Origin of the sequence: Streptomyces ziwulingensis (assembly GCF_039542605.1) — a bacterium.
In the GTDB taxonomy this organism is placed as follows: Bacteria; Actinomycetota; Actinomycetes; order Streptomycetales; family Streptomycetaceae; genus Streptomyces; species Streptomyces ziwulingensis.
In genome coordinates this window covers 230,687-321,572 of sequence record NZ_BAABIG010000007.1, presented here as the reverse complement: position 1 = coordinate 321,572, position 90,886 = coordinate 230,687, and the positions used below count along the sequence as shown (strand labels likewise).

Annotated in this window: 68 protein-coding genes, 1 tRNA gene and 6 pseudogenes (1 of these 75 only partly in view); 22 read left to right on the top strand and 53 right to left on the bottom strand. The window is 73.6% G+C overall.

Annotated features, from left to right (window positions below; genetic code table 11):
- The 3 genes and pseudogenes from ABEB00_RS04275 to ABEB00_RS04265 form a co-directional block, all read left to right on the top strand.
- Positions 1-286, top strand: a pseudogene (locus ABEB00_RS04275) (6-phosphogluconate dehydrogenase); the annotation flags it as partial.
- 6 nt (positions 287-292) lie between these two features.
- A complete protein-coding gene (locus ABEB00_RS04270; RefSeq protein WP_345617502.1) occupies positions 293-877 on the top strand; it encodes a histidine phosphatase family protein in 585 nt (194 codons plus the stop codon).
- Positions 878-949: 72 nt separating this feature from the next.
- Positions 950-2,413: a membrane-associated oxidoreductase gene (locus tag ABEB00_RS04265; RefSeq protein ID WP_345617500.1), complete on the top strand. Its 1,464-nt coding sequence runs from the start codon at positions 950-952 to the stop codon at positions 2,411-2,413.
- Positions 2,414-2,429: 16 nt separating this feature from the next.
- Here ABEB00_RS04265 and ABEB00_RS04260 read toward each other — a convergent pair whose 3' ends face one another.
- Together ABEB00_RS04260 and ABEB00_RS04255 are read right to left on the bottom strand one after the other, a co-directional pair.
- On the bottom strand, positions 2,430-4,214 hold the full coding sequence (locus ABEB00_RS04260) for a bifunctional sugar phosphate isomerase/epimerase/4-hydroxyphenylpyruvate dioxygenase family protein (protein WP_345617499.1): 1,785 nt from the start codon (positions 4,212-4,214) through the stop codon (positions 2,430-2,432).
- A gap of 46 nt (positions 4,215-4,260) precedes the next feature.
- The gene (locus ABEB00_RS04255) at positions 4,261-5,136 is read right to left on the bottom strand and encodes a shikimate dehydrogenase (protein ID WP_345617498.1); all 876 of its coding nucleotides are present in this window, start codon (positions 5,134-5,136) and stop codon (positions 4,261-4,263) included.
- A gap of 155 nt (positions 5,137-5,291) precedes the next feature.
- Here ABEB00_RS04255 and ABEB00_RS04250 point away from each other — a divergent pair, with 155 nt between their 5' ends.
- Positions 5,292-5,957, top strand: a complete 666-nt coding sequence (locus tag ABEB00_RS04250) for a TetR/AcrR family transcriptional regulator (protein ID WP_345617497.1) — start codon at positions 5,292-5,294, stop codon at positions 5,955-5,957.
- A 164-nt stretch (positions 5,958-6,121) separates the two neighbouring features.
- Entirely contained in the window at positions 6,122-7,474 is a 1,353-nt protein-coding gene (locus tag ABEB00_RS04245; protein WP_345617496.1) for an MFS transporter, read from the top strand.
- Positions 7,475-7,499: 25 nt separating this feature from the next.
- Here ABEB00_RS04245 and ABEB00_RS04240 read toward each other — a convergent pair whose 3' ends face one another.
- A complete protein-coding gene (locus ABEB00_RS04240; RefSeq protein WP_345617495.1) occupies positions 7,500-8,093 on the bottom strand; it encodes a GNAT family N-acetyltransferase in 594 nt (197 codons plus the stop codon).
- A 101-nt stretch (positions 8,094-8,194) separates the two neighbouring features.
- Positions 8,195-8,311: pseudogene (locus tag ABEB00_RS36005) on the bottom strand (hypothetical protein); the annotation flags it as partial.
- Between the two features lie 208 nt (positions 8,312-8,519).
- Between ABEB00_RS36005 and ABEB00_RS04230 the strand changes: the two are divergent.
- On the top strand, positions 8,520-9,752 hold the full coding sequence (locus ABEB00_RS04230) for a serine hydrolase domain-containing protein (RefSeq protein WP_345617494.1): 1,233 nt from the start codon (positions 8,520-8,522) through the stop codon (positions 9,750-9,752).
- Positions 9,753-9,782: 30 nt separating this feature from the next.
- Here ABEB00_RS04230 and ribA read toward each other — a convergent pair whose 3' ends face one another.
- The gene (gene ribA, locus ABEB00_RS04225; RefSeq protein WP_345617493.1) at positions 9,783-10,442 is read right to left on the bottom strand and encodes a GTP cyclohydrolase II; all 660 of its coding nucleotides are present in this window, start codon (positions 10,440-10,442) and stop codon (positions 9,783-9,785) included.
- Between the two features lie 60 nt (positions 10,443-10,502).
- On the opposite strand from ribA, the gene ABEB00_RS04220 reads away from it, so the two are divergent.
- Positions 10,503-11,300, top strand: coding sequence for a creatininase family protein (locus ABEB00_RS04220; protein WP_345617492.1), 798 nt, complete (start codon positions 10,503-10,505; stop codon positions 11,298-11,300).
- 233 nt (positions 11,301-11,533) lie between these two features.
- On the opposite strand, the pseudogene ABEB00_RS04215 reads toward ABEB00_RS04220, so the two are convergent.
- The 5 genes and pseudogenes from ABEB00_RS04215 to ABEB00_RS04195 form a co-directional block, all read right to left on the bottom strand.
- Positions 11,534-12,271: pseudogene (locus tag ABEB00_RS04215) on the bottom strand (lysylphosphatidylglycerol synthase transmembrane domain-containing protein); the annotation flags it as partial.
- A 65-nt stretch (positions 12,272-12,336) separates the two neighbouring features.
- The gene (locus tag ABEB00_RS04210; protein ID WP_345617491.1) at positions 12,337-13,278 is read right to left on the bottom strand and encodes an SAM-dependent methyltransferase; all 942 of its coding nucleotides are present in this window, start codon (positions 13,276-13,278) and stop codon (positions 12,337-12,339) included.
- Positions 13,275-14,540: a glycosyltransferase family 4 protein gene (locus tag ABEB00_RS04205; protein WP_425586426.1), complete on the bottom strand. Its 1,266-nt coding sequence runs from the start codon at positions 14,538-14,540 to the stop codon at positions 13,275-13,277. The genes ABEB00_RS04210 and ABEB00_RS04205 overlap by 4 nt, the downstream gene beginning before the upstream one ends.
- The gene (locus tag ABEB00_RS04200) at positions 14,537-14,935 is read right to left on the bottom strand and encodes a 6-pyruvoyl trahydropterin synthase family protein (protein WP_345617490.1); all 399 of its coding nucleotides are present in this window, start codon (positions 14,933-14,935) and stop codon (positions 14,537-14,539) included. The genes ABEB00_RS04205 and ABEB00_RS04200 overlap by 4 nt, the downstream gene beginning before the upstream one ends.
- Before the next feature lie 126 nt (positions 14,936-15,061).
- A complete protein-coding gene (locus ABEB00_RS04195; protein ID WP_345617489.1) occupies positions 15,062-16,033 on the bottom strand; it encodes a zinc-dependent alcohol dehydrogenase in 972 nt (323 codons plus the stop codon).
- Between the two features lie 106 nt (positions 16,034-16,139).
- On the opposite strand from ABEB00_RS04195, the gene ABEB00_RS04190 reads away from it, so the two are divergent.
- Complete coding sequence (locus ABEB00_RS04190; protein WP_345617488.1) at positions 16,140-16,904, top strand: CDP-alcohol phosphatidyltransferase family protein; 765 nt, start codon at positions 16,140-16,142, stop codon at positions 16,902-16,904.
- On the opposite strand, the gene ABEB00_RS04185 is transcribed toward ABEB00_RS04190, so the two are convergent.
- The 6 genes from ABEB00_RS04185 to ABEB00_RS04160 all read right to left on the bottom strand — a co-directional run bounded on the left by ABEB00_RS04185 (position 16,871) and on the right by ABEB00_RS04160 (position 23,258).
- Positions 16,871-18,175: an MFS transporter gene (locus ABEB00_RS04185; RefSeq protein ID WP_345617487.1), complete on the bottom strand. Its 1,305-nt coding sequence runs from the start codon at positions 18,173-18,175 to the stop codon at positions 16,871-16,873. The two genes, ABEB00_RS04190 and ABEB00_RS04185, sit on opposite strands and share 34 nt — an antisense overlap.
- Positions 18,172-19,950: an ABC transporter permease subunit gene (locus ABEB00_RS04180; protein ID WP_345617486.1), complete on the bottom strand. Its 1,779-nt coding sequence runs from the start codon at positions 19,948-19,950 to the stop codon at positions 18,172-18,174. Before ABEB00_RS04180 ends, ABEB00_RS04185 begins: the two co-directional genes overlap by 4 nt.
- 3 nt (positions 19,951-19,953) lie before the next feature.
- Complete coding sequence (locus ABEB00_RS04175) at positions 19,954-21,474, bottom strand: ABC transporter substrate-binding protein (RefSeq protein WP_345617485.1); 1,521 nt, start codon at positions 21,472-21,474, stop codon at positions 19,954-19,956.
- Positions 21,475-21,642: 168 nt separating this feature from the next.
- Positions 21,643-22,179 carry a GNAT family N-acetyltransferase gene (locus ABEB00_RS04170; protein WP_345617484.1) on the bottom strand — a complete coding sequence of 179 codons (537 nt, stop codon included), beginning with the start codon at positions 22,177-22,179 and terminating at the stop codon, positions 21,643-21,645.
- Between the two features lie 66 nt (positions 22,180-22,245).
- On the bottom strand, positions 22,246-22,440 hold the full coding sequence (locus ABEB00_RS04165; protein WP_345617483.1) for a DUF397 domain-containing protein: 195 nt from the start codon (positions 22,438-22,440) through the stop codon (positions 22,246-22,248).
- The gene (locus ABEB00_RS04160) at positions 22,437-23,258 is read right to left on the bottom strand and encodes a helix-turn-helix domain-containing protein (RefSeq protein ID WP_345617482.1); all 822 of its coding nucleotides are present in this window, start codon (positions 23,256-23,258) and stop codon (positions 22,437-22,439) included. The genes ABEB00_RS04165 and ABEB00_RS04160 overlap by 4 nt, the downstream gene beginning before the upstream one ends.
- A gap of 308 nt (positions 23,259-23,566) precedes the next feature.
- Between ABEB00_RS04160 and ABEB00_RS04155 the strand changes: the two genes are divergently transcribed.
- The 6 genes from ABEB00_RS04155 (at position 23,567) to ABEB00_RS04130 (ending at position 32,000) form a co-directional block, all read left to right on the top strand.
- Positions 23,567-24,394, top strand: a complete 828-nt coding sequence (locus tag ABEB00_RS04155; protein WP_345617481.1) for an SAM-dependent methyltransferase — start codon at positions 23,567-23,569, stop codon at positions 24,392-24,394.
- 205 nt (positions 24,395-24,599) lie between these two features.
- Positions 24,600-25,121, top strand: coding sequence for a hypothetical protein (locus ABEB00_RS04150; protein ID WP_345617480.1), 522 nt, complete (start codon positions 24,600-24,602; stop codon positions 25,119-25,121).
- Positions 25,121-26,515, top strand: coding sequence for a hypothetical protein (locus ABEB00_RS04145; RefSeq protein ID WP_345617520.1), 1,395 nt, complete (start codon positions 25,121-25,123; stop codon positions 26,513-26,515). Before ABEB00_RS04150 ends, ABEB00_RS04145 begins: the two co-directional genes overlap by 1 nt.
- Complete coding sequence (locus ABEB00_RS04140) at positions 26,512-27,942, top strand: VWA domain-containing protein (RefSeq protein WP_345617479.1); 1,431 nt, start codon at positions 26,512-26,514, stop codon at positions 27,940-27,942. The genes ABEB00_RS04145 and ABEB00_RS04140 overlap by 4 nt, the downstream gene beginning before the upstream one ends.
- A 66-nt stretch (positions 27,943-28,008) precedes the next feature.
- On the top strand, positions 28,009-29,133 hold the full coding sequence (locus ABEB00_RS04135; protein ID WP_345617477.1) for an ATP-binding protein: 1,125 nt from the start codon (positions 28,009-28,011) through the stop codon (positions 29,131-29,133).
- A gap of 47 nt (positions 29,134-29,180) precedes the next feature.
- Positions 29,181-32,000, top strand: a complete 2,820-nt coding sequence (locus ABEB00_RS04130) for a DUF5682 family protein (RefSeq protein WP_425586430.1) — start codon at positions 29,181-29,183, stop codon at positions 31,998-32,000.
- A 62-nt stretch (positions 32,001-32,062) separates the two neighbouring features.
- On the opposite strand, the gene ABEB00_RS04125 is transcribed toward ABEB00_RS04130, so the two are convergent.
- The 4 genes from ABEB00_RS04125 to ABEB00_RS04110 form a co-directional block, all read right to left on the bottom strand.
- Complete coding sequence (locus ABEB00_RS04125; protein ID WP_345617475.1) at positions 32,063-33,421, bottom strand: GH1 family beta-glucosidase; 1,359 nt, start codon at positions 33,419-33,421, stop codon at positions 32,063-32,065.
- A gap of 29 nt (positions 33,422-33,450) precedes the next feature.
- Positions 33,451-34,290, bottom strand: coding sequence for a carbohydrate ABC transporter permease (locus tag ABEB00_RS04120; RefSeq protein ID WP_345617518.1), 840 nt, complete (start codon positions 34,288-34,290; stop codon positions 33,451-33,453).
- Positions 34,291-34,357: 67 nt separating this feature from the next.
- Positions 34,358-35,374 (bottom strand): carbohydrate ABC transporter permease, encoded by a 1,017-nt coding sequence (locus ABEB00_RS04115; RefSeq protein ID WP_345617474.1) that lies wholly within the window; start codon positions 35,372-35,374, stop codon positions 34,358-34,360.
- Positions 35,375-35,379: 5 nt separating this feature from the next.
- Complete coding sequence (locus ABEB00_RS04110) at positions 35,380-36,696, bottom strand: ABC transporter substrate-binding protein (protein WP_345617473.1); 1,317 nt, start codon at positions 36,694-36,696, stop codon at positions 35,380-35,382.
- Positions 36,697-36,949: 253 nt separating this feature from the next.
- Here ABEB00_RS04110 and ABEB00_RS04105 point away from each other — a divergent pair, with 253 nt between their 5' ends.
- The gene (locus ABEB00_RS04105) at positions 36,950-38,779 is read left to right on the top strand and encodes a coagulation factor 5/8 type domain-containing protein (protein WP_345617471.1); all 1,830 of its coding nucleotides are present in this window, start codon (positions 36,950-36,952) and stop codon (positions 38,777-38,779) included.
- A gap of 93 nt (positions 38,780-38,872) precedes the next feature.
- Here ABEB00_RS04105 and ABEB00_RS04100 read toward each other — a convergent pair whose 3' ends face one another.
- The 10 genes and pseudogenes from ABEB00_RS04100 to ABEB00_RS04055 form a co-directional block, all read right to left on the bottom strand.
- The gene (locus ABEB00_RS04100) at positions 38,873-45,430 is read right to left on the bottom strand and encodes a type I polyketide synthase (protein WP_345617469.1); all 6,558 of its coding nucleotides are present in this window, start codon (positions 45,428-45,430) and stop codon (positions 38,873-38,875) included.
- A gap of 29 nt (positions 45,431-45,459) precedes the next feature.
- A complete protein-coding gene (locus tag ABEB00_RS04095; protein WP_345617468.1) occupies positions 45,460-46,503 on the bottom strand; it encodes a ketoacyl-ACP synthase III family protein in 1,044 nt (347 codons plus the stop codon).
- A gap of 101 nt (positions 46,504-46,604) precedes the next feature.
- Positions 46,605-48,008 carry an NAD(P)/FAD-dependent oxidoreductase gene (locus tag ABEB00_RS04090; protein ID WP_345617466.1) on the bottom strand — a complete coding sequence of 468 codons (1,404 nt, stop codon included), beginning with the start codon at positions 48,006-48,008 and terminating at the stop codon, positions 46,605-46,607.
- A gap of 21 nt (positions 48,009-48,029) precedes the next feature.
- Positions 48,030-48,308: an acyl carrier protein gene (locus tag ABEB00_RS04085; protein WP_345617465.1), complete on the bottom strand. Its 279-nt coding sequence runs from the start codon at positions 48,306-48,308 to the stop codon at positions 48,030-48,032.
- Complete coding sequence (locus ABEB00_RS04080; RefSeq protein WP_345617464.1) at positions 48,305-49,066, bottom strand: methyltransferase domain-containing protein; 762 nt, start codon at positions 49,064-49,066, stop codon at positions 48,305-48,307. The genes ABEB00_RS04085 and ABEB00_RS04080 overlap by 4 nt, the downstream gene beginning before the upstream one ends.
- Positions 49,063-50,496, bottom strand: a complete 1,434-nt coding sequence (locus tag ABEB00_RS04075; protein ID WP_345617463.1) for an AMP-binding protein — start codon at positions 50,494-50,496, stop codon at positions 49,063-49,065. Before ABEB00_RS04075 ends, ABEB00_RS04080 begins: the two co-directional genes overlap by 4 nt.
- The gene (locus tag ABEB00_RS04070) at positions 50,493-51,260 is read right to left on the bottom strand and encodes an acyl-CoA dehydrogenase family protein (protein WP_345617516.1); all 768 of its coding nucleotides are present in this window, start codon (positions 51,258-51,260) and stop codon (positions 50,493-50,495) included. Before ABEB00_RS04070 ends, ABEB00_RS04075 begins: the two co-directional genes overlap by 4 nt.
- Before the next feature lie 30 nt (positions 51,261-51,290).
- A pseudogene (locus ABEB00_RS04065) lies at positions 51,291-51,590 on the bottom strand (acyl-CoA dehydrogenase family protein); the annotation flags it as partial.
- A 10-nt stretch (positions 51,591-51,600) separates the two neighbouring features.
- Complete coding sequence (locus tag ABEB00_RS04060) at positions 51,601-52,647, bottom strand: ketoacyl-ACP synthase III family protein (protein WP_345617462.1); 1,047 nt, start codon at positions 52,645-52,647, stop codon at positions 51,601-51,603.
- 414 nt (positions 52,648-53,061) lie between these two features.
- Positions 53,062-53,149, bottom strand: a tRNA-Leu gene (locus ABEB00_RS04055).
- A gap of 250 nt (positions 53,150-53,399) precedes the next feature.
- Between ABEB00_RS04055 and ABEB00_RS04050 the strand changes: the two are divergent.
- Positions 53,400-54,500 (top strand): annotated as a pseudogene (locus ABEB00_RS04050) (thiamine pyrophosphate-binding protein); the annotation flags it as partial.
- Between the two features lie 20 nt (positions 54,501-54,520).
- On the opposite strand, the gene ABEB00_RS04045 reads toward ABEB00_RS04050, so the two are convergent.
- The 20 genes from ABEB00_RS04045 to rox form a co-directional block, all read right to left on the bottom strand.
- Complete coding sequence (locus ABEB00_RS04045; RefSeq protein WP_345617461.1) at positions 54,521-55,744, bottom strand: sugar phosphate isomerase/epimerase family protein; 1,224 nt, start codon at positions 55,742-55,744, stop codon at positions 54,521-54,523.
- A 110-nt stretch (positions 55,745-55,854) separates the two neighbouring features.
- Entirely contained in the window at positions 55,855-57,264 is a 1,410-nt protein-coding gene (locus tag ABEB00_RS04040) for an alkaline phosphatase family protein (protein WP_345617460.1), read from the bottom strand.
- Positions 57,261-58,502: a metabolite traffic protein EboE gene (gene eboE / locus ABEB00_RS04035; protein WP_345617459.1), complete on the bottom strand. Its 1,242-nt coding sequence runs from the start codon at positions 58,500-58,502 to the stop codon at positions 57,261-57,263. Before eboE ends, ABEB00_RS04040 begins: the two co-directional genes overlap by 4 nt.
- Before the next feature lie 3 nt (positions 58,503-58,505).
- The gene (locus ABEB00_RS04030) at positions 58,506-59,354 is read right to left on the bottom strand and encodes a TatD family hydrolase (protein WP_345617458.1); all 849 of its coding nucleotides are present in this window, start codon (positions 59,352-59,354) and stop codon (positions 58,506-58,508) included.
- Positions 59,354-60,073 (bottom strand): EboA domain-containing protein, encoded by a 720-nt coding sequence (locus ABEB00_RS04025; RefSeq protein ID WP_345617457.1) that lies wholly within the window; start codon positions 60,071-60,073, stop codon positions 59,354-59,356. Before ABEB00_RS04025 ends, ABEB00_RS04030 begins: the two co-directional genes overlap by 1 nt.
- On the bottom strand, positions 60,070-61,113 hold the full coding sequence (locus ABEB00_RS04020) for a sugar phosphate isomerase/epimerase family protein (RefSeq protein ID WP_345617456.1): 1,044 nt from the start codon (positions 61,111-61,113) through the stop codon (positions 60,070-60,072). Before ABEB00_RS04020 ends, ABEB00_RS04025 begins: the two co-directional genes overlap by 4 nt.
- Positions 61,110-62,024 (bottom strand): SCO3242 family prenyltransferase, encoded by a 915-nt coding sequence (locus tag ABEB00_RS04015; RefSeq protein ID WP_425586429.1) that lies wholly within the window; start codon positions 62,022-62,024, stop codon positions 61,110-61,112. The genes ABEB00_RS04020 and ABEB00_RS04015 overlap by 4 nt, the downstream gene beginning before the upstream one ends.
- A 332-nt stretch (positions 62,025-62,356) precedes the next feature.
- Positions 62,357-63,559 (bottom strand): inositol-3-phosphate synthase, encoded by a 1,203-nt coding sequence (locus ABEB00_RS04010; protein ID WP_345617454.1) that lies wholly within the window; start codon positions 63,557-63,559, stop codon positions 62,357-62,359.
- Positions 63,560-63,655: 96 nt separating this feature from the next.
- Positions 63,656-67,387, bottom strand: coding sequence for a ThuA domain-containing protein (locus ABEB00_RS04005; RefSeq protein WP_345617453.1), 3,732 nt, complete (start codon positions 67,385-67,387; stop codon positions 63,656-63,658).
- 150 nt (positions 67,388-67,537) lie between these two features.
- Positions 67,538-68,536, bottom strand: a complete 999-nt coding sequence (locus ABEB00_RS04000; RefSeq protein WP_345617452.1) for a sugar phosphate isomerase/epimerase family protein — start codon at positions 68,534-68,536, stop codon at positions 67,538-67,540.
- A 69-nt stretch (positions 68,537-68,605) separates the two neighbouring features.
- The gene (locus ABEB00_RS03995) at positions 68,606-69,892 is read right to left on the bottom strand and encodes a Gfo/Idh/MocA family protein (protein WP_345617451.1); all 1,287 of its coding nucleotides are present in this window, start codon (positions 69,890-69,892) and stop codon (positions 68,606-68,608) included.
- A gap of 83 nt (positions 69,893-69,975) precedes the next feature.
- Positions 69,976-71,031 carry a substrate-binding domain-containing protein gene (locus ABEB00_RS03990; protein ID WP_345617450.1) on the bottom strand — a complete coding sequence of 352 codons (1,056 nt, stop codon included), beginning with the start codon at positions 71,029-71,031 and terminating at the stop codon, positions 69,976-69,978.
- Positions 71,032-71,047: 16 nt separating this feature from the next.
- The gene (locus tag ABEB00_RS03985) at positions 71,048-72,067 is read right to left on the bottom strand and encodes an ABC transporter permease (protein ID WP_345617449.1); all 1,020 of its coding nucleotides are present in this window, start codon (positions 72,065-72,067) and stop codon (positions 71,048-71,050) included.
- Entirely contained in the window at positions 72,064-73,581 is a 1,518-nt protein-coding gene (locus ABEB00_RS03980) for a sugar ABC transporter ATP-binding protein (RefSeq protein WP_345617448.1), read from the bottom strand. The genes ABEB00_RS03985 and ABEB00_RS03980 overlap by 4 nt, the downstream gene beginning before the upstream one ends.
- A 149-nt stretch (positions 73,582-73,730) precedes the next feature.
- Entirely contained in the window at positions 73,731-74,912 is a 1,182-nt protein-coding gene (locus ABEB00_RS03975) for an ROK family protein (protein WP_345617447.1), read from the bottom strand.
- 267 nt (positions 74,913-75,179) lie between these two features.
- On the bottom strand, positions 75,180-75,860 hold the full coding sequence (locus tag ABEB00_RS03970) for a GntR family transcriptional regulator (RefSeq protein WP_345617446.1): 681 nt from the start codon (positions 75,858-75,860) through the stop codon (positions 75,180-75,182).
- A 131-nt stretch (positions 75,861-75,991) separates the two neighbouring features.
- Complete coding sequence (locus ABEB00_RS03965; protein WP_345617445.1) at positions 75,992-76,939, bottom strand: beta-ketoacyl-ACP synthase III; 948 nt, start codon at positions 76,937-76,939, stop codon at positions 75,992-75,994.
- 161 nt (positions 76,940-77,100) lie between these two features.
- Positions 77,101-77,235, bottom strand: coding sequence for an MFS transporter small subunit (locus ABEB00_RS03960; protein ID WP_345617444.1), 135 nt, complete (start codon positions 77,233-77,235; stop codon positions 77,101-77,103).
- The gene (locus tag ABEB00_RS03955; protein WP_345617443.1) at positions 77,204-78,541 is read right to left on the bottom strand and encodes an OFA family MFS transporter; all 1,338 of its coding nucleotides are present in this window, start codon (positions 78,539-78,541) and stop codon (positions 77,204-77,206) included. Before ABEB00_RS03955 ends, ABEB00_RS03960 begins: the two co-directional genes overlap by 32 nt.
- A gap of 213 nt (positions 78,542-78,754) precedes the next feature.
- Positions 78,755-80,197 carry a rifampin monooxygenase gene (gene rox / locus ABEB00_RS03950; RefSeq protein ID WP_345617442.1) on the bottom strand — a complete coding sequence of 481 codons (1,443 nt, stop codon included), beginning with the start codon at positions 80,195-80,197 and terminating at the stop codon, positions 78,755-78,757.
- 130 nt (positions 80,198-80,327) lie between these two features.
- On the opposite strand from rox, the pseudogene ABEB00_RS03945 reads away from it, so the two are divergent.
- The 3 genes and pseudogenes from ABEB00_RS03945 to ABEB00_RS03935 form a co-directional block, all read left to right on the top strand.
- Positions 80,328-80,501 (top strand): annotated as a pseudogene (locus ABEB00_RS03945) (2Fe-2S iron-sulfur cluster-binding protein); the annotation flags it as partial.
- Between the two features lie 24 nt (positions 80,502-80,525).
- Positions 80,526-81,374, top strand: a complete 849-nt coding sequence (gene fdhD / locus ABEB00_RS03940; RefSeq protein ID WP_345617441.1) for a formate dehydrogenase accessory sulfurtransferase FdhD — start codon at positions 80,526-80,528, stop codon at positions 81,372-81,374.
- 199 nt (positions 81,375-81,573) lie between these two features.
- A complete protein-coding gene (locus ABEB00_RS03935) occupies positions 81,574-83,439 on the top strand; it encodes an exo-alpha-sialidase (RefSeq protein ID WP_345617439.1) in 1,866 nt (621 codons plus the stop codon).
- Positions 83,440-83,536: 97 nt separating this feature from the next.
- Here the strand turns inward: ABEB00_RS03935 and ABEB00_RS03930 are convergent, their stop codons facing one another.
- Complete coding sequence (locus ABEB00_RS03930; RefSeq protein WP_345617437.1) at positions 83,537-84,667, bottom strand: bile acid:sodium symporter family protein; 1,131 nt, start codon at positions 84,665-84,667, stop codon at positions 83,537-83,539.
- Between the two features lie 259 nt (positions 84,668-84,926).
- Between ABEB00_RS03930 and ABEB00_RS03925 the strand changes: the two genes are divergently transcribed.
- The 3 genes from ABEB00_RS03925 (at position 84,927) to ABEB00_RS03915 (ending at position 88,867) form a co-directional block, all read left to right on the top strand.
- Positions 84,927-85,799, top strand: coding sequence for a LysR substrate-binding domain-containing protein (locus ABEB00_RS03925; protein ID WP_345617435.1), 873 nt, complete (start codon positions 84,927-84,929; stop codon positions 85,797-85,799).
- Positions 85,800-86,095: 296 nt separating this feature from the next.
- A complete protein-coding gene (locus tag ABEB00_RS03920) occupies positions 86,096-87,922 on the top strand; it encodes an AMP-dependent synthetase/ligase (protein WP_345617434.1) in 1,827 nt (608 codons plus the stop codon).
- A 108-nt stretch (positions 87,923-88,030) separates the two neighbouring features.
- A complete protein-coding gene (locus ABEB00_RS03915; protein ID WP_345617433.1) occupies positions 88,031-88,867 on the top strand; it encodes an aldo/keto reductase in 837 nt (278 codons plus the stop codon).
- Positions 88,868-88,958: 91 nt separating this feature from the next.
- Here ABEB00_RS03915 and ABEB00_RS03910 read toward each other — a convergent pair whose 3' ends face one another.
- Complete coding sequence (locus ABEB00_RS03910) at positions 88,959-89,831, bottom strand: class I SAM-dependent methyltransferase (protein ID WP_345617432.1); 873 nt, start codon at positions 89,829-89,831, stop codon at positions 88,959-88,961.
- Between the two features lie 146 nt (positions 89,832-89,977).
- Positions 89,978-90,886 carry the 3' portion of a glycoside hydrolase family 6 protein gene (locus tag ABEB00_RS03905; protein ID WP_345617431.1) on the bottom strand. The gene runs 831 nt beyond the window's last position, so only the last 909 of its 1,740 coding nucleotides appear in the window; its start codon lies beyond the right edge, outside the window; it ends in the stop codon at positions 89,978-89,980.

Below are 90,886 nucleotides of genomic sequence, written 5' to 3'. Positions count from 1 at the left end.
CCGCTCCTGGCAGGAGGGCACGGTCATCCGCTCCTGGCTCCTCGACCTCGCCGTCAACGCCCTCGACGAGGACCACCACCTGGAGAAGCTGCGCGGCTACGCGCAGGACTCCGGCGAGGGCCGGTGGACCGTCGAGGCGGCCATCGACAACGCCGTGCCGCTGCCCGCGATCACCGCCTCCCTCTTCGCCCGGTTCGCCTCCCGCCAGGACGACTCGCCGCAGATGAAGATGATCGCCGCGCTGCGCAACCAGTTCGGCGGCCACGCCGTCGAATCCGCCAAGTAGCCCGCCGTGGGAGATCTGCTGCTGCTGCGCCACGGCGAGACGGAGTGGAGCCTGTCCGGGCAGCACACCAGCCACACCGACCTGCCCCTCACCCCCCGCGGTGAGGAGCAGGCCAAGTCCCTGGCCCCGGTGCTGTCCGGGCGGCCCTTCGCCCTGGTGCTGACCAGCCCGCTCGACCGTGCCGTGCGCACCGCCGAGCTGGCCGGCCTGGTCGGCGCGGTGCCCGACGCCGACCTGCGCGAGTGGGACTACGGCGGCTACGAGGGCGTCACCACCCGGGACATCCACCGCTCCCGGCCCGACTGGGACCTGTGGACCGACGGGGTGCCGCCCGGTACGGAGAGCCCCGGCGAGTCGCCCGAGCAGATCGGCCGCCGTGCCGACCGGGTGCTGGCCACCGTGGCGGAGGCACTCGCCGTCGGTGACGTGGCGCTCGTGGCGCACGGGCACTTCCTGCGGGTGCTGACCGCCCGCCGGCTCGGGCTGCGGCCGGCCGACGGACGGCTGTTCCAACTGGCGACGGGAACGCTCAGCCGCCTCTCCACCGAGCACGACCGGCCCGTCATCGCGGAGTGGAACGCGCAGCCGTGATCCCCGAGGTCCGACTCCCGGCGGCCGGGGCCTGGTTGACAGGCCCCGGCCGCCGCGTCAGAGTCCCGGCTGATGGAGATCAACGAGCTGACGCCGGCCGAGGCCCGGGTGTGGCGGGCCTTTCCCCGCGGCGAGCGGGTGGACTTCCGGGCGGCGGACGACGAGGACCCGGCCGAGGGCGGCTCGTGGGGGCCGGAGCGGACCGTGCGGGCCGCCGTGCTGCGCGCGCTCCTGCTGGGCGGTGACCGGGCGGACGGCGAGATCGCCTCGCTCGGTCTGGCGGGCGCCCGGATCACCGGAAGCCTCGAACTCCAGTACGCGACGATCGAGCATCCGGTACGGCTGCGCCACTGCCACTTCGAGGAAGTGCCCCGGTGCTACGCCGCCCGGCTGCGCGAGCTGAACCTCAGTGAGTCCGTCCTGCCCGGACTGGTCGCGCACGCGATCCGGGTGGACGGCGTACTGCGGATGACCCGGACCCGGTTCCACGGGCTGGTCCGGCTCGCCGGGGCGGAGATCGCCGGGAGCCTGTACCTGGAGGGCGCGCGGATCGACGCCCCGGACGCCGGGGAGCCGGTGCTCCAGCTCAACCAGGCCGTCCTGGGCGCCGACCTGTGGGCCCCGGGGCTGCGGGTACGCGGGCAGACCCGGCTCACCGGTGCCTCGGTCGCGGGCCGGATCGGACTGGCCGACGCCGAACTGGACGCACCCGGGGGCGTCGCCCTGGACGCCCAGTACCTCAGCGTCGGCTCGGGGGTGGGCGCGCGCTGCCTGCGCGCGCGGGGGCGCCTGGACTTCCGCGGCGCGCGCGTCCCGGGCACCCTCGACCTGCTGCACGCGCACCTGTCCGAACCGGGCGACACGGCGCTGCGGGCGAGCAGCTCGGTCATCGGCGAACTGTGGCTGCGCGGCGGCGAACGCCTGACGGGCGCCCTCAACCTGCGCCGGGCGCGGATCGACCACCTCACCCTGGCGCCGGAGATGGTGCCGGACCAGGTGTGCCTGAGCGACCTAGGATACACCGCGCTGAGCCCGCACGAGCCCGCCGCCCACCGCCTGGCCATGCTGGAGCGGGACGGCGACGGCTATGTGCCCTACGCCTACGAGCAGTTGGCGGCGTCCTACCGCCGGATCGGCGACGACGGCGCGGCCCGCACGGTCCAGCTCGCCAAGCAGCGCCGGCACCGCCGCACCCTGCCCTGGTACGGCCGCCTCTGGGGGCATCTCCAGGACGCCGCCGTCGGCTACGGGTTCCGGCCGCTGCGGGCCGGCGGCTGGCTGCTGTCGCTGCTCGCGGCCGGCTCGCTCGCCTACGGGCTGCACCCGCCCGCGCCGCTGAAGCCGTCCGAGGCACCGCAGTTCAACCCGGTCTTCTACACCCTCGACCTGCTGCTGCCCATCGTCTCCTTCGGACAGGAGTCGGCGTTCGCGCCGAAGGACCACCAGCAGTGGCTGGCCTACCTCCTCATCGTCCTGGGCTGGATACTGGCCTCCACGGTGATCGCGGGCGTGACCCGCACCGTCAACCGGCAGTGACCGCCCGCCGCCGCGCTCAGGCGTGCTGGGCGGCCAGCCGTACGGCCGCGTTCGGGGCGCCGTAGCCGCGGTAGCCGCCGTCGCGCTGGAGGAGTTCGACGAAGACGTGGCCGACGGTGCGCGTGTAGCAGTGCCGGAACTCGCCGTACGCGTCGCGGTCGTAGAGGATGCCGAGTTCGCGGTAGGTCTCCAGCTCCCCGTCGGCGAACTCGAACCGGGCGGCGAGGTCGTCGTAGTAGTTGGCGGGGATCGGCAGCAGGTGGCCGCCGGCCGCGCGGAAGCGGCGGGCGGCGGCGACCACGTCGTCGGTGCCGAAGGCGAGGTGCTGGGCGTGGACGGTGTCGTCGCTGGGGGCGGCGCCGACGCTCAGCACGATGCGGACGCCGCCGTCGTCGCTGGTGACGGCGCGGCTGCGCTGCAGGCCGTAGGGGTCGGCGACGTCCACGCTCTCCTGCGGGCGCAGGCCGAGGACGCTGCGGTGGAAGAGGGCGGCCTCGTCGAAGTGGTGCCAGTGCTGGGTCAGGGCGAGATGGTCGATGCGGCAGACGGCCCCGGCCTCGGGGGCGGGACCGGCCGCCTCGAAGTCGGCCCGCCAGTCGGGGCCGTCCGCCCCGGGGGCCGCGCAGAAGAACAGTTCGGTGCCGTCGGGGGCGGCGACCGCCTCCAGTGCCGCGTCCTCGGCGGCGCGGCGGCGCGGCAGCACCGGGGCCAGCAGGGCCTCGGCGCGGCGGACCGCCCCGGCGGGGTCGGGCGAGGCCAGGCCGACGGCGGCCAGGCGGGTGCCGTCGCGGCGCTCGGCCGGCCCGGTGTTGACCAGCACGGTGGCCTGGTCGCGCTGGAACAGGTCGACGGGTTTGCCGCGGTGCCGGGCGGTGCGGGTGAAGCCGAGCGCGCCGAGCAGGGCGGCGACGGGCTGGGCGTCGGGGGTGAGGAGTTCGGCGAAGGCGACGCCGGTGGGGACGACGGGCGCGGGCGGCGCGGCGAGAGCGACCTCCTCCTGGAGCAGCAGCAGCGAGCGCTGGGCGTCCCGGGCCGTCGGACCGGCCTCGGCCTGCCGGAAGACGTCGTTGAACACTTCGAGGGAGAGCGGGCCGTCGTAGCCGGTGCGCAGGACCTGCCGTACCAGTCCGGCGACGTCGAAGCCGCCCTGGCCGGGGAAGCAGCGGTAGTGGCGGCTCCACTGCAGGACGTCCATGGCGAGCCGGGGGGCGTCGGCGAGCTGGAGGAAGAAGATCTTCTCACCGGGGATGCGGGCGATCCCCTCGACGTCCTCGGGGCCGGCGCTGCGGGACAGGATGTGGAAGCTGTCCAGGCAGGTGCCGAGGGCGGGGTGGCCGGCGGCGCGGACGACCCGCCAGGCGTGGTCCCAGGTGCTGATGTGCCGGCCCCAGGCGAGCGCCTCGTAGGCGATCCGGACGCCGGAGCCGGCGGCGAGGTCCGCCAGCCGGCTGAGCTGGGCGGCGGCGAGGTCGTCGTCGTCCACCGCCTGCGGGGCGACGCTGGAGCAGACCAGGACGGTGTCGGCGCCGAGCCTGCGCATCAGTTCGAACTTGTGCCGGGCGCGGCGCAGGGCGCGGGCGAAGTCCTCCTCGGGGAGCGCCTCGGTGTCCCGCATCGGCTGGTAGAGGTCGATGGTGAGGCCGAGGTCGGCGCAGCGGGAGCGGATCTCCTCCGGTGTCAGCGGGCTGGCCAGCAGGTCGTTCTCGAAGATCTCCACACCGTCGAAGCCGGCCCGGGAGGCGGCCGTCAGCTTCTCGGTGAGCGAGCCGCTGAGGGAGACGGTGGCGATGGACGTACGCACGGCGGTACCTCTTCCTGTCGCGGGGCCGCGCCCCTGCTGCGCGCCTCTACCGGGGGGTCGTCACGGGGCCGGCCAGCTCGCGGAAGTCCGCGAGCATCCCGGTGCTGTCGGGTTCCCGCCCGGTGAAGAGGCGGAACGCGTCCACGGCCTGGAAGACGGCCATGCCGCCGCCGTCGAGCGTGGCGCAGCCCAGGGCGCGGGCGGTGCGGAGCAGCTCCGTGCGCAGCGGCCGGTAGACGACCTCGGCGACCCAGAGTCCGGGGTGGAGCAGCTCGGCGGGGAACGGCAGGCCGGGGTGGGCGGCCATGCCGGTGGGGGTGGCGTGCACGACGCCGTCGGCGCGGGCGAGGAGCCCGGCGAGGGCGTCGGGGGCGGCGGAGTCGGCCCGGCCGGTGCCGAAGTGCCGGTTCAGGGAGCCGGCCAGGGCGGCGGCGCGCTCGGGCAGCGGGTCGACGACGGTGATCCGGCCCGCGCCGAGGGTGAGCGTGGCGTGCGCGACGGCGGCGCCGGCCCCGCCCGCGCCGAGCTGCACGATCCGCTCCAGCGGCGCGTCGGGCAGGCCCCGTGCGAAGGAGGCGGCGAAGCCGGTGACGTCGGTGTTGTGGCCGACCGCCCGGCCGCCGTCGAGGACGACGGTGTTGACCGCGCCGAGCGCCTCGGCCTGCGGGGAGAGCCCGTCGAGGTGCTCGATGACGAGCTGCTTGCACGGGTGGGTGATGTTCAGCCCGTCGAAGCCCAGGTCGCGGGCGGAGCGCAGCAGGTCGCCCACCGCCTCGGGCGGCGCGCCGAGGGCGTCGATGTCGAGCAGCCGGTACACGTAGCGCAGGCCCTGCCGGTCGGCCTCCCGCTCGTGCAGGGCCGGGGTGAGGGACGGGCCGATGCCGGCGCCGATCAGTCCGACGAGATACGAGTCCTTGGCCATCCGGACCTCCTGAGCGGGCGCCTAATGTACGAACCAGTACGTTAGTAATAGCAGCCAGGTGAGGGCCCGGGGAAGACCTGGTCGGCGCGCGGCGGCGGTCCGGGGCGGGCTTCTAGAATCACGGCACCGGCCGCAGCCCCAGCCTAAGGAACCCGATGACCAGCGTCGAAGAACCGGCACGATCCAACGGGCGGATCCGCGACGCCGCCCGCACCCAGGCCGAGATCCTCGACGTGGCCACCGGGGAGTTCGCCCGCGCCGGCTTCGACGGGGCCCGGGTCGACGAGATCGCCGCCCGCACCCGCACCACGAAGCGGATGATCTACTACTACTTCGGCGGCAAGGAGCAGCTCTTCACCGCGGTCCTGGAGCGGGCGTACGGCGTCATCCGCGAGGCCGAGCAGCGGCTGGACGTGGAGCACCTGGACCCGGTGGCGGCGATCCGGCGGCTGGCCGAGGTGACCTTCGACCACCACGAGCGGCACCCGGACTTCATCCGCCTGGTCAGCATCGAGAACATCCACGGCGCCGAGCACATCGCGGCCTCCGAGAAGCTCGGCAGGATGGGTTCCCCCGCGCTGGACGTGATCCGCCGGATCCTGGCGGCGGGCCAGGAGTCGGGCCTGTTCACCGCCGACGTGGACGCCGTCGACCTGCACGCGATGATCAGCTCCTTCTGCTTCTTCCGGGTCTCCAACCGGCACACCTTCGGCGCCCTGTTCGGCCGCGATCTGGTCGATCCCGGCCGGCGCGGGCACTACCGGGCGATGCTCGGCGACATGGTGATCGCCTATCTGACGGCGGAGCGGGCGGCGGGCTGACGCCGGGGGGCCGCCCGGACGCCTTCACCCCTTGACACCCAGGAAACCTCGGCGCAACATCCCTACCCAACCGCGACTAACTATCCAGTGGGTTAATTAGCCGTCCGGCACTTCTCCCCTCCGCTCTCTCCGCCTGCGGTGGAGTCCCCCGAAGGAGCAACGCCGTGTCCGTCCCCGCCACCGCCCCCGAGGCCCCGCCCGGGCAGCCGAAGAAGGCGGCGACCGCCGCCTGGATCGGCAGTGCCCTGGAGTACTACGACTTCTTCATCTACGGCAGCGCCGCCGCACTGATCTTCCCCGAGGTCTTCTTCGACGAGTCGGACCCGGCGACGGCCACGCTGCTCTCCCTGGCCACGTTCGGTGTCGCGTACGCCGCCCGCCCGGTCGGCGCGTTCTTCCTCGGCCACGTCGGCGACCGCCTGGGCCGCAAGAAGATCATGATCTTCACGCTGATGCTCATGGGTCTGTCGACGTTCCTGATCGGCTGTCTGCCCACCCGGGACCAGGTCGGCACGCTCGCGCCGGTGCTGCTGGTGCTGTGCCGCGTCCTCCAGGGCATCTCGGCCGCCGGGGAGCAGGCGAGCGCCAACTCCATGACGCTGGAGCACGCGCCGGGGGACCGGCGCGGCTTCTTCACCAGTTTCACCCTCAGCGGCACCCAGGGAGGACAGTTGCTCGCCACCCTGGTCTTCATCCCGGTCGCCGCGCTGCCCGAGGAGCAGTTGCTCTCCTGGGGCTGGCGGGTGCCGTTCTGGGTGAGCGTCGCCGTCGCCGGCGTGGGCTACTTCATCCGCCGCAACCTGGACGAGACGCCGGCCTTCGAGAAGCAGGCCGCCGCCGCGGGCGTGGTGAGGATGCCGCTGGTGGTGCTGGCGCGCGAGCACTGGGCGGACGTGCTGCGGGTGGTCGGGGGCGCGCTCATCGCCTCGGTGTCCACGATCTTCACGGTCTGGGCGCTGGCGTACGCCACCAGCGACTCGGTCGGCATGTCCCGTACCGCGATGCTGTGGGTGGGGGCGCTGGCCAACGTGGTCGCGCTGGCCGCGATCCCGCTGTGGGCGACGCTGTCGGACCGGATCGGCCGGCGGCCGGTCTTCCTGATCGGCGCGGCCGGCAGCGCGGTGGCGATGTCCGGATACCTGTGGGCGGTCTCGACGGGCTCCTACCCGCTCACCTTCCTGCTCGGCATCCTCTGCTTCGGCGTGGTCTACAGCGCCGCGAACGGCGTGTGGCCCGCCTTCTACGGCGAGATGTTCGCGACCCGGGTCCGGCTGTCCGGCGTGGCGATCGGCACCCAGATCGGCTTCGCGGTGTCCGGGTTCGCCGTGACGTTCGCCGCGCGGATCGCGGGTCCCGACGGCGACGACTGGTCGGCGGTGGCGCTCTTCACGGCGGCGCTGTGCGTGCCCCCGGTGATCGCCGCGCTGACGGCCCGTGAGACGCACCTGGTGCCCACCGAACAGCTCGGCGAGCGGCCCCGCGAGGAGGCGGCACGGCGGGAGAAGGCGTCGGCCTGACGTTCCCGCGCGGCGGTCCGCTCGATCATCTCAGCAGGCGCCCCACGTCCCACACCGACGTCAGTTCGACGTCGTCGGCGAGCCGGTAGGTCCCGAGGGCGGTGGCCCCGAGACGCACGTACAGCCTGGCGCTCTCGGGGCTCGACGCGTCTCCGTAGACGGGCAGCCCGGGGTAGGTGCGGACGCAGTGCCCGATGAGGAGGGTGCCGACGTTCTGGTTGCGGTGTCCCGGCCGGACGGCGAGCGCCTCTCCGTACCAGTGAGGTTCTCCCGTCGGGTGGTTCTTGCGCGCGGTACGGAAGTATTCGAGCACGTTGTCCGCGGCGTCCCCGCAGGCGTCGCGGAGCTGGTCTTCGGCCTCCGCCCACTCCGCGTCGCTCTCGATGGCGGTGGAGGGGCGGCCGAGGAGGACGCCCTTGTCCGGCACGAGGAACGCGTCCCCGGCCGTCACCGCCTCGCCGACCATCCACCGCAGCAGCCGGGGCGCGAGGCGCTCGTAACGCTCCGGTGTGGTGAACAGCCACCGGATGACGGGGTCCTCCGCGAAGCCTTCGGTCAGGATCGCCGTCATCGCGTCGATGTCCTCGGGCGTGCCGCTGCGCACTGTGGGCGAGGTCATTCGGTGGGGCCCCCTGGGATCGGTCTTCCAACACCTCCGGGAACACTTTCATATATAGGCCCTTTCGGACACCTGCGTCCCAAACCTCAGCGGCCCTTTTTTCAGCCGGGATGTCCTCGCTGGCCGGTGGCCCATCCCCGCCGGCACAGCACCAGCCGGTATCCGTCCGGGTCCTCGACGGTGACTCCCCACTCGTTCCAGTAGGGGTTGGGGCGGGGAAGCACGGGCGCGGCGGCGGCGCGGACGAGTTCCAGGTGCCGCGGGGCGCTCGCGGCGTAACCGGGCGGGAGGGGGCCGGGCATCGGCCGGGCGGCGCCGAACAGGCCCCGATACCGGGCGGGTTCGCGTGTTGTCCCCGGTCGGGAGGTCTGAGGCGGGCCGCGTGGGGTATGCCGGTCCCACCCCGACGATCTACGGAGGAGAGCGATGGCACGGCTGCGGCAGGAGACCGACCCGGACGAGGCGGGACTGGACGGGAAGGCGCTCGACCGGCTGGACCGGCATTTCGCGCACGAGGTGGACGAGGGCCGGCTGCCCGGCTTCCTGGTGGCCGTGGCCCGCGGCGGGCGCGTCGCCCATCTCACCGCGCACGGCCACCGGGACGTCGCCGCCGGCCTGCCCGTGACGGCGGACACGCTGTGGCGGATCTACTCCATGACCAAGCCGGTCACCTCCGTCGCCGCGCTGATGCTGGTGGAGGAGGGGCTGCTCTCCCTCGACGATCCGGTGGCGCGGCATCTGCCCGCCTTCGCCGAGCCGCGGGTCTACGCCGGCGGCGAGGCGCCGGGCGTCACCACCCGCCCCGCCGACAATTCCCTGCTGGTCCGGCACCTGATGACGCACACCGCGGGACTGACCTTCGCCTTCTACCACTCCCACCCCGTCGACGCCCTCTACCGCGCGGCGGGCCTGGAGTCGTCGGTAAGGCCCGGCGCGGACCTCGCCGAGACGGTGGATCTGTACGCGAGCCTGCCGCTGCAGTTCGAACCCGGCACGCAGTGGAACTACTCCGTCGCCAGCAATGTGCTCGGGCGGGTGGTGGAGGTGGTGAGCGGCCGGCCGCTGGACGAGTTCTGCGCCGAGCGGATCTTCACGCCGCTCGGCATGGCGGACGCCGGGTTCCAGGTCGACGACGAGCAGGGGCGGCGGCTGGCCGAGCTGTACGGGGAGAAGGACGGCGGCGGCATCGAGCCGATCCCCGGGCTGCCGTTGCGCGGCGGGCGGCCCACGTTCCTCTCCGGCAGCGGCGGCATGGTCGCCTCCGCGCACGACGTGCACCGCTTCGCGGAGCTGCTGCGCCGCCGGGGCACCCTCGACGGCACTCGGCTGCTCGCCCCCGGCACGGTGGACCTGATGACCCGCAACCACCTGCCCGGCGGCGCCGACCTGCGCGCCTTCGGCAGTCGCCCGGCCCACGACGAACCCGGCAACGACGGCGTCGGCTTCGGCCTCGGTGTCTCCGTGGTGACCGACCCGTCCCGCACCCAGGTGCCTTCCGGGCTCGGCACCTACGGCTGGAGCGGGGTGGCGACGACGACGTTCTGGGTCGACCCGGGCCGGGACCTGACCGTGCAGTTCATGACGCAGGTGCGGCCGAAGTCCTCGCACACGCTCTTCCGGGACCTCAAGCGCCTGGTGCACGAGGCGGTCGTCGGCTGAGAGCGCCGGCCGGGCGGGCCGGCGCCCGGGTCAGGACAGGTGGGCCACCGCGTCCAGGTGGGGCAGGTGGTGGTCCATGCGCTCCCGCTTGGTCCGCAGGTAGGTGAGGTTGCTCTCGCACGGCGGGATGAGCAGCGGCACCTGCTCGGCGACCTGGATGCCGTGCCGTACCAACGCCTCCCTTTTGCGCGGGTTGTTGGAGAGCAGGCGGACCGAGCGGACGCCCAGGTCGGTGAGGATGCGGGCGGCGGCCCCGTAGTCCCGGGCGTCCACCGGCAGCCCGAGCGCCACATTGGCCTCCACCGTGTCCAGGCCCTCCGCCTGGAGGGCCATCGCCCGCAGTTTGGCGAGCAGGCCGATGCCGCGGCCCTCGTGGCCCCGCAGGTAGACGACGACGCCGGCGCCCTCGGCGGCCACCGCGCGCAGCGCGGCGGCGAGCTGGTCGCCGCACTCGCAGGTCCGGGAGCCGAACGCGTCCCCCGTCAGGCACTCCGAGTGCAGCCGGGTGAGGACGCGGTCGGCGCCGGGGTCGCCGTGGACCAAGGCCACCTGCTCGTCGCCGCGCTCGTGGTCGTGGTAACCGACCGCCCGGAACTGCCCGTGGACCGTGGGCAAAGGGACAGTCACCACGCGTTCCACGTCGGTGCGGGGCATGGACTTCGGGCCCGGTACGCCCACTTCTTCTGTCATCATTCTCGGATTCCTAGGGTCTGTCGTCTGGGTTCCCAGAGTCAGCGGAAAGGCCGTGCGATGAGGGATGCTGCGGGAATACGGGGGCCGTTCCCGGGGACGGTCGTGGCGGACACCACGGAGGACGTGCGCCGGCGGGCGGCCGGGGGCGGGCGGCAGGTGGCGGTGCTGCCGGTCGGGAGCTTCGAACAGCACGGGCCGTACCTCCCGTTGGCCACCGACACGCTGGTGGCCTGTGCCGTGGCCGGCGCGATCGCCGCCGCCCACCCGGTGCACCTCCTTCCTCCGGTGACGATCTCCTGTTCGCACGAGCACGCGGCCTGGCCCGGGACGGTGAGCATCTCCGCGGCGACCCTGCACGCGGTGGTGCGGGACATAGCGGCCTCGTTGCGCCGGTCGGGCGTGGCGGCGCTGGTGCTGGTCAACGGGCACGGCGGGAACTACGTCCTGGGCAACGTCGTGCAGGAGGCCTCCGCGCGCGGTGAGCGGGCGGCGCTGTTCCCGGCGGCCGAGGACTGGGAGGCGGCCCGACTGCGGGCAGGTGTCACCACCTCGCTCCTGACCGACATGCACGCCGGGGAGATCGAGACCTCCGTTCTCCTGCACGCCCATCCGGAACAGGTACGGCCCGGCTATGAGAATGCCGATCTCGTCGCGGACGACCGGCGTCATCTGCTCTCCCTCGGTATGTCCGCCTATACCGATTCCGGTGTCATCGGCCGCCCCTCACTGGCCTCGGCGGAGAAGGGCGAGAAACTGCTGGCGAGCCTCGTGGATTCCTTCGGGGCGTATTTCGCGCTGCTGACGCGGGAGAGCGAGGGCGCGGCGGAGGGGACGCCGGGAGGCGAACGCGGGTAGCGGCGCTCGGGCGCGGAGCGGGCCCCGGGCGGCGCACCGTTCGCCTGGTTCGCCCGGTTCTCCTGGTTCGCCCGGTTCTCCTGGTTCGCACCGTCCCCCTGGTGCGCCTGGTTCGCCTGACGCGTGCCGGGGTCACGGCGGCGGGCGACCAGGACGACGGCGCCGGGCAGGCTCGCCGCGAGGCTCAGCACTCCGTAGACCACGGCGACACCGAGGCCGTTGCCCGTCCCCAGCCCCGCCGCGCCGAACGACCAGGCGGTGACGCCCTCCCGGGGGCCCCAGCCGCCGAGGTTGAGCGGCAGGCTCATCGCGAGCAGCGCCAGTACGGCCAGGGGCAGCAGGGCGGTGGCGGAGGCCGGGGTGCCGACGACCCGCGCCGCGAGCAGGAACATGCCGAGGTGCCCGGCCAGGACCACGGCCGAGGAGAGCGCGATCCCCGCCCAGTCGCGCAGCGGCAGCGGGCCGCGGCGGTCCTCGCCGCGCCCCGCACGCCGGGGCTGTCGGCCGGTCCGCGCGCGGGCCCGGCCGGCCCGGACCGCGACGGTGACCGCGCCGGCGCCCAGCGCCGCGAGGCCGAGGAGCGGCAGCAGCCGCCGGGTTTCGTCCCGCACCGGGGAGGCCGCGGTCACCAGTACCAGGGCGCCCACCACGGCCAGTACGGCCTGTCCCGCGGCGCGTTCGAGGACGACGGCCCGCACGCCCCGGCCCAGGGCCGAGCGCCCGTGCCGTACCGCGCGGTGCACGTCACCGAGGACGCCGCCGGGCAGCGCGGCGTTGAGGAACAGCGCGCGGTAGTAGTCGGCTACGGCCGGGCCGAGCGGCAGCCGGATGCGCAGCCCCCGGGCGACCAGGGTCCAGCGCCAGGCGCTGCACACCGTGGTGAGCACGCCGATCCCGGCCGCCGCGAGCAGCGCGGGCCCGTCGATGCGCCGCAGCCCGTCCAGGAACGCGCCGCCGCCCAGCCGCCACACCAGCGCGGCGAGCACGGCGCCACCGGCGAGGCCGCCGAGGTGGCGCCGCAGCACCGGCCGCGCGCTCACCGGTCGCCGCCGGCCGGCCGGCGGCACAGGGCGAGCAGATCGCTGTGGTGGACGACCACCCGCAACTCCCCCGCCGCGCACGCCGCGAGCCGCTGCGCGAGGTACGTCCGCGCCCGCGCCCGCAGCCCGGGACGCTGCTCGACGGCCGCGCCGACCCAGCCCCGCAGCCACTCGGCGGTGAGCCGGGCCTCGCCGGGCCCGAGCCGCCACGGGCTCGGGCACACCCGTACGGTCGCGCCGTGCCCGGTGAAGGCGTCCACCGCCGTCCACACCGCGTCGGGGCCGAGCAGTCCGCCGCGTCGCTGGTGGGCGTCGAACGCCTCGGCGACCGGTGCGTCCAGGGGGTGGGCGGGGCTCAGTTCGACGCGTCCGGCGACGGAGAGGGTCAGCAGCGCCGCGCACCCGGCTCCCGCGCAGGCGGCGGCGAGCGTGCCGACCTCCTCGGCGGTGAGCACGTCCAGCAGCGCCGACGCCGTCACCAGCGCCGCTCCCCGCAGGGCGGCCGGGGTGAGCCGGGCGAGTTCGCCGCGCCGGGTCTCCACGGTGACCGGGCTGCCGTCGGCGGCGGTCCGCGGGGCGCCGGCGGCGGCGAAGTGCAGCAGGTACGGGTCGCGGTCGTGCAGGGTCCAGTGCTGCGGGCCGTCGAGCCGCGGCGCCAGCCAGCGGCCCATCGATCCGGTGCCGCAGCCCAGGTCGTGCACGGTGAACCCGTCGGCGCACCCGGCGAGCCGGTCCCGCAGGGGCCCCAGCGTCTCGGGGGCCCGCGCGGCGGCGTCGGCCGCCTCCCGCAGCCGCAGCCACTCGGGGGCGTAGCGGGCCGGCTGCCGCGGGGTGTCCTCCGGCGGCCGCGGGGCGGACCGGTCGACGGGACCGGCGCCCGGGATCACCTCCCCCGCGGCCGGCGGCGGCGTCGGGAGGTGGGCCGGCGGCCTTCTCACGCCGCCCTCCCGGGCCGGCCGTCGGGGAGCAGGCGCAGTACGCCGGCGAGGCTCCGGGCGGTGGCCGCCCAGCCGGTCAGGGACGCCCGGCGGCCGCGCGCGGCGGCCTTGAGGCGGCGGCGCACGTCCGGCTCGCCGAACCAGCCGCGCAGCTCCGCCGCGAGGGCGGCGGGGTCCTCGGGCGGCACCAGGATGCCCGGCACGCCCCCGTCGGGGGCCCGGCCCAGCGCCTCCGGCAGCCCGCCGACGTCCGTCGCCAGCACCGGGACACCGCGCGCCAGCGCCTCCGTCACCGCCATGCCGTAGGTCTCGGCGTAGGAGGCGAGGACCATCAGGTCGGCGGCGGCGTACGCGGCGTCGAGGCCGGCGCCGGTCCGCGGCCCCGCCAGTTCGAAGCGGTCCCCGATGCCGTGCGCGCCGATCCGCTCCCGCAACCGCTGGACGTACGCCGGGTCGTGGCCGAGCCCGCCGACGCACACGCAGTGCCAGGGCAGTTCGGGTACCGCGGCGAGCGCCTCCAGCAGCCGGTGCTGCCCCTTGCGCGGGGTCACCGCGGCGACGCACAGCAGGTGGGAGACGCCGTCGGTGCCGGGGGCGAGGGGCGCGATGTCGGCGCCGGGGACGGCGAGGTGGACGCGGCCGGGGTCGAGGCCGTGGTGGGCGATCAGGCGGCGCACCGCCCACTCGCTGGTGGCGACGGTGGCCGGCACCGCCCGCAGCACCGCGCGTTCCCGGGCGTCCAGGTCGGCGGCGACGGCCGGTTCGAGTCCGGTCTCGTCGCCGAGCGGGAGATGTGCGAGGACGGCGAGGCGCAGCCGTGCCGCCTCCGGGACGACGATCTCCGGTACGCCGCAGGCGACCAGCCCGTCCAGCAGGACGACGGCGCCGTCCGGCAGCCGGCCGAGCGCGCGGGCGAGTCCGGCGCGGGCGTCCGGCGCGGGCCGGGGCCAGTCGCCGTCCACGACGACCGGGCGCACCCGCCAGCCGAAGCCGGGCAGGTCCAGGGCGACGCGCCGGTCGTAGGCGTTGCCGCCGCTGGGCGCGGCCGGATCGTCCACGCCACCGGGCAGGACGAAGTGCACGGAGCGCAGGGACATGGGGAGGAGATCGCCGTTCCCCGGGGCGGTCGCCTGCGCGGGTACGCGGGCGAGCCGCTTCCGGTCGGTGGTGCCGCGGACCGGGCCGGCGCCGGCGCCGGTCGCCGGGCCGGCGACCAGGTCGGCGGGCGGGCCGGCGAGGGCGCCGGTCGTCGTGTCGTTCACAGCGCACGCTCGTAACTCGCCCAGGCGATGTGCGACTCGTGCAGGGTGACGGTGAGGCCGGCCAGGCCCCGGGCGCCCTCGCCCAGCGCGCCCGCGTGCACGCGCTCGGCGAGCCGGTCGGCGATCGCCCTGGCCAGGAACTCGGTGGAGGTGTTGACGCCGGCGAAGCCGGGTTCGTCGTCGAGGTTGCGGTAGTTCAGTTCGCCGACCACCGCCCCCAGCTCGCGGGTGGCCAGGCCGATGTCGAGGACGATGTTGTCCTGGTCCAACTGCTCGCGCCGGAAGGTGGCGTCCACCAGGAACGTCGCTCCGTGCAGACGCTGCGCGGGCCCGAAGACCTCGCCACGGAAGCTGTGGGCGATCATGAGGTGATCGCGGACGGTGATGCTGAACAACGGGCGACCCTCCAGGTGTGGTGCGTCTGATCCCGCGGTTCGGCGCGCGGGTCGCTGTCTACTACGGGCGGTCGACTTCCCGCGTTCAGCACCGCCGGCGCGGAAACCGGCCCGGGGACCGGCCCGTCACGTGTACCGCACCCGGTGGCACAGCGCCGGCAGGTCCCCGGCGGCGAGCCCCGGCATGGTCCGCGGCAGTTCCTCGAAGGCGCACTCGCCGGTGACGAGGGCGTCCAGGGCGGGGTCGGCGAGCAGGTCGAGGGCAAGCGCGAGCCGGTCGGCGTACGTACGTCCCGCCGCGCGCGGGGACACCGTGCCGACCTGGCTGCCGCGCACGGTCAGCCGCCGGGAGTGGAAGTCCTCGCCGAGTGGAACGCGCACGTACCGGTCGCCGTACCAGCTCAGTTCGAGGACCGTGCCGTCGGCGCGGGTCAGTTCCAGGGCGCGGGCGAGGCCCTGCTCGGTGGCGCTGGCGTGCACGACGAGGTCGCGGCCGCCCAGGGCGTCGCCGGGCGCGGCGAACGCGACGCCGAGCGCGGCGGCGGTCTCGGCCCGCGCGGGGTCGGTGTCGACCAACTGGACGCGGACGCCGGGGAACCGGGCCAGCAGCGCGGCCACCGAGCAGCCGACCATGCCGCCGCCGACCACGGTGATCCGGTCGCCGATCAGCGGCGCCGCGTCCCACAGGGCGTTGACGGCCGTCTCCACGGTCCCGGCGAGCACCGCCCGCCCGGCCGGCACGCACGCCGGTACGGGGGTGACGGCGGCGGCCGGGACGACGTAACGGGTCTGGTGGGGGTAGAGGCAGAAGACGGTGCGGCCGAGCAGGGCGCCGGGTCCCTCCTCCACCACGCCGACGTTGAGGTAGCCGTACTTGACCGGGCCCGGGAAGTCGCCCTCCTGGAACGGCGCCCGCATCGCCGTGTGCTGGCTCGCGGGCACCCGGCCGTCGAACACCAGCGTCTCGGTGCCCCGGCTGACTCCGGTGAAGAGGGTGCGTACCAGGACCTCGTCCGGGCCCGGCTCGGGCAGTTCCACCGGGCGGATCACCCCCCGCCCCGGCCGGTCGAGCCAGAAGGCGGCGGCGGTGCGGGTCATCGGGGTCCTCCTGAACGGTCCGGGACGGGCTCACGTACCGAGGGGCACAGGGCCGCGCACAAGGTAGCGGCGCTGATCGACTCTGTACACGGCCGGAGGGTGTTCGGTGGCCCTGAACCACAGTGACGACGTCAGGCCCGTCCAGCGGGAGACCGCCGCGGGGGCGGGCGCGCAGATCCTGCTGCTGGCGTTGCTCGGGACGGTGATCGGCATGGGCCCGGCGGGCTGGCTCACCGGTCTGGTCTTCGCCTTCGCCACCTGGGCGGTGCTCTCCCGGGCCCTGCGCCGCACCCGGCCGCGCGCCTTCGGCCCCGCCAACCGTGTCACCCTCGGCCGGGCCGTCCTGGTGGGCGGGGTGACGGCCCTGGTCGCGGACTCCTTCCGGGCCGCGCCGCCCGCCGCCCCGCTGGTCGGCATGGTGGCCGTGGCACTGCTCCTCGACGGCGTCGACGGCCGGGTGGCCCGCCGCACCGGCACCGCCACCGCGTTCGGCGCCCGCTTCGACATGGAGGTGGACGCCTTCCTGATCCTGGTGCTCAGCGTGTACGTGTCCGTGCGGCTGGGCCCGTGGGTGCTGCTGATCGGAGGCATGCGGTACGCCTTCGTCGCCGCGGCCCGCCTCCTGCCGTGGCTGGCCGCCCCGCTGCCGCCGAGCACCGCCCGCAAGACGGTGGCCGCGCTGCAAGGCGTACTGCTGCTCGCGGCGGGCCCGGAACTGCTGCCGTACCCGGTCGGCGCCGGGGTGGTGCTGTGCGCGCTGGCGATGCTCGTCTGGTCGTTCGGCCGGGACGTGGGGTGGCTGTGGCGGACGTCCCGCGCGGGGACGGCCGGCGTGGCTCAGGCTCCGGTGCGGGAGCTGGTCGCGCCCTGACGCCGGGGCAGCAGGGCGACGGCCGCGAGCGGTACGGCGGCCAGCACCAGCCAGGGCACGGCGGCCGGCAGCCCGCTGTCCAGCAGGGAGCCGGTCACCGAGCTGCCGAGCAGCACGATCAGCCCCGAGACCGAGGACAGCGCTCCCGTGTACAGGCCGAGCCGTCCGTCCTCGGCGAGGTCGGGCACCCAGGCGCGGGCGACCGGCGCGACCAGCATCTGGCCGACGGTGAGCAGCACCACGAACCCGGCGGCGGGCAGCAGCCCGGCGGTCCCGGTCCACGCGGCGGGCCGGGCCGCCGCGACGGCCGCGAACCCGGCGCCGATCAGCACCAGCCCGGCCACCATGGACCGGCGCGGCGTCAGCCGCTCCCCCGCCCACCGGGTCACCGGCAACTGCGCGGTCACCACCAGCAGCGAGGAGAGCGCGAAGAGCCAGGCCAGCGGCGCCTGCGAACCGGCCGCCCGCTCCACTTCGGCGGGCAGCGCGAGGTAGAGCTGGTTGTAGGCGAGCAGGTAGGCGCCGTACGCGCAGCACAGCGCGAGGAAGGGGCGGTTGCGCAGCAGCAGCCGCGCCCCGCCCCTGGCCCGGACGCGGGCCCGCCCGGGAAGGTGCTGCGGCAGCAGCCACGCGTGGCCCGCGAGGACCAGGACGAAGATCCCGGCCCCGGCGAGGCAGGCCGTCGTGAAGTCCACGCCCAGCAGCAGCGCGCCGAGCAGCGGTCCGGCGAGCGCCCCGGCCTGCCCGGCGACGGTGAACAGCGCCAGCACCCGGGTCCGGGGCCCGCCGCCCTCCCGCTCCCACAGCACCGCCTGCCGGGCCACCTCGGACTCCACGGCGGGCGAGAAGAGGGCGGCGGCGAACCCGATGAGCAGGACCGCGCCGACGACGGCGGGGGTGGTGCCGGCCTGTCCGAGCCACAGGAACCCGGCGATCCGCAGCGCGCATCCGGCGAGCACGACCGGCCGGATGCCGTACCGGTCGGCGAGCGCCCCGCCCACCACGAACAGCCCCTGCTGGCTGAAGGTGCGCAGCCCGAGCACCAGGCCGACCAGCCAGCCCGCCATGCCGATGCCGTCCCCGAGGTGCTCGGCGAGGAAGGGCAGGACGGCGTAGAAGCCGAGGTTGAAGGCGAGCTGGGTGAGGATGAGCAGCCGCAGCAGCGGGGAGAGGCGGGGGCGGCCGGGCACGGCGGTGCGGGCCGTGGTGACGGGGGTGGAGGGGGTGGAGGGAGTAGAGGGAGTAGAGGGCGTGGAGGGGGTGGAGGTCATCGCGCGCCCACCGGTTCCCGCTCGGCGGCCGTCGCCGCCGCCTGACGGGTGCGGCGCCGGCGGGTTCGCCCCGCTGCCCCGGCGGCGGTGACGGCCAGCGCGCCCAGCAGGGCGAGGACGACGGCGGGGGCGAGGACGGCCCAGGGGGCGCGTTCGGCGTAGGGCTGGTTCTCGGCGAGCAGCAGGCCCCACTCGGGGGACGGCGGCTGGGCGCCGAGGCCGAGGAAGCCGAGCGAGGCGAGGGCGAGGGCGACGCCGGGCAGCCGCAGCAGGGCGTGCCGGACGACCGGGGGCAGGACGGCGGGCAGGAGTTCGCGGCGCAGCAGGTACCAGCGGCCCGCGCCGATGCCCCGGGTGGCGAGGACGTGCAGGGTGGCGCGTTCCTGCCGGAGCAGCGAGGAGGTGTGTGCGGCGAGCGGGGCCCAGGCGACGGCGGTCACGGCGAGCGCGGGGGTGGCGGTGCCGCTGCCCGCGACGGCGGTGACCAGCAGGGCGAGCAGCACCGGCGGCACGGCGTTCACGGTGTCCACCAGCGGTCCGGACAGCCGGGGCAGCAGCCCGAGGAGCACGCCCACCAGGAGCGCGGCGACGGTGATGGAGAGGGCGAGCAGGAGCGTGTCGAGGGCGCCGTGCCCGACCCGGGCGAGCAGGTCGCGGCCGAGGGCGTCGGTGCCGAAGGGGTGGGCGGGGGAGGGCGCGCGCAGCCGTTCGCCGGTCTGGAGCGCCAGCGGGTCGCGGGTCAGCCCGAGCACGATGACGACGAGGAGTACGGCGCCGAGGACGTAGGGCAGCACGTTCCGGGTGGGGGGCGCGGGCCGGTGCAGGGTGGACAGGGCGCCGTCGCGCAGGGCGGGCCCGGTCAGCAGGTGCGCGGCGAGGCGGGTGGCGCCGGTGGCCGCGGCGGCGAGCAGCAGGAGCGCGAGGGTGCCGGCCTGGAGGACGGGCAGGTCCTGGGCGAGGGCGGCCTGGAGGGTGGTGCGGCCGAGCCCGGGAATGTCGAAAATCTGTTCGACGGCGACGGCGCCGCCGGTCAGGCCGACGACGAACAGGCCGAAGTTGGGCAGCAGGGCGGGCACGCAGCGGCGGACCGCCTGCCGGGCGATGTGCCGGCCGGGCAGTCCCCGGGCGGCGGCGGCCACCGCCCAGGGCTCGCCGAAGGCACCCGGCAGCAGGTCGTCGAGGAGCCGTCCGAGCACCGCTCCGGCAGGCAGGCCGAGGGCGAGCGCGGGCAGCAGCGTGTACTGCGGCCCGTACCAGCCGAGCGCGGGCAGCCAGCCGAGCTGGACGCCGACGACGGTGGCGAGGACGGAGGCGACGAGGAACTCGGGCAGCGCGGCGAGCACGGCGGCGCCGGTGCCCCCGCGCCGGCGGCCGCCGAGCCGGCGCCGCGCGCCGAGCCGCAGGGTCCGGGCGCAGACCGCCCCGGCGGTGAGCACGGCGACGGCGAGCGCCACGCCCATCAGCAGCAGGGAGGCGCCCAGCGCCTGGAGGACGCCGGGCAGGACCTCGGTCCCGGAGATCCAGGACCGGCCCGCGTCGCCGCGCATCAGTCCGCCGAGCCACTGCCCGAGGAGGTGCGGCGGTCCGGCGTCGAGGCCGAGCTGGTCGCGGACGGCGGCCAGCACCTCGGGGCTGGGGTCGCGTTCGGCCGAGCGGGCCTTGAGGACGGTCAGGGCGGGATCGGTCCTGGTCAGCCAGGGCAGCAGGCCGATCCCGCACACGAGGGCGGCGGCGAGCGCGAGGCGCCACACCGCCGCCGTCACCTGCTGGCGCATCGGTCAGCGCCGGGTTCCCGCGGCGACGAGGGCGCGCTCGTAGGGGTCGAGGACGACGCCCCGCACGCCGCGGCCGACGCCGGTGATGATCCGCTGGTGCACGAGGGGCAGCACGGCGTCGGTACCGAGGACGCGGGCCTCGGCGGCCATCGCGGCGTCCTGCCGCTCGCCGCTGTCGGCGCTTTTCTCGGCGGTGGCGATGGCCCGGTCGACGTCCTTGTCGCAGAGCTGGGCGATGTTGAAACCGCCGTCGCAGCCGTAGTCGCCGGCGAGGACGGCGACGGGGTCGCCGGTGTCGAGGAGGGTGTTGCGGGCGAGGACGACCGCGTCGAACCTGCCGTCGAGGGCGTCGCTCTCCAGCCGCGAGTACTCGCGGACGGTGAGCTTCACCTTGAACCCGCCCTTCTCCAACTGCTCCTTGACGACCTGGGCGACCTCGGGCAGTTCGGGCCGGTTGTCGTAGGTGGCGAGGTTGATCGTCTGTCCGGTGGCCCGCTCGGCGGTGGCCCGGCCGACGGGGTCCGCGCGCTTTCCCGCCGCCCAGGTGACGGCGGGGCCGTAGATGCCCGCTCCGGGGTCGGCGTACCCCTCGTAGACGTCCTTGGCGAAGACGGAGGTGTCGAGGGCGAGGCGGGCGGTGGCCCGGAGTCCGGCGTCCTTGAACGGACCCGAGGCGGAGTTGAGCAGGAGGCTGGTGGTGCGGGTGGTGGCGGTGTCCCGCCGCGTCTCCCGGTCGAGGGTGGCGGCCTGGGAGACGGGTACGGCCTCGGCGATGTCGAGTTCGCCCGTGCGCAGGGCGTTGGCGCGGGCGGTGCCGTCGGCGATGAACCGGGCGTCGATGCCGGACGCCTGGGCCCGGCCGCCCCAGTACGCGTCGAACCGGTCCAGGGAGGCGGAGGTGGACCCGTTCACCTCGGTGATCTCGAAGGGCCCGGTGGCGGTGCCGACGGGGCTGACCCGGTCGTCCTTCGCGTACGCCTTGGCGGACAGGACGGCGAGCGACGGGCTGGAGAGCCGCAGCGGCAGTACGGGGTCGGGCTCGTCGGTGGTGATCGTCACGGCCTCGGCGCCGTCGGCCTCGGCGCTGAGACCGACTCCGGAGAGCGCGGCGGGCGCGGGCTCGGCCCCGACGGCGTGCGCGAGGGAGTCGGCGACGGCCTTCGGCGTGACCTCGCTCCCGTCCTGGAAGGTCGCCTCCCGCAGCGTGAACGTCCAGGTGGTGTCGGTCTTCCGCTGCCACGACGAGGCGAGCGCGGGCGCGGCGGAGCCGTTGGCGTCCAGCGAGGTCAGCCCCTCGGTGACGCCGAGCCTGCTGAGCAGGGTGGCGTCGGCGCCGTACGGCGAGAGGTTCTCGGCGGGCGGGAAGGCGAGGGCGACGCGCAGCCGGGAGCCGTCACCGTCACCGTCGGAACCGGAACCGGAACCGGAACCGGATGCCGAGTCGCCGCCGGAGGAGAAGCAGCTCGATATGAGCGGGACGAGCAGGAAGGGGGCGAGCAGCCGAAGGCGGCGGTGGGAGCGCATGGTCCTCGGTTCGATCGAGTTCGGGCAGGTCGGAGGTGCGGGCCGGTACGGGGGATCAGCCTACATGAAAATCATTTCCACGAGAACGACCGCTCATCGCCGGCCTCCTGCGGGCCGTGAACCGCGGGCCGTGAACCGCGGGCCAGGGACCGTGAGCGGCGGGCCGGGTCAGGGCAGGGGCACGTCGAAGTGCACGATCCCCTGGCCCCCGCCCGCGTCCTCGCGCTCGTCGTGCACGACCTTGGCGAGCGACCGCCAGAACGGCTCCGCGCCGGTGACCGCGGGGTCGGTGTGCAGGTAGACCGCCCGGTACCCGCCGTCCGCCGCCGCGAAGGCGAGCAGTTCGTCCACGAGCGCGCGCGCCAGCCCGCGCCGCCGGTGCCCGGGCCGCACGTAGACGCGCCGGAGCTGCGCGGTCGCGCCGGAGGGGTACCGCTCGGCGACGTGCGCGGGGTTCGGCGGATGCGCGGGCCCCCGGGAGTCCAGCGCCCCGGTCCCGACGACCTCGCCGTCCGCGTCGACGGCGACGAGCAGCGCGTGCCGCGCGGGCGCGAGGTACGCCGCGTCGAGATCGATGATGTCCCCGTGCCACCGGGGCACGTAGCCGCTCCCGAAGTCGCGGTAGACGGTGTCGAGCATGACGGCTCGGGCGGGGCCGAGGTCGTCCGGCGTCGCGGGGCGGATGCTGTAGTCGTGAGGGCGCACCTGCACATCGTACGCAATAAGCGGAACGCGCTGCTCAGGGGCCCTGGCCCCGCCCCCCCTGCCAGGTCAGTGCGCGGCGGCGTACGCGTACCCCACGAAGTCGGTCCAGGCCCGGGAGGACACCGCGAGGGACGGCCCGCGCCTCTCCTTGGAGTCCCGCACCCGGACACCCTCGGGTGCGTGAGCGACCTCGACGCAACTGTCACCCTCGGACCCGCTGTAGCTGCTCTTGAACCAGTCCAGCTCGCCGATGGTGTTCATAGCGCTCCTCGCATCCGCCGCAGCAACTCGGCCGTGTCCGCCGGGGACAGGGCCTGTGAACGCATCTTGGCATAGCGCATCTGCATGACGCTCACGGCTTCCGGGTCGGAGACGAGTTGCCCGGTCTTCTGCCCCTCGGCATACCCCAGCCACTGCCGCTCGGAAGTCTCCAGCAAGTGCATCGGCCCGTCCGTACCGGCATGGTGGGGCTGCCGCAACGGCATGACCTGGACTTCCACGTTCCACCTCTCCATGCAGGCGAGGAGGTGGTCGAGCTGTGCCCGGGTGACGTCCTCGCCACCGGTGTGCCGGAGCAGCACGGCTTCCTCGATGAGGAAGCTGAAGGCGATCGGCGGGGTGCGGGTGAGGAGTTCCTGCCGCACCTTCCGGGCGGCCATCCGCTGCTGGAGCTGCTCCTCGGTGGGCGGCGGCGGCACGCTCAGCATCACGGCCCGGGTGTACGCCTCGGTCTGCAGCAGCCCCGGCACCACCCGGCACTCGTAGGTGCACAGCGCGACCGCCGTCTCCTCCAACCGTGCCCACTCCCGGAACCAGACCGCCAGGCCCCACTGCCGCCCGAGGTGCCGGGCGATGGCCCGCAGTACCCCGAACGCGTCCAGCACCTCCTCGACCCGGTCGATGAACACGGCGCTCGGCATCCGCCGCCCCTGCTCGACGGAGGCGACGGTGGCCTGCGAGTACCGGATACGCACGGCGAGTTGTTCCTGAGTGAGCAGCGCCCGCTCCCGGAACGCCTTCAGCGCCGCCCCGAACGTCCTGAGACTGTCGGGCGAGTCGACCACCCCACTGATCACCATGGCCGAGGCCCCCTTCCCGTGCTGGTGGTGCACCTCCGGCGCACCTCCCGGGGGCGCCCTTCGTCCGGTACAACGGCCCGGCCCGGCGGCCGGACACGCGGCCGGGGGCGCCGGGCCGCGTACAACCCCAGGTGTACGAGCCCGAGTTCGGCGTCCGGTCTTCCGCTCTGCGCGCAGCGGACCCGGTCACGGTCCGTACGGCGCCCGAGGGCTTCCCGGCCATGCCAAGATGCTGTCCTCACGGCCACTCGCTCACCTCAGGCAACAGGAACCGGTGGCAGGAAAGTTCAGGATGGAGACAGGCACTCATGACCTCCCTCGGCAGTGACGGACCGAGCGGCGCCCCCGCCCCCAGGATCGACACGAGCAGGCCCCACCCGGCCCGGATGTACGACTACTTCCTCGGCGGGAAGGACAACTACGAGGTCGACCAGAGGGCCGCCGAGGAGTTCATGAGGGCGGCGCCGGAGGTGCGGGAGGGGGTGCTCGCCAACCGGCGTTTCATGCACCGCGCCGTCCGGCACCTGGTCGCCGAGGGCGGCATCCGGCAGATCCTCGACGTGGGCACGGGCCTGCCCACCGAACCCAACGCGCACCAGATCGCGCGGGAGATCGCCCCCGGCACCCGGGTCGCCTACGTCGACAACGACCCCATCGTCAGCACGCACTCGATGGCACTCCTGGGCGACGAGGACGCCGACACCTCGGTCGTCCTGGCCGACCTGCGCGACCCCCTGGCGATCCTGGACCATCCCGAGGTCCGCAAGGTCATCGACTTCGACCTGCCGGTCGCGCTGCTGCTGGTGGCCGTCGTGCACTTCGTCTCCGAGGCGGAGGACCCGGACCGCATCCTCGCCACCCTCCGCGACGCGCTGCCCACCGGCTCCTACCTCGTCCTGTCGCACGCCACCGGCGACGTGCACGAGGACCGGCGCGAGGACGCGGCGGCCGTCTACCGCAAGGCCACCGCGTCCATGAACCTCCGCCCGCACGCCCGTGTCCTGGACCTGTTCGGCGACTTCACCCTGCTCGACCCCGGCCTGGTCCGGGTCGACCAGTGGCGCCCGGAGACGCCGGCCCGGCCGGACGCGCCGCGGATCGGGATCTACGGCGGGGTGGCCCGTAAGGGAGGCTGACCGCCCCCCCCACCCCGCCTCCTGCCTCCCGCCTCCGCACCATCTGACCCATCTGACCCATCCGACCCATCCGCCCCGGCTGCCGCGCCTGCCGCGCCTGCCGCGTCCGGGGAACGCCTCCCGTCCCAGCGACGGGGGGCGTTGTCAGTGGCCCCCGATACATTCGATCTCGTTCCGCCGTTGTGGCGAGAACATCCCCTTTCGCATGCATGGGAGAAGTGCGTTGTCGGTGTGGGAGAGGTCGAGCACGGCGCGGGTGGTGCCGGCCGCGCGGCCGCGGAAGCTGGCCAAGGTGCCGTTCGTCGAGTTGGCCGACGGGCGGTTGCAGGGGGTCGTGTCCAGCGGGTCGGACATCGGCCGGGTGTACGTGTCCTCGGTGGCGGCGGGGTCGTACACCTTCGCGTGCGGCACCAACAACAACCGTCCCTGCGGCGGCGCCAACGGGTACTTCTGCAATCACCTCCGGGCGCTGGTGGGTGAGGCCGTGCTGCAGTACGGCGTCGAGCGGGTGGCCCGGTATCTGAAGGTCGAGGCCGGGACGGCGGAACCGGACGCGACGGCCCTGCTCGCCGCCATGACGGCCACCCGCCCCGCACAGGGGGACCGTTCGGCCTCGGCGCAGGTCTTCAGCCGGTTCCTGCGGCACCTGTCCTATCTGGAACTGCCGGCCGACACCCGCCCGTTGCCGGAGATGCAGTGGTTCCCCACGACGAGGGCGGCGGCCTGATGCGGCTCGATCTGCTCTGCGACCCCGTGGACGGCCTGGACGAGGCCCTCGCGGCGGTGGACGGCTTCGACGACGCCCTCGTCGGCGGGCTGCTGCGGCCGGGACCCCGAGAGGCCGCGGGACTGACCGGGATCGCCGACGCCGTGGCCGGTACGCCACTCGCCTCGCGCGTCGCCGAGGCCGCCGAGCGGGCCGCCGCCGGCACCGCGGGCGAGGACCACCTCGTCGCGCTGGCCGGCGCCCGCGTCGCCCTGTTCGGCTCGGTCCATGACGCCCTCGTCGCCCGCGTGGCAGAGGTCACCGGACGGCCGCGGGCCGAGGAACCCGAGGCCGTCGGCGGCGACACCGTCCCCGCCGCCCCGCTGTACGCCGCCGCCCGCGGTTGGCTGGCGGATCTCGCGCGGGCCGGCTGGCGGGGACTCGACCACGAACTCGTCGCCCAGGCCGCGCCGGTCGTCGCCGCGATGCTCCCCGACGCGGCGCTGCGCCGGTCCGCCACGCTGCTCGACGGTTTCGCCGCCGAACTCGCCGCCTCCTGCCCGGGGGCGACCCTGGAGCGGGTCCCGGTGCGCCGGTGGGCCGACCTGTGGTCGCGCGGGACGCTGCTGACCCTGCCCGGCGCGAGCGCCGCACCGCCGGCCGCCGGGGCGACCGGCCGGCTGCTACCGCTCGGCGTCGACGTCCAGGAGCACGCCACCGCCGTACAGGCGCAGGTGCACGCGGTGTTCGAACCGGCGGACGGCGGGGTGCCCCGGCTGGTGCGGGCCTCGGTGTCCGCGCCGAAGCCGGACACGGTCGTCGGGGCGGGGCTGTGGCAGTTGCTCCGGCCGCGCATGTCCCTGCTCGGCGCCGTCGGCGAGGGCCGCGCGATGCAGCTCGACGCGATGCCCCTCAGCGCCGGCGGCGACCTCGTCTGGGACGACGCGCGGGCGCGTACGGGTGAGGCCGCGGCGGCCTTCACCAGCGCCCGGGTGGCGCTGCCCGCCGCGGCGGCCTTCCCGGTGGCGCCCCTGGACCGGCATCCGGCCGGGATCGCCGTACCGGTCCTGCTGGAGGGTTACGCCGGGACGACGGACGAGGACGGGACGGTCGTGCTGGAGATCGCCGGGCGGCGTCTCGCCGTCGACACCCACCGGGTGCCGGCCGCCGGTCCGCTCACCCCCGAGGCGGTGGTCTCCTCCGGCGCGTGCCTCGGGCTGCTGCGGTGGGACGCCGGGGAGTTCCTGCTCCAGCCGCTCGCCGTCGAGCGGACCGTGCGGAAGAAGGCCGTCACGGTGCACGCGGGGGCCTGGGCCGGGGGCACCACCGACAAGGCCGGTGTACGCGCCGAGAAGGCCGCCACCGACGCCGTCACCGTACTGCGCGAGCGCGCCGGAAAGCTGCTGCGGAAATGACCGGGACCACCGCGGGGCAGGCCCCCGCGCCCGAACCGGACGAGAACCGGCGGCAGGTGCTGTACTGGCGGCTGCTGGCCCGGCTCTTCGACCCCGAGGAGCAGCCCGGCCTGGAGACGGCGAGCCTCGCCGTGGTCGAGGACATCGGCCTGCCGCCCGCCCTGCTCGACCCGGACGCCACCGTCGACTCCGTGGTGCAGCGCCATCCCGAGTTGGCCGCCGAGTTCGACGGGCTGATGGTTCCCGCGCCGGACGAGGACGGCGCCCGGGACCGGGCCGCCGAGGTACGGCGGGCGGCGCTCGCCTCGAAGGTGCTGCTGAACGTCTTCGCCGCCCGGCCCGGCACGGTCACCGCCGGGCAACTGGCGAGCTGGCAGGCGGACGCGGACTGGCTGGAGCGGGCCCTGGGCTGCCGGCCCGGCGAACTGCGCGGCGGCCGCGGCGGACCCGGCGCCGGGCGCCGCTCCGCGGGCGGCGGTGTCAGCCCGGCCGGCACCGGCACCGGCGCCCCCACGCCCGACCTCGGCCGGCTCATCCCGGAGATCGGCCCCGAACTCGGCGCCATCGAGGCCGGCCTGGTCAAGCGGATGCACCTGCGCGAGGTGCTCGCCGACCCGCGTCTCGCGGCCCGGCTCACCCCGAGCATGTCCCTCATCGAGCAGCTCCTGCGCGACAAGGACAACCTCTCCGGCGTGGCCCTCGCCAACGCCAAGGCCCTCATCCGCCGCTACGTGGACGAGGTCTCCGAAGTGCTGCGCACCCAGGTGGAGAAGGCCACCACCGGCGCTCTCGACCGGTCCGTCCCGCCCAAACGGGTCTTCCGCAACCTCGACATCGACCGCACCATCTGGAAGAACCTCACCAACTGGAGCCCCGAGGAGGAACGGCTCTACGTCGACCGCCTCTACTACCGGCACACCAGCCGCAAAACGACACCGCAGCGCCTGATCGTGGTCGTGGACCAGTCGGGCTCCATGGTCGACTCGATGGTCAACTGCACCATCCTGGCCTCCATCTTCGCCGGACTGCCGAAGGTGGACGTCCACCTCATCGCGTACGACACCCAGGCCCTGGACCTGTCGCCCTGGGCGCACGACCCGTTCGAGACGCTGCTGCGGACCAAGCTCGGCGGCGGCACCGACGGCACCGTCGCCATGGCACTCGCCCAGCCGAAGATCGCCGAACCGCGCAACACGGTCGTGGTGTGGATCTCCGACTTCTACGAATGGCGGCACGCCGAGCTGTTCGAGTCCATGGCGGCCGTCCACCGCTCCGGGGCGAAGTTCATCCCGGTGGGCTCGGTGACCAGCGCCGGACGCGGCAGCGTCAACCCGTGGTTCCGCGAGAGGTTCAAGGACCTCGGCACGCCGGTGCTCTCCGGCCACATCAAGAAGCTCGTGCACGAGCTGAAGACGTTCCTCACCTGATCACCGGACGTTCCTCCGCCCCGTCCCGCCTCCCCCCTGCCAGAAACACGGAAAGGCTCTGCTCCCATGTCCGACCTGCTGCGCGCCCCCGCCGAGACGAAGTACGCCGAGGAACTCGACTGGCTGGAGTCGATCGACGACAACCCCAGGCCGTTCTCGTGGCGGCTGTCGCCGAAGATGGTCCGGCTGTTCATCCTGGGGTCCGAGCGCGCCGACGGCCTCGACCGCGAGGTCACGCAGAAGTGGTTCGGTGACCGCAGCTTCGTGGAGCGCTCGATCGTCACCCTCGCCTCCGACCGCGGTCTGCTGCTGATCGGCGACCCCGGCACCGGCAAGAGCTGGCTGGCCGAGCTGCTGTCCGCCGCCATCAGCCGCAACTCCACCCTGGTGGTGCAGGGCACGGCCGGCACCACCGAGGACCACATCAAGTACGCGTGGAACGTGTCCATGGTCATCGCCAAGGGCCAGTCCCGGCAGTCGATGATCCCCTCACCGATCATGACCGCGATGGAGACCGGCGCCATCGGCCGCTTCGAGGAGCTGACCCGCTCCACCAGCGACGTGCAGGACGCCCTGATCTCCATCCTCTCGGAGAAGTACATCTCGGTGCCCGAACTGGGCAGCGGCAGCGACGACGACAACATCGTCTTCGCCAAGCCCGGCTTCTCGATCATCGCCACGGCCAACAGCCGCGACCGGGGCGTCAACGACCTGTCCTCCGCGCTGAAGCGGCGCTTCAACTTCGTCCGCATCCCGGTGGTGACGAACAAGAAGAGCGAGGCGGAGATCGTCCGGTTCCGCACCGAGGAGCTGCTGCGCCGGCACTCCCTCGACCTGGAGGTGCCGCCGACCCTGCTCGACGTGCTGCTGCGGAGCTTCGCCGACCTGCGGGCGTCCGCCGCGGCGGCGGGCAGCGACGACGAGAAGCTGGAGTCCGCGCTGTCGACGGCCGAGCAGATCGGCGTGCTGGAGGACGCGGTCCTGCACGGCGACTTCTTCGGCGAACGCACCCTCACCGCCCGCGCCCTCGCCTCGTCGCTGGTCGGCTCCCTCGCCCGCCGGGAACCCGAGGACCTGGCCATCCTCAACAAGTACCTGCACGGTGTCGTCGAGCCGCGCAGCAAGGAGGAGGGCGGCTCGTGGCCGGAGTTCCTCGAAGGCGGGCGCGACGCGATCGCCACCCTGTCGTGAGCGCGGACACCCAGGGCCCGGCCACCCCGGGCCCGGCCACCGCGGACCTGACCGGCGGGGGTGTGCGCGGCGGGAGCACGTTCGGCGCGCTGCGCGACCAGCTCCAGGAGGCGGCGGCCGCCTTCGCGGGCGGCCCCGACGCCCTGGCGGGCATCCTCCTCGGCCTGGTGGACGACGTCGACCGCGCGGTGCGCGAGCCGCTGGAGATCTTCCCGGTCTGCCACCACTCCCCCGCCTCGGCCCTCGCCATGGCCCGCCGGCTGCGCGAGAAGCAGCCCAAGGTCGTCTACCTGGAGCTGTGCGAGGACATGGCGCCGCTCCTGACCGAGCTGCGCAACTGCCGGCTGCCGGTGGCGGTGCAGGCGTTCGCAGGGGACGTCGACGGGTTCCCCGCCGACTGGGCGCCGCTGTCCGTGGTCGCCCCGATCACCGAGGCGTCCGCCGAGTACCAGGCCGTCGCGTACGCGCTCGACACCCCCGGCGTCGAACTCGTCCTGGTCGACCGGTCCTGCGACCACGTCTTCCAGTGGGACCCCCGCGCGGACCGGCCCGGACAGCGGGCCGAGGACGCCGAGCCGCCGGACCGGGAGGAGGCCGCGCTGCACGGCGAGGCCGTCGGTGTCGAGATCGGCGACCTGCGGCCGCGCTTCGCGGAGCTGGAGGAGCACCTGCTGCGGCACGGCAAGGTGCGGCACTGGTCGGAGTGGTGGCACCAGTACGTGGAGGTGCCGCTCGGCGACAGCGACCACGACGCCTACCGCCAGGTCATGTTCCTCATCGGCAGCCTGTTCCGGCGGCTCGCCCCGGGGGACGGCGCCCGGCTCCGGGTGGACGAGGACCGCGAGCGGTACATGTGGACCCGGATACGGGAGCACCTGGCGGCCACCGGCACCGACCCCGGGGAGTGCGTGTACGTCTGCGGCGCGTTCCACGCGGCCGGCCGCGTCGAGGAGTTCGGCGTGGCGGGCACGGACACCTTCACCATCTCGCCGCGCACCGCGACCACCTGGCAGTACGGTCTCATCCCCTCCAGCCACAGCGCGATCGAGGGGCAGTTCGGCCTCGCCCCGGGCTCGGTGTCGATCGCGGCCACGCAGTGGACGAAGTCCCTCAGGCGGACCCGGGTGAAGCCGTACCGGCTCGCGGGCCAGGCGGGGACGCGGAAGCCGGCGGCGACGAAGACCGTCGCAGGGCGGCCGGCGGCCGTCGCCGCGGAACCGGCCGCCGCCGACCGGCTCTCGGGGTTCCTGCGCCGGCCGCCCGTGCTCGACGCGCTGGACGAGGCGGAACTGCTCGGCTGGTCGGTGGAGATCGTGCGGGCGGCCCGCCGCAACGGCTACCTCGCCTCGACGGCGGACGCCATCGCCGTCTTCGAGACGTCGATCCTGCTGGCGGGGATGCGGGACCGGGCCAAGCCCACGCCGTACGACTTCCAGGACGCGGCGGTCACCTGTATCGAGAAGGACAGCGTGCCCGGCCGGCGGGACGTGCGGCGCCTGGCCGAGATCATGCTGGGCGGCGACCGGATCGGCCAGGTGGGCTACGAGTCGCTGCCGCCGCTCGCCCGCGACGTCTACGAGCGGCTCGCCCCGCTGGAGCTGAACCTCCAGCAGCGCGGCGTGCGGCGCGCGCTGCTGGACATGACGTCCCGGCCGGAACTGCGAGCCTGCTCCGACGTGCTGTGGATGCTGCGGCGGCTGATGCCGCACGGTGCCGCCCGGCCGATCATGGGTGAGCGGCGGCTCGGCGAACGGTCGGTCCAGGAGTCCTGGGACCTGGCACTCGGCACCCACCAGCGCGCCCTGATCGAGCTGGGCTACCAGGGCGTCAGCCTCGAACAGGTCCTGGAGCAGAAGCTGCGCGCACAGGCGTACGGGCCGCAGGCGACCGCGGCCACGGTGCTGGCCGCGGTCGAGGACGCGACGCTGTACCTGAGCGGCCGCCGCCTCGCCGACGAACTGGGCGGCCACGCGCTGAAGGTGCTCGCCGCGGAGCGCACCGCCGACGGGGCACCGGAGGTACTGCGCCGGGTGCGGACGCTGCTGGCGTACTACCGCACCGTCGAACCGTCGCTGCCGCCGTGGATCGAGGAGTTCGCCAAGGCCGGTTACGCCCACTACTGCACCCTGCTGCCGACCGCGTTCCGGGACGAGGACGCGACAGTGCGGCAGGTCGCGGCGATGCTCGGCTTCCTGTTCAGCATGGAGAGCCTGGCGCTCTCCCTGGGCTGCGACCGGGCCCAACTGGAGCTGGCGGTCGCCCAGTCGCACCCCGAGGACGCGGCGAAGACGGCCCTGCTGTGGGCGGCGCGGGTACAGCTCGGCACGCTCTCCCGCGCCGAGCTGCGGGCCCGCTGCGCCGCGCTCCTGGACAACCCGCTGGTGGTGGACGCCTACCCGCGCTACCTCAACGGCTTCGTGCACGCCCTGGAACCCGTCCCGGGCCTCGCGGACGTCGTGGTGGAGGCCGTGTCCCACGCCTTCGGCCGGCTCCCGGACACGGTGCTGCTGCCCTGGCTGCCCCGGCTGATCAGCACCCTGCGCTCCGGCGCGGCGGACCTCGCTCCGCTGCTGATCCGTGAGGCCGGCCGCGTCTTCCCGGCCCGGCTGCCGGCCCTGGACACCTGGGTCCCGCCCTGGCGGGCGCCCCGGCCGGAGAAGGCCGCCGGGCCGGCCCGGCCCGGGTCCGGGGTCCGCCGCGGCGCCGCGCTGCTCACCGCGTATCCGGCGGCCTGCGACGCGGTCGCCGGGCTGCTGGGCTGCGACGAGGACTGGGCGGCGGCGGCCCCGGCACCGCCGGGCGCCGCCCTCACGAGGCGCCACCCGGCGACCTCGACGGCGGTGGCGGCACTGCTCGCGGACGGCTGACCACGACGGTCCCGGGCCCCGGCACTCCGGGCCCGGGACCGTCACCCCGGGCCCGGACCGGCTCAGGCGGCCTCGCGTCCCCGTTCCCGCGCCGCGCGGATGATCTCCGCGTAGCGCCGGCCGCTGCCCTTGATGGTGCGGGCCTGGGTCCGGTAGTCGACGTGGACCAGGCCGAAACGCTTGTCGTAGCCGTAGGCCCATTCGAAGTTGTCCAGCAGGGACCAGGCGAAGTAGCCGGCCAGTGGCACGCCCTTGCCGGCCGCCGAGGCGCAGGCGGCGAGGTGGGCGGTCAGGTACTCCGCCCGCTCGGGGTCGTCGACCGTGCCGTCGGGGCGGACGGTGTCCGGGTAGGACGAGCCGTTCTCCGTGACGTAGAGCCGCCGGGCGCCGTACTCGTCGGTGAGGCGGAGCAGCAGGTCCTCGATGCCGCTCGCGTCGACCTCCCAGTCCATGCCGGTGCGCGGAACGCCGTCGCGGCGGACGGTGCGGACGTGGGGGGCGGGGCCGGCCGGGTCGGCGGCGACCGTCTGGGGGAAGTAGTAGTTGAGGCCGAGCCAGTCGAGCGGGGCGCCGATCAGGTCCAGGTCGCCCGGCTGTTCGGGCAGGTCGACGCCGTACACCTCGCGCATGTCGGCCGGGAAGCCGCGGCCGTGCACCGGGTCCAGCCACCAGCGGTTGGTGTGGCCGTCCATGCGGCGGGCCGCCGCCACGTCCTCCTCGGAGCCGGAGGCGGCGAAGATCGTGGAGAGGTTGTTGACGATGCCCACCTGGGCGCCGGGGGCCGCCGCCCGGATCGCCCGCATGCCCAGGCCGTGGGCGAGGAGCAGGTGGTAGGAGGCGCGGACGGCGGCCGTCAGATCGGTCCAGCCGGGGGCCATCTTGCCCTCCAGGTGGCCGATCCAGGCCGAGCAGAGGGGTTCGTTGAGCGTGGCCCAGTGGGACACGCGGTCACCGAGGCGCTCCGCGACCACGGCGGCGTACGTCGCGAAGTGCTCGGCCGTCGCCCGCTCGGGCCAGCCGCCCCGGTCCTGGAGCGCCTGCGGCAGGTCCCAGTGGTAGAGGGTGACGGACGGGGTGATGCCGGCCTCCAGCAGGCCGTCGACCAGTTCGTCGTAGAAGGCGAGGCCCTTGGGGTTGACCTCGCCGTCACCGCCGGGCATCACGCGGGGCCAGGCGACGGAGAGGCGGTAGGCGTTGGTGCCGAGCTGCCGCATCAGGCCGATGTCCTCGCGCCAGCGGTGGTAGTGGTCGCAGGCGGTGTCGCCGTGGTCGTCGCCGTCGATCCGGCCGGGGGTGTGCGAGAAGGTGTCCCAGATCGACGGTGCGCGGCCGTCCTCCGCGACGGCGCCCTCGATCTGGTACGCCGAGGTGGCCGTGCCCCACAGGAAATCGTGCGGGAGTGCGGCGAGGTCGATGGTCACGGAAGGTCCTTCCCAGACAGGTGCGTGGGTCACTTGACGGCTCCCGCCGTCAGGCCGGCGACGAGATAGCGCTGGAGCAGCAGGAAGCCCGCCACCACGGGGACGCTCACCACGAGGGACGCGGCCATGATCTGGTTCCAGTAGACGTCGTTGAGGGTGGAGTAGCCCTGGAGGCCGACGGCGAGGGTGCGGGTGCTGTCGTTGGTCATCACGGACGCGAAGAGCACCTCGCCCCAGGCGGTCATGAAGGCGTAGACGGCGACCGCGACGATGCCGGGCGTCGCCGCCGGGACCACGACCCGGAACAGCGCCCTGAGCGGGCCGCAGCCGTCGACCAGCGCCGCCTCGTCCAGGTCGCGCGGCACCGAGTCGAAGTAGCCGATCAGCATCCAGATGGAGAAGGGGAGGGAGAAGGTGAGATAGGTGAGGATCAGGCCGCCCCGGGAGCCGAACAGGGCGATGCCGGTGGTGTTGCCGATGTTGACGTAGATGAGGAAGAGGGGGAGGAGGAAGAGGATGCCGGGGAACATCTGGGTGGACAGCACGGTGGTCGTGAAGATCCGTTTGCCGCGGAAGTCGTGGCGGCTGACGGCGTACGCGGCGAAGATCGCGATCAGCACCGAGCAGACCGTCGCCGCGCCCGCCACGACCAGCGAGTTCACGAAGTACTTCGCGAGCGGGACGGTCGACCAGATGTCGATGTACGGGCGGATGGTCAGCTCGCTGGGCAGCCAGCGGAACGTGCCCGTCACGTCGGCCAGCGGCTTCAGCGAGCTGGAGACCATGACGTAGACGGGCAGCAGCACGAAGCCGGTCAGCAGGACGAGGACGATCCGCCGGGTCCAGAGGAAGGAGCGGGGCGGGGCCATCGGGGAGCGGGGCGCGGTCCGCCGCCGGGCCGGGCGGTCCGGGGGCTTCGGGGGGCTGAGGGCGGGGCTAGACACGGGCGCGGGTCCTCCGTCCGCGTGAGGTGACGGCCAGGTGGACGCCGGTCACGACGAGCAGGAAGAGCAGCAGCAGCACCGACATCGCCGAGCCGCGGCCGAAGTTCCAGGTCGCGAAGGACTCCTGGTAGATGTGGACGGAGACCAGGTCGGCCGCCGCGGGCGCGGACTTGCCGAAGAGCACGAACGCCGTGTTGAAGTCGTTGAACGTCCACAGGAACAGCACCAGGACGAGGACCTGGTTGACCGCGCTCAGCGACGGGAGCGTGATCCGGCGGATCTGCTGCCAGGTGCCGGCCCCGTCGAGGGCGGCGGCCTCGTACAGCTCCTTGGGGATGTTCTGCAGGCCGGCCATCACGATGAGGAAGGCGAAGGGCCAGCCCTTCCAGACCGAGACGGTCAGCAGGGCGAGGAAGCTGTTGTCGCCGATCAGCCAGAAGGACGGCTTGTCGGTGACGCCCAACTGGTCGTGCAGGACGTGGTTCACCAGGCCGTTGTCGTGCTGGAACATGAAGACCCAGGTGATGACGGCCGCGTAGACGGGCAGCGCGTACGGGACGAGGAAGAGCGCCCGGAGCAGGCCGCGGCCGCGGAAGGCGTCCTGCATGCAGATCGCCGCGGCGGTGCCGATGAGCCAGCACAGGGCGACGGAGAGGACGGTGAAGACGACGGTGACGAGGAAGGAGTGGAGCATTTCCTCGCCGACGGGTGCGTCGAAGTCGACGGCGACCTGGTAGTTGTCCAGGCCGGTCCAGGGGGCGGCGCCCCAGTCGCGGATGAAGAACTGCGTCAGTTCCTTGAAGCTCATCACGACGCCGACCGCCATCGGCACCAGGTGGACGAGGAGTTCGAGGAGCAGGGCGGGCAGCAGGAGCAGGTAGGGCAGGGAGACCCGGCGGATCCGGCCGGGACGGCGGCGGCGCGGGCCGCCCGCCGCCGTCCCGGGGGACGCCTCGCGGGCCGTCCGCCCGCCGTCGCCGGCGACGGTGGTGGGGGTCGTGGTCGTCACGTGGGTCACGCCGCCGGCATCTGCTGCTGGGCCTTCTCCAGCTTGGCCCTGACCGCCTCGGTGGTGATCCGGCGGCCGGCGGCGGCGTCCGCGAAGAGTTCCTTGATCGCGGTGCCGACCGCCGTCTCGAACTGGGACTCGGCGGCGACCTGCGGCAGGGCGACCGCGCTCGTGGCGAGGGTGTCCTTCAGGACCTTGGTGTCCGGGGTGCTGAAGGCGGGGTCCGACTGGGCCGCCTTGACCGGCGGGATCGAGCTGTACGCCTTGTTGAGGATCTTCTGTTCCTCGTCGCTGGTCATGAACTTCACGAACTTCGCCGCGCCGCCGAGGTTGTCGGTGTTCTTGAAGACGGCGAGGTTGATGCCCGCGACCATGGAGTTGACGCCGGTGCCGCCGCCCGGGGCGCCGGACCGCACCGGGACCGGGGCGACACCGTAGGCGTCCGGATCCATGCCCTGCGACTTGAGGTTGGCGGACGCCGACTGCCACAGCAGCATGGCGGTCCGGCCCTTGGCGAAGTCGCTCACGGACTGGTTCTGGGCGTACTCGGCGTTGCCCGGGGCGATGACCTTGTCCTTCGCCATCAGGTCGACGTACTGCTTGAGGGCGGCGACCGTGCCGTCGCTCGCGAAGTCGGGCTCGCCGTCGGCGGTGAAGAAGTCGGCGCCGTGCTGCTTGGCGAAGACGTAGGCGTGGTGGACGTTCTCCGAGACGTTCGCGCCCTCGGCGCCCAGGCCCCACGTGCCGTCCCCGGACAGCTTCCGGCCGGCCGCGACCAGCTCGTCCCAGGTGGCCGGGGGCTCGGCGATGCCCGCGTCGGCGAACATCCGCTTGTTGTAGTAGAGGGCGTACGCCATCGAGTAGAGCGGCACGGCGGCCGGGTCCTGGCCCCGGACGCCGGTCGAGGCGAGGGCGGCGTCGACGAAGCGCTCCCGGCCGCCGATCTTCTCGAAGTTCTTCGCGTCCCAGGGCAGCAGCGCGCCGGTGGCCTGGAGCGAGGCGCTCCAGGTGTTGCCGATGTTCAGGACGTCGGGGCCCTGGCCCGAGGTGGCCGCGGTGAGGATCCGGTTCAGCAGGTCGGACCAGGGCACGACCTCCACCTTCACCTCGATCCCGGTCTCCTTCTCGAACTTGTCGAGTTCGGGCTGGAGGACCTTCTTGTCCACCTCGACGCTGGCGCCCTGGTTGGAGGCCCAGTACGTCAGGGTCTTCGGCGAGTCGTCGGACCCGCCCCCCGTGGCGGAGCCGCCGCCGCAGGCCGAGGCGGCGAGGGCGAGAGACAGGGTGACGGCACCTGTGGCCGCGGCTCGGATGCTGCGCATGGCTGCTGTTGTCCCTTCGGAGAGTGCACACGACGCTCGTGAGACCGTGCGTTCACAGGCGCACTCACGGCTTAATTTAGGACGTGAGTTAAATCCTCCCGGGCAGACCCGTCAAGGGTTTCGACACCACGAGTCGAACTCCGTCGCCCCTCTTGACGCCCGCGTTCGGAACCGAGAAACATTCCCCGGCGAGAGAGCGCTCCCCACACCCCCACCGTTCACTTCCTGAACAATTCCGACAGGAGAGCCGCCCATGTCCTCCCACTCCCCGGGCTCCCCCCTTCCGTCCGAGACCCCCGAGCCGCACCGCCCGGCCCCCGGCCGCAGAGCCGTCCTCGGCGGTGCCGGCGCCGTCGCCGCCGCGCCCTTCCTCGCCGGGCTGGCGACCACCCCGGCCGCGGCCGCGCCGCCGGCCCGCGACGAGGGCACCCGCGCGCTGCCCGGCGGCGGCGACCTCGGCCCGAACGTCATCGTGTTCGACCCTTCGACGCCCAACATCCAGGGCAGGCTGGACGAGATCTTCCGGCAGCAGGAGTCGGCCCAGTTCGGCACCGGCCGCTACCAACTGCTGTTCAAGCCGGGCACGTACCACGGCCTCAACGCGCAGATCGGCTTCTACACCTCCATCTCCGGCCTCGGCCTCTCCCCCGACGACACCACGATCAACGGCGATGTCACGGTCGACGCCGGCTGGTTCAACGGCAACGCCACGCAGAACTTCTGGCGTTCGGCGGAGAACCTCGCCCTGGTGCCGGTCAACGGCACCAACCGCTGGGCGGTCTCGCAGGCCGCGCCCTTCCGCCGTATGCATGTGCGCGGCGGCCTCAACCTCGCGCCGGCCGGGTACGGCTGGGCCAGCGGCGGCTACATCGCCGACAGCCGCATCGACGGCCAGGTCGGTCCGTACTCCCAGCAGCAGTGGTACACCCGCGACAGCTCGATCGGGTCCTGGCTGAACGCGGTGTGGAACATGGTCTTCTCCGGGGTGACCGGCGCCCCCGCGCAGAGCTTCCCGAACCCGCCGTACACCACGCTCGACACCACGCCCGTCTCCCGCGAGAAGCCGTTCCTGTACCTCGACGGCGGCGCGTACCGGGTCTTCCTGCCCGAGAAGCGGACCAACGCCCGCGGGGTCTCCTGGGGCAACGGCACCCCGCGCGGCACCTCGCTGCCGCTGTCGCAGTTCTACGTGGCCAGGCCGGGCGTGTCGGCGGCCACGCTCAACCAGGCGCTCACCGAGGGCCTGCACCTGCTGCTGACGCCGGGGATCTACCACCTGGACCGGCCGATCGCGGTGGACCGGGCCAACACCGTGGTCCTGGGGCTCGGTTACGCCACCCTCATCCCCGACAACGGCGTCACCGCGGTGAAGGTCGCCGACGTCGACGGCGTACGGCTGGCCGGTTTCCTCATCGACGCCGGGCCGGTCAACTCCCCCACCCTGCTGGAGGTCGGCCCGCAGGGCGCCGCCCGCGACCACTCGGCCAACCCGACCACCGTCCAGGACGTGTTCATCCGCATCGGCGGCGCGGGCCCCGGCAAGGCCACCACCAGCATGGTCGTCAACAGCCGGCACACAGTCGTCGACCACACCTGGGTCTGGCGCGCCGACCACGGCGAGGGCGTCGGCTGGGAGACCAACCGCGCCGACTACGGCGTGGTCGTCAACGGCGCGGACGTGCTGGCCACCGGCCTGTTCGTGGAGCACTTCAACAAGTACGACGTGCAGTGGAACGGCCAGCGCGGCCGCACGATCTTCTACCAGAACGAGAAGGCGTACGACGCCCCGAACCAGGCCGCCGTCCAGAACGGCTCGGTCAAGGGCTACGCCGCCTACAAGGTCGGGGACAACGTCACCGAGCACGAGGGCTGGGGCCTGGGCAGCTACTGCTACTACAACGTGAACCCGGCCATCGTGCAGCACCACGGCTTCGCCGCCCCGAACCGCCCCGGCGTGCGCTTCCACGGCCTGCTGGTGGTGTCGCTGGGCGGCAACGGGCAGTACGAGCGCGTCATCAACGACACGGGCGCGCCCACGTCGGGGACGTCGACCGTGCCGTCGACGGTGGTGTCCTACCCGTGAGCCGGGGCCGGCCCCCATGCCCCGCGCGGGGCATGGGGGCCGGCCCGGCCGCCGCACCCGCCCCGGCCGTGTCGCCGCGGCCGGGGAGCGCCGTCACTCCGGTCGCGGCGCGGCGAGCAGGTGCTCCGTCAGTTCACGCAGCGTCGCCCGGCTGAGGATCTTGCCGACCGGCAGCAGCACACCGTGCGCGCGTTGCACCTCCTGTCGCAACTGCGCCGCCATCAGCGAGTCGAGTCCCTGGCTGGTCAGGTCCAGGTCCGGGTCGAGGTGCTCGGAGTCGACGTGCAGGACGGCCGCGACCCCGGCCCGGAACAGCGCCGCCCGGTCCTCGGCGGCGGCGGCCGTGCCGGGGGCGGCCGTACTCGGGGCGGCCGTGCCGGGGGCGGCCGGTGTCGCCGTACCCGGTGTCGCCGTATCCGGGGCCGTCGGCGCGCGCTCGGGCCGGGCGCGCTCCGCCGCGGGTGGAGCGGGTGGAGCGGGCGGCGGCGGGGCCGCGGTGGTGCGGCGCGCGGGGGCCTCGGTGACGACGTCCCGCAGGAACGGGGACGCGGCCGCGACGGGGTAGGCGGCCCGCCACCGCGCCCAGTCCACCGGCATGACCACGGTGTCCCCGGCCTCCGTGGCCAGCAGGTGGTCCAGCACGGCGAGTCCCGCCGCGGCGGTGAACCCGGTCATGCCCCGCGGGATCAGGTTCCGTCCCAGTGCGGTGCCCGCCTTGGCGGCCATGCCCCGGTCGGTCCAGAAGCCCCAGTTCACCGCGAGCGCCCCGCGGCCCCGGCTGCGCCGGCCGCGGGCGATCGCGTCGAGGGCCGCGTTGGCGGCGGCCCCCGCCGCGACCTGCGGTGATGCCAGCAGGGCGTTTCCGGAGGAGAAGAGGACGAAGTGGTCGAGGTCGTCCTCGAAGAGCCGGTCCAGGACGCGGGCGCCCGCCAGCTTCGGCCGCAGTACGGCTTCCAGGTCCCGCAGGGTGGTGTCGCCGATCGGCTTGTACAGGAAGACGCCGGCGGTGTGGAAGACGCCCCGGACCGCCGGCCGGCCGGCCGCGCGGCGGTGCTCGACCAGCCGGCGCATCGACCGCTCGTCCGCCACGTCCACCGGCGCGTACTGCGCCTCGGCGCCCCGGCCGCGCACCTCCGCCAGCAGGTCGGTGAGGCCGTCCGCCGACGGAGCGGCCCTGCCGGGTACGGAACGGCCGGTGAGCAGCAGGTGCCTGGCGCCGCGCGCCACCAGCCAGCGGGCCAGCTCGGCACCGAGGCCGCCGGCACCGCCGGTCACGAGATAGGTGGCGTCCGGCCGTATCCGGGTCGGCGCGGGTGCGGGCACGGGCGTGGGTGCGGGTACGGGCGCCGGTGGATGTGCTGCTGGGTGCGCCGGGGTGGTCCGCAGGTCGATGAGGATCTTGCCGACGTGCCGGGAGCCGGCCAGGTCGTCGAAGGCCGTGGGGACGGCGTCCAGCGGGTGCACCTCGGCGGGCAGCGGCGCGAGTTCGCCCGCCGCGATCAGGCGCAGTACCCGGTCGAGCAGCGCCCCGGCCCGCTCGGGGTGCTCGCGGCAGAGGGCGGTGGTGTCCAGGGTGTGGAAGGAGGCGTTGCGCGGCAGGGCGCCGGGGCCGGTCGGGGGGCCGTCCGCCGGGTTCCGCCCGGCCAGTTCCAGATGGCGCCCGTACGGGGCGAGCATGCTCAGGTTCTGGTCGGCGGCGGCCGCGCTCAGCGAGTTGAGGATGACGTCCATCCCCGTCCCCCGGGTCGCGGCCAGCAGCGGACCGGCGAAGTCCGCCCCGGAGTCGGCGACGTGGGCGACGCCCATGGCGCGCAGCAGGGCCCGCTCCCGCTCGCTGCCGGCGGTGGCGTGGATCTCGGCGCCGCGCCACCGGGCGACCTGGATGGCGGCGAGTCCCGTCCCGTCCGTGGCCGAGTGGATGAGGACCTTCTCGCCCTCGCGGAGCGCGGCCAGTTCGACCAGTCCGTACCAGGCGGTGAGGTAGGAGACCGGCACGGTGGCGGCCTCGGCGAGGGAGAGTCCGGCGGGCACGCGGTGGGTCAGCCGCCGGTCGGCGAGGACCCGCGTGGCCGGTCCCGGACGGGCTACGGCGACCACGCGGTCGCCCACGGCCAGCCCCCGCACGCCGGTGCCGAGGGCCGTCACCACGCCGGCGGCCTCCGCGCCCGGCCCGTCACCTTGGTCGTCGCCGTGGTCGTCGCCGTGGTCCGGGTGGGCCCCGGCCGCCCGGCGCACGTCGCGGAAGCCGACCCCGCCGTACGCGGCGGCGATCCGCACCTCGTCGGCGGCCGGGGGCCGGGCCGCGGCCACCGGCCGCACCGGGCCCGCGCCGCCCTCGCGGGCCGGCCCGGTCACGGTGACCTCGCCGGCGCCGGACGCCGGTGCGGTGCGGCGCAGCCGCAGGACGTACCGGGTGCCGGCCCGCAGCGCGATCTGGTCCTCGGCCGCGTCGGGGACGGCGATCTCCCGGGTCAGCGCCGCCGTCTGCGCCGTGCCCCGGGCCGGGTCGAGATCGATGAGGGTGTGCCGCACAACGGACAGCTCACTGGCCGCCGTACGTCCGAAGCCCCACACGGCGGACTGCTCCGCGTCCGGCGCCCCGTCCGCTTCCGCGACCGTCTCGGCGCCCCGGGTGACCAGCACCAGCCGGGGGCGGGGGCCGTCCGCCGGTGCCATGGACAGCGCCCGGTCCAGCAGCAGCGCGCTGCCGAGCCCCAGCGGCACCGCCCCCACCGGCCGGGCCGGCCGCAGGCTCCACAGGTGCACCACGGCGGCGACGCCCCCGGGGTGGTCACGGCCGGCCTCGCGCAGCAGCCGGGCGTAGTCGTCGAGACGGGACGGGTCGACGCGGTACGTCCCGTCGCCCGCGCGCTCGTACCTCTCCCCGGGCCGTACGGCGATCCGCGCGCCGTGCGCCGGTGCGAGCCGCGGCCCGAACTCCTCGTCCTCGAACACCAGCCAGGCCCTGGCGTCCGGCGGCTCCGGCGGCGCCCCGGGCGCGACGGCGGGCAGCCAGCGCGGCCGGTAGAGCCAGTCGGCCAGGGGCGCGGGTTCCTCCCGGCGCACCAGCCACCGGATCCGCAGGCCCCGGAACTCGGCCAGCGGCGTGCCCCGCTCGTCGCGGACGACGACGTCGCCGCTGAACGACTCGGCCGTCAGCTCGCGCCGCACCGCGTGGCTGTGCAGGGTGCCGGTGAGCGGCCCGTGGGCGCGGAACGCGTCGAGGGAGCCCAGCACGAAGGCGTGTTCCTCGCCGGGTACGGCCGTGTCGGGCAGGGTGGCCGCGAGCACCTGTCCGCAGGCGTCGAGGACCGCCGGATGGACGTGGTGCGGGTCGGCGCCGCCGAGGCCGTCCGGGACGACGATCTCGGCCAGCGCCTCGCCGTCACCGCGCCACACCCGCCCGATGCCCCGGAAGACGCCGTGCCAGTCGTTGCCGCGGGCCGCGAAGCGGCGGTAGAACTCGGCGCCGGTGAAGTGGTCGGGGGTGCGTTCGGCGATCTGCCGGGGCGGGTCCTCGGGGAGTTCGAGGATGCGGGTGCCGGCGGGTGCCCGCTCGACCCGGCCGTGCGCGTGCCGGGTCCATTCGGAGGCGGAGACGGAGGCAGTGGCGGTGGGGTCGGCGGTGGCGGTGGGGTCGGCGGTGGCGACGTCGAAGGCCCAGCCGGGCCCGGCCGGCCTCAGGGTGACCCGCAGCAGCGGCGGGGCGCCCGCGGTGAGGAAGAGCGCCTTGTCGTAGCGGATGTCCTGGACCACGGCGTCGGCGCCGACGCCGCGGGCGGCGGCGGCCACGGCCAGCTCCAGGTAGGCGGTGCCGGGCAGGATGACCAGCCCCTGCACCTGGTGGTCCAGCAGGTAGGCGTTGCGCTCCAGGTCGACGGGGCCCTCCCACCGGTGCGCGCCGTCGCCGAGGACGGTGTGCGCGCCGAGCAGCGGGTGCCCGCCGCCGGGGGTGTCCGCCCCGCCCGGCCGGGCGGGCGGGCCGGGCCGGGGACCGGGGCCCGGATCGAACCAGAACTCGGCGCGCTGCCAGGGATAGGGGGGCGGCCCCACGTAGGTGGCCGGGCCGTCGAACAGCGCGTCGCGGCGCAGCGGGTAGCCGGCCTGATGAAGCCGGCCGGCCGAGGTCAGCAGCGCGGTGAGGTCGTCGGTGTCGCGCCGCAGGGACTGCACGACCTGGTCGTCGGTGCGTTCCCCGGGCAGGCACTCCCGCACCGCCGCGCCGAGGACGGGGTGCGGGCTGATCTCGATGACGGCCGCCGTCTCGGAGCGGGCGGTCTCGGCGTCGACGGCCGCGTGGAAGCGGACCTCGTCGCGGAGGTTGCGCACCCAGTAGCCGGCGTCCAGTTCCTCCCCGGTCAGCAGGTTCCCGGTCACCGTCGACCGCAGCGGTACCTGGCCCGCACGGGGCCGGATCGACGCCAGGGCGGCGCGCAGCGCGTCCAGCAGGGGGTCGACGTGGCTGCTGTGCGAGGCCACGTCCACCTTGACGACGCGGGTGAAGACGTCCCGTTCGGACAGCGCGCCCAGTACCTTCTCCACCGCCGGGGTGCGGCCGGAGATGATGCTGCGCCGCGGGCTGTTGCTCACCGCGACGTCGACGTCCGGCACTTCGGCGAGTTCCCGGCGCAGTTCGTCGGCGGGCAGGTCGACCGCGGCCATGGTCCCGGTGCCGGCGATCTCCCCGAGCAGGGCGCTGCGGCGGCAGATCACCGCCGCGCCGTCGGCCAGGGTGAGCGCGCCCGCGGCGCAGGCGGCCGCGACCTCGCCCATGCTGTGGCCGATCACCACGTCGGGGGCGACGCCCCAGGACCGCCACAGCGCGGCCAGGGCGACCTCGACCGCCCAGAGCAGCGGCTGCACCACGTCGATCGGCCAGTCCGCCTCGTCGCCGCCGGTCAGGCGCTCGATCACCGACCAGCCGCGCTCGGCGCGGACGTGCCGGTCGCACTCTTCGAGGGTCTCTCTGAAGACCGGGGAGGTACGCAGGAGCCCGCGCCCCATGCCGGACCACTGGGAGCCCTGACCGGGGAAGACGAAGACGGTCCGCCACCGCGTGCCGGGCCTGGCGGAGATGACCGGCCGGTCGCTCCGCAACTGCCGGACGGCCTCGTCGTGTTCCGCGGCGAGTACGGTCAGACGGTGCCGGTGCTGGGTGGTCCGGGTCAGCGCGCTGAAGGCGACGTCGCGCAGGGCGTGCCGGCGGCCCTCCCCGTCGGGCCCGAGGAAGTCCGCGTAAGAGGAGGCCAGTCGGCGCAGGGCGGCGGGTGTCGACGCGGACAGGGCGAGCAGGTAGGGCCGCGGTGCGCCGGCCGGGGGCGGTACGGCGGCGGGGCGGTGCTCACCGAGGACGACGTGGGCGTTGGTGCCGGAGATGCCGAAAGAGCTGACGGCGGCGTACCGGGGGGTGCCGTCCCGGCCCCAGGCGCGGGCGGTCTGCGGGATCTCCAGCGCCATGCGGTCCCAGTCCACCGCGTCGGTCAGCCGGGCGCTGTGCAGTGCGGGCGGGACGACGCCGTGTGCCACGCAGAGCGCCGCCCTGATGAGGGCCGCGATGCCGGCCGCCGCCTCGGTGTGGCCGATGTTCGTCTTCACGGAGCCGACCAGCAGGGGGTCCGTGCTCGCGCGGCCCGCGCCGGTGCCGTAGACCTCGTCGAGGCCGCGGAGTTCGATCGGGTCGCCGGTGGGTGTGCCGGTGCCGTGGGCCTCCACGAAGCCGACGGCGCGCGGGGCGATGCCGCCGCGCGCGCAGGCGCGCCGCATGGTGTCGGTCTGCGCGCTCTGCGACGGGGTCATCAGGTATCCGCTGCTGCGGCCCTCGTTCTCGACCGCCGAGCCGTGGATGACCGCGTGGACGCGGTCGCCGTCCGCCTCGGCCCTGGCCAGCGGTTTGAGGACGACGACGCCGACGCCGTCGCTGCGCACGAAACCGTCGGCGTCGGCCGCGCCGAACTTGCACCGGCCGGCCGCGGACAACATGTCCGCCTGGGAGAAGGTGATGCTCTCCTCCGGGGTGAGCACCAGGTTGACGCCCGCGGCCAGGGCGAGGGTCGCCTCCCCGCCGCGCAGCGCGGCGCACGCCTGGTGGACGGCGACCAGCGAGGACGAGCAGGCGGTGTCCACGGAGGTGCTCGGGCCGCGCAGGTCGAAGAAGAACGACAGGCGGCCGGAGAGGACGCTGCGCGAGGTGCCGGTGTTGGCGTAGATGTCCAGCGCTCCGGCGGCCCGGAGCAGGTCCCAGTACTCGGCGGTCCGCTGTCCGACGACCACCGCGGTCGGGCTGCCCGCGAGCTGGTCCAGCGTCAGGCCGGCGTCCCGTACGGCCGCGGCGGCGGTCTGCAGCAGCAGCCGCTGCTGCGGGTCCATGTGGCCGGCCTCGCGGCCGGAGATGCCGAAGTAGGGGGCGTCGAAGCCCCGGATGTCGGGCAGGAAGCCGCCGCGGCGGCTGATGATCCGGCCGGGCGTGCGCGGGCGGGGGTCGTGGAAGGCGTCGATGGGGAACCGGTCGGCCGGCACGTCCGACGTGGCGTCGGTCCCGTCGAGCTGCATCCTCCAGAACGCGGGGACGTCGTCCGCGCCGGGGAACTCGCACGCCATGCCCACGATGGCGATCGGCTGCGGGGCGGCCGGGTCCTGCTGCTGCGCCGTCACGCGGCACCTCCTGTCGGCATCGTCGGTCCTCAGGTCCAGGAGGGCGGTTCGCACATGGTCAGGACCACGGCCACGGCCGACCATCCCGGAGCGCCGCCGAACAGCAGGACGTGGTCGCCCGCGTCGAGCTGCCCGGTGCGCAGCAGATGGTCGAGGGCGATGAACTGGTCGCTGGCCGAGGCGTGCCCGATCCCGCAGCCGAACTCCCACTGCGACCGGGAGACGTCCAGGCCGAGCGGGTCCATGGCGCAGTTCCGGGTGGTCGCCTCGTCGCCGTTGGGCACCAGGACCCAGCGCAGGTCGCAGCCGTCGAGCCCGGCCTCGCCCAGGGCGGCGAGCACCGTCTCGGAGCAGGCTTTCGCGATGCCGTCGGCGATGCTCACGCCGCCGACCTCCCGCACCCGCCCGTTGAACTGCTCGGCGCGCTCCACGGTGTCGATCCGGCGGCCCGCGGACCCGGTGGGCGGATAGAGCGGCTCGTCGCCGCGCGCCATCGCCTCGAACTCCGGGTAGACCCGGGAGACGACCGCGTCGACCCGGGCGAAACCCGCGGTGGGGCTGATCACGACGGAGCTGGCCGCGTCGGCGGCGATCACCCCCATCGGCCCGCTGTCCCAGCGGTTGAACAGGGGCGAGTTGAAGTTGTCCGCCGTGGTCAGCAGGATGTCCGGCCGGCTCGCCGGCTGGTGCGGCAGCAGTCCCGCGGCAAGCTCCACACCGGTGAGCATGCTGTTGCAGCCGTTGCGGATCTCCGTGCTCCCGGCCCCCGAGATGCCCAGTTCCCGCATGATGTACGCCGACGGCGACCACATCTCGGGCCCCTGGTAGAACGTCGAGCCGTGCAGCACCGTGCCGATCGCGGCGGCCCCTCCGGGGGTGCGGCTCAGCGCGGTCCGGGCGGCCCGTACGGCCATGTCGGGCGGTGACTCCGGTCCGGCGATCAGCACGCTGCGCAGACCGCTCTCGGCGAAGGCCGCGGCGTCGTACAGGCCCGCGGCGACCGCCTCGGACGCCTCGAAGGGGGCCGGCAGCCAGCAGCCGAGGCCGGCGAGGAAGACGTCGGCCGGTCTCATGCCGGTCCCCGGCCGTGGCTCATGGGCGTGCTGCCCGGTGCGGTGCCCGAGGGCCGGGGTTCGCTCATGCGGTTCATGCGGATGCACCACTTTCTCTGCGGTCAGAACAACGCGCGGGAGCTGAGGGAGACCTTCATGTTTCCCAGCAGCGGGTGCCAGAGGTGGTCGGGGTCCGCCTCCACGGCGGCGACGAACTCGCGCATCGCCGTCAGCGCGACCGGCTCCTGCTCGTCGTAGACGTCGCCCTGGAGCAGTTTCAGGACGTCGATGCGGTAGCGGGGGTCCTGGACGAAGGCGGTGAAGAGGATGTTGAGGCGGTAGTAGAGGGAGATGAACTCGTACCAACTGGACACGCCGCGCCGCAGTTTCGTCACGTAGTTCGCGAACCGGGCGGCCTTGAAGTCACCGGCCTCGGCGGCGGCGATGATGTCGGCGCAGGCCAGCCGGGCGCTGTTCATGGCGACACTGACCCCGCTGGAGAAGATGGGGTCGACGAACCGGGCGGCGTCGCCGATCATCACCATCGAGTCGTCGCACACCTTGCGCATGCCGTAGCTGTAGTCGCCCTCGGCCTTGAAGGGGCGCACCCGCTCGGCCTTCCTCAGCGCGTCGCGCAGCAGGGGCCTGCTGCCCACCGAGTCCCAGAAGAAGCCTTCGAGGTCGTCCTTGGCCTCCTTGAACCGGGCCTTCTGGGTGACGACCCCGACCGACGTGACCGTGTCGGAGATGGGGATCTGCCACACCCAGGTGTCGCTGAGCGGCAGGAAGTGGATGAAGATGTACTCGGCCTGGTTCTCGTCGTTGGCCAGGGCCTCCCGGTCGAGTCCTTCGAACCAACTGTGCACGGCGTACTGGTTGAACACCGGGTCGGGCACCTTGACCTTGAGCTGCCGCCCCAGCAGGGTGCCGCGTCCGCTGGCGTCGACGACCATCCGTACCGCCACCTGCGCGCTGGCCCCGCCCAGTTGCACCCGCAGCACGGGGCGGGTGGTGTCGGCGAAGTCCACGCCGCGCACCCGCACCCCGGAGTACACCTTCGCCCCGAGGCTCTCCGCGTGCTTGAGCAGGATGTGGTCGAACCGGCCGCGGTCGACGTGGAAGGTGTGGTCACGGTCCACACCGAGCTGGTCGCGTTCGTTGAACAGCACGTCGGCGGCGCCCAGGCCGTGGTCGTGGACCTGGAAGCCGAGCGGGTCCACCTCGTCGGCGTCGGCCGACGTCCACGCGGCGCCGTACTTGCGCGGGAAGCCCGCCGCCTCGATCTTGTCCATGGCGCCGATCTCCAGCAGCACCGGCGTGGTGGCCGGCACCAGGGACTCGCCCACGTGCTCCCGCGGGAAGAACTCACTGTCGAAGACCGCGACCGACAGACCGGCCTTGGCCAGGTAGGACGCGGCGGTGGAACCGGCCGGGCCGCCGCCGATGATGCCGATGTCGTAGTCGTAGGCGTGGTCGTGGTCGCGGTCGTGGTCGCCGTCGTGGTCGCGGTCGTGGTCCTGCGTCATCTGTTCTCCTGTCAGGTCCCGTCAGAGGGAGGCGGTCCGCGAGCGGAGGAGCAGGATCAGGTCGGTGATCGTCTCCAGCGTGCGGAAGTGTTCACCGGTCATGTGGACGGGCGGGACGCGCACGCCGTACGTGGTGCGGAGGTGTGCCAGCAGCCGCGCGGTGCGCACCGAGTCCAGCACCCCCAGCTCCAGCAGCGGACCGTCGGCGGTGATCAGGTCGGGGGGCAGGCCCGTCGCCAGTTCGTCCCGCACGTAGCCGAGCAGCTCGGCGAGGAGCGTGCTGCGGTCGAGGTCGGTCATGGTCTCCTCCGGGTGTCGGACACGGTTTCCTCCGGGTGTCGCGGCCGGGCCGAGGCGCGCGCCACGAGGTATCTGGTCGGCAGTTCGAGCGGGCGGCCGTCGGCGGTGCGTTCCGTGGTGTGCAGGGCGATGTCGCCGTCGCCGACGACGTCGAATCCGTTTCCTTCGAACAGCAGCCGCAGGCGCCCGTCCTCGGTGGGGGCGACGCGGGCGCCGAAGTCGAAGTGGGCGGCCAGCCCGGCCGTCTTGGGCAGTTCCGCGCCGCCGGCGAGCAGCTCGGCGACGTACCAGCCGGTGCGTTCGGTCAGTTCCTGGGCGAACAGCACCCCCGCCCCGCCGAGCAGGAGCCTGAGGGTCGTCAGCATCCTGGCGCGCTGGTCCGGGGCGAGCTGGTGCAGCACGCCGCGCATGTAGACGTTGACGTCGCCCAGTTCGGCGCGCAGCGCCGCCACGCTGTCCTGGTCGAGCAGATCGGCGCGGCGGTAGTCGACGTTGGGCGCCGGGTGCGAGGCGGCGGCCAGTCTCACCGCGGCCTCGGCGATGTCCACTCCGACGACCCGCGGGAAGTGCCGGCCCAGCCACCGCGTCTGCCGTCCGCTGCCGCACCCGACGTCGAGCAGGGGCAGCGACGGGTCGGCGTGCCCGCTGAACAGCGGCAGGTGCCGCGCCGCGGTCAACCGGGGCGACGAGTCCCACAGGGCGGCGCCGGGCTCGGCGGGCAGCGCCGACCAGAAGGCGTCCCAGGCCGCGCCCGTCATACGCCCGCTCCCCGCGTCACCAGGCCGCCGAGCGCGACGCGGTCGACCTTGCCGTTCCCGGTGCGGGGGAAGCCGCTGACCGTGTGCAGCGCGTCGATGGCCATGTACGGCGGCAGGAAGCGGGCGCAGTGCCGTCGAAGCTCCGCGTACTCGGGCGCCGCCCCGGTCTCCGGGATCACGAAGGCGTGCAGCCGCGCGTCCGGACCGGCGCCCACGACGAGGACCACCGCGTCGCGGACCTTCTCGTGCGCGACGAGCACACCGTTCACCTCGGCCGGTTCGATCCGGTGGCCGCGGACCTTCGCCATGTCGTCGATCCGGCCCCGGTACTCCAGCAGCCCCGCGGCGTCGTACCGGCCGAGATCCCCGGTACGGTACGGTCCGGCCTGCGGCTCGCCGCCCCAGTAGCCGAGCATGACGGTCGGGCCGCCGACCACGATCTCGCCGTCGTCCAGCGACACCGTGTCGCCGGCCGCGGGTGATCCGATCGGGATGGCCGCGGTGCGCGCGAGGTCGGCGGCGGTCACCTCGTACGAGGTGCACACGTTGGTCTCGGTGGGGCCGTACCAGTTGAGCATGCGGACGCCGGGCCAGCCGCGGCGCAGCTCCTTCAGCGGCTTCAGCGGAAACCGCTCGCCGGCGAAGACGCAGGCGCGCAGCGCCCCCGGTCCGCGCTCCAGCAGCTCGCCGTACTCGGCCATGAGCACCAGGACGGACGGCACCGAGTACCAGACGGTGATGCGGCGTTCCAGCAGGAAGTCGACCAGTGGCGCCGGGGCCTGGGCGAGGGTCTCGCCGACGAGGTGGACCGACGCGCCGGCCCGGAAGGCGCCGTAGAGGTCGAAGACCGACAGGTCGAAGCCGAACGCGGCGTGGTTGGCCAGCCGGTCGGCCGGGGTGAGGTCCAGCTCCCGGCAGGCCCAGTCGACGAAGGCGAGGGCGTTCCCGTGGCTGAGACAGACGCCCTTCGGCGCCCCTGTCGAGCCCGAGGTGTAGAGGATGTACGCCGGGTCGGACGGCCGGACCGGACGGGGGGCGGGGCGGGAGCCGGACGGCGCCTCCCGGGCGAGATCCGCGTGCGGTACGCAGGCGACGCCGGGGAGCTGCTCGGCGTGGTCCGTGACGATCAGCGCCGGGCGGGCGTCCGCGGCGATCCGGGCGACCCGCCCCGGGGGATTGCCGCGCGGGACGGGGACGTGGATCGCGCCGCACCGCAGCACCGCCTGGGCGACGGCCACCGCTTCGGCCGTCTTGTCGGTCCACACGAGGACGCGGTCGCCCGGCAGGACGCCGCGCCCGCGCAGCGCGGCCAGGTAGGTGTCCGCGCGCGCGTCCAGTTCGCCGTAGCTCATGCCGGTGACCAGGTCGCTCACCGCGAGCGCGGCCGGTGTCCGGGCGGCGGCGTCGGCCACCAGGCGGTAGAGGCTCACAGTCCCATCTCCCGGGCGATCAGTTGCCGCTGGATGTCCGAGGTGCCGGAGAAGGTGGTGGCGGGCACCGCGTCGCGGAGCTGTTCCTCGATCCCGTACTCCGTCAGGAAGGCGCGGCCCCCGAAGATCCGGGTGGCGTCGAGCGCGGTGGCGACGGCGGCCTCGGACACGGCCAGTTTCGCCAGGGCGATCCACAGGTCGGGGTCCTGGCCGCCGTCGATCTCGGTACAGGCCCGGTAGAGCAGCAGCCGTCCGCTCTCCAGCCGCAGCTTCATGTCCGCCAGCCGGTCCGCGACCGGCTGGAGGTCGGCGAGGCGCTTCCCGAACTGCCGCCGGTCCCGCACATGCCGGACGCACTCCTGGATGAGACGTTCCTGCTGGCCGAGGTAGATCGCGAACAGGCAGGACCGCTCCCACCGCATCGACGTCCGGAACACCAACTGTCCCTGTCCGGGGCTGCCGAGCACCCGGTCGTCCGGCACGAAGCAGCGGGTGAACCGCACCTCGCCGGCCTGGCAGGCGGTCAGGCCGGACTTCGCCATGGGCCCCCCGGCGACCAGACCGGGGGTGTCGCGGTCCACGGCGAACGCGGTGGAAGCGAAATAGCCGCCGTCCGGGTTCGTCGTGGCATAGGTGACGTAGAGATCGGCGACGGGACCATTGCTGACGAAACTCTTGACACCGTCGAGGAGATATCCGCCGTCGACCTGGGTGGCCGTGGTCGCCAGCCGGGAGATGTCCGATCCCGCCTCCGGTTCCGTCATGGCATTTCCCGCCACCAGTTTCCCCGAGCACAGCGCGGGAAGCAGTTTCCGCCGTGTCTCCGGGAGCGCGAACTCCAGCACCGGTCTGACACAGGCGAAGAGATGGGCCGCCGCGGCGAAAAGCAGTCCGCTGTCCGCGCCGCCTACGCTCGCCCCCTCGTACAGAAGGGCCGTGTCGAGCGCCCCTGAACCCGCACCGCCGTATTCCTCCGGAACAGCCGCGCCCAATAATCCGAGATCGGCGAGCTTGTTCCAATCGAGAAGTTCTTCGGCGCTCTTTCTTATATGCGTGTATCGCTCCTGTTGTTCAGCGCTCAGGCTGAAGTCCATGAGGCGCCTTTCACGAAGCGGTGACCGTGGCAGGAAGGGCGGAGGACCAGTGCGGGGTTTCGAGGATCTCGATCACGGCACAGGCGATGTTCAGTCCGGGACCGACGCCGAGCATCAGGAAATGATCCCCGCCGCGCAGTTCACCGGAGAGGAGAAGCTGTTCGAGTGCCACCATCTGATCGCTGGCGCCGATATGACCGACGGTGCGTCCTTGTTCCCATGTCGAGAGGGACATCGGCAGGCCCAGCGGTATCATCGCGCGTCCTTCGACGCGTTCCCGTGACCCGTTGGCATAGGCGACGCGAGTGATGTCGTGGATCGTGATGCCGGATTCTTCGAGGGTGCGGCTGATCAGCTCGTCCTGCGCGGCCACGAGCTTGAGGGGTCCGGCCGGGTCCCGGTCCGGGCCGGCCAGCCAGCGGTCCTTGGAGTCGCCGAAGTCCAGCTTGTTCGGCAGGCCGGCCCCGGGCGGGAACAGGGGCTCGGGCCCGCGGTGCATGGCCTCGTACTCGGGGAGCGTGACCGCGTTGACGGCCTTGAGCCGGGCGAAACCCTTCCGTCGGCTGAGGACGACGGCGGAACCGGCGTCACCCATGACGAAATGCGGACTAAATCGCCAGCGTTCCAGCAGTTCCGAGGTGAAGTTGTCTCCGGAGGTGACCAGAGCGGCCTCGTGCTCGGGTGCGGCCATGAGATGGCTCGCCGCGAGTTCCAGAGCGGAGAACATGCCCATACAGCCCTGTCTGATCTCGGCCGCGGTGGCATTTCCCGCACCCGTGTGCCTCTGCACGTAATACTGCGGGCACCAGCCGTGCGGCCCCTGGTACCAGACGCTGGTGTAGAGCAGAAGACTGAGGGACGCGGCATCCTGTTCGGCCCGTTCGAGTGCCTGCCGGCATGCCCGCACCGCCATTTCCGGAGCGGGTGTGTCGCCCGCGACGGTGACACTGGTGATTCCGTACTCTTCTGCGGCACTCCGGTCGATCAGCCCCCGTTCGACCGCCCATCCGATAGGAACCCGGTCCGGAAGAAAAGCCCCCAGACCGCTGATCAGCACATCGGATGTCTTCATGACTCGGCCCACCCCGTATTCTCTCGGTCGCGTTTCGTGAAGAAGTACTCAAGAGATGTGTGAAGAGTGCTCAGGAGATGTCGAGGAAGGGAGGGGGCGAAGGTAACGGAAGGTGCGGTCTCTTCTGTGCGCCGGCTCGCTCATGTGTCAGCCCTTGAAATCCATCGCAGTCCGAAGGAAGGGCGACATTCCTTATTGCAAGGGTGCACTCCGTTTCGGTGTGCGTCAAGGTGCTGAGGTAAACGCGTGAGGCGAAAAGTGACCAATGGGGAGCATGGGGCGGAAACGCCGCCGACCCTCGCCGATCCGCCGGCCACCCGGCCGCCGGCGGCACCGTCCGGAAAAACAGCAGAGACCCCAGGCGAACTGGGGTCTCTGCTGGTACCGGTACTGCTGTGCTGGTGTCCGAGGGGGGACTTGAACCCCCACGCCCGATAAAGGGCACTAGCACCTCAAGCTAGCGCGTCTGCCATTCCGCCACCCGGACAAGGTGTCCGTCGCCCTGCGCGGGGTGATCCCCGCGGCGACGAGAACAACCATACCAAGGTTTCGCAGCGCCTTTCACCTGCGTTTCCGTCCCCTGGGCGGCGTCGCCGGGGCACGTCGGCCGGAAAGTGCCGCACGCCCCTGGACACCACTCACCGGATGCGGGACAACAAGCTTCATACAGTATGCGTCGACTGTATGCAATCCATGCGAGAGTGCCCCCACCCCTGACGGAAGGGACCCGCTTCGCCATGCCCGACGACACCCAGGACGTCATCTCCGGCGGCCACCTCGTGGCCAAGGCCCTGAAAGCCGAGGGGGTCGACATGATGGCGCCGATCACCAAGTTCGCGGCGACCGTGCCGGACACCGCCCGCGCGGCGGACCTGGTGTCGATGGCGTTCCGCGAGTGCTACCACGGCGCGCCCGGCCCCTCCTTCCTGGAGATCCCGCGCGACGTGCTCGACGCCAAGGTGCCCGCCGACCGGGCCCGGGTACCCCGGGCCGGGGCGTACCGCGCCTCGACCCGGTCGGCCGGTGACCCCGAGGCGATCGAACGCCTCGCCGATCTGGTCACGCACGCCGAGAAACCGGCGATCCTGCTCGGCAGCCAGGCGTGGACCACCCGCGCCACGGAGGCGGCGGCCGGGCTGGTCCGCACGCTGAACATCCCGGCGTACATGAACGGCGCCGGCCGCGGCACCCTGCCGCCCGGCGACCCGCACCACTTCCAGCTCTCGCGCCGGTACGCCTTCTCCGCCGCCGACGTCATCGTGATCGTCGGCACGCCCTTCGACTTCCGGATGGGCTACGGCAAGCGGCTCTCCCCCGAGGCGACCGTGGTGCAGATCGACCTCGACTACCGGACCGTCGGCAAGAACCGGGACATCGACCTCGGGATCGTCGGGGACGCCGGGCTGGTGCTGACGGCGGTGACCGAGGCGGCCTCCGGACGGCTGGGCGGCGGCGCGGCCGGGCGCAAGGAGTGGCTGGACGAACTGCGCACGGCCGAGCGGACCGCCCTCGGCAAGCGGCTGCCGCAGCTCCGCTCGGACGCCTCCCCCATCCACCCCTACCGCCTGGTCAGCGAGATCAACGACTTCCTCACCGAGGACTCGATCTACATCGGCGACGGCGGTGACATCGTCACCTTCTCCGGTCAGGTCGTGCAGCCCAGGTCGCCCGGCCACTGGATGGACCCCGGCCCGCTCGGCACCCTCGGCGTCGGCGTGCCCTTCGTGCTCGCCGCCAAGCAGGCGCGGCCCGACAAGGAGGTGGTCGCCCTCTTCGGCGACGGCGCCTTCTCGCTGACCGGCTGGGACTTCGAGACCCTCGTCCGCTACGACCTGCCCTTGTAGCCCCGTACAGGGGTCTAGCGGCGGCGCTTGCGCAGGGCCGCCAGGTTGTCGTAACTGATCTTGGCCTCGCGCAGCGACTGCGCGGGGTCGGTGGCGCTCGGGGAGTTGTCGTCCTCGACCATGGGGTTGCGGTAGGCCCGCTCCCCGACCCGGGAGAAGAACGTCGTGTAGTCGATGACGCCGGTGCCGAAGGGCACCATCTCGTAGCCCATGCCGTTCGTCGTGCTGATCACGCCGTCCTTGGCGTGGAACAGCGGGTAGCGCTTGCTGTGGCGCGCGACGAGCCCGGCCGGGTCGAAGACCCGCTCCCGGGTGGAGCCGTCGTGCGCGGTGTACGTGGGGAACTTGTACCGGGCCACGTGTGCCCAGAAGATGTCCATCTCCAGCCAGACCAGCTTCGGGTCGGTGACCTTCAGGAAGTACTCCAGCCTGCGGATGCCGGAGCTGCGGGTGGGCCGGCCCTGGGCGTCCGGCGGGCCGCCGTCGAGGAGGAAGCCGTAGGCGGCGTCGTGGTTGTGGGTGTAGAGCTTGATGCCCTCGCGGCGGGCGATCCGTCCCAGGGCGTTCCACTTGTCGGCGGCGACGTCCCAGTCGGCCCGGTGGGCGCTGCCGGTGGGGTCGCCGCCGGTGCCCATGTGGTCCATGCCGAGGATGTGGGCGATCTCCAGGTGCTTCTTGAAGGTGTCCAGGTCGGCGGTGGTCAGCGGCCAGGAGGGCGGTATGAAACCGTGGTTGCCCTGGGCGCGCAGCCCGTACTCGTCCAGCCAGCGACGCAGCAGCCTGGCGCCCTCGACGGACTCCAGGCTCGCGCCGCCGGGCGCGTTGGGGTGCTGGCCGTAGCCGGCGAACTCGACCTGGCGGTAGCCGTGCCGGGCGAGCTGCTTGAAGACCTCGCGGAAGCCCGAGGGCAGGTCGCCGGCGAGCGGGTCGCGGGCGATGGCGTCGCGGACGGTGTAGAGGATGATGCCGCGCTTGTGGGCGGGGACGAGGACGTCACCGCCGTGACCGTGGTCGTGGTCGTGGTGGTGGTCGTGGTGGTGGCCGGTGGTTCCGCTCGGGGCCTTCGCGAGGGCCGGGGAGGCGCCGAGGACGGGGGCGGCGACGGCCGCGCCGGTGACGGCGGTGCAGGTGGAGAGGAAGCGGCGGCGGCCGACGCCGAGGCTGCGGCGCAGGGCCTCGCCGGGACCGCCGGCGGGGTCGGCGGGGTCGGTGCGGGACGTGTCGGAGCTGCGGGTCACGGGTGCCTGCCTTCTGTCGGGGCCCGCCGCGACGGTGCGCGGCGGGCCGTTGTCAGTGGTGCGTGCTTCACTGAATTCAGTTCGGACTCGGCGGCCCTCGTGGCCGTGTCTCAGCCGAGCCCGGCCAGCCGGAGCAGGAGTTGCTTGACGTCGGTGGCCGCGACACGGTCGCCGACAGCGTGGGGGGTGGAGCAGATGAGGAGCGGACCGTCGTCGTCGCTCGCGGGAAGGCGGCCGTGGCTGCCGCGAATAGGTGAGGCGTCCAGCGGCACGACCGCCATGCGGTAGCGCAGGCCGAGTTTCTTGCGGGCCAGCGCGGTGGCCGCCTTGACCTTGACGTAGGGGTCGAGCGGGTCCATGAACAGCTCGACCGGGTCGTAGCCGGGTTTGCGGTGGATCTCCACGAGCTGCGCGAAGTCGGGCGCGCGGGCGTCGTCGAGCCAGTAGTAGTACGTGAACCAGGCGTCCGGCTCCGCGACGGCGACGAGTTCACCGGCCCGCGGATGGTCGAGGTGGTGGGCCTTCTTGCCCTCGTCGTCCAGGAGCTGGTCGATGCCGGGCACCGCGTCGAGTGCGGCGCGGGTGGCGGCGAGGTCCTCGGGGCGGCGGACGTAGACGTGGGCGATCTGGTGGTCGGCGACCGCGAAGGCGCGGGAGGCCATCGGGTCGAGGTACTCCATGCCGTCCTGCGTGTGCACCTCCAGGAGGCCGGCGCGGCGCAGGGCGCGGTTGATGTCGACGGGCCGGTGCACGCGGGTGATGCCGTACTCGGACAGGGCGACGACGGTACGGCCCTCGGCGCGGGCGTCGTCGAGGAGGGGGGCCAGCGCGGCGTCGAGGTCGGCCGCCGCTTTCAGGGAGCGCGGGTCGTCGGGGCCGAAGCGCTGCAGGTCGTAGTCGAGGTGAGGGAGGTAGCAGAGGGTCAGGTCGGGGTGGCGGGTGCGGGTGAGGTGACGGGTGGCGTCGATGATCCACTGGCTGGAGACCAGGTCGGCGCCGGGGCCCCAGAAGTGGAAGAGGGGGAAGGTGCCCAGTTTCTCGGTGAGTTCGTCGTGCAGGGCGGCGGGCCGGGTGTAGCAGTCGGGTTCCTTGCGGCCGTCGGCGTAGTAGACGGGTCGCGGGGTGACGGTGAAGTCGGTGTCCGCGCCCATGGCGTACCACCAGCAGATGTTGGCGACGGTGTAGCCGGGGTGGGCGCGGCGGGCGGCGTCCCAGAGCTTGTCGCCGCAGACGAGGCCGTTGTGCTGGCGCCAGAGCAGGACGTCGCCGAGTTCGCGGAAGTACCAGCCGTTGCCCACGATGCCGTGTTCGGAGGGGAGGGTCCCGGTGAGGAAGGTGGACTGGGCGGCGCAGGTGACGGCGGGCAGGACGGTGCCCAGCGGCGCGCGGGAACCCGACTGCGCGAGTCTCTTGAGGTGCGGCATGTGGTCGAGGAGACGGGGGGTGAGGCCGACGACGTCCAGGACGAGCAGCGGGGTGGGGCCTTCGGCGCGGGCGGAGCCGTTCAGGGCGGCGGTCATGGCAGTTCCTTCAGGCCGAGGTCGGTCAGCAGCTCGCGGGCGAGGGTCAGCTCGGCGGCGATGCCGTCGGTGAGCTGGGCGCGGGCGCGGGGGCGCAGCTCGGGTGGGAGGGCCTGCCAGGTGTAGGTCTCCACCTCAAGGTGGCGGGTGAGCGGGTGCGGGCCGCCGACCAGCCGGGTCAGGGCGGTCTTGAGGACGGGGAGGGTGGAGGTGAGAGGGGCGGCGGGAGACGCGTGCAGGGGGACGTGGAAGTGGGCGCGCCAGGGTGCCGTGTCGGGCAGGGCGTCGCCGGTGAGGGCCTCGGCGAGGTCGTCGGTGCCGCGCAGGACGCCGGTGCCGGAGGGGCCGGTGGTCGCGTGTCGGCCGGTGGTCGCGTGCGGGCCGGTGGTGGGGTCCGGGCCGGTGGTGGCGAGGGTGCGGGTCTGGTGCAGGAAGCGGGGCTCGGCGAAGGCGGCGAGTGCCTCGCGGACGGCGGGGAGAGCGGGGTGTTCGGCGTGCAGGGCGGCGGAGAGCTGGGACTTGACGACCGGGACCCGGGCTTCGGCGAGGGCGTCGAAGGCGGTGTGCGGGTCCTCGAAGGAGGTGGCGAGGTGGCAGGTGTCGACGCAGACACCGATGCGGTCGTGGGCGATCGCGGCGAGCGGTGCGAGGGCGTCGCGCGTGGTCTCGACGACACAGCCGGGCTCGGGTTCGAGGCCGATCCGGATGGAACGGCCGGTCAGTTCCGCCAGGGCGTCGAGCCGCTCGGCGAGGGTGCGCAGGGCGGCCTTGGCCTTCTCGGCGCGGGCGTCGTCGTAGGCGGTGCGCCAGGCCAGCGGGAGGGTGGAGATGCTGCCCTCGGTGACGTCGTCGGGGAGCAGCCCGGCGAGGAGGCGGGCGAGGGAGGTGGTGTGGTCGAGCCGCTCGGGGTCGGCCCAGTCCGGCTTGTAGACCCGGTACTTGACCTCCTGCGCGCCGAAGCCCTCGTAGGGGAAGCCGTTGAGGGTGACGACCTCCAGGCCGCGCCGGTCGAGTTCGGCGCGCAGGCCGCGCAGTGCGGCCGGGTCGGTGACGAGGGCGTGGGCCGCGGCCCGGGCCAGCCAGAGGCCGATGCCGAGGCGGTCGCGGCCCAGCCGGCGGCGGACCGGCTCGCAGTGGTCGCGGAGCTGGGCGAGGACGCCGTCGAGGGTCTCGGCCGGGTGCACGTTGGTGCAGTAGGCGAGGTGGACGGTGGAGCCGTCGGGGTGGCGGAAGCGCATCGCTCACTCCCCGCCGCGCAGGATGGAGTTGCCCTCGTGGGTGGCGTCGGGCCGGGCCACGTCGAGGTCGAGGCGTCCGCTCAGCCCGTAGAAGGCGACCGGGTTGCGCCACAGGACGCGGTCGACGTCGTCCTCGTCGAATCCGGCCGCGAGCATCGCGTCGGCGACCTCGCGGGTCTTGAGCGGGTCGCTGCGGCCCCAGTCCGCGGCGGAGTTGACCAGGACCTTCTCGGGGCCGTACGCGCGCAGGATCGCGACCATCCGTGCCTCGTCCATCTTGGTGTCCGGATAGACGGAGAAGCCGAGCCAGGCGCCGCTGTCCTTGGCCTCCTTCACGGTGGTCTCGTTGAGGTGGTCGACCAGGACCCGGTCCGGGGGCAGCGCGGAGGCGCGGACCGCGTCGAGGGTGCGGCGCAGGCCGGTGAGCTTGTCCCGGTGCGGGGTGTGCACCAGCGCGGGCAGGCCGTGGTCGGCGGCGAGCTGGAGCTGGGCGGCGAGGGCGGTGTCCTCGGCGGGGGTCATCGAGTCATAGCCGATCTCACCGACGGCGACCACCCGGTCCTTGACGAGGTAGCGGGGCAGTTCGTCGAGGACGGGGGCGCAGCGCGGGTCGTTGGCCTCCTTGGGGTTGAGGGCGATCGTGCAGTGGTGGGCGATGCCGTACTGGGCGGCCCGGAAGGGCTCCCAGCCCAGGAGGGAGTCGAAGTAGTCGCGGAAGGAGTCGACGGAGGTGCGGGGCTGGCCGAGCCAGAACGCGGGTTCGACGAGGGCGCGGACGCCGGCGGCGTACATGGCCTCGTAGTCGTCGGTGGTGCGGGAGGTCATGTGGATGTGGGGGTCGAAGAGGCGCATCAGGACTCCTTGCCGTGGGGGTCCGCCGGGCCGGGCGGGGTGGCCCCGGGCTCGGTCAGGGCCAGGACGCGGTGCAGGTCCTCGGGGACCGGACGGTCCGCGGCGGTGCGTTCGGCGGCGTAGTCGGCGAGCATCCGGGCGAGTTCGCCGTCGGCGTGGGCGCGGCGCCCGAGGTCCGCCACCCGGTCGACGGGGACGCCGGTGAACAGGCACTTCAGCACGGCGTGCCGCCACTGGTGGGCGTCGAGGTGCCGGGCCGCGTACGGACCGACGGCGGCGGCCAGCAGCCGGGTGTCGTTGGTGCGCAGCGCGTCCTCGACGAGCGGGAGGGCCGCGTTGCCCGGCACGAGGTGCGGCAGGGCGTGCAGGACGGCGCGGCGTTCGTCGGCGGTGCCCTGGAAGTAGACCCGGGCCAGGGCGTCGGCGTCGGCGCGGGCCGCGTGCAGGATCAGGACGCGGGCGGCGTCCGCGTGGGCGGGGCCGCAGCGCCGGCCGGCCTCGGCGAGGCGCAGTTCCCAGACGGAGATCGGGCCGTGCGTGCCGGGGTGGGCGGCGGCCTCCTCCAGGGCCTGGTCGAGCCAGGCGCGGGCGGCGCCACCGAGGCGGGCGCCGAGGTCCGCGCGGAGGGCGGCCGGCGGGATGCGGGCGGGGGTGGTGCCCTGGGTGTCCCGTGCGGTGTCGGTCGCCGCGTGGTGCCGGGTGGGGTGGAGGTGGCTCATGGGGTGCTCCGTCGTGGGGTGGCGGAGGGCACGCCTGAGGGTGGGGCGGCCGGCGCCGGGGAATCGGTGGCGGCGGTCGCCGCCCGGTGGAGGAACGGGAGGGAGGCCGCGGCGAACCGCGGCCCGGCGTGGGAGTGGCGGGGCAGTTCGACGACGGTCAGGCCCTGGTAGCCGGTGGCGGCGAGGGCGGCGAGGACCGGCGGGAAGTCGATCTCGCCGTCGCCGAACGGGAGGTGTTCGTGGACGCCTCGTCGCATGTCCTCGATCTGGACGTGCCGCAGCCAGGGACCGGCGGCGCGTACGCAGTCGGCGGGAGGGAGGGGTTCGAGGCACTGGCAGTGGCCGATGTCCAGGGTGAGGCCGAGGGCCTCGGGGTCGCCGAGGGCACGGCGCAGCCGGTGGAAGTCGTCCAGGGAGGCGAGGAGGTGGCCGGGCTCGGGTTCGACGGCGAGCGGGACACCGGCGGCGGTGGCGGCGTCGACGACCGGGGCGAGGGAGTCGGCCAGGCGTTTCCACGCCTCCTCGATGCCGGTGCCGTCGCCGTCACCGGTGCCCTCGCTGCCGCCGTCACCGTCGCCGTCACCGGTCCCCTCGGCGTCACCGGCGCTGTCACTGTCACGGTCACTGTCGGGAGTGACACCGCTGAAGCAGTGGACGGCGTGGGCTCCGAGGTCGGCGGCGACCCGTACGGCGGTGCGCAGCAGTGCGACCCGGCGGGCCCGGTCGTCCGGGTCGGGGTCGAGGAGGGAGGGGCCGTGCTTGCGGCGCGGGTCGAGGACGTAGCGGGCGCCGGTCTCGACCGTGACACCGAGTCCGAGCGCCGCCAGCCTGGCGGCGACCCGGCCGGTGCGGGCGGCCAGGTCCGGGGCGAGGGGGTCGAGGTGCATGTGGTCGAGGGTGAGTCCGACGCCGTCGTAACCGAGGTCGGCGAGCAGGCCGAGCGCGTCGTCAAGCCGGAGGTCGGCGAGGCCGTTGGTGCCGTAGCCGAAGCGGAACGGGGGCACGGCGGGCCGGTCCGGGCGTGGGCGCACGCGGCTCATGTGATGCTCACCTTCTTCGCGAACCGGCGGCCCAGCGGCGCGAGCCCCACCACCAGCAGCGCGGTGACCCGCCCCCCGGAGCGCGCGGCGAGGGCGGCCTGGAGCGGGATGGTGGCACGGATACCGGCGCCGACGGCCCGCTGGGTGAGCGGGGGTGAGGGGTTGAGGGCGGCATGGAGACAGGGCCGGGCGGCGGTGGCGGCGTAACCGGCCACGAGGACGGTGGTGAGCCACTCACCGGCCGACGCACCTGGTCGGTGCGGTACGGGGTGTGACGTGGGCGGGGGACCCGGCAGGCCGGGGGCGGCTGCTGCCCGCCGGCCTGCCGGGAATCGGGGGGCCACCAGCCGGCACAGGAGTCCGGTGGTGGCGAGTGCCGCGAGGGGGGCCAGGGCGGAGCCGCCGGTGGTCTCGTTGCGGGAGACGGCCGTGACCGCGAGGGTGTGGCTGCCGAGGAGGGCCGCGGAGGGGACGGCCGGGCCGGGGCGGCCGGTGGTGGCCGCGGCGCCCAGGAGCAGGTCCAGGGCGCGGGCCCCGGCCATGGCGACCGGTCCCGCCGGTGTGTGTTTCAGGGCGAGGTCGTACGCCCAGACCGTCGCCGTCAGGGGCACGGCCACGGCCAGTGCGGGCCGGCCGGCCCGGGCGGCGAGGGCCAGTCCGGCGCCGGTGAGGGCGCAGGCCGCGGCGAGCGCGGCGGCGGGGCGGACGCGGCCGGAGGGCAGCGGGCGGTGCGGGCGTTCGGCGGCGTCCTCCGCGCGGTCGGCCCAGTCGTTGAGGACCATCCCCGCCTCGTACAGGCACACGGAGGAACCGATGGCGAGCAAGGTACGGCGGTTCGCGGGCACGCCGGTGGCCGCCGCACCGGCCAGGGCATCACCCGGGACGGTGAACAGGGCGGGCAGACGCAGCAGTTCGGCCCATGCGCGGGCCCATGCGCGAGCCCGTGCGCGGGCGGGGGCCGGGACACGGGCGGGGGTGTCTTCGGCAGGGCACCCCGCACCACCGGCGGTCCCGCCGACCCCGCCGACCCCGCCGACCCCGGTGACCCCGCCGACCCCGGTGACCCCGCCGACCCCGCCGACCCCGGCGTCACCGGCCACGGCCGACCGGCCGGTACCGGCCCCGCCCGGCGCGATCTCCTCGATCCCCGCGGTCTCAGCGCCACGCCTGCCCGTCCCGGTCCCCGGGCCGGTCCCCGCCCCCGCCCCGGCCCCCGCCCGGCGGGTGACGCGCAACGCGCGGATCACCGGCGTTCCCCGGCGGTACGCGGCGCGGCGGCCTCGGTGCCGGGCGGTCGGGGCGGTGCCCCCTCCCGCAGCCGGCCGGCGAAAGCGATCAGTTCCGCGTACTGCTCCCCCAGCGCGGACGGGCCGTCCCCCACCGGGTCCTTGAAGTAGAAGCCCAGTTCGCGCAGCGGCCCGGTGAGGCCCGCCTCGTGGGCCCGTGCCGCCAGGCGGGCCAGGTCGAGGACGAGGGGCGCGGCGAGAGCCGAGTCGCAGCCCTGCCAGATGGTCTGGAGGATCATGCGGGAGCCGAGGAAGCCGTCGAAGGCCACATGGTCCCAGGCGGTCTTGAAGTCGCCCAGCGCGGGGACGTCGTCGATGTGGACCTGGCCCTCGACGGTGGTGCCGAGGGTGTCGGCGAGGACCCGTTCCTTGCCCGCGTTCTTCGCCGCCGCGGCGGCCGGGTCGGCGAGGGCGGCGCCGTCGCCCCCGCCGAGGAGATTCGTGCCGGACCAGGCCCGGACGGTCAGCGCGCGCTGGGCGAACATCGGGCCGAGCACCGAGCGCAGCAGGGTCTGGCCGGTCTTGCCGTCACGGCCGGCGTACGGCAGGCCGCCGGCCGCCGCGGCTCCCGCGAGGCCGGGGTGGTGCAGGCCGGTGGAGGGGGTGAAGTTGACGTACGGACAGCCGGCCCGCAGGGCCGCCGCCGCGTAGAGCGAGCTGGGCGGGAGGGCGGCGCCGGTGGCGATCGGCTCGGTGGAGGCGACGTTGACCACCACGGTCCGGGCGAGCCCCGCCCGGTGGGTGAAGTCCCGGATGTCGGCGGTGAACGCGGCGATCAGCTCGTCGGCGTCCCTGGTGTCGCCGGGCAGCGGGCCGCCGGGGCGGATCTCCCGTTCGGCGGCCTCCAGTTCGGCGCGGACGGCGGAGGGCAGGCCGGGCGGCAGCACCCCGCCGGCCGCGAGCGCCTCGGCCCGTTTCGGCAGCGGGCAGTCCAGGGTGTCGTGGCCGCCGAAGACGAGCGACGACAGCGGCGGAAGTACGGAGTCGGCGAAGGCGGGGGCCTCGGTCACCATGCCGGTGGGCGGGTGCAGACCCGCGGTCACGGCGGCACACCCCGCCACCGCGGTCGTGGCGACGGAACCGCGCGCGCCGATGAGCCAGACGCCTGTACGGGACACGGACGGGGACGGGGACTGGGACGAAGACGGGGACGCGGACATGGGCAGCCTCCTTGGACGCGTCGCGGATGAGCAGTTCCCGGCGAGGGCCGGGAGGAGACGGCGGGCGGGGGTCCGGCGTCCCCCGCCCGCCGCCGTTCAGTCGCCGCGCGCGGCCGTGACGGGGCCGGCGGGCAGTTCCTTGAGTCGGATGTCGCGGAAGGAGACCTTGTCGTCGGCGCCGTGGTTCTGGAGGCCGATGTAGCCGTCGGTCAGGCTCCGCTCGGGGTCCTTGTTGGTGAAGTCGTTGATCTTGACTCCGTTGAGGAACACCTGGAGGCGTTCGCCCTGGACCTTGATCTCGTAGGAGTTCCACTGGCCGGGCGGACGCAGGACCTGGTCACGGGCCTTGATGTTCGCCGACTTGAACGAGTAGACGGAGCCCGTGGTGCGGTCGGCCGCGTCCGTGGCGTCGATCTGTATCTCGTAGCCCTTGTCCACCGCGGACCAGGGGTCGTCGGAGGCGGGGAAGCCCACGAAGATGCCGGAGTTGTCGTCGCCGCGCATCTTCCAGTCGAGCTTGAGGGAGTACGACGTCAGCTCCTTGGCCTGGTACCAGAGCAGGCCCATGCCGCCGTCGGACTCCAGCGTGCCGTCCTTGACGCCGAACGTGCCGGGGCCGGCCTGCTGCCAGCCGTCCAGGGTCTGGCCGTTGAAGATCTTCCGGTGGTCCTTGACCGGCTTGCAGTCGGCCTTGACCTGGCCGGTGGCGTACTGGAGACCGCCGAGCAGGTGGGCTCGGAACGCCTCGTCGGCGTAGGACTCCTCGGTGTGACCCCCGCCGGTGTAGAAGGAGCGGCCGCCGCCGTAGGTCTGGCACCAGGCGATCGGGTGGTCGCCCTTCATGGTGCCGCCCTGGTAGGTGGTCTCGTCGAGGGTGGCGAGGACCCTGGCTTGCTCCCGCGGGTTGGTGCGGTAGTTGTACCACTCGTCGGTGCGCTCCCAGGTGTCGCCCAGGTGCGCGGTGGACGGGTGGTCGTGGTCCTCGACGCGGACCGTGGCCTGCTGGACGGCCGGGTGCGAGTCGAAGTGGGCGCCGACCAGGCCGCCGTAGAACTCCCAGTCGTACTCGGTGTCGGCGGCGGCGTGGATGCCCACGTATCCGCCGCCGCCCGCCACGTAGTTCTCGAACGCCTTCTGCTGATCGGCGTCGAGGACGTCACCGGTGGTGGAGAGGAAGACGACCGCGTCGTACTTGGCGAGGTTGGCCGTGGTGAACTGGCGGGCCTCCTCGGTGGCGTCGACCGAGATGCCGGCCGGGGTGCCCAGTTCCTTCAGGGCGGCGATGCCCTCCGGGATGGAGTCGTGCCGGAAACCGGCCGTCTTGGAGAAGACCAGGACCTTCTTGCCGCCCTTGAACGGCTCCTTGGAGAACTCGAAGTCGTCCACGTCGAACAGCGCGCCCGCGCCGCCCTTGAAGACGAGGTAGATGTCGGTGGTGCGCCCCGGCAGCGACCGCAGCGGCACGTCGACGTTCTGGAACGTCTCCCAGCTTCCGGTCGGCGGTAGGTAGGCCGAGCCGTGCAGCGGGCCGTCGGGCGAGCCGGTGCGCAGTTCGACGAAACCGCCGGCGCCGCCCGAGGAGGCCCGCACGGTCAGCTTCTTCTGCCCGTCGAACCGGTAGGGGCTGAAGGATATCCAGTCACCGTCGTCGATGTCGCCGACCGTCTTGCCGCCGTTGGCGCCGGTCTTGTCGAACGTCGTCACGCCCGACTGGGTGGTGAAGTGCTCGGCCTGGCGGTGCGGGGGCTGGAGCACGGTGCGGGCGGTGCCGGTCAGCGCCTCCTGGCCGTTCGCGCCGCCGTCGGTGTAACTGGCGCCGACGACACCGTAGATGTCGGCGTTGGGGTCGTGTCCGCCGTCGCCGGCGGGCGGCCTCAGGGTGCCCTCGCAGCCCGTCTCGCTGGTCAGTTCGTGGGCGTGGGAGTCGTGGCCGAGGCTGTAGGCGACCTTGACCCTGGAGCAGTCGATGGTCTCCTCGGGGTCGGTGACGGTCACCTTGAACGGCACGGGCTCGCCGAAGGCGGCCAGGGTGCCGTTGCCGGGGACGTCGATCCTGACCTTGGGTTCGGTGTTGCCGACCACGATCCGGACGCTGGCGTTGCCGGTGTTGCCCTCGGGGTCGGTCGCGGTGAAGGTCGCGGTGTAGGTGCCGGCCTTCTTGTACTTGTGGGTGGGGGTGAGGCCCTCGCCGCCGGTGCCGTCGCCGAAGTCCCAGGCGTAGGTGAGTTCCGGGGAGTCGGCGTCCGCGGCGGTCGCGGTGAACCTGACCTTCAGGCCGGCCGGGCCCGAGGTCCTGTCGGCGCTCGCCTCGGCGATCGGGGAGTAGCCGTCCTCGGCGTTCTCGATCCGGTACAGCGCGGAGTCCTTGTCGCCCTGGAACCAGGAGAGGCCGTAGTCGAGGACGTAGAGCGCGCCGTCGGGGCCGAACTCCATGTCCATGATCTGGGTGCCGGTCCACGGGAAGTCGTTGATCTTCGCGACCGCGCCGTTCTCGGTCTGCTCGATCCGCTTGATCCAGCGGCGGCCGAACTCACCCGCGAAGAAGTCCCCGTCGTACGCCTCGGGGAACTTCACGCTGGAGTCCAGGTCGGGGTCGTAGCGGTAGACCGGGCCGGCCATCGGGGACTCCGAGCCGCTGCCGAACTCGGGCACGGAGTCGTCGTCGTAGGGAATCCAGGCGGCCTGCGCGGGCGGCAGGTCGACGAGGCCCGTGTTGTGCGGCGAGGTGTTCTTCGGGGCGGCGCAGTCGAAGGTCTCCCCGGCGGCGCCGGTCGCGAAGTCGTAGTCGACGTACGGGTCGTTGTTCCCGGTGCAGAACGGCCAGCCGAAGTTGGCGGGCTCGGTGACCTTGGCGAACTCGACCTGTCCGGCCGGGCCCCGGTTGGGGTCGGCGGCGCCGGCGTCGGGGCCGTAGTCGCCGACGTAGACGGTGCCGGTCCGGTCGTCGACGCTCATCCGGAACGGGTTGCGGAAGCCCATCGCGTAGATCTCGGGGCGGGTCTTCTCGGTGCCCGGGGCGAAGAGGTTGCCGTCGGGAACGGTGTACGAGCCGTCCTCGGCGACCTTGATCCGCAGGATCTTGCCGCGCAGGTCGTTGGTGTTGCCGGAGCTGCGGCGGGCGTCGAAGGCCGGGTTGCGGTCCGGCCGCTCGTCGATCGGGGTGAAGCCGTCGGAGGCGAACGGGTTGGAGTCGTCGCCGGTGGACAGGTAGAGGTTGCCCTCGGCGTCGAAGTCGATGTCACCGCCGACGTGGCAGCAGGTGCCGCGGGAGGCCGCGACGTCCAGGACCTTCTTCTCGCTGGCCAGGTCCAGGGTGCCGCCTGCGTTGAGGACGAAGCGGGAGAGGCGGTTGACGCCGTCGAACTTCGCGAAGTCGGCGGCGGTGCCGGTCTCCGGGGCGTCGCCCTCGGGGGTGTCGAGCGGCGGGGCGTAGTACAGGAAGATCGCCCGGTTGTTCTCGAAGTCCGGGTCGACGGCGACGCCTTGCAGCCCCTCCTCGTCGTGGCTGTAGACGGGGATCTTGCCGGCGACCTCGGTGACGCCGCCCTGGTCGGTGAGGCGCAGCGTGCCGTCGCGCGAGGTGTGCAGGACGCTGCGGTCCGGGAGCACGGCGAGCGACATCGGCTCGCCCGTCTCGGGTTCGCCCTTGGCGAGCGGCACCTGCTGGAACTGCCCTTCGGCGGCGACCGGATCGTCGTGCTCGGGGTGGCCGGGGTGGGCGCCGGCGACGGTGGCCGGGGCGCCCACGGCCAGCAGCAGGCCGGTGAACAGGGCGAGGGGTGTCCGTAGCCGCGTTCTCCTGGCGCTCTTGAGTCTGGTTCGGTGCACGAGGTCCCTCCGGGAACGGGGTGGGCCGTACGGGATGGGTGCGTGGACGTGCGGTGCGTGGACGTGCGGTGCGAGGGCGGACGGTGCGGGCGCCGGGGTGCGCCGTCACCCCGGAGAGGTGTGCCGCGGGCGGACTTCGAGGTGCGCGGTTCAGCGGTTGAACGCGGCGTCGAAGGACGCGGTGGGCGGCTCGTGGTCGAAGGTCTTCAGCCGGGTGAGCGCCTCGGGGGCGCCCTGCAGCCGGTCCATGCCGGCGTCCTCCCACTCGACGGAGACCGGGCCCCGGTAGTCGATGGAGCGCAGCATGCGGAAGACGTCCTCCCAGGGGACGTCGCCGTGCCCGGCGGAGACGAAGTCCCAGCCCCGCCGGGGGTCGCCCCAGGGCAGGTGGGAGCCGAGGCGGCCGTTGCGTCCGTCGAGGCGCTTGCGGGCCTCCTTGCAGTCGACGTGGTAGATCCGGTCGCGGAAGTCCCACAGGAAGCCGACCGGGTCCAGGTCCTGCCAGACGAAGTGCGAGGGGTCGAAGTTGAGGCCGAAGGCCGGGCGGTGGCCGACCGCCTTCAGGGCGCGCTGGGTGGTCCAGTAGTCGTAGGCGATCTCGCTGGGGTGGACCTCGTGGGCGAAGCGGACGCCCTCGGCGTCGAAGACGTCCAGGATCGGGTTCCAGCGGTCCGCGAAGTCCTGGTAGCCGCGTTCGATCATCGCCTCGGGGGCGGGCGGGAACATCGCGACCAGGTGCCAGATCGCGGAGCCGGTGAAGCCGATGACGGTGTCGACGCCGAGCAGCGCGGCGGCCCGCGCGGTGTCCTCCAGTTCGGTGGCGGCCCGCTGCCGTACGCCCTCCGCCTCGCCGTCGCCCCAGATCCGGGCGGGCAGGATGGCCTGGTGGCGTTCGTCGATGATGGCGTCGCAGACGGCCTGGCCGACGAGGTGGTTGGAGATCGCCCAGCACTTCAGGCCGTACTTGTCGAGGAGCCGGTGGCGGCCGTCGACGTAGGACGGGTCGGCGAGCGCCTTGTCGACCTCGAAGTGGTCGCCCCAGCAGGCGAGTTCCAGGCCGTCGTAGCCGAAGTCGCGGGCGAGGCGGCAGACCTCCTCCAGCGGCAGGTCGGCCCACTGGCCGGTGAACAGGGTGAAGTGGCGCGGCATCGGCTTCTCGTCCTCCTCGAAGAAAGAAGCGGCGGGGGGAGCGGGCGGGGCGGGGCAGGGCAAGGGGGGTCAGGGGGTGATCGCGGTGTACACGGCGTTCTTCTCGGCGCTCTCCTCCACGGCCGCGAGCACCCGCTGCACCTGGAGGCCGTCGGCGAAGGACGGTTCGGGGGCCTGCCCCGCGGCGATCGCGTGGACCAGGTCCCGGGCCTGGTGGACGAAGGTGTGCTCGTAGCCGAGGCCGTGGCCCGGCGGCCACCAGGCGTCCAGGTAGGGGTGGTCGGGTTCGGTGACGAGGATGCGGCGGAAACCGGCGTGGGTGCCGGGTTCGGTGGCGTCGTGGTACGACAGCTCGTTGAGCCGCTCCAGGTCGAAGGCGAGCGAGCCGTGCTCGCCGTTGACCTCGATGCGCAGGGCGTTCTTGCGTCCGGTGGCGTACCGGGTGGCCTCGAAGGAGGCGAGGGCGCCGGAGGGGAAGCGGCCGGTGAAGACGGCGGCGTCGTCCACGGTGACCTCGCCCGTGCTGCCGTCGCCCGGGGCCGCGGGCCGTCCCGGTGCGGCGCCGCCGGGCAGCGGGCGCTGCCGTACGAAGGTCTCGGTGAGCGCGGAGACACCGGCGAGGTGCTCGCCGGTCAGGTACTGGGCGAGGTCGACGATGTGCGCGCCGAGGTCGCCGAGCGCGCCGGAACCCGCAAGTTCCTTGCGCAGCCGCCAGGTCAGCGGGGCGGCCGGATCGACCAGCCAGTCCTGGAGGTACGTCACCCGGACGTGCCGCAGCCGGCCGAGGCGGCCCTCGGCGACCATCCGGCGGGCCAGCGCGGTGGCCGGCACCCGACGGTAGTTGAAGCCGACCATGGCGAGCTGTCCGCGCAGCGCGGCCGCGTCGGCGGCCCGGGTCATCGCCTCGGCCTCGGCGACGGTGTTGGCGAGCGGCTTCTCGCACAGGACGTGCTTGCCCGCGGCGAGCGCGGCGAGCGCGATCTCGGCGTGGCTGTCACCGGGGGTGCAGATGTCGACGAGGTCGATGTCGTCGCGTGCCACCAGGACCCGCCAGTCGGTCTCGGCCGCCGCCCAGCCGTGCCGGCCGGCCGCGGTGCGCACCGCGTCTCCGTCCCGGCCGCAGATCACCGCGAGCACCGGGTCGAGCGGCAGGTCGAAGACGCGTCCGGCGGTACGCCAGCCCTGGGAGTGGGCGGCGCCCATGAAGGCGTAACCGACCATGCCGACCCGCAGCGGCGGTCTGGACGCGGACGGCCCCGCGGCGGCCGGGGCCGCGGTCGCCGTGCCGGCCCCAGCGGCCCCCGTGACTCCGGTGGCCCCGGTGCCGGCCCCCTCGGGCGCTTGCGGCTGTCCCATGCGGATGTCCTCCTCGTCGTGGTGGCGCGGTGGGGGGCGGGTCCCGCCCCGGCGGGCTGGTCGGGCCCGCGGGGCGGGGTGCCTCACTTGAAGCCGGTGGACATGTACTGGTCGACGTTGCTCTTGTCGACGACGGCCGAGTAGCAGGTCAGCGACGAGGGGATCTCGAATTCGGCGAGGCCGCCGACGCCCTTGCCCTGGCCGAGGGCGCGGGCCAGGTCGATGGCGGAGGCCGCCATGGTCGGCGGGTAGAGGACGGTCGCCTTCAGGACGCCGTCGCCCCGTTCGATGGCCTGGAAGGCGGAGAGCGCGCCCGCGCCGCCGACCATCAGGAAGTCGTCCCGGCCGGCCTGCTCGATGGCGCGCAGGGCGCCCACGCCCTGGTCGTCGTCGTGGTTCCACAGGGCGTCGAACTTCGACTGGGCCTGGAGGAGCTGGGCCATCTTGGCCTGGCCGGACTCCACGGTGAAGTCGGCGGCCTGCCGGGCCACCTTCTTGATGTTCGGGTAGTTCTTCAGCGCGTCGTCGAAGCCCTGGGAGCGCTGTCTGGTCAGCTCCAGGTTGTCCAGGCCGGCCAGTTCCACCACCCGGGCGCCGACCTTGTCCTTGAGCTGCTCGCCGATGTAGTGCCCGGCGTTGAGACCCATGCCGTAGTTGTCGCCGCCGACCCAGCAGCGGTACGCCTGCGGGGTGTTGAAGACGCGGTCCAGGTTGACCACCGGTATGCCGGCGCGCATCGCCTTCAGCCCGACCTGGGTGAGCGCCTTGCCGTCGGCGGGCAGCACCACCAGTACGTCGACCTTCTTGTTGATCAGGGTCTCGATCTGGCCGATCTGCTGGGCGGTGTCGTTGGAGCCCTCGGTGACCTCCAGGGTCACGTCCGAGTACTTCTCCGCGCGGTTCTTCGCCTGGTCGTTGATGGCGTTGAGCCAGCCGTGGTCGGCGAGCGGGCCGGCGTAGCCGATGGTGACCGGCTTGCCGGGCTTGTCGGCGGCGGCCGGCCGGGAGTCGGCGTCGGAGGCGCCGCTGTCGTCGTCCGGGTCGTTGCTGGTGCAGCCGGTGAGGAAGGCACCGGCGGACACGGCGGCGGCTCCGAAGAGCAGCCCTCTGCGGCTCGCGAGGGGGGTGTGCTCTGGCATGGCGGTGAACCTTTCCTCAGGTCGTGCTCGCGGTACGGCGCTGGACCAGCACGGCGGCGACGATGATCGCGCCCTTGGCGATCTGCTGGACGTCGCTCTGCAGGTTGTTCAGGGCGAAGATGTTGGTGATCGTGGTGAAGATCAGGACGCCGAGCACGGAGCCGACGATGGTGCCCCGGCCGCCGCTGAGCAGCGTGCCGCCGATGATCGCGGCGGCGATGGCGTCGAGTTCGTAGAGGTTGCCGTTGGTGTTCTGGCCGGAGCCGGCCAGGACGATCAGCAGGAAGGCGGCGATGCCGCAGCACAGTCCGGACAGCAGGTAGAGGTAGAGCCGCTGGCGGCGGACGTCGATACCGGCCAGCCGGGCGGCCTCGGCGTTGCCGCCGACGGCGACGGAGCGGCGTCCGAAGGTGGTGCGGTTCAGCACCAGCCAGCCGATGACGGTGACGGCGGCGAAGACCAGGACCAGCGGCGGGACGCCGAGGACGTAGGCGTCGCGTTCGCCGAGGTCGAGGACGCTGTCGACGGTGACGACCTGGGTGCGGCCGTCGGTGATCTGCAGGGCCAGGCCGCGGGCCGAGGCGAGCATGGCGAGAGTGGCGATGAACGGCACCATCGCGCCGTAGGCGACGAGCACCCCGTTGACCAGGCCGCAGCCCACCCCGACCACGACGGCGGTGAAGAGGATGCCGAGGAAGCCGTACTCCTGGGTGGCGAGCGTGGTCGCCCACACCGAGGCCAGGGCGACGATCGCGCCGACGGAGAGGTCGATGCCGCCGGAGATGATCACGAAGGTCATGCCGACGGTGACGACGCCGATCACGGACGCCTGGGTGAGGACGAGCTGGAGGTTGCGGGTGTCCAGGAACTCGTCGGGCTTGGTGACGCCGCCGATCAGGATCAGTACGGCGAGCACGCCGAGCAGGGAGAGGGTGCGGACGTCGGCGCGGGCGGCCACGCCCCGCCAGGCGGGCGGCTCCGCCGGCGGTGCCGCCTTGCCGGTGCCGTCCCGGGGCGGCGATGCGTGCTGCGTCATGCTGCCGGGCTCCCTTCCATCACGAGGTCGAGTACGCGGTGTTCGTCGAGTTCGCGGGCGGGCGCCTCGTGCACGACCCGGCCCTCGCGCAGCACCAGCACGCGGTCGGCGAGGCCGAGCACCTCGGGCACCTCGCTGGAGACCAGCAGGACGGCGAGTCCCTCGTCGGCGAGGCGGCGGACGACCGCGTACAGCTCGGCGCGGGCGCCGACGTCGACGCCGCGGGTGGGTTCGTCGAGCAGCAGGACCCGGCAGCCGCGCAGCAGCCAGCGGGCCAGGACGGCCTTCTGCTGGTTGCCGCCGGACAGGGTGCGCACGGGTACGGAGGGGTTGTCGGGCCGCAACGAGAGGGCGCGGGTGGCGGCGCGGGCGGCGCCCTGTTCGGCGCGCCGGTCGAGCCAGCCGCCGCGCGAGAAGCGGGACAGGGAGGAGACGGAGACGTTGCGGGTGACGGACTCCAGCATCAGCAGCGCCTGGGCCTTGCGTTCCTCGGGGGCGAGGCCGACCCCGGCGCGCACGGCGGCGCGTACGCTGCCGGGCCGCAGGGGCCGCCCGTCCACCAGTACCTGCCCGGCGGTGGGTCTGCGGGCCCCGTAGACGGTCTCCAGGATCTCGGAGCGGCCGGAGCCGACGAGTCCGGCGAGACCGACGATCTCGCCGGGGCGCACCTGGAGGTCCAGGGCCGCGAACTCGCCGTCCCGGGCCAGTCCCCGCACGCTCAGCACGGGTTCGGCGGCGGGCCGGGACACCGGCCGGTCCGGGAAGACGTACTCGACGTCGCGGCCGGTCATCAGCGCGACGACCTGCTTCGTCGGGGTCGACTTCGCCGGCAGCCCGTTCGCGACCGCCCGGCCGTCCTTGAGGACGGTGACCCGGTCGCCGATGCGGCGGATCTCCTCCAGGCGGTGCGAGATGTGGACGACGGCGACTCCGGCGGCGGTGAGGTCGCCGACGATCCGGAACAGGTTGTCGACCTCGTCGGGGTCGAGGGCGGCGGACGGCTCGTCCATCACGATGAGCCGTACGTCGTGCGAGAGGGCCCGCGCCATGGAGACGATCTGCTGCTGCGCCGCCGACAACTCCCCGACCAGCAGGCCCGGTTCGATCTCCGGGTGCCCGAGCCGCCGCAGCAGCGCGGCGGTGGCGGCGCGGGCCGCCTTGCCGCGTACGACGAATCCGGCGGCGGTCGGCTCGTGGCCGAGGTGGACGTTCTCGGCCACCGAGAGGTGCTCCACCAGGTCGAGTTCCTGGTAGATGGTGGCGATGCCCAGCCGCATGGCGGCGATCGGCGAGCGCAGGGTGACCGGTTCGCCGCGCCAGCCGATGGTGCCGGTGTCGGGCTGGTGGGCGCCGGCCAGGATCTTGATGAGGGTGGACTTGCCGGCCCCGTTCTGGCCGAGCAGGCAGTGCACCTCACCGGCCTGGACGTCGAGGTCGACGCCGTCCAGGGCCCGGACTCCGGGGAACGACTTGGTGATGCCGGACATGCTGAGCAGCGGTGGTTCTGGTGCCATGTGAGGTCCCCTCGGCGGGCGTGCGGGCGGGCCGGTGGCAGGGCGGATCAGGGCAGGGCGGGGTGTGGGGTGAGGGCGGGTGCGGGGCAGGGCCGGTCGGGGCGGGGCGGGGCGGGCGCGGTGCTGGTGGCCTGAGGTGCCGGGCGGTGCTACGCGGGTGAGAACAGGTGGTCGCTGATGAGGCGGGCCGCGCCGATGACACCGGCGGTGGGGCCCAGTTCGCCGAGCACGATGGGCAGGTTGCCGGTCGCCAGGGGCAGCGACTGGCGGTAGACCTGGGTGCGGATCGCGGCGAGCAGGGTGTGGCCGAGGCCGGTGACCCCGCCGCCGATCACCACCAGGCCGGGGTTGAAGAAGCTGACCAGGCCGGCGATGACCTGGCCGGTGCGGTTGCCGCCCTCGCGGATCAGGTCGAGGGCGGTGGCGTCGCCGGCCGCCGCCGCGGCGGCGACATCGGCGGCGCTCAGGGCGCCGCCCGTCTCCAGACGGCTCGCCAGTTCGGCGGAGCGGCCCTGCTGGGCGGCCTCCAGCGCGTCACGGGCGAGTGCCGCGCCGCTGAAGTGGGCCTCCAGGCAGCCCCGGTTGCCGCAGGCGCACGGACGGCCTTCGGGCACGGCCTGGATGTGCCCGATGTCGCCCGCGCTGCCCGTGGTCCCGCGGTAGACCCCACCGCCGACGACGATGCCGCAGCCGATGCCGGTGCCGATCTTGACGACGAGGAAGTCATGCACGGTGCGGGCGACACCCGCGTGCTGCTCCCCCAGCGCCATCAGGTTCACGTCGTTGTCGACCATGACCGGGCAGCCGAGGTCCTGGCTGAGCGCCTCCCGCACCGGGAAGCCGTCCCAGCCCGGCATGATCGGCGGCGCCACCGGCACGCCCTCGGGGAAGCGGACCGGCCCCGGGACACCGATCCCGGCGCCGTCGAAACCCTCCGCGAGCCCGGAGGCCCGCAGCTTCGCGGCCATGGACAGCACCTGCTCGAAGACCGCGACCGGCCCCTCGCGTACGTCCATGGGCTGGTTGATGTGGCCGAGGATCTCCAGCTCGGCGTTGGTGACGGCGACGTCGACCGAGGTCGCGCCGATGTCGACGCCGAGGAACCGCAGTCCGGGGTTGAGCCGGATGTTGTGCGAACGGCGCCCGCCGCGCGAGGCGGCGAGTCCGTCGGCCACGGCCAGCCCCGTCTCCAGCAGCCGGTCCACCTCCACGGCCAGCTTGGACCGGGAGAGGTCGACCTGGTCGCCGAGTTGGGCACGGGAGTTGGGGCCCCCGTCGCGCAGCAGCTTCAGCAGCCTGGCCTGGTGGGCGTTGGCGGGTCGTGCGGTCATGCGTCTCACGAGCCCCTCCCCGCCTCGATCGGCCTGTGCGCGCCGGTGGCCGGCCACGTCCGTGGCCCGCTTTCGAAGGGAACGTAGCAGCGGGCGCCGGGGCTGGGAAGAAGTCGCGCAGGAATTGACCCCCACTTTCTCCACTCAGTGGACAAAGACGCGCGGGGGGACGAAGGCGCGCGGTGGGCGAAGGCGCGCGGGGGGCGGGGGCCGGGGGGCTCGGCGAGGGCCGGTGGCCCGGCGGGGGCCGGCGCGTGCGACGGCGGGTCAGGTGCCGGTGTCGCGCGCGTGGTAGGAGCGCCGGGTGTGCTCGGTGTGCTCCCGCATCAGCCGGGTGGCGCCCTGTTCGTCCCGTCCGTCGATCGCGGCGATCAGCTCCCGGTGCTCGATCCAGGACTGCCGGCCGCGCTGCCGGGCGATCGGCGTGTAGTACCAGCGCACCCGGCGGTCCACCTGGGCGGCGAGTTCGGCGAGGACGGTGTTGCCGGCCAGCTCCATCACCTTGGCGTGGAAGCGGGCGTTCATCGCCACGGCACCGTCCACGTCGTCCTCGGCGACCAGCCGCTCGCCCTCGGCGCACAGCTCCTCCAGGGCGGTCACGCCCGCGCTGTCCGCGTGGGCGGCGGCGAGCCGGGCGGCCTCCGCCTCCAGCAGCGTACGGACGGTGAGGAGCTGGTCGGCCTCGGCTTCCGTCGGCTCGTGCACGAACGCGCCCTGGGCGGGGCGCAGATCGACCCAGCCCTCGGTGTTCAGCCGTTGCAGCGCCTCGCGCACCGGCTGGCGCGAGACGCCCAGATGGCCCGCGAGTTCGCTCTCGACCAGGTGCTGGCCCGGTCGCAGGGCGCGGGTGGTGATGAGTTCGAGCAGCGCCTCGTAGACGCGGTCGCGCAGCGGGCCGGGGCGTTCGAGCCGGGGCACCGCCCCCGGCGGCAGTCCTGCGGACAACATCGCGGCCCCCTCGACGGAAGAAAGACGGTAAAGAAAGTATCAAGTGTCTTTCGTCTACAGTCTACGGTTCCCGCTTCCCGCTTCCCGCTTCCCGCTTCCCGCTTCCCGGTGTTCGGTATTCGGGTTCGGGTTCAGGGGCAGCGCACGACCTGCCCGGCGTACGACAGGTTGCCGCCGAAGCCGAAGAGCAGGACCGGGTCGCCGGTGCCGATCTCGCCGCGTTCGACCAGCTTGGCCAGGGCGAGCGGGATGCTCGCCGCCGAGGTGTTGCCGGACTCGACCACATCGCGGGCGACGACGGCGCGGACCGCGCCGATGCGCTGGGCCAGCGGTTCGATGATGCGCAGGTTGGCCTGGTGCAGGACGACCGCGGCGAGGTCGGCGGGGTCGACGCCGGCCCGTTCGCACACCTCGCGGGCCACCGCGGGCAGTCGGGTGGTCGCCCAGCGGTAGACGCTCTGCCCCTCCTGGGCGAAGCGCGGGGGCGTGCCCTCGATCCGTACCGCGTGCCCCAGTTCGGGCACCGACCCCCACAGCACCGGCCCGATGCCGGGTTCCGTGTCCGGGGCGCAGGGCTCGACCACGGCGGCGCCCGCGCCGTCGCCGACCAGCACGCAGGTGGTGCGGTCGGTCCAGTCGGTGACCTCGGACATCTTGTCCGCGCCGATGACCAGGGCGCGGCGGGAGGCGCCCGCGCGGACGGCGTGGTCGGCGGTGGCCAGGGCGTGGGTGAAACCGGCGCACACCACGTTGAGGTCCATCGTGGCGGGGTTGCCCATGCCGAGCCGGGCGGCGACGCGGGCCGCCATGTTCGGGGAGCGGTCGATGGCGGTGGAGGTGGCGACGAGGACCAGGTCGACGTCGGCGGGGGTCGCCCCGGCCGCGGCGAGCGCCTTGGCGGCGGCGTGCGCGGCCAGCTCGTCCACCGGCTCCTCGGATCCGGCGATCCGGCGGGTGCGGATGCCCACCCGGCTCCGGATCCACTCGTCGCTGGTGTCGACCAGGCCCGCCAGTTCCTCGTTGGTGAGGACTCCGGCGGGCTGGTAGTGGCCGACGCCGGTGATGCGCGAGCCGTGCATGGGCGGATCCCCCTTGTTGCTCAGGTAGCGGGACGGCCCAGTCTGATCAGTGACTCACGGGTACGACGGCAGGTGAAGCGACAGGAAACGGAGGCCGGGCTTGTCGGCTTCGGTCAGCGCCCGGACGGCCCGGCCCGCCCCCGGTGCGGACGGCCCGGCCCTCACCCGGTGAAAAGCTGCGTCGCCTTCCGCACCAGTTCGTACAGCCCGTAGGCGAGCGGCAGGCCCACCCAGATCCAGGAGAGGACGATCAAGGGACGCCGGTCAGGCGGACTCTGGCTGCTGTCGTGCGACATCGTCGCCCTCCTCGGGTTCCGGTGCGGAGATGTGGTGTCGGGGGTGGACGGGGCGGACCAGTTCGTTGGCGACGAAGCCGACGGCGAGCAGTCCGATCATGATGACGAACGACAGTCCGTACAGGGCGGAGCCGTGCCGGCCGGCCTCCTCCTGGCGGTCGGCGATCCAGTTGACGATCAGCGGCCCGAGGACGCCGGCCGTGGACCAGGCGGTGAGCAGCCGCCCGTGGATCGCGCCGACCTGGTAGGCGCCGAAGAGGTCCTTCAGATAGGCGGGGACGGTCGCGAAGCCGCCGCCGTAGAAGGAGAGGATGACCAGGGCGCTGAGGACGAAGAGCGGCTTGGAGGAGTCGCCGAACAGGGCGATGAGGCCGTACATCAGAGCGCCGACGCCCAGGTAGACGCGGTAGATGTTCTTGCGGCCGATCAGGTCGGAGGTCGAGGACCAGCCGATGCGGCCGGCCATGTTGGCGGCCGACAGCAGGGCGACGAAGCCGGCGGCGGCGGTCGCGGAGACCGGCGCCGAGGTGTCGGCGAAGAAGTCCGTGATCATCGGGGCGGCCTTCTCCAGGATGCCGATCCCGGCGGTGACGTTCATGCAGAGCACCAGCCACAGGCACCAGAACTGCGGGGTGCGCACCGCGACGCGTGCCGAGACCTGCGGTCCGGCGACGATGCTCGGCGCGCCCGCGACGGGCTTCTCCGTGCGCGGCACCCGGATCAGCAGGACACCGAGGAGCATGAAGACGGCGTACGACAGTCCGTGCACGAGGAAGGCGAGCGCGATCCCGGAGCTGTCGGTGCCGAAGGACTCCAGCATCTGCGCCGACCAGGGTGAGGCGATCAGCGCGCCGCCGCCGAAGCCCATGATGGCGATGCCGGTCGCCATGCCGGGCCGGTCGGGGAACCACTTGATGAGGGTGGAGACCGGCGAGATGTAGCCGATGCCGAGGCCGATGCCGCCGACGAAGCCGTAGCCGAAGACGATCAGCCAGTACTGCTCGGTGGCCGCGCCGAGCGCGGAGAGCAGGAAGCCGGAGGAGAAGCAGACCAGGGCGACGGTCATCGCCCACCGGGGCCCGCGCCGCTCGACCAGGGTGCCGCCGAAGGCGGCCGACAGGCCGAGCATGACGATGCCGAGCTGGAAGGGCAGGGCGCTCTGCGTGCCGCTGAGGCCGAGGGCGGACTCCAGGGGCGGCTTGAACACGGACCAGGCGTACGCCTGGCCGATGGAGAGGTGGACCGAGAGGGCGGCCGGCGGGACCAGCCAGCGGCTCCAGCCGACGGGGGCGACAGGGGGACTCATGATCCCGAACGGTAGGAAGATTTCGCCCGGTTGAGAAGGGGCGTGCCGACTGTACGCGGTGAACGGCGTGCGAAGGACGCCGAGCGGTCTCGGAGAGGGGCGCACCCGTGACGCCCCGTGACCTTCCGTGCCGCCCCCGCAGGGGTCGGGTGCTCAGCGGCCGGGTGCTCAGGGGCCGGGTGCTCAGGGGCCGGGTGCTCAGCGGCCGGGTGCTCAGGGGCCGGGTGCTCGGCCGCCGGCCGCCCCGAACCACCGCGGCAAGACGGTGACCAGTTCCTCCTGGTCCTGGCCGGCCCACGCGACGTGGCCGTCCGGCCGGAGCAGCACCGCGGGGGCGTCCAGTTCCTCGCTCACGTCCACGACGTGGTCGACGCGGTCCGCCCAGCCGGTCACCGAGAGCCGGCCGGTCTGGTCGAGGAGCAGTCCGCGGCCGCGGTGCGTCAGGTCGTAGAGGCGGCCCCGCTTCAGGGTGAGGTCCCGCAGCCGCCGGCCGAGCAGCGGGTGGCCCGCGCCGAAGTCGTAGCGGACCCCGATCGCGGTGAGCCGCTCGATCAGGAACCGGTTGACGTCGTCGAATTCCATCAGTTCCGCCAGCAGTTCGCGCACCGCCCGGGGGCCGGGCTCGGTGGACATCAGCTCCATCTGCGCGCGGGTGTGGGTCAGCACGGCGGCGGCGACCGGGTGCCGCTCGGTGTGGAAGCTGTCCAGCAACCCCCGCGGTGCCCGGCCGGCCACCTCGGCGGCCAGTTTCCAGCCGAGGTTGAACGCGTCCTGGATGCCGAGGTTGAGGCCCTGTCCGCCGGCCGGCGGGTGGATGTGCGCCGCGTCGCCGGCCAGCAGCACCCGGCCGGTCCGGTACCGCTCGGCCTGCCGGGTGGCGTCGCCGAAGCGGGACAGCCAGCGCGGTGAGTGCACGCCGAGGTCGGTGCCGGCGACCGCCCGCAGCCGGGTCCGGAACTCCTCCAGCGTCGGCGGCACGGAACGGTCCCCGGCCAGTTCCCCGGCGGGTACGACGACACGGAACGCCCCGCCCCCGAGCGGTCCGATCCCGAACCGCTGCTGCGTCTGTCGCACTCTCGCCGTCACGGCGGCCACCGTCTCCGGCGCCGCGGCCACCTCCATCTCGCCGATCAGCGTCTCCGTCCGGGCGGGCTCGCCGGGGAAGCCGACGCCGAGCAGCCCCCGCACGGTGCTGCGGCCGCCGTCGCAGCCGACCAGCCAACGCGCCCGCTGCCGGGTGCCGTCGGCGAGTCCGGCGGTGACCCCGTCGTCGTCCTGGCTCAGTCCGGTCAGCTCGGCGCCGCGCCGGATCTCGGCGCCCAGCCCGGTGGCGTGCTCGGCGAGCAACCGGTCGGTGACGGGCTGCGGGATGCCGAGGACGTAGCCGTGCGCGGTGTCCAGGCGGTCGGGCGCGGGCTTGTCGATGGCGGCGAAGAACCCGCCGAGCGGGTGCCGCCGGCCGTGCGCGAGGAACCGGTCGAGCAGCCCGCGCTGGGCCATCACCTCGATACTGCGCACATGCAGACCGAGGGAGCGGACCACCGGGGTCGGCTCCGGCTCCCGCTCCAGCACCCGTACGCCCACGCCGTGCAGGCGCAGTTCGGCGGCGAGCATCAGGCCGGTCGGACCGGCGCCCGCGATGATCACATCGAGCATGGCAATCCCCGTTCACAAGGCTCGGACGGCCGGCGGTTTCCGCAGGCAGCCGGCTCGGGCCGGTCATTCTGCGGGACCACCGGGGCCTTGCCGCAAGGCCCCCCTCGCGCTATAGCTTGAGAGTGGCGGGGAGACGGAGACGACCACCGGGCGCGCGTACTGCGGTGCGGGCTGCGGCCTCACCCTCCAGGTGCGGGACAATGAGATCGTGAAGGCCGCCTCGCCGCACGACAGCCCGGTGACCCGCGGAAACCTCTGCGTCAAGGGGCGCTTGGGCTGCCGGCACGTGCGGAACCGGGCCTGACCCGAGCGAACGGATGATGGGGACATGGGACGAGTCACGGAACGACGCAAGGTGATCCGCATCCGGGACGGGGCCGTCACGACCCGCCCGGACACGCTCGTCGCCGAGGAACCCCTGGAGATCCGGCTGAACGGCAAGCCGCTCGCCATCACCATGCGCACTCCCGGCGACGACTTCGCGCTCGCCGCCGGGTTCCTGGTCAGCGAGGGCGTCCTCGCCGAGCGGGACGACCTGCGCTCCATCGTGTACTGCGCGGGCGCCGCGGCGGACGGCTCCAACACGTACAACGTGGTGGACGTGCAGACCGCGCCCGGCCTCGCGCTCCCCGACATCACCCTGGAACGGAACGTCTACACCACGTCCTCCTGCGGCCTGTGCGGCAAGGCCAGCCTCGACGCGGTCCGGACGACGGCCCGCTGGCCCATCGCCGACACGCCGCCCGTCCGCCTCGACGCCGAGCTGCTCGCGAGCCTGCCGGACCGGCTGCGCGCCGCCCAGCACGTCTTCGACCGCACCGGCGGCCTGCACGCCGCCGCCCTGTTCACCGAGGACGGGGAACTGGCCGACGTCCGGGAGGACGTGGGCCGGCACAACGCGGTCGACAAGCTCGTCGGCCGCGCGCTGCAGAACGGCCGGCTGCCGCTGGCCCGGTCGGTGCTGCTGGTCTCCGGGCGGGCCTCGTTCGAGCTGGCACAGAAGGCCGTGATGGCGGGCATCCCGGTCCTCGCGGCGGTCTCCGCGCCCTCCTCGCTCGCCGTGGACCTCGCCGCCGAGACCGGCCTGACCCTGGTGGGTTTCCTGCGGGGCAACTCGATGAACGTGTACGCGGGCGCGGACCGCGTCGCCCTGCGGGCTCCGGCCGGCCAGGGCTGACCGCACCTCCCCGCGGCAGGGACGGACCGGGGCGGGGTGAGGCGGGACAGACCGGCGCGGGAGAGACCGGGGCGGGGTGAGGCGGGGCAGGGCGGCGACACGCGCGGAATCCAGCCAGACATATCAGACATGTGATGACTTGATCTACTGATGGCCAGACGACCGGCCACCGTTCAGCCGCCTGAAGGGCCATCACGTCATGCCGTCCTCCCCGCTCCCGCGTTCCCGATCCGCTCTGACCGTCCTCGCCGCCCTGTTCTCCCTGGCCGCCGCGCCGCTCCCCGCGCACGCCGACTCCTTCCCGGTCGCGGCGGAGTTCGAGCAGCAGGTGCTGTTCCGGGCCGACCGCGACCCGGGTTACGCCTGCTTCCGCATCCCGGCGATCGTGCGGGCCGCCGACGGCACGCTGCTGGCCTTCGCCGAGGGCCGGGTCCTCAACTGCGGGGACGCCGCCGACATCGACCTCGTCCTCAAACGCTCCACCGACGGCGGCCGCACCTGGGGTCCGCTCCAGGTCGTCAACGCGGGCGGCGGCGACACGCACGGCAACCCGGCCCCGGTCGTGGACCGTGCCACCGGCCGCGTCCTGCTGCTGGAGACGTACAACGCGGGCCGCGCGGACGACCTCGGCTGCACGGTGCCCTGCGACCGCGTCCCGCACGTCCAGTACAGCGACGACCACGGCGCGACCTGGTCCACGCCCCGCGACCTGAGCGCCGAGATCCGCCCCGAGACCTGGAACTCCTGGTACGCCACCGGCCCCGTGCACGGCGTCCAGCTCACCCGGGGTCCGCACGCCGGGCGGCTGGTCCTCGGCGTCAACGCCGAGACCTGGGACGGCGACGGGGTCTCGGCCAACCACGCCGCGCTGGTCGTCAGCGACGACGGCGGCGCCCACTGGCGGGTCGGCGCCACCGACACCTGGCCCGTCCTCGCCGACGGCACCTTCCGGCAGAAGCCGTCCGAGGTGACCCTCGCCGAACTCAGCGACGGCTCCCTGCTGGTCAGCGCCCGGGACCAGGACGGCCTGGACCTCGGCCACCGCGCCCAGGCGGTCAGCCGCGACGGCGGTGACAGCTTCGCCGGGCCCTTCGAGACGCTCCCGGACCTGTACACCCCGCAGGTGCAGGGCGCGCTGCTCACGCTGGGCGAGCGGGTGCTGCTCTCCGCCCCGGCCGACCCCGACCGCCGCCGCACGATGACGATCCGCTCCTCCTACGACGACGGCGCCACCTGGGACAGCGTGGACCGGGCCACCGTCGTCACCCGGGACTGGGCCGGCTACTCGGACATGGCCGGGCTGGACGCCACCACGGTGGGCCTGCTGTACGAGGGGGGCGCCGTCGACGCCCGCGACGAGATCCGGTTCGCCCGCTTCACCGAGGACTGGCTGACGGCCCGGCGCGGCGCCGACCCCACCACCCCCGACCTCGCCCCTGGCGCCCCGCCCGCGGCCGTGCTCGGCGGCGCGTCGGTGACGGACGGCGCGGTGGGCGGCGCGCTCGCCCTCGACGGCGCCGACGACTCCGTACGGCTGCCGTACCGCGACGGGCTGCCGCTGGGCACCTCCGACTTCACGGCGTCGCTGTGGTTCCGGTACACCGCGGCGGACGGCGAGCGGCCGCTGCTGTGGATGGGCGGGACCGGCGTCCACCAGGCCCAGGTCTGGCTGCGCGCCGAGCCGGCCCTCGACCGGGTGCAGGGCCTGATCACCGCGCGGGAGGGGGCGGACGCGCCCCGGTCGGCGTACGTGCGCGCCGAGGGCGCCCGCAACGACGGCGACTGGCACCGGGTGGTGCTGCGCCGGGGCGGCGGACGGCTCACCCTCTTCCTGGACGGCACCCGGTCCGAGGTGGCGGACGTGCCCGGCTCGGTCAGCCGGAACTCGCCGTTCGGGGTGCACGTCGGCGCCCGGATGGACGGGCGGGCGCACTTCGCGGGCGCCCTGGACGACGTCCGTGTGTGGGACCGGGCGCTGAGCGACGAGGAGATCGCGGGCGGCCGGCCGGGAGCGGACGGCACCGTACTGCGGCTGCCGCTGGACCGGGTGGACCCGGCGGGCTGACCTCGCGGCGCCGACGCCGAAGGTGACCGGGCACCACCACCGGGCACCACCGGGCACCACCGGGCACCACCACCGAGCGGCAGCGGGCACCCTCGGGTCAGCGGGAACGGGTCCCCGTGCCCGCCCCGGGCCGCCCGGCCGCCTCCGGCGCACCCTCACCCGCGCCCTCGCCGCCCTTCCCGTCCCCGTCCCCGTCCCCGTCCCCGTCCCCGTCCCCGTCCCCGCGCTCGTCCCCGCCCGCCTGCTCCTCGTCCGCCGCGAGCGGGTCGTGCGAGCGGCGCTTGGCGATGACCGCGCAGACCATGAGCTGCATCTGGTGGAAGAGCATCAGCGGCAGCACGGCCAGCGAGGCGTGCGCGCCGAAGAGCACACTCGCCATGGGCAGTCCGGAGGCCAGGGACTTCTTGGAGCCGGCGAACTGGAGGGCGATCCGGTCCGCCCGGCCGAAGCCGAGCGCCTTCGCGCCGTACCAGGTCAGCGTCAGCATCACCGCGAGCAGCACGGCCTCGACGGCCAGCAGTCCGGCCAGCCGCACGGGGCTGACCTGGTGCCAGACGCCCCGCACCATGCCCTCGCTGAACGCGGTGTAGACGACGAGCAGGATGGAGCCGCGGTCGACCAGTTGGAGCACCTTCTTGTGCCGGGCGACGAAGGCGCCGATCCAGTGGCGCAGCAACTGCCCCGCGACGAAGGGCACCAGGAGCTGGAGCACGATCTCGACGACCGAGTCGCCGGAGAAGCCGCCGGCGCTGCCCCCGAGCAGGGCGGCGGCCAGCAGCGGGGTGAGGACGATGCCGGCCAGCGAGGAGAAGGAGCCCGCGACGATCGCGGCGGGCACGTTGCCACGGGCGATCGAGGTGAAGGCGATGGAGGACTGGATGGTGGAGGGGACCAGGGTGAGGAAGAGCAGGCCCTGGTAGAGCGGGTCGGTCAGGAGGACCGGGACGAGCCCGCGGGCGGCCAGACCGAGCAGCGGGAAGACGACGAAGGTGCAGGCCAGGACGGTGACATGGAGCCGCCAGTGGGTGAAACCGGCCACCGCCTCACGGGTGGAGAGGCGGGCGCCGTAGAGGAAGAAGAGGAAGGCGATCGCCACCGTGGAGGCGCCGCCCGCGACCTCGGCCCCCGTCCCGCGGGCGGGGAGCAGCGCCGCGAGGACCACCGTCCCGAGCAGCAGGACGACATACGGGTCGACCGGCATCCGGCGCGGCCATCGCAGGCGTTTCACGGTGCTCCACTTGCTCGTTGCTGGTTGCTTGCTCGTTCCAGGATGGTCGCGGTCGCACCCCAGAGGTATGGGCCCCAGAGGTGCGGGCCCCAGAGGTGCGGGCCCCAGAGGTGCGGGCCCCAGAGGTATGGGCCCCAGAGGTATGGGCCCCAGGGCTACGAGTCCCCTCCCCATCGTGCGCTCTCACCGCGCGATCGGGAATCCCGTACACCGCTCTCACTGTCATCACGTTCCGCGATGACCGGCGTAGGGTGGGTGCGTGTACGACCCCTCTCACCTGCGCACGTTCCTGTCGGTGGCCCAGACGCTGAGTTTCACGCAGGCGGCCCGGCGGCTCGGGCTGCGGCAGTCGACCGTGAGCCAGCACGTCCGGCGCCTGGAGGGCGTCACCGGGCGGCCGCTGTTCACCCGGGACACCCACTCGGTGGAGCTGACCGAGGACGGCGAGGCGATGCTCGGCTTCGCCCGGCGCATTCTGGACGTGCACGAGCAGGCGACCGCCTTCTTCACCGGCACCCGGCTGCGCGGCCGGCTGCGGTTCGGCGCCTCCGAGGACGTGGTGCTCACCCGGCTCCCGGAGATCCTGGAGGGGTTCCGCCACGACCATCCGGAGGTCGATCTGGAGCTGACGGTGGAGCTGTCGGGCACCCTGCACGAACTGCTCGACGCCGGGAAGCTGGACCTGGTGCTGGCCAAGCGGCGGCCCGAGGACCCGCGGGGCGAGCCGGTCTGGCGCGACCGGCTGGTCTGGATCGGCGCGGAACGGCTGCGGGTCGACCCCGAGCGTCCGGTGCCGCTGATCGTCTATCCACCGCCGGGCATCAGCCGGGCCCTCGCCCTGGAGGCGCTCCAGCGGCAGGGCCGCGAGTTCCGGATCGCGTGCACGAGCGGCAGCCTCAACGGACTGATCGCGGCGGCCCGCGCGGGCCTCGGTGTGATGGCGCACTCCCGCGGACTGATCCCGCCGGGCCTGGCCCGCGTACCGGAGCGGGCCGGCCTGCCGGAACTGGGCCGGGTCGACTTCGTGCTGGCCCACGGCCGCCGCCGCACCGCCGCCCAGGAGGCCGCGGCCGCCCTGGCGGCGGCGATCCTCAGGGGCGGTGACCGGCTGCACCGGCCGCACGGTGACTGACCGGGCGCCGGCGGACGGGCGGACCGGCGCCCGGAGCTGCCGCCACACCCGCGCACTACCGCCGGTAACCGGACCGTACAGATTCCGTGGAGATTACGGCCGGGAACCTTACTCAACGGTCAGATATCTGTCCGGCCCTTCCCCATGTGAGCGCATTGTCCCGGGCTGACCAGCGTGGCGGCGGGCCCCGGGGCGCCTTGTGGGCCCGTTCGCGCCCCACGGGGTGGGGTAGCTTTCACGGCGCTGTGCGGGGTGTCACAAGGAGCGTCGCGAGGAGCTGGGAGCGGGGAACGGGAGTGCGCGAGTTCACGAGTCCTGCGACGGCGTCGGCACCACCGGTGGGCGGGCTGGCCGACGTGGTCTTCCGCAATGCCCAGGAGGACCCCCGGTACATCGCCCTCGGCCGCAAGGACGAGGCGGGGCGGTGGCGGAACGTCACCAGCGCCGAGTTCCGCGACGAGGTGCTCGCCCTCGCCAAGGGCCTGCTCGCCCGGGGCGTCCGCTTCGGGGACCGGGTCGCCATCATGTCCCGCACCCGCTACGAGTGGACGCTCTTCGACTTCGCGCTGTGGACGATCGGCGCCCAGGTGGTCCCCGTCTACCCCACCTCCTCCGCCGAGCAGTGCTTCTGGATGCTGTACGACGCCGAGGTCACCGCCGCGGTCGTGGAGCACGAGGACCACGCGATGACGATCGCCACCGTCATCGACCGGCTGCCCGCGCTGCGCGAACTGTGGCAGCTCGACTCCGGCGTGGTGCGGGAGCTGTACGAGGCCGGCGCCCACCTCGACGACGACGTGGTGCACCGGCACCGCAGAGCCGTCACGCCCGACTCGGTGGCCACCGTCATCTACACCTCGGGCACCACCGGCCGGCCCAAGGGCTGCGTCATCTCGCACGGCAACTTCATGTGGGAGGCGGACACCGTCATCGAGCGCTGGGAGCCCGTCTTCGGCGCCCGGCGCGGCGAGGAGGTGTCGACCCTGCTCTTCCTGCCGCTCGCGCACGTCTTCGGGCGGATGGTGGAGATCGCCGCGATCCGCGGCCGGGTCCGCTTCGGCCACCAGCCGCAGCTCAACGCCTCGGCCCTGCTGCCGGACCTGGCCGCGTTCCGGCCGACGTTCATCCTCGCCGTGCCGTACATCTTCGAGAAGGTGTTCAACGCGGCCCGGCGCAAGGCCGAGAAGGAGGGCCGCTCGGGGCCGTTCGAGAAGGCCGTCGAGGTGGCGGTGAAGTACGCGGAGGCGCTGGAGGCGAAGGCGTGGGGCAGCGGCCCGGGGCCGTCGGCGACCCTGCGTATGCAGCACCAGCTCTTCGACAAGCTCGTCTACGGCAAGGTGCGGGCGGCGATGGGCGGACGCATCCGCAACGCCATGTCCGGCGGCTCGGCGATGGACCGCCGGCTCGGCCTCTTCTTCGCGGGCGCCGGCGTGCAGATCTACGAGGGTTACGGGCTGACCGAGTCGACGGCCGCGGCCACCGCCAACCCGCCCGAGCGCACCCGCTACGGCACGGTCGGCCGCCCGGTCCCGGGCGTCAGCGTGCACCTCGCGGACGACGGCGAGATCTGGCTGCGCGGCGAGAACGTCTTCCAGGGCTATCTGAACAACGAGAAGGCGACCGACGAGTCGCTGCGCGACGGCTGGCTGGCCACCGGCGACCTGGGCTCGCTCGACGAGGACGGCTACCTCACCATCACCGGCCGCAAGAAGGAGATCCTGGTGACCTCCGGCGGCAAGAGCGTCTCGCCCGGGGTGCTGGAGGAGCGGGTCCGCGACCATCCGCTGGTCAACCAGTGCGTCGTGGTCGGCAACGACCGGCCCTATGTCGCCGCCCTGGTCACCCTCGACCAGGAGGCCGTCGACCACTGGCTGGCGATGCGCAACAAACCCCGGCCGCCCGCGGCCGAACTGGTGCGCGACGCCGATCTGGAGACCGAGGTGCGGCGTGCGGTCGTCGCCGCCAACACGCTCGTCTCCCAGGCCGAGTCGATCCGCACCTTCCGCATCCTCGCCCAGCCGTTCACCGAGGAGCACGGGCTGCTCACCCCCTCGCTGAAGCTGAAGCGCCGGGCCATCGAGAAGGCGTACGGCGCCGAGATCGAGGCCCTGTACCGCGCATGAACGCGGCGTGCGGCGGGAACGGGCATTTCCCGGCGTCAGGAATGCGTAACGCCTCCTGATCGTTGAGCATGGGAGCACCACCCGATACAAACGAAGGATCAACAGCTCGTGAGCAGCCAGGTCCCCCCGATCATCCTGAACAACGGCGTCGAAATGCCCCAGCTCGGCTTCGGCGTGTGGCAGGTTCCGGACAACGAGGCCGAGAGCGCCGTCACCACGGCACTCCAGGCCGGGTACCGCAGCATCGACACAGCGGCGATCTACGGCAATGAAGAGGGCACCGGCAGGGCGATCGCCGCCTCCGGCGTCCCGCGCGAGGAACTCTTCGTCACCACCAAGCTCTGGAACTCCGAACAGGGCTACGACTCCACCCTGCGCGCCTTCGACACCTCCCTGTCGAAGCTGGGCCTGGACCACGTCGACCTGTACCTGATCCACTGGCCGGTACCGGCCAGGGACCGCTACATCGACACCTACAAGGCGTTCGAGAAGATCCTGGCCGACGGCCGGGCCCGCGCCATCGGCGTCTCCAACTTCCTGCCCGAGCACCTGGACCGGCTGATCGCCGAGACCTCGGTCATCCCGGCGGTCAACCAGATCGAACTGCACCCGCACCTCCAGCAGCACGCCTCGCGGGAGTACCACGCGGAACAGGGCATCGCCACCGAGGCGTGGTCCCCGCTCGGCTCCGGCAAGGGCATCCTGGAGGTCCCGGCGATCGTGGCCATCGCCCAGAAGCACGAGCGCACCGCGGCCCAGGTGGTGCTGCGCTGGCACCTGCAGCTCGGCAACATCGTGATCCCGAAGTCCGTGACCCCGTCCCGGATCGAGGAGAACATCGCGGTCTTCGACTTCCGGCTGGACGACGAGGACCTCGCGGCGATCAGCGCGCTCAACGAGGACCGGCGTCTCGGTGACGACCCGGCCACCTTCAACGTGGTCTGACCCGTGGTCTGACCCGCCCGCGTCCGCGCCGCACGAAGGCCCGGCACTCCCCGCCGCGGGGGTGCCGGGCCTTCGGCGTGCGCGGGGATGGTCAGGCGGCGCGGGCCGCCGTGTGGACGGTGAGCGCGGCCAGCACGAACAGGTCCGCCCGGCGGTCCAGGCCCGCCTCGTCGGCGGGGTCCAGGAGCCGGTCGAGGGTGGCGAGGTCGTCGGCGTCCAGGAGGCCGGCGGCCATGTGCCGCTGCCGGGAGAGCACGGCGGTGACGAAGGCGCGGGCGGCCCGCGGCACGGGGGCGGGCAGGTCGAGCAGGAAGGTGCGGGTGCCGGTGTGCTTCAGGCCGGCCGCGGTCAGCAGCGCGGGCCAGTCCTCGGTCACGGCGACGGACCCCGGCAGTTCCCGCCGCATCCGCGTGAAGGTGTCCTCGTGCGCCGCGTCCAGCCGGGCCTGCAGACCCGGACGGCCGAAGCCGAGGTCACGGGGGAGGTACCGGGCGGGCAGTCCGCCCTCCAGGAGCGCGAGGGTGCCGCCGGGGGCGAGGCGGGCGGCGAAGGCGGCCAGCGCGGCCCGCTGGTCGCCCAAATGGTGCAGGCTGCGGCCGGCCCACATCAGGTCGGCCGGGTACTCCAGGCCGTCCAGGACCTCCGGCAGCTCGCCGGCGAGGGTGCCGAAGCGGTCGGCGAGGCCGTGCCGGGCGGCGCGGGCGCGGGCCCGGTCCAGCAGCGGCGCGGCGCCGTCGGCCGCGACGACCCGGGCGCCGGGGAAGGCGTCGGCGAGCAGACAGGCGACCACGCCGGGTCCGCTGCCCACGTCGACGACCAGACCGGGATCGGTGACGTCCCCACCGATCCAGGCCATGGCCTGGGCGTACAGCGGCGAGTACAGCTCCGCCTCCGCCTCCAGGAGCGGGGCCATCGCGGCCCAGTCGAAGTCGTCGTGACCGTGGTGGTGGTGGTCGTGTCCCATGCTGGCGGCTCCCGTGTCGTGGTGCCGCCCAGCGTGCTCCGGGACCGGACCCGTCGGCAAATTCTCTTGCCGGAACAGCAAGAACGTGTCGCGGGAGGACACCGGGGGGCCGGGCCCCTCACGGGAGGGACCCGGCCCGCGTCCGCCTAGGACAGCGGCGGGTAGGCGTTCTGCATGAGCTGCTGGAACTGCGCGGAGAACCAGTGGCCGGACAGCGGGGCGTTCGGCAGGGCACCCGAGAGGTTGTTGTTGTTGCGCGGGTTGCCGGTGTACGTCGGGTCGCACATCCGGTCGAAGCCCTTGCCCTCGTCGTTGGCGATCTCCTCGCTGGCGCCGTCGGACTCACCCGGGGGCTTCATCCAGACGTAGGCGTCGATCCCGGTGGCGGGGTTGGCCCGGGGCCGCTCACCGAGTCCGGCTCCGGACTGGTTGCACCAGTTGCCGAGGTGGATACGGCGGTCGTAGCGGCCCCCGTCGACGTAGGTGTCGACGCTGGTCGTGGCGCCGGGGCCGGTGGGCCGCTGGGTGCCGCCCCAGCCGTTGCGGGAGGTGTCGATGAGCATGCCGAGGTTGGTGTCGAAGCCGATCGAGACCAGCTTGTCGCGCATCGCCTGGGCGTAGGACTGCTCGTCGGTGTAGCGGTTCCAGTCCACCCACTTGGACTGGCGCACGGAGGTGCCGTTGACCGTGTCGTTGATGGTGAAGTTCTGCTCCTTCAGCGCGCTGTAGTTGGCGGTGTTGACGATGAACCCGTGCACGTCGTTCACCGTCGCGCCCTCGGTGGTCGCGGCCACCTTGAACAGGTCGGCGGAGGCGCCGAAGTTGTCGTCCCAGCCGAGCCAGCCGTGGTGGCCGGCGTCGATGTAGTTGTAGACGTTGCCGACGTCGCCCAGCTTGTTCAGGGCGTAGCCGACGCCCTTCTGGTAGTTGCCGTTGGCCTTCATCACGTCGCAGTTGGGGGTGGCGGTGGCCCGCGGCGTGGTGTTGGTGACCAGGTTGGGCAGCGAGTCGATCTCGACGGTGGTGACGATCCGCAGGCCCGCGTACTTCGGGTC

Bases quoted from the DNA above. Each gene is read 5' to 3' on its own strand.
- ABEB00_RS04265 (WP_345617500.1), top strand. From the start codon at position 950: ATGGAGATCAACGAGCTGACGCCGGCCGAGGCCCGGGTGTGGCGGGCC.
- ABEB00_RS04255 (WP_345617498.1), bottom strand. From the start codon at position 5,136: ATGGCCAAGGACTCGTATCTCGTCGGACTGATCGGCGCCGGCATCGGC.
- ABEB00_RS04250 (WP_345617497.1), top strand. From the start codon at position 5,292: ATGACCAGCGTCGAAGAACCGGCACGATCCAACGGGCGGATCCGCGAC.
- ABEB00_RS04240 (WP_345617495.1), bottom strand. From the start codon at position 8,093: ATGACCTCGCCCACAGTGCGCAGCGGCACGCCCGAGGACATCGACGCG.
- ABEB00_RS04230 (WP_345617494.1), top strand. From the start codon at position 8,520: ATGGCACGGCTGCGGCAGGAGACCGACCCGGACGAGGCGGGACTGGAC.
- ribA (WP_345617493.1), bottom strand. From the start codon at position 10,442: ATGACAGAAGAAGTGGGCGTACCGGGCCCGAAGTCCATGCCCCGCACC.
- ABEB00_RS04220 (WP_345617492.1), top strand. From the start codon at position 10,503: ATGAGGGATGCTGCGGGAATACGGGGGCCGTTCCCGGGGACGGTCGTG.
- ABEB00_RS04195 (WP_345617489.1), bottom strand. From the start codon at position 16,033: ATGACCCGCACCGCCGCCGCCTTCTGGCTCGACCGGCCGGGGCGGGGG.
- ABEB00_RS04185 (WP_345617487.1), bottom strand. From the start codon at position 18,175: ATGACCTCCACCCCCTCCACGCCCTCTACTCCCTCTACTCCCTCCACC.
- ABEB00_RS04180 (WP_345617486.1), bottom strand. From the start codon at position 19,950: ATGCGCCAGCAGGTGACGGCGGCGGTGTGGCGCCTCGCGCTCGCCGCC.
- ABEB00_RS04175 (WP_345617485.1), bottom strand. From the start codon at position 21,474: ATGCGCTCCCACCGCCGCCTTCGGCTGCTCGCCCCCTTCCTGCTCGTC.
- ABEB00_RS04165 (WP_345617483.1), bottom strand. From the start codon at position 22,440: ATGAACACCATCGGCGAGCTGGACTGGTTCAAGAGCAGCTACAGCGGG.
- ABEB00_RS04160 (WP_345617482.1), bottom strand. From the start codon at position 23,258: ATGGTGATCAGTGGGGTGGTCGACTCGCCCGACAGTCTCAGGACGTTC.
- ABEB00_RS04155 (WP_345617481.1), top strand. From the start codon at position 23,567: ATGACCTCCCTCGGCAGTGACGGACCGAGCGGCGCCCCCGCCCCCAGG.
- ABEB00_RS04150 (WP_345617480.1), top strand. From the start codon at position 24,600: ATGCATGGGAGAAGTGCGTTGTCGGTGTGGGAGAGGTCGAGCACGGCG.
- ABEB00_RS04145 (WP_345617520.1), top strand. From the start codon at position 25,121: ATGCGGCTCGATCTGCTCTGCGACCCCGTGGACGGCCTGGACGAGGCC.
- ABEB00_RS04140 (WP_345617479.1), top strand. From the start codon at position 26,512: ATGACCGGGACCACCGCGGGGCAGGCCCCCGCGCCCGAACCGGACGAG.
- ABEB00_RS04135 (WP_345617477.1), top strand. From the start codon at position 28,009: ATGTCCGACCTGCTGCGCGCCCCCGCCGAGACGAAGTACGCCGAGGAA.
- ABEB00_RS04120 (WP_345617518.1), bottom strand. From the start codon at position 34,290: ATGGCCCCGCCCCGCTCCTTCCTCTGGACCCGGCGGATCGTCCTCGTC.
- ABEB00_RS04110 (WP_345617473.1), bottom strand. From the start codon at position 36,696: ATGCGCAGCATCCGAGCCGCGGCCACAGGTGCCGTCACCCTGTCTCTC.
- ABEB00_RS04105 (WP_345617471.1), top strand. From the start codon at position 36,950: ATGTCCTCCCACTCCCCGGGCTCCCCCCTTCCGTCCGAGACCCCCGAG.
- ABEB00_RS04095 (WP_345617468.1), bottom strand. From the start codon at position 46,503: ATGAGACCGGCCGACGTCTTCCTCGCCGGCCTCGGCTGCTGGCTGCCG.
- ABEB00_RS04090 (WP_345617466.1), bottom strand. From the start codon at position 48,008: ATGACGCAGGACCACGACCGCGACCACGACGGCGACCACGACCGCGAC.
- ABEB00_RS04085 (WP_345617465.1), bottom strand. From the start codon at position 48,308: ATGACCGACCTCGACCGCAGCACGCTCCTCGCCGAGCTGCTCGGCTAC.
- ABEB00_RS04080 (WP_345617464.1), bottom strand. From the start codon at position 49,066: ATGACGGGCGCGGCCTGGGACGCCTTCTGGTCGGCGCTGCCCGCCGAG.
- ABEB00_RS04070 (WP_345617516.1), bottom strand. From the start codon at position 51,260: ATGACGGAACCGGAGGCGGGATCGGACATCTCCCGGCTGGCGACCACG.
- ABEB00_RS04040 (WP_345617460.1), bottom strand. From the start codon at position 57,264: ATGACCGCCGCCCTGAACGGCTCCGCCCGCGCCGAAGGCCCCACCCCG.
- eboE (WP_345617459.1), bottom strand. From the start codon at position 58,502: ATGCGCTTCCGCCACCCCGACGGCTCCACCGTCCACCTCGCCTACTGC.
- ABEB00_RS04030 (WP_345617458.1), bottom strand. From the start codon at position 59,354: ATGCGCCTCTTCGACCCCCACATCCACATGACCTCCCGCACCACCGAC.
- ABEB00_RS04025 (WP_345617457.1), bottom strand. From the start codon at position 60,073: ATGAGCCACCTCCACCCCACCCGGCACCACGCGGCGACCGACACCGCA.
- ABEB00_RS04020 (WP_345617456.1), bottom strand. From the start codon at position 61,113: ATGAGCCGCGTGCGCCCACGCCCGGACCGGCCCGCCGTGCCCCCGTTC.
- ABEB00_RS04010 (WP_345617454.1), bottom strand. From the start codon at position 63,559: ATGTCCGCGTCCCCGTCTTCGTCCCAGTCCCCGTCCCCGTCCGTGTCC.
- ABEB00_RS04000 (WP_345617452.1), bottom strand. From the start codon at position 68,536: ATGCCGCGCCACTTCACCCTGTTCACCGGCCAGTGGGCCGACCTGCCG.
- ABEB00_RS03995 (WP_345617451.1), bottom strand. From the start codon at position 69,892: ATGGGACAGCCGCAAGCGCCCGAGGGGGCCGGCACCGGGGCCACCGGA.
- ABEB00_RS03990 (WP_345617450.1), bottom strand. From the start codon at position 71,031: ATGCCAGAGCACACCCCCCTCGCGAGCCGCAGAGGGCTGCTCTTCGGA.
- ABEB00_RS03985 (WP_345617449.1), bottom strand. From the start codon at position 72,067: ATGACGCAGCACGCATCGCCGCCCCGGGACGGCACCGGCAAGGCGGCA.
- ABEB00_RS03980 (WP_345617448.1), bottom strand. From the start codon at position 73,581: ATGGCACCAGAACCACCGCTGCTCAGCATGTCCGGCATCACCAAGTCG.
- ABEB00_RS03975 (WP_345617447.1), bottom strand. From the start codon at position 74,912: ATGACCGCACGACCCGCCAACGCCCACCAGGCCAGGCTGCTGAAGCTG.
- ABEB00_RS03970 (WP_345617446.1), bottom strand. From the start codon at position 75,860: ATGTTGTCCGCAGGACTGCCGCCGGGGGCGGTGCCCCGGCTCGAACGC.
- ABEB00_RS03965 (WP_345617445.1), bottom strand. From the start codon at position 76,939: ATGCACGGCTCGCGCATCACCGGCGTCGGCCACTACCAGCCCGCCGGA.
- ABEB00_RS03960 (WP_345617444.1), bottom strand. From the start codon at position 77,235: ATGTCGCACGACAGCAGCCAGAGTCCGCCTGACCGGCGTCCCTTGATC.
- ABEB00_RS03955 (WP_345617443.1), bottom strand. From the start codon at position 78,541: ATGAGTCCCCCTGTCGCCCCCGTCGGCTGGAGCCGCTGGCTGGTCCCG.
- rox (WP_345617442.1), bottom strand. From the start codon at position 80,197: ATGCTCGATGTGATCATCGCGGGCGCCGGTCCGACCGGCCTGATGCTC.
- fdhD (WP_345617441.1), top strand. From the start codon at position 80,526: ATGGGACGAGTCACGGAACGACGCAAGGTGATCCGCATCCGGGACGGG.
- ABEB00_RS03935 (WP_345617439.1), top strand. From the start codon at position 81,574: ATGCCGTCCTCCCCGCTCCCGCGTTCCCGATCCGCTCTGACCGTCCTC.
- ABEB00_RS03910 (WP_345617432.1), bottom strand. From the start codon at position 89,831: ATGGGACACGACCACCACCACCACGGTCACGACGACTTCGACTGGGCC.